The following is a 110,621-nucleotide window of genomic DNA, read 5'->3' as shown; positions in this document are numbered from 1 at the left end:
GGCTGGTCAGCGCCGCGGTGACCTCGTTGGCATCGTTGATCCGGTCGTGGCCGACGAATTTGTTTTCCGAGAACAACTGCGTCAGCGACAGGTCGGTCAGGCTCGAATCGAAGTTCGGCAGTTGCGACTGGTCCTTGTACGGCACGTAGACGTAGAACAGCCGTGGTTCCAGCGTCTGGATGTACTCGCTGCCGCGCCAGTCGGCGTCGCGCTCGAAAAACAGGCCCGAATCGATGCTGGTGATCGGCAGCACCCGGCTCTCGGTCCGGTCGTTCTGGCCGTTGGCGTCCTTGAGCTGGTAGTAGGTCGCGTCGAGCGAAATCTTCGGGACGAAGAAGCTGTACGCCGTATTGAACGGCATCCTCACCGTCGGGGTGATCCAGGTCCGCGTGCCGTTGACCTTGGTCGGGTGGTAGAAGTCGGCGAACTCGGCGGCGACCGAGGTCTGCACGCCCTTGATCCAGTTCGGTGTCGCGTTGAAGTTGAGCACCGGCATCCGGTCGTAGGGGATGTCGACCGCGTTGGTGTCGCTCTGCAGCGTCTGGTAGCGCTGCCACAGGAAGGACGCGTTCCAGCCGTCGCCGGCGTAGTTGAGCCCGGCCTCGCGCGGCAGGTTGGTCTGCTGGGCGATCGCGTCGCGGCTGCCGAAGTCGTCGAAGTAGTCGTCGTCCGACACCTTCTGGACGTTGATGTGCCCGGACAGCTGACTCGTGAACTGCTGGTTGTGCAGCCAGACGAAGGACGAGCGGTTGGTGTCGGTTTCCTTATCGTTGATGTACGAGCCGCTGATCTGTCCCGAGTAGTTCGGCTGCAGGTAGCGGAACTCGCCGCCCATCATCAGCCCGCGCTGGGTCATGTAGTGCGGGTACAGCGTCGCGTCGTAGTTCGGCGCGATGTTCCAGTAGAACGGCGTCAGGAGGTCGATGCCGCTGCGGCTGTCGAAGCTCACCGTCGGCGTCAGCATGCCGGTCTGCCGGCTGCCGGTCAGCGGGAAGTTCATCCACGGCGAGTACAGGATCGGTACGCCCTTGAACTGGATCCAGCCGTTCTGGGCGACGCCCATATTGTCGATGTAGTCGAGGTCGAGCTTCGACGCGTGGATGTACCAGTCGTCGTTGCCGACCGGACACGACGTGAAGCGGCCCGAGTCGATACGGTAGAGCTTCTCGCCGCCGAACAGCAGCTTGACGCCGTCGGCGCGACCCAGCCCCTGGCCGACGACATAATCGGGGTCGGACAGCTCGCCGGTCGATGCGTCGAGGTAGTAGTCGAGCCCCCTGCCGGTCAGCACGTCGCCTTCCTTTTCCATCCGCACGTCGTCGCCGGCGCGCAGGTGTTTCCGGCTTTCGTCGTAGGTCGCCCAGTCGGAATACAGCGTCGAGTTTTCCTGCTGGATGACGACGTTGCCCTCGGCCTTGAGCGTCTTGGCGCCGTCGGCCTGGTTCTGCGCGTCGACACGGTCGGCTTCGACGTACATCGGTGCGTCGCTGGCGGATTCGGCCGCGCAGGCGAGGGCCGACGACAGCGCGAGCAGCAGGGCGGAATAACGGAACGGCGGCGGCGGGATACGGGTCATGCGGCCGGGGGAAGCTCTTGATAGAATCGCTGGATTCTACCCGGTTTTTTGCTGATTTCATGAACGTTTCCGATTCCCTTTCCGCTTGGCTGGCCGCCGAGACCGGCACGCCGCCCGCATCGCTGACCCCGGGCGGCTCCGACGCCAGCGTCCGGCATTACTGGCGCGCGCACTGGTCCGACCGCAGCCTGATCGTGATGCAGGCCGACCCGGCCGCTTTCGATGTGCAGCCGTTTCTGGCCCGCCAGCGCGAGCTCGCCGCGGCCGGAATCCGCGTGCCGGCGGTGCTCGGGCGGAATCCGGACGCCGGCTTCGTGCTGCTCGAGGATCTCGGCGACGATCTGCTGACGCCACGGCTCGCCGGCGAGGACCAGGCCCGGGCGTGGTACCTGCGCGCGATCGACCTTCTGGTGGCGATGCAGGCCAAGCTCGCCAGCGATCACCTGCCGGCTTTCGACACCGCCTTCATGCAGCGCGAGATGGAGATCGGCCGCGAGTGGTACTTCGGCACCCATCTCGGCGTCGCCTTCGACGACGACGCGCTTGCGGGCTGGCAGCGCAGCTGCGCGCTGATCGCCGCGTTCAACGCCAGCCAGCCGGCGGGCTTCATGCACCGCGACTACCATTCGCGCAACCTGATGATCAAGAATGACGAACTCGCCGTGATCGACTTCCAGGACGCCGTGCGCGGGCCGCTCGGCTACGACGTCGTCTCGCTGCTGCGCGACGCCTATGTCGACTGGGAAGAGGCGTTCGTGCTCGATCTGGCGATCCGCTACTGGGAAAGGGCGCGCGCGGCCGGCCTGCCGGTGCAGGCCGACTTCGCCGAGTTCTACAAGGCTTTCGAATGGCTGGGGCTGCAGCGCCACCTGAAGGTGCTCGGCCTGTTCGCGCGACTGCATCACCGCGACGGCAAGAGCCGTTACCTCGCCGACATCCCGCGGGTACTCCACTACGTCAACAAGGTGTGCGAACGCTATGTCGAACTCGGCAGCCTGAAACGGCTGCTGGTCAAGGCGCACGGCAACCAGGTCGACGTCGGCTTCACCTTCTGAGCGCGACGATGAAAGCGATGATCCTTGCCGCCGGCCGTGGCGAACGCATGCGGCCGCTGACCGACAGCTGCCCCAAGCCCCTGCTCGACGTCGGCGGCACGCCGCTGATCGGCTGGCATCTGCGTCGCCTGGCCGCCGCCGGCGTCACCGAGGTGGTGATCAACCACGCCTGGCTTGGCGCGATGATCGAAAACGCGCTCGGCGACGGTTCGGCCTACGGCGTGCGCATCGCCTATTCACCCGAGACGGTGGCGCTGGAAACCGCCGGCGGCATTGCCCAGGCACTGCCGCTGCTCGGCGACGCGCCGTTCCTGCTGCTGAGTGGCGACATCTATACCGGCTACCCGCTGCAGCGGCTGGTCAGCACCGCGATGCAACTTCCGCCGGCGCGGCTGGCGCACCTGGTGATGGTCGACAACCCGCCCTACCATCCGGACGGCGACTTCGGCCTCGTCGACGGGCTGATCGCGCCCGATGGGGCGCCGAAGCTGTGCTACGGCAATCTGGCGGTGATCCGCCCGGCGCTGCTGGCGGGCATCGTCGCCGGCGACGTTGCCAGGCTCGGGCCGATTCTGGTGCGGGAGGCGCGCGCCGGCCGGGTCGGCGGCGAGCATTTCGACGGTGCATGGTTCAACGTCGGCACGCCGGCCGATCTGCAGGACGTGCGCCAGGCGGCGCAGCCGGCCTGACCACGATCAAGGCAGCCGCGGTGCGGCATTGAGTTCTGCTGCACTGCAACGTAAGCTGGGAGCATCCTAGTCCCGACGGGGAGGCCGAAATGGCCGACAGACGCTTCTTCCATGAGCAGGCCGACCGTTTCGCATCGCTGCAGCACGCGCTGCGCCAGGCGTTCGATCCGTTCGGACTGATCTCGACGTCCGCCAAGGCGCAACTGGCGTGGCTGCAGCACCCGGGCGAACTCGCCGACACGCTGGTCGACTGGTCGTCCGACGCCTGGCAATGGCAGCAGCACACGCTGAGCCGCTGCGTCGGCGCGCCGGACATCGACCTGTTCCCGTCGCACCCGGACGATACCCGCTTCGCCGACCCGGTCTGGTCCGATTCGCCGTACTGGGATTCGATCAAGGAATGGTATCTGTTCAACACCCGCTGGCTGCAGGACGTGCTGTACGCGACGCCGGGCCTGAGCGAGGCCGAGTGCAACCGCAGCGCCTTCTGGCTGCGGCAGTGGCTGAATGCCGTTGCACCGACCAACCTGCTGTGGCTCAACCCGCTGGCGCTGACCAAGGCCGTGCTCACCGGCGGCGACAGCCTGTGGCAGGGCTACAAGAACTTCGCCCGCGACGTCGGCCGTGGCGACATCCCGATGACCGACATGGACGCGTTCACCGTCGGCGAGAACCTGGCGACGACGCCGGGGACCGTGGTCCACCGCGGCCGGCTGCTCGAGGTCATCCATTACGCGCCGACGACGCCGACCGTGCACGCGGTGCCGATCGTCCTCGTCGCGCCGTGGATCAACAAATACTATGTGCTCGATCTCGACGCCAAGAAGAGTCTGGTCCGCCATCTGGTCGACCAGGGCTTCCAGGTCTTCGTCACCAGCTGGAAGAACCCCGGCACCGCAGAGCGCGACGTCGGCTTCGACGACTACCTGAGCGACGGCATCGCGACCATCGTCGACGTGGCAAAGTCGGTCTCCGGCAGCGACCGGGTCCACCTGACCGGCTACTGCATCGGCGGGACGCTGGCGGCGATCTATCTGGCGTGGCTGGCGCGACGCGGCGAGGCCGAACAGGTTGCCAGCGCGACCCTGCTGACCGCGCTGACCGATTTCTCGCACCCCGGCGACATCGACGTCTTCCTCGACGACGAGGGGCTGGCCTTCGTCGAGCGGGTGATCGCGCGCAAGGGCTACCTCGACGGCAAGGAGATGGCGTCGAGCTTCCGGATGCTGCGGCCGAACAGCCTGATCTGGAACTACTGGGTCAGCGGCTACCTGCTCGGCGAGGCGCCGACGGCGTTCGACGTGCTGTACTGGAATATGGACACGACGCGGATGCCGCAGAAGATGCACTGCTACTACCTGCGCGAGTTCTACGTCAAAAACAGGCTGGTCGAGCCCGATGCGCTGACGATCGCCGGCGAGCCGATCGACCTGAGCCGGATCGAGACGCCGCTGTTCATGGTCGGCACGCAGGAAGACCACATCGCGCCGTGGCAGCAGACCTGGGCGTTGACCGGAAAGGCCCGCGGCCCGGTCACGTACACCTTGTCGAGTTCGGGCCACATCCTCGGCATCATCAATCCGCCGCGGCCCGACTCTAAGCGCAGCTACTGGCAGGGCGAGGCCCGGCGCGGCGAAGATGCCGACACGTGGCTGGCGCGGCAGAGCAAGGCGGCCGGCTCGTGGTGGCCGAGCTGGGTCGAGTGGCTGGCACCGCAATCGGGCAAGCGGATCAAGCCCCCGGCGGCCGGGCCCGATCTGGGCCCCGCGCCGGGACGCTATGTGCTCGAGTGATCAGAGCGTGCGCTTGTCGACGACCTTGAGATCGTCGTCGAGCGTATAGACGATCGGTTCGCCGTTCGGAATTTCGACGCCGACGATGTCGTCGTCGGAAATGCCTTCGAGGTGCTTGATCAGCCCGCGCAGCGAGTTGCCGTGCGCCGAAATCAGCACCGTCTTGCCGCTCCTGAGCGCCGGCGCGATCGCGTCAAACCAGTACGGCATCACCCGGGTGATCGTGTCCTTCAGCGACTCGGTCAGCGGCAGCGCCTCGACCGGGATCGCCGCGAACTTCGGATCGCCGCGGCCAACGCGCGGGTCGTCGGCGGCCAGTGCCGGCGGCGGCACGTCGAAGCTGCGGCGCCAGATCTTCACCTGCGCGTCGCCGTGCCTGGCGGCGGTCTCGGCCTTGTTGAGTCCGGTCAGTCCACCGTAGTGGCGCTCGTTCAGCCGCCAGTCCTTCTCGGTCGGCAGCCACATCCGGTCCATTTCGTCGAGCGCCAGCCACAGCGTGCGGATCGCCCGCTTGAGCACCGAAGTGTAGGCGAGGTCGGGGTGGATGCCGGCAGCCCTGAGCTTGCGGCCGGCGTCGCGCGCCTGCTCGGCGCCGAGTTCGGTCAGGTCGACATCGTGCCAGCCGGTAAAGCGGTTTTCCTTGTTCCAGGTCGACTCGCCGTGGCGAATCAGGATCAGCGTGGACATGGCGGCTCCAGTTTGGGGTCAGACGATCAGCGCCAGCAGTGCGCCGAGCCAGATCAGTCCGCCGAGCGTGTAGCGCACGCAACGCCGCAGCGGACAGTGGTGGGCGAGCTTCATGATGGGCTCCGTGGCGGATGGGTTCAATTCAATTATTGAGAATCATTCTCTTTTGTTGAAGTGAAAAATGCCTCTCTTCACCATAGCCCGCCGCTATGGGCTTATCGTAAGCAACGTCATGCGGGCCGCTTTGCTTTCGCGCAACGCAGAGGCCCGGCCCTTGCGGTAAAACCTAATCCGATTCCGGTTGTCCCGGCGCATATGCGTCGGGGATAATGCTGCGAACCGCTGTATGCCGTTTTCCCTTTGAACCGAACTGTTTGCGGAGGATGTTCCCCATGGCCAACCGCGCCGAACTTGCCAATGCCATTCGCGCCCTCGCGATGGATGCCGTGCAGAAAGCCAATTCCGGTCACCCCGGCATGCCGATGGGCATGGCCGAAATCGCGCTGGCACTGTGGGGCGAAGGCGAAATGCGCTTCAATCCGCAGAACCCGGACTGGGCCAACCGCGATCGTTTCATCCTCTCCAACGGCCACGGCTCGATGCTGCAGTACGCGCTGCTGCACCTGACCGGCTTTGAGGTGTCGATCGACGACCTGAAGAACTTCCGCCAGCTGCACAGCAAGACCCCGGGCCACCCGGAGTACGGTTACACCGTCGGCGTCGAAACCACGACCGGTCCGCTGGGCCAGGGCATTACCAACGCCGTCGGCTTCGCGCTTGCCGAAAAGCTGCTGGCGCGCGAGTTCAACAAGCCGGGCTTCGACATCGTCGACCACCACACCTACTGCTTCCTCGGCGACGGCTGCCTGATGGAAGGCATCAGCCATGAAGCCGCCGCACTCGCCGGCACCTGGGGCCTGGGCAAGCTGGTCGCATTCTGGGACGACAACGGCATCTCGATCGACGGCCACGTCGAAGGCTGGTTCACCGACGACACCCCGGGCCGTTTCGAAGCCTACGGCTGGCACGTGATCCGCCCGATCGACGGTCACGACGTCGACGCGGTGAAGAAGGCGATCGCCGAAGCCAAGGCCGTCACCGACAAGCCGTCGCTGATCTGCTGCAAGACCATCATCGGCAAGGGCAGCCCGAACAAGGCCAACAGCCACGACTCGCACGGCGCGCCGCTGGGCGATGCCGAAATCAAGGCAACCCGCGACAGCATCGGCTGGCTGTACGAACCGTTCGAGATCCCGGCCTCGGTTTACGCCGGCTGGGACAAGAAGGAAGCCGGCGCCAAGTGGGAAGGCGAGTGGGATCGCGTGTTCAAGGAATACGCCGAAGTCCACCCGGACCTCGCTGCCGAGTTCAAGCGCCGCAACGCGGGCGAGCTGCCGGCGAACTGGAACAAGGTCGTCGCCGATGCGATTCTTGACGCCAACACCAAGGCCGAGACCATCGCCACCCGCAAGGCCAGCCAGAACGCGCTGTCGGCCTATGTGCCGAACGTGCCGGAAATGCTCGGCGGCTCGGCCGACCTGACCGGTTCGAACCTGACCAACTGGAAGGGCAGCACCCCGCTCAAGCGCGAAGGCAACGAACTCGTCGGCGACCACATCAGCTACGGCGTGCGCGAATTCGGCATGAGCGCGATCATGAACGGCATCCAGCTGCACGGTGGCTGGCGTCCGTACGGCGCGACCTTCCTGATGTTCAGCGAATACGCGCGCAATGCGCTGCGCATGGCTGCGCTGATGAAGATCCCGACGCTGTTCGTGTTCACCCACGACTCGATCGGTCTCGGCGAGGACGGCCCGACCCACCAGGCCGTCGAGCAGACCGCGACGCTGCGCCTGATCCCGAACATGAATGTCTGGCGCCCGGCCGATACCGTCGAAACGCTGGTGGCCTGGGCCGACGCGATCGAGCAGAAGCAAACGCCGTCGACGCTGATCTTCACCCGCCAGAACCTGCAGTTCCAGGCGCGGACCGAAGCGCAGATCGCCGACATCAAGAAGGGCGGTTACGTGCTGCGCGATGCGGCCAATCCGAAGGTCGTGCTGATCGCGACCGGCTCGGAGCTGGACCTGATCGTCAAGGCGGCCGAAAAGCTCGCTGCCGAGGGCATTGCCGCCCGCGTCGTGTCGATGCCGTCGACCAATGTGTTCGACAAGCAGGACAAGGCCTACCAGGCCTCGGTGCTGCCGGCCGGCGTACCGCGTCTGGCGGTCGAAGCCGGCGTCACCGACGGCTGGCGCAAGTATGTCGGCCTTGAAGGCGACGTGATCGGTCTGGACCGCTTCGGCGAATCGGCTCCGGCCGGCGAGCTGTTCAAGCTGTTCGGCTTCACCGTCGACAACGTCGTCGCGCGTGCCAAGGCGCTGGTGAAATAAGCGCGGCTTTCACTGCGTCGAACAACGGGCCCTGTGGGGCCCGTTTTTTGTTGGCTACCGTTCACGCGTGCCCGGCGGCGCTTGTAGGGGCTGGGGCGCCCACCTAGAATCGCCCGGTCACATCGACCCGTGCAACCGTGCTGCTGAACCGACTCCTCCGTCTTGGCCGTGTGCCGGCGCTGATCGCGCTGGTGTTGCAGCTCGCGCTGCCGTTCGTGCACGCACGGGCGATGGCGAGCGGCGCGGTCACGGTGGCGCTGTGCGCGCCGGGCGGCGAGATCCGCCAGGTCGTGATCGCCGGCAAGGACCAGCCGGTCAAGTCGGCGACGGCCTGTCCGGTCTGCGCGGTCATGGCGGCGCAGGCGCTGCCGCCGCCGGTGCCGATGTTCACCCTGCCGCTGGTCGCACTGATTTCGGTCACGCCGGCGCTGGTCGCGACGCTGTGGCCGGCACCGGCGCGCCGCGTCTGGGCGCATGCACCGCGTGCTCCGCCATCCCTGCTCTGATTCGTTTCCCCTACACCTAGAACAACGAATCGCCGGCCCGCCGTTGCGCGCGGCCGGCTGCCGCGCGCACGCGCGGCGCTGGAGCCTGCATGAAACAGCCACACACACTGGCGCGCCGCTGTGCGCTTGCCGTCGCGGTTGCGTCGGCGTTCGCCTATGCCAACGACACCCCGCTGCTCGACGAGGTCGTCGTCTCGGGGTCGCGCGAAGCGGCGCCGCTGAAGGAAACCGCCGCCGCGATCGGCAAGGTCGACGCGAAAGCCATTGCCGACGCCAAGCCGACGTCGATCAGTCAGGTCCTCGACACCGTGCCCGGTGTGCTGATGCCCGATCTGGGCAACGAGCAGCACAGCATGGCGATCCGCCAGCCGATCTCGACCCGGCCGCTGTACCAGTATCTCGAGGACGGGATTCCGATCCGACCGGTCGGCGTGTTCAATCACAACGCCACCTACGAGATCAACCTCGACGGCGAGGACAGCATCGAGGTAATGCGCGGACCGGCGTCGAGCCTGTACGGCAGCAACGCCGTCGGCGGTGCGGTCAATTTCATCAGCCGTGCGCCGAGCAGCACCCTTGGCGGCGACATCGCATTGCGCGGCTCGAACCAGGGCTACAGCCGTGTCGATGCCGAAGTCACCGGCGGCAACGACGTGCTCGCCAGCCGTTTGAGCGGCTACCGCAGCTGGCAGCGCGACGGCTGGCAGGACTACAGCGATGCCGACAAGACCTCGCTGACCTTGCGCAGCGACCTGACGGTTTCCGACGTCGCGTATCTGAAAACGCTGTTCAGCTACAACAAGCTCGACACCGACATGCCGGGCAGCCTGAACCCGAGCGACTACAACAGCCGCCCCGGTTACAGCTACCAGAGCTTCACCTACCGCAACGTCGAAGCAATGCGGGCGTATGCGCAGCTGATCGGCAACTGGAACGAGGGCGGCGAGACGACGACCAGCGTCTACTGGCGGCACAACAACACCGACCAGTTGCCGAGCTATCTGATCTTCAACACCGGCCCGGCCAGCGCATCGGGGCGGACGACCGAGAACTTCTTCAGCTCGGTCGGCGTAGACGCCCGCCACCGGCAGGACTGGGGGCCACTGCGGCTGATCGGCGGCGCGACGATCGAGGAAAGTCCGAACGATCAGGGCGAGTGGAATCTTGCGGTGCAGCGCGATCCGGCCTCGGGCCGCTACCTGAGCTACCGGGAGACGACACGGCGCCGTGATTACCACGTCGACCTGAGCAACGCCGCCGTGTACGGCGAAGCGCAATGGGCGATCAGCAGTGCGTGGCGTGCGACGGCCGGCTTGCGCTGGGATCGTGTCGGCTACGACTACAGCAACAACCTGAGCCCGAGTGCGACCACCGGCGCACCGAGCCAGGAGCAGACCTTCTCGCACACCTCGCCCAAGCTCGGGCTGACGTGGCAGACGAGCGAGACCGTCAGCGCCTACGCCAGTTACAGCCAGGGCTTCACCCCGCCCGAGGTCGGCCAGCTGTTCTCGTCGCTGGCGGTGCCGGACCTGAAGCCGGCGACGTACGACAACGTCGAGATCGGCGTGCGCGCACAGCTGCCTTACAAGACGGCGCTCGAGCTGGCGCTGTACCAGCTTGACGGCGATGACGAGATCGTCAACTTCAGCAGCCAGCCCGGCCGGTCCGAGCCGCGCAACGCCGGCAGCACGCGGCATCGCGGCATCGAGCTTGGCCTGTCCGGCGCGGTGGCTCCTGCCTGGCAATGGCGGCTGTCCGGCAGCTATGCCAAGCACAGCTACCGCGACTATCAGGCGACGCCACAGCTCAACTTCGCCGGCAAGACGATGGCGCAGGCGCCCGAGTGGTTCGGCAATGCATCGCTGGCGTGGTTGCCGGCCGAAAAGGCCCGGCTCGCGCTCGAGGCGCAGTACGTCGGCCCGTACTGGATGAACGATGCCAACACCGTCCGCTACGACGGCCATGCCTTGCTGAACCTGCGCGCCAACTGGGGCTTTGCCCGCGGCTGGGAAGCCTGGGCGAGCGTGCTCAACCTGACCGACCGGCGCTATGCCGAATCGGCGTCGTCGACGTACAGCGGCGTCGGTGTCTACAGTCCGGACGCGCAGGACACGTACACGCCGGGCGCGCCGCGCACCGCGCTGGTCGGTGTGCGCTATGCCTTCGGCGGCGAGGTGGCCCAATGAACGGCGGCTTGAGCGACGGTTTCTTCCGCTACCTGCGCCGGCGCCGGCCGAAGCCGGTGCCGCCGCCGCAGCGGCAAACGGGTTTCGTCGCGCAGCAGACGCTCAGGACCGGGCGGCTCGTTGCCGCGCTGACCCGCTGGCACCGGCTGCTGGCGCTGCCGGCCGGTGTCGCCGTGCTGCTGTGGGGGCTGACCGGGGTGATGCATCCGGTCATGTCGGCGCTGTCGCCGCAAGCGCAGCGCCCGGCCGTTGCCGCGCCGCTGCCGGCCGGGTTCGTACCGGTGAAGCCGGTGCTGAACGGCGCGGTGCGCGAGCTGAGGCTGACGCATTTCGCCGGTCGTCCGGCGTGGCAGTGGCTGCCGGCGGGCGGCGGCGAGCGCTACTGGGCCGATGCGCTGACCGGCCGCGAGATCGCCGGCGCCGACCGGACCGAGGCCGAGCGGCTGGCGCGTGCCTTTGCCGGCGATGCCGGCAGCCCGGTGGCGCGGATCACGCCGATCACCGCCTTCGGCGGCGATTACCCGGCGATGAACAAGATCCTGCCGGTCTGGCGGATCGAATTCGAGCGTGACGACGGCCTGACCGCCTTTGTCGATACCGGCGAGGGCCGGCTGTCGACGCTGACCGACGACCGCAAGCGTGCACTGATGGGCGCCTTCGTGCTGCTGCACAGCTGGGCGTGGGCGAACGAACCGTTGCGGTTGGCGGGGATCTCGGTGCTGCTCGGCTGCGCCCTGCTGACGGTGGTCGGCGGGCTGGCGCTGTGGCTCGTCCGGCAACGCGCCGCCACGCTTAGGCCGGGGCAGCCGCGCCTGCGGCGCTGGCACCGCGGCCTTGGCATCGGTGTCGGCGTCGCCGGCGCGATGCTGATCGTCAGCGGGCTGGTTCACCTGTATTTCGCCCGTGCGCAAGTACCGGCGGCACCGGCACCGTTGCTGGGCGCCGTACCGCCGCTGGCAACGGTACCCGACGGGGCGTTGCGATTGAGCGCGGTCCGCGTCGGCGATCATTCCGCCTGGCTGATCGCCGCGGCGGCACCGGCGGCCGGCGGTGAGCACCAGCATCACCACGCCGCGCCCGCCGGCGGACTGCCGCGCTACTGGGACGGCAGCGCCGAGCTTGATCTGGCGCAGCCGCACGCCCTGTCGCTGGCGCAAAGCGCTGGTGCGCCGGCGGGTGCGGCGGCTACCATTTCGCTGGTGACGCAGTTCGGCGGCGAATACGGCTTCTTCCAGAAGCGGCTGCCGGTCTACCGCGTCGACTACGCCACGCCGGGCAGACCGGCGTATTACGTCGAACCGGCGACCGGCGCGTTCTCGGCCCGCATCGACGACAGCGACAGACTGGAAGGATACGTGTTCGCCTACCTGCACAAATGGCACTGGCTCGACGGCCTCGGCAAGATGCCGCGCGACGTGCTGCTCGCCGGCTTTGCCGCCGCCAACGTCGTCGCGGCCATGCTCGGCCTGACGCTGTGGTGGCGCCGCCGCGGCAGGCGCTAGGGTGCAGCTGCGCTACGCCGTGCTGTTGTCGCTGGCCGGGCACGGCGGTGTCGTTGCGTTTGGCGCCGGCTGGCTGGCGCCATCGCAACGGTTCGAGCCGGCGATGCCGATGACGGTGGTGTTGCAGGTCGGGCCGGCGGTGGCGACGACCGCGCAGCCCGCACCCCCGCCGACCGCGAAGCACGGGGCGCCGGTGGCTGCAGCGAAGGCGAAGTCACCGGCGCCGCAACGCACACCCGTACTGGCCGTCAAGCCATCGGCCTTGCCCCGCGCGGCAGTCGTCGTGCCGACCGAAACACCGGTCGCGGCGGAAGTGGTGGCGCCGAGCAGCCCGGCACAGGCGACCGAAACGGCAGCTGCCGGTGGGGCGGGGGCGGTGAATCCGGCCGGCGGCGACCGGGCGGGAGATGCGGAAATCGCGCCGAGCTGGCCCGGCTATCTCGCCAATCCCAAGCCGGAGATGCCGCTGGCGTCGCGCCAGCGCGGCGAGGCAGGCCGGGTCGTGCTGCGGGTACGTGTCGCGAAGGACGGCAGGCCGCAGGCGGTGACGGTGCAGCAGTCGAGCGGCTTTGCCCGGCTCGACGAGGCGGCGCGCAAGACGGTCGCCGAGCGCTGGCGCTTTGTCGCCGCCCGGCGCGGCGAGACGCCGATCGATGCCGATGTGAACGTGCCGATCGTGTTCAGGCTAGAGTGACCGGCCGGGTGATCAGTCGAGCAGGTGCTTGCGCCGCAGCTCGTCGCGGACCAGCTCGCTGATCTTCGGCGAGAGCTGCGCCTCGAGTTCGGCAGCGATGTCGTGGCCGAGTCGTTGCAGCAGGTCGTCATAGACCTTGCTCATCACCGTCGCCATCTGCTGCTTGACCCGCTGCTCGACCTCGAGCGCGATGTCGATCGCCAGATGTGCGCCGACGGCGGCGGTGATTTCCGACACGGTGCTGGCGTCGACCGGCGGTGGCGTCGGTTGCGGCGGCGTCGCAAGGGCGGGGGCGCCGGCCGGCAAGGGCAGGCCCGCCGGTGCCGTGGACGGTGCCGGCGGCTCGGCGTCGAGCGCATCGAGATCGATGATCCAGATGTCCTCGGCGGCCGCTTCGGTGGCGCAAGGCACGTCCGGCCCCGGCGACCAGACGGCGTGCGTGAAGGCCGAGTGCGGTTCGGAAACCGGCACGACCTCGGCCTGTACGACCGGCGCAGGCTCGGCGATCGCCGCCGCCGTTTCGAGTTCGATCTCGACGTTGTGCCAGTGCAGTTCGTGGACGATGTCGCTTGCGCCGGTCGCGGCTTCGGCGACCATCGTTGCCTCAGCCTCAGCCTCAGCCTCAGCCTCAGCCTCAGCCTCAGCCTCAGCCTCAGCCTCAGCCTCAGCCTCAGCCTCAGCCTCAGCCTCAGCCTCAGCCTCAGCCTCAGCCTCAGCCTCAGCCTCAGCCTCAGCCTCAGCCTCAGCCTCAGCCTCAGCCTCAGCCTCAGCCTCAGCCTCAGCCTCAGCCTCAGCCTCAGCCTCCGCGGCGGCCGGTTCGCCGAGCGGGGCGTCGACGTTTGCGAGTTCGCTCACCAGCGGGGCGGCTTCGAAGTGCAACGGTTCTGCGCTGTCGCCGTCCCAGCCGAGGTCGACGGGCGCGGTGATCGTGTCTGCAGGGGCGGCCTCGGGCAATGGTGGCAGCCAGTCCTCGTCGACCGTTTCCGGGTACGGCGAGACCAGCGCGTCGAGGTCGAGCAGCGGCAGGTCGAGGAATTCGCCGGGGCGGGGCTGGCCGGTGCCGGCTCGGGTGTCGCAACGACCGCGGGCTCGGGCGGGGCGGGCGGCGGCGTATAGAATTCTTCAGGATCGAACATCAGCACCGGCTCGGGCACGACCGCTTCGTCGGTCAGGACCGGAATGTCGTCGTCGGCGTCGGCGGGGACAACGGCTTCGGTGGTCAGCACCGGGATGTCGTCGTCGCGTACCGGTTCGCCGCGATGCCGCGCAAGCAGCGCGTCCATCTTGTCGAACAGCGGGCTGACGCTGTCGTTTTCGCTCATGGCCGGGCCTGCAGTTCGAGGAGGTCGATGCCTTCGGGAGTGATACCGTGTGCCAGATAGGCACGCCAGCGTGCACGTGCCGCGCTGCGGGCATCGTCGGACTGGTCGACGATCTCGATCACGCGCGCGTAGCGCTCGAGCCCGCCCGGTACGCCGTCGGTCCAGTTGAACAGCGCGTCGCGCGCCGGCATCAGCTCGACGCGGTGATCGACGACGATGGGCGTGCGCGCGGCATCGCCGTGGTCGGCGGCGCAGTGGGGCAGGAAACCGGTCTGCGGCAGTTCCCACAGCAGCCGGTCGAGCGCGTACGCGGCCGATTCACTGCCCGCGAGCACGCTGATCGACAGCTTCTGCGCCAACGCCTTGCCGACGAGCTGGCACAGCGCCTGCTCGCGGTTGCGGACGTTGAAGTAGAAGGTCACCTGGGTCACTTACTTCTTGGCCTTCTTGTCGGCGCGCTGGCGCAGGAACTCGACCAGCAGCGGCACCGGCCGGCCGGTTGCGCCCTTGGCGGCGCCGGATTTCCACGCGGTGCCGGCGATGTCGAGGTGGGCCCAGCGGTAGTCCCGGGTGAAGCGCGACAGGAAGGCCGCCGCGGTGATCGAGCCGGCCGGCCGGCCGCCGATGTTGGCCATGTCGGCGAAATTGGACTTCAGCTGTTCCTGGTATTCGTCCCATACCGGCAGGCGCCAGGCCTTGTCGCCGGTCTGCTGGCCGGCGCTGTAGAGCGCGTCGGCGAGCGCATCGTCGTTGGCGAACAGCCCGGTGGTCTGGTGGCCGAGCGCGATGATGCACGCGCCGGTCAGCGTGGCGATGTCGACGACGACGTCCGGTTCGAACTTGGCGACGTAACTCAGCGCATCGCACAGGATCAGCCGGCCCTCGGCGTCGGTATTGAGGATCTCGATCGTCTGGCCCGACATCGAGCGGACGATGTCGCCGGGCTTGACCGCATTGCCGGCCGGCATGTTTTCGCAGGTCGGGATCACGCCGACGACGTTGACCGGCAGCGCCAGCTCGCACACCGCGCGCAGCGTGCCGAGCACGGTGGCGGCGCCGCACATGTCGTACTTCATCTCGTCCATGCCTTCGCCGGGCTTGAGCGAGATGCCGCCCGAATCGAAGGTGATGCCCTTGCCGACCAGCACCGCCGGTTTCGGTGCCTTCTTGCCGTCGCCGGCGCCGTGGTATTCGAGCACGATCAGCTTCGGCGGCTGGGTCGAGCCCTTGGCGACCGACAGCAGCGAGCCCATGCCGAGCGCGTCCATGTCGGCTTCTTCGAGCACCGTCAGCTTCAGGTGGAAACGCTCGGCCAGCTGCGCGGCCTCTTCGGCGAGGCGCGTCGGCGTGCAGACGTTGCCGGGCAGGTTGCCGAGGTCGCGAGTCAGGTTCATGCCGTGGCCGACGGCCAGCCCGCGTGCGAGACCTTCCTCGACGGCTTTCTGCTCGGCCTTCTTCGCCAGCAGCAGCGCGACGCTGGTCAGCGCCGGCGCCGGTTCCGGCTCGGACTTGAACTGGGTGAAACGGTAGGATTCGAACGTGATCGCCTGCGCCATCGCTGCGGCGACGTCTTCGCTGTCGACGCCCTTGAGCGCCGGCAGCGCGACCGCGACGCTGGCCGACCTGCCCTGGATCAGCGCGCGTGCCAGCGACTCGAAGGCCTTGCGCAGCGTCGCGAGATCATGATCCTTGCCGAGTTGCAACAGCACCACTTTCTGCGGCGCGCCGTCGATCGGCAGGAGCCCCGCCAGCACGCTGCCGGCCTTGTCGCCGAACTCGGCGCTGGCGGCGAGCGTACCGAGCCAGCCGCCGGCGCGCTCGTCCAGTCTGGCCAGCGCGGCGGGCAGCCTGGCCCCGGCCAGCGGCAGCACCAGGCAGTCGGCGGCGGCTTTCTCGGGGGCGGTAAGATTGATGCTAAACTCCATGGCGGATCTCCATCGGTGTCGTTCGGCTGCGTCAAGGCAGGCGGTGCGTGTCGGCTCGCCCTCGCGGGCATGACCGTTGGGCGACGCGCAAGTGAATTGCAGCACTGGCGCCAGCGGCAGGATCCGTCCGATTATTTCCCAGCCCCCCCTCATAAGTCAAAAACGCGGATGCTGTTCAGACGAAGCCTGATTCACGAGATGTCCTGGGTCGCGATCGCCGTTTTCTCGGTGTTGCTGCTCGTCGTCATGACCACCCAGATCGTCAAGCTGCTCGGTCAGGCGACACTCGGCGTGCTCGGCAGTGGCGCCGTCTGGGTGCTGATGGGCTTCACCTCGCTGCGCTACCTGCCGATGCTGATGTCGCTGATGCTGTTCATCGCGATCCTGATGACGATGACGCGGCTGTGGAAGGACAACGAAATGGTCGTCTGGTTTGCCAGCGGCCGCTCGATCAGGAGCTTCATCAAGCCGGTGCTCGAATTCGCCGTGCCCATCGTGCTGCTGATCGCCGCGCTGTCGCTGTTCGCCTGGCCGTGGGCGCAACGCGAGAGCCGCGACTTCCGCGAGAAGTCGGCGCAGCGGCAGGAGGTCTCGCAGGTGGCGCCGGGCGTGTTCCGCGAATCGAGCGAGGCCGACCGGATCTACTTCGTCGAGCAGTTCGTCGCCGACACCGGCCAGGGGCGCAACGTGTTCGCGCAACTGCGCGGCAAGGACGGCAAGATTTCGGTCGTCGTCGCCAGCGAAGGCGGGCTGTTCCTCGACCAGCACGGCGAGCGCTGGCTGTGGCTCGGCAAGGGCCACGCCTATACCGGCGTACCGGGCACGGCCGCGTACGAGACGACCGAGTTCGAACGCGCGCAGGTCAAGGTCGAGACCAGCGACAAGCCGGTTTCGAGTCCGAGCACCCAGGCCAAAACGACGCACGAGCTGTGGGGGAGCGGCAACCTCGAGGAGCAGGGCGAACTCGCTTGGCGGATCGCCTTGCCGATCTCGGCGCTGATCATGGCGCTGTGCGCGATTCCGCTGGCGTTCTTCAATCCGCGCGGCGGCCGGGCGCTCAACCTGCTCGGGGCGATCTTCCTCTACTTCCTGTATTACAACTTCATCAACATCGGCCAGGCGTGGATCGCCGACGGCAAGCTCCCGGTCGCGGTTGGCATGTGGCCGATCCATGCGGTGGCGGTGCTGATGACGGTGGTGCTCTACCGCTGGCGGGGGCGTGCGCGATGATGAAGCTGCTGTCGCGCTACCTGCTCAAGGAAATCACGCTGTTCGTGCTGTTCACGCTGATCGGCCTGCTGTCGCTGTACATGTTCTTCGACGTGATCGCGCAGTTCTCGCAGCTCGGCAAGGGCGGCTACAGGGTCATCGATGCGCTGATCTACGTCGCGCTGCAGGTGCCCGGCAATGCCTACGAGCTGATGCCGATCGCGGTGCTGATCGGCAGCATCTTTGCGCTCTCCAGCCTCAACGGCAATTCCGAGCTGACGGTGATGCGCGCGGCCGGCGTTTCGGTGAAGCGACTGCTGCTGTGGCTGGTCGGGATCGGCGTTGCCTACAGCGGTTTCACCGTGTTGATGGGCGAGTATGTCGCGCCGGTGACGATGCGCATGGCGAGCCAGTACCGGCTGGCGGCGACCAAGCAGATGATCGCCGGCGACTTCCGTTCGGGCGTCTGGGTCAAGGACGGCCGGCAGATCGTCAATATCGCCGAGATGCTGCCGGACCTGAGCGTGCAGCGCGTGCGCATCTATGACTTCACGCCGCAGCGCACGCTCGAGCGGATCATCGACGGCGTGCAGGGCCGCTATCAGGGCAACGGCGTCTGGCGGCTCGAACCGGCGCTGCAGACGAGCTTCCTGCCGGACTCGAAGGGTGTCGCGCTCAAGCGCGAACAGGTGGTCGACTGGTCGACGCAGATCACCCCGGACATGCTCGCGGTGCTGCTGGTCGAGCCGGCGCAGATGTCGGCACGGGCGCTGCTGCGCTACATCGACCACCTCGAGCTCAATGGCCAGAAAACCCAGCGCTACCAGCTGGCGCTGTGGGGCAAGCTGTTCTACCCGCTGGCCTGTCTGTCGATGGTCGTGATCGCCCTGCCGTTCTCGCAGACGCAGCGTCGCAGTGCCAACGTCGGCGTGAAACTTTTCATCGGCATTCTGACCGGGGTCACCTTCCACTTCTTCAACCGGCTGGTCGTCTATCTCGGCGAGCTGCAGAACTGGCCGGCGCCGGCGGTGGTGTCGATTCCGACGCTGACCTTCATGGCCGTCGCGCTCTGCCTGCTGTGGCGTCAGGAAAAACGGTAGTCGCAAACTTCGGAGCGTTGCATGCACGTGCTTTTGACCGGTGGTGCCGGCTATATCGGCTCGCACACCTATGTCGAACTGGTCGCCGCCGGCTTCAAGCCGGTGATCCTCGACAACTTTCATAACGCCAAGCCGGCGGTACTCGAGCGTCTGGCGACGATTACCGGTACGGCGATCGAATGGATCAACGCCGACGTGCGCGACCGCGCCGCGCTCGACGAGGTGTTCAAGCGCTTCCCGATCGAGGCCGTCGTCCACTTCGCCGGCCTCAAGGCCGTCGGCGAGTCGGTCGAGAAGCCGCTCGAGTACTACGACAACAACGTCGTCGGCACCCTGCGCCTGCTCGAGGCAATGCGCGCCGCGAATGTGAAGAAGCTGGTGTTCTCGAGCTCGGCAACCGTCTACGGCGATCCGCACACGGTGCCGATCCGCGAGGATTTCCCGCTGTCGGCGACCAACCCGTACGGCCGCTCGAAGCTGATGGTCGAGGACATCCTGCGCGACCTCTTCAAGTCCGACGCGAGCTGGGACCTGGCCTTGCTGCGCTACTTCAACCCGGTCGGCGCGCATGCGTCGGGGCTGATCGGCGAGGATCCGCAGGGCATTCCGAACAACCTGATGCCCTTTGTCGCGCAGGTGGCCGTCGGCAAGCGCGAGCAGCTGTCGGTGTTCGGCAGCGACTATCCGACGCCCGACGGCACCGGCGTGCGCGACTTCATCCACGTCGTCGATCTGGCGCGCGGCCACGTCAAGGCCTTGCAGAAGCTTGCGGCCGAGCCGGGGCTCGTGACCGTCAACCTCGGTACCGGGGTCGGTTACTCGGTGCTCGACATGGTCAAGGCCTTCGAGGCCGCGTCGGGCAAGCCGGTACCTTACCAACTGGTGGCGCGCCGGCCCGGCGATATCGCCGCCTGCTACGCCGATCCGGCTTCGGCGCGCGAGCAACTGGGCTGGGTGGCCGAGAAGACGCTGCAGGACATGTGCAACGACGGCTGGCGCTGGCAAAGCCGGAACCCGAACGGCTACGGCGACTAAACCTGCCCGACTGGACGACTGCGCCTGCGCCTGCGCATTTTGACGCCGTCCGGTGCTCGAAATCCTCATGGACTCAATGTCCATTCCGGTTTCTGCGCTCCGGGCTGCGCCAAACTGCTTTGGCTCGCTCGCCCATTCAAGCAGGTTAAGGTCGGTGGGGCGGTGTTATTTCCGCCGGCCGCCGCCGTGCTGCGGCTAGAATGACAACCACACAGACTCCGCCCGCGCCCCGCGCGGGCTTTTCGCTTGCATGGCACTCGACGCCCGCCTGAAAGGCAACATCTTCGCGCTCTACCTGGTCCAGGGACTCAACTACCTGGTCTCGCTGGTCACGTTCCCGTTTCTGGCGCGCACGCTCGGTGCCGACGGCTTCGGCGTGCAGTCGTACGCGTTCGCCGTCGTCCAGTATGGCGTGCTGCTGACCGACTTCGGCTTCAACCTGTCGGCGACGCGCGAAGTCGCGATCGCCCGCGGCGACGCTGCGGCGATCGCGCGGGTGTTCTGGCGCACCAATGTCGCCAAGGCCATGCTGATGTGCGTGTCCTGCCTGTCGCTGGCCGTGGCGATCGGCACGGTGCCCGAGTGGCGCGAGCATGCGCCGGTGTTCTGGCTGTCGCTGCTCTACGTGGTGTCGAGCGTGTTCTTCCCGATCTGGTACTTCCAGGGGCTGGAGCTGATGCGCGCGGCGTCCTTGCTGACGGTGGCCGGTCGCGTCGTCGTGCTCGGCGCCTTGTTGCTGATGGTGCGCGGACCCGGCGACGTCGCGATCGCCGTGGTGCTGCAGGCGCTGCCGGCCTTCGTTGCCGGCGCCTACTGGTGGGCCACCGGCCACGGCGCGCCGCGGCCCGCGTGGGTTGCGCCGACGAAGTCGGACATCGGCGCCTCGCTCAGGGCCGGCTGGCCGCTGTTCCTCTCGGCCTTGTCGACCAACCTCTACACGACCAGCACTGCGGTGCTGCTCGGCTGGTTTGCCAGCCCGGCGCAGGTCGGTTACTTCGCCGCGGCCAACAAGCTCACCTACACGGTGCAGGGGCTGATCGGCCCGCTGGTACAGGCGACGTATCCGCGCATCGCCCAGCTTGCCGCAACCGACAAGCCGGCCGCGGTCGCGCTGATCGGCAAGGCGTTCCGGATGCAGGGGCTCGCCGGGCTCGGGCTGACCCTGGTGCTGATGCTGGGGGCGCCGTGGATCGTGCCGCTGCTGCTCGGCAAGGGCATGCTCGGCAGCGTCGACACGCTGGTCTGGCTGGCGCCCATCGTGCTGCTTGGCGCGCTGTCCTACGTCTACGGTCTGCAAAGCCTGCTGCCGTTCGGTGACGAGCGCTACTACAGCAAGGTGCTGGTCGCCGCCGGCGTGCTCAACGTCGGCCTGCTGCTGCTGTTGCTGCCGGGACGGGGGGCGATCGCGGCCGCGCAGATCGTTGTCGCGGTCGAGGTCTTCATCCTCGCGGCGTTCTGGTGGCGCGCGCGCGTCCACCTGAGGAAAAACGCCTGATGCCGGCGATCTCCATCATCCTGCCTTGTTACAACGCCGCCGCGCTGCTGCCCGAAACGCTGGCGTCGCTTTCCGGCCAGACCCTGGCCGATTTCGAATGCATCGCGATCGACGACGGCTCGACCGATGCGACCCGCGCGGTGCTGGATGCGCATGCCGCGCAAGACCTGCGCTTCGTCGTCGTCAGCCGCGAGAACCGCGGGCTGATCGCGACCTTGAACGAGGCGATCGGTCTGGCACGCGGCGAGTGGATCGCGCGGATGGACGCCGACGACATCGCCCATCCCGAGCGGCTGGCGAAGCAGCTGGCGCGACTCGGCGAAACCGGCGCCGACGTCTGCGGCGTCGGCGTCCGTTTCTTCGGCGAGCAACTGGGTGGGAAGGGGGGCCTGTGGCTGCCGCCCGAGTCGGACGCCGCGATCAAGGCCGCGCTGCTGTTCAACCCGCCGTTCGCGCATCCGGGCGTGATGGCGCGGGCGTCGCTGTTTGCCGCGCACCGCTACGATCCGGCCGCGCAGCATGCCGAGGACTACGCACTGTGGTGCGCGTTCGCCAAGGCCGGGGCGACGTTTACCGCGGTCGCCGAGCCCTTGCTCGATTACCGTGTCCATCCGGGCCAGATCACCCAGACGCGCCGCGCCGAAATGGCCGCGACCGGTGCGGCCGTCCGTGCCGACTATGCGCGCCATGCGCTGCCGCCCGAGTGGCCGGACGCCGACAAGGCCGGTTTCGCCGTGCTTGCCGGCCTCGACCGCGCGCTCGACCGCAGCGACTGGTTCACCTTCACCGCCTGGCTGGTGACGCTGGCGCAACGCGATCCGGCGACGCGGCCGGCGTTCTGCACCGTCTGGCTCGACGCACTGATCCGCACCCACGGCGTCGACTGGCGCTGCAAGAAGCGCTTTTCGCTGCTGTCGCAGCAACTGCCGCCCCCCGACGAGGAGCGCGGCAAGTGGCAGCGCCAGCGCGCGCGCGTGCTCGCCGGCGATGCGGTCTACGGGCTGATCAAAAAGCTGCGGGGGCGGGGATGAAACTGCGGGCGCTGTTATGAGATTGCTTCTGGTCGTCCGCGATCTGGGCCTTGGCGGGGTCGAGCGCTGCGTCGTGCTCGTCGGCGCCTGGCTCGCCGCGCGCGGAGTTGCCGTGACCGTGGCGATGATGGGCGGCAACCGCAATCTCTGGGGCGAGCGCACCGCAACACTGGACATCGTCGACCTGTCCGGCGTCTGGCATCCGAAAAAGCCGTGGACCTGGCTCGCCGGCTGGCGCGCGCTGCGCGGTCTGGCGAAACGGCACGATACGGTGATCGCCGCAACCTTCCTGATGCCGCTGTACATCAGCTGGGCGGCGACGCGGGGCCTGTCCAAACGTGTGCTCGGCTGGGTTCACGGGCCGCTGTCCGACGTCGACGCACGTGCGCGGATGAACCCGGTCCACCGTCGTGCCTGCCAGTTCATCTATCGCAGGCTGGCCGAACTGGTCTTCGTGTCGGCGCATGCACGCGACTCGATGGCGAGATGGCTCGGACGCGATGCAAGGCCGGGGCAGGGGGGAGCGTGGCGGGTGATCGCCAATTTCGTCGAAGCACAGCCGCCGCGGCCGGCGGGGTCGCCGCACGTGCCGGCCCGGCTGCTGTTCGTCGGCCGTGTCGCCGAGGAAAAACAGCCGGCGCTGTGGCTGGACGCGCTGGCGGCGCTCGACAGGCTCGGCCATCCGGCGATGCTGACCGTCGTCGGCGACGGCCCGCTGCTGCCCTGGCTCGAGGACGAAGCGGCGCGGCGCGGTCTTGCCGGCCGGCTGATCATCGCCGGGCGGCAGGACGATGTCGGCCCGTATCTGGCGGGCGCCGACTGGCTGCTGCTGACGTCGCTGTTCGAGGGCTGCCCGCTGGTCGTGCTCGAAGCGATGCAGGCCGGCCTGCCGGTGGTATCGACGCGGGCCGGTGGCGTTTACGAGCTGTTTGCCGAGCGCGAGGCCGATTTCGTCACCACCGGGCCGACCGGCGAGGCGCTGGCCGCGCTGATCGTTGCGCAAACGCCGCGGCACGCCGAGCTGGCCGCGTGGCTGCGGCAGCGCGCCGACGTCTACAGCCCCGACGCGCTCGGCGCGCGCTGGCTGCAACTTCTGGAAGAACGCCAATGAACCCTTCGGTGAAGCCCGCGATGAACCGGATCGCGCTGCTGATTCCGCACTACAACAACCCGCTCGGCCTGCTCGCGTCGCTGGGTTCGGTCGGCGTCACCGAGGCGGTCGATGCGGTCGTCGTCGACGACGGCAGCACCCGCGCGACGATCGACGAAGCGGCGTGCCGGATGGCGTTCGGGGCGCGCGGCGACGTGGTCTTCCTCTACCTGCCGCAGAACCGCGGCATCGAGCACGCGCTCAACACCGGGCTGCAGCATATCGTCGATGCCGGCTACGCGTTCGCCGCCCGGCTCGATTGCGACGATCTGGCCATGCCCGGGCGTTTCGCCACGCAGGCCGCCTACCTCGACGCGCATCCCGACGTGATGCTGCTCGGCAGCGCGGTGACGTTCTTCGACGCCACCGGCGACCGCTTCACCGTGCACCAGCCGCAGACGCACGAGGCCATCGTGTTGCAGATGCACGACGACAATGCCTTCACGCACCCGACGGTGATGTTCCGCACGAGCGCGGTGCGCGAGATCGGCCTGTACCCGACCGATTGCCATGCCGCCGAGGATTTCGCCTACTTCTGGCGCTTCGTCGCACGCTACCGCACCGCCAACCTCGGCGAGGTGCTGACCAGAAGCGAGTACAACGACGCCGGCATTTCGATGAGCAAGCGGCGGGTGCAGCAGGCGGCGCGGCTCAGGCTCCTGTGGCGGCATTTCGACTGGACGCCGCGCTCGGCAGCGAAAATGGCCAAGGCCATGACTTCGCTCATTCTCCCTTTAGCCGCAGCCCGTACAATCAAACGCATCATTGGGCGCAAGAACTGGTCATGAACAAGCGCTACTGCGAAGCCCGATCACCGCGTCGTGTCCTCGCTCCTTCCTTGTCGTACCGTGCGTACGATCTCCTCACTCGCTCCGGGACGCCTTGTGCTCGGGCTTCTCGCTACGCGCGGGATACCGTATGAACCGGCTGATCTGCCTGATCCCGCATTACAACAACCCGCAGGCGCTGGCCGCCTCGCTGGCGTCGATCGGCGCCTTGGAGGCATGCGACGTGCTCGTCGTCGACGACGGCAGCACGCGCGCGCGCATCGACGAGGCGGCGTGCCGCGCCGCGCTCAAGGCGCAGGGCACGCTGCGCTTTCTGAACCTGCCGCAGAACCGCGGCATCGAGCACGCGCTGAACGCCGGACTCGAATGGATCCGTGCGCGCGGCTATGAGCTCGTCGCACGGCTCGATTGCGGCGACCTGAACGTGCCGGACCGCTTTGCGCGGCAGACGGCCTATCTCGATGCCCATCCCGAGGTGATGTTGCTGGGCGGTGCCGCCGAGTTCGTCGACATGGACGGCAAGCCGCTGTACGTGATGCGCCACCCGTCGGCGCACGCCGAGATCGTCCGGACGATGCGCGCCAACTCGGCCTTCATCCATCCGGCGGTGATGTATCGCGTCGCCGCGCTGGCCGAGACCGGGCTGTATCCGCTCGATACCCCGGCCGCCGAGGACTACGCGCTGTTCTGGCAGTTCGTCGCGCGGTTCCGGACCGCCAACCTGCCCGACGTGCTGATCCGCTACGAGCTCGATCCGGGCAGCATTTCCCACGCCAAGCGCGGCAGGCAGCTCAAGAGCCGGCTGCTGGTGCAGCGCCGCCATTCGGACGGCAGCCTCGCGGCGCTGAAGGGGATCGCGCGCACCCATGCGCTGCTGCTCGCGCCGGCCGGGCTGATCGCCGGCATCAAGCGCAGGCTGCGCGGAGGCCGCGCATGAGCCGCATCGTCCACGTGGTCGAGTCGTTCGGCGGCGGCACGCTGTCCATGGTGTGCGCGTTTGCCAGCCGCCAGGCGCAGGATGGCCATGCGGTGACGGTGATCCACAGCGTGCGCGAGGAAACGCCGGACAACTGGCCGGCGCTGTTCGACGCGCGCGTCCGCTTCATCCGGCTGCCGATGCAGCGCTCCATCCACCCGGTCAACGACTGGCGCGCCGGCAGGGCGCTGGCACGCTGGCTGCGCGAGCTGGCGCCCGACGTCGTCCACCTGCATTCGAGCAAGGCCGGCGCACTGGGCCGGATCGCCAGCCTCTTCGTGCGCGGGCCGCGCTATTTCTTTTCGCCGCACGGGCTGTCCTTTCTGCAGCGTGCCGAGGGGCGGCTGAAGAACACCGTGTTCCTGACGCTGGAAAAGCTGCTCGCGCATACCTCGGTGACGGCGATCGCCTGCTCGCATTCGGAGGCCGGCGAGATCCGCCGCCACCTGACACCGCGCGTTGCGGTCGTCGAGAACGCCGTCGATGTCGCGGCGATTCCGCCGGCTGCCGGCAACGACGGCGTCGTGCGCATCGGCACCGTCGGCCGGGTCGCGCTGGCACGCAACCCCGAGCTGTTTGCCGAGGTCGCCGCGCGGCTTGGACAACGCGGCGTCGAGTTCGTCTGGATCGGCGGCGGCGAGGCGGGCGGCGAAGCGGCGCTCAAGGCCGCCGGCGTCGCCGTGCTCGGCTGGCTGCCGCGCGCACAGGCGCTCGAGGCGCTCTCGACGCTCGACATCTATATCCAGACCAGCCGCTGGGAAGGTCTGCCGGTCGCGGTGATCGAGGCGATGGCCGCCGGCCTGCCGGTGGTCGCGACCGATGTCGTCGGCAACCGCGACCTGGTGCGCAACGGCGACAACGGTTATCTGGTCGGCGATGCCGCCGGCTTTGCCGAGCGGCTTGCGCCGCTGATTGCCGACGCGCCCGGGCGGCGCACGATGGGCGCGCGTGCGCGCAGCTTCGTCGCCGCCCACTATTCGCTCGATACGATGATGAACACGCTCTACGACGTTTACGGAATTCCCGCCCATGGTTGATCGCATCGACAAGCACCGACAGCCCGAACGCGCCAAGCCCTGGCTCGCCCTCGCCGACTTTGCCGCGCTCGCGATCGGCTTCGCCGTCGCGATCGGCCTGCTGTACGTGTTCCGCTACCACCGGATCGGCAGCGGCCTGTCGCTGTGGTGGACCTGGGAGGGCCAGCAGCAGGGCGTGGCCTTCCTGCTGCTCGCCTGCCTGTCGGTCGCCAACTTCTGGTGGCGCGGCCATTACAGCCTGCGCCTGCCGTTCTGGGACGAGCTGCTCGAAACCTGCCGCTGGCTGCTGCTCGCGGCGCTGCTCAACGGCATGCTGGTGCTGCTCGGCAAGTTCACCGTCTCGCGCTTCCTCTGGCCGGTGTCGTGGGGGCTGGCGCTGGTGCTGCTGCCGTGGTTCCGGGCGCTGATGCGTGCATGGCTGCTCAAGCGCGGCGTCTGGCAACTGCCGACGGTGATCATCGGCGCCGGCCGCAATGCGGTCGAGGCGTTCCGGGCGATGATGAGCGAGAAGCAGCTCGGCTTCCGTGTCAAGGCGCTGGTGTCGGTCGACTGCGATGCACCCGACGAGATCGCCATCGACGAGCGTCACGTGCTGCGCGTGGTCAAGCTCGACGCGGCCGACCTGATTCCGTGGCTCGAGCAGGAGGGCAGGCCGCACGTGGCGATCGCCGTCGACACCGACGAGCTGCGCGCGCTCGAAGGGCCGATCGAACAGCTGAGCCTGCGCTACAAGCATCTGCACATCATTCCGCCGGTGGCGGGGCTGCCGCTGTTCGGCGTCGTGCCGCACCACTTCTTCAGCCACGAAGTGCTGCTGCTGCGCGTCAGCAACAACCTGATGGTCTGGCCGCTGATGCTGCTCAAGCGCGCGTTCGACCTCGTCGGCGCGTCGGTCGGCCTCTTGCTGCTGTCGCCGCTGTTCGCGTACGCGGCGATCCAGATCAAGCGCCAGGGCGGTCCCGGCGCGGTGTTCTTCGGCCACGTGCGGATCGGCATGAACGGCGTGCCGTTCAAGTGCTGGAAATTCCGCACCATGGTGCACAACAGCCAGGAAGTGCTCGACAGGCTGCTGGCGACCAGCGCCGAGGCGCGGGCCGAGTGGGAACTGGATTTCAAGTTGAAGAACGATCCGCGCATCACCCCGATCGGCGGCTTTCTCCGCAAGACCAGCCTCGACGAGATTCCGCAGCTGTGGAACGTGATCAAGGGCGAGATGAGCCTCGTCGGGCCGCGGCCGGTGATCGAGGCCGAGCTCGAGCGCTACGGCGACAAGGTCGATTTCTACCTCGAGGCGCGTCCGGGGCTGACCGGGCTGTGGCAGGTCTCGGGCCGCAACGACACGACCTACGCCGAGCGCGTGTCGCTCGATGCGTGGTATGTAAAGAACTGGAACCTGTGGTATGACGTCGCGATCATCTGCAAGACGATCAAGACGGTGGCGACCGGCCGCGGCGCCTATTGAGAAGCTAGCGCATTAGGCGGCTACGCCATCGCATTTTGTCCCCGTCCGATGCTCGGAACCCCGCAAGGGGGCTACCTTCGGGTCGTCCTCATGGACGCCATGGTGATGAAGGTTCCTGTGCTTCGGGCGTGAACAAACTGCTTCGGCTCGTTCGCCTGCTACGCCAGCTTCATGCAATTGATTGCAACATGCCTGATCCCAACAAGGAGACTTTCGAGCGCATGGATACCCCCGCCTTCGTGCAATGGTGTCGCCAGGCGGCACCGTACATCCACGCATTCCGCGGCCGCACCTTCGTGATCGCGCTCGGCGGCGAGGTCGTCCGCGACGGGCGGTTCTCGACGCTGACCTACGACATCAACCTGCTCGCCAGCCTCGGCGTGAGGCTGGTCGTCGTCCACGGTGCGCGGCCGCAGATCGACGCGCGGGTGCAGGAAAAGGGGCTGGCGCTCGACTACCACAAGGGCGTGCGCGTCACCGACAGCGTGACGCTCGAATGCGCGATGCAGGCGATCGGCCAGGTCCGCGTCGAGATCGAGTCGATGCTGTCGATGGCGATGGCCAATTCGCCGATGGCCAATGCCGACATCCGCGTCTCGGCCGGCAACTTCATCACCGCGCAGCCGATGGGCGTGCGCGACGGCGTCGACCTGCAGTACACCGGCGAGGTCCGCAAGGTCGACACCACCGCGCTCAACTACCGGCTCGACGACGGCGAGCTGGTGCTGCTGTCGACGCTCGGCTACTCGCCGACCGGCGAGATCTTCAACCTGACGCTCGAGGACGTCGCGACCAGCGCGGCGGTCGCGCTCAAGGCCGACAAGCTGCTGTTCCTGTTCGGCCACGACGGCGTCGTCGATGTCGACGGCGAACTGCTGCACGAGCTGACCGCGCTCGAGGCCGACCAGTTCCTCGCCGCGCATCCCGAGGCCAACGAGGACATCCGGCTCTACCTGCCGTGCGCGGCACGCGCGGTCCGGCGTGGCGTCAAGCGGGCGCACCTGATCAACCATTCGCTCGACGGCGCGCTGCTGATGGAGCTGTTCACCCACGACGGCGTCGGCACCATGGTGTCGCGCGAGTCGCTGGAAACGCTGCGCGAGGCGACGATCGACGACGTCGGCGGCATGCTGCTGCTGATCGAGCCGCTCGAGGACGCCGGCGTGCTGGTGTTCCGCGGCCGCGAGCTGATCGAGCGCGAGATCCACCGCTATTCGGTGCTCGAGCACGACGGCAAGATCATCGGCTGCGTCGCGATCCACCCATTCGCCGACAGCCGGATGGCCGAAATGGCCTGCCTGGTGATCCACCCGGACTACCGCGACGAGGATCGCGGCGAACAGCTGCTGCACCACGTCGAGCAGCGCGCGCGCTCGCTCGGCATGACGCGGCTGTTCGCGCTGACCACGCGCACCAGCCACTGGTTCGTCGAACGCGGATTTGCACAGGCGTCGATCGACGATTTACCGATCGAGAAGATGCGGCTTTACAATTACCAGCGCCGCTCGAAGGTATTCATCAAGTCGCTCAAGGGTTGAGGGCCGGCCCGGGCGTTTCGGTTCTCAGGAAAACAATGCGGCTCTCCGTTCCGGCTTATCTGCGCACCCTGCGTGGTCGGGTGTTGCTCGCCTGCCTCTGTATCCAGCTCGTCGTGCTGGCGCTGGTGATCGCCAACACCTCGCGGATCTGGCACGACACGATGCGGCAGACGCTCGACATCCGCATCAACGCGCTGTCGCAGCTGTTCAACGCGTCGCTGGCGCCGGCGCTGGCGCGCAACCCGGGCGATGCCGTCGCCTTGCTCGATGCGCTGCAGTCGGTCGACGGCATCGACTATCTGGTGCTGCAGCGAAGCGACGGCACGCCGATCGCGGCGCGGGGCTGGCCGGTCGCGCAGCCGCTGCCGGCCGTCGACCGGCTCGACCGGGCGCACCCGCTGGGCGATCGGGTGCATGCATCGGCGCGGATCTACCTCGGTACGCAAACACTCGGCGAGCTGCGATTCGGGGTATCAACGCGCCCCTGGGCCCTGTCGATCGGCGCGCTGAGCGTGCAGAACGGCCTGATTCTCGCGCTGGGGCTGGTGAGCACGCTGGCGTTGATGGCCTGGCTGACCATATGGCTGACGCGGGCGCTGAACCGGCTGATCGACAGCGCGGCCGATCCCCATCACTTCGTGCCGCTGCAGGCGCCGCCGGGCAGTACTGAATTCGCGCTGCTGACGCAGCGCTTCAACGACATGGGCGAGGCGATTCGCGACCGCCTGCACGAGCTGGCCGACGCACGGCAGCGCGGTGAAGCGAACCTGGCGCTGGCCGACACCGAGCGTGCGCGACTGACGGCGCTGCTGTCGGCGATGCGCTTCGGCGTGCTGTTCGTCGACAACGACAACCGCGTCGTCTTCCACAACCCGGCGTTCGGCGCACTGTGGGGGATCGCCGACGACGGGCTGACAGGCCGGCCGGTCGGCGAGGTTTTGCTGCAGGCCGCCAATCGCCCGCCACAGGTCGATCCGGTCGCCCGCTACGGCATCCGGCCCGAGCTGCACCACGGCGACCTCGGCGAGCTGACGATGCGCGACGGCCGCATCATCACCCAGCAATGCCACCGCGTTGCCGAGCGCGACGGCAGCATCGGCGGCTGGATGTGGCTGTACGAGGACGTCACCCAGGCCAGGCAACTAGCCGAACGGATGGTCAACCTCGCCGAGCGCGATGCGCTGACCGGCCTCTACAACCGCCACCGCTTCCAGGAAGAGCTCGAGCGCATGGTCGCCGACGCCGAGCGCCGTCGCGGCACGACGGCGCTGCTGTTCTTCGACCTCGACGAGTTCAAGTACGTCAACGACACCTTCGGCCATGCCGCCGGCGATGAACTGCTGAAACTGATCGCCCGCGAGGTCGGCACCCAGGTCCGGCGGCACGAGGTGCTGGCGCGGCTCGGCGGCGACGAGTTTGCCGTGCTGCTGCCCGACTGCACCGAGTACGAGGTCGGCAAGCTCGCCGGCCGGCTGGTCGGCCGGGTCGGGCAGATCCAGTTCACCGTCGGCAGCCACGTGCTGCGGCCGTCGATGTCGATCGGCGTCGCGATCTACCCGCAGCACGCGGCCAGCGCCGCCGAACTCGTCGTCCATGCCGACGCGGCGATGTACCAGGCCAAGGCGGCCGGCAAGTCGACGTGGCGCTCGTACCGCGCCGAATCCGACCCGGCGCGCACCGCGTTCAGCCGGCTGTCGTGGAAGGAGCGCATCATCAGCGCGCTCGAGAACGACGGCTTCGAATTGCACTTCCAGGGCATCTACCGGACCCGCGGGCGCGATCTCGTGCACCTCGAGGCGCTGGTGCGGATGCGGGATGCCGATGGCACGCTGATCATGCCCGGCGCCTTCATCCCGCACGCCGAGAAGACCGGCAAGATCGTCGACATCGACCGCTGGGTGATCAAGCGCACGATCGAGCTGCTCGCCGCCCGGCCGGGCATGCCGTCGATCGCGATCAACGTCTCCGGCCGCTCGTTCGACGAGCCCGAACTCCCCGAATTCATCGGCCGGCTGCTGCGCCTGCACTGCGTCGATCCGACCCGGCTGCTGGTCGAACTGACCGAAACCGCTGCGGTGTCCGACCTCGGCGAGGCGCAACGCTTCATCGACGCGCTGCGTGCGACCGGCTGCACCGTCTGTCTCGACGATTTCGGCAACGGCTTCGCGTCGTTCGCCTACCTGAAGCAGCTCAAGGCCGATATCCTGAAGATCGACGGGCTGTTCATCCGCGACCTGCCGGGCGATGCCGACAGCCAGGTGTTCGTGCGCGGAATGGTCGCGATGGCGCACGACATGGGCAAGACGACGATCGCCGAGTTCGTCGAGAACGAAACCATTTACCGGATGCTGCTCGAAATGGGCGTCGACCTGGTGCAGGGCTATTACCTCGACCTGCCCAACCGCGAGCATCCGGGGCTGTGGCGCGGCCTCGAGCGCAGCAAGGAGAACGATGATGTTCCGCAATCCGAATGACGACGAAGTCCGCAGCTTTCTCGCCGGCGTCAGGCGCATCGCCGTTGTCGGCCTGTCGCCGAAGCAGGACCGGCCGAGCTTTCGGGTCTCGTACTACCTGCAGGCCGAAGGGTTCACCATCGTGCCGGTACGGCCCGGCGTCAACGACGTGCTCGGCGAAACCGCCTACCCGACGCTGGCCGACGTGCCCGGCAGCGTCGACCTCGTCGACGTGTTCCGCCGCGCCGAGGAAGTCGGCGCCGTCGTCGACGCGGCGATCGCCAACGGCGCGCGCGGCGTATGGATCCAGTCGGGTATCATCAACGAAGAGGCAGCTGCGCGCGCACGCGACGCCGGGCTGTTCGTCGTGATGGACCGCTGCCTGATGGTCGAGCACGCCCGGCTGCTCGGCTGAATCCACCCCAGAGATACCATGACGCAACTCCGCTTCACCAAAATGCAGGGTCTCGGCAACGACTTCGTCGTGGTCGACGGCGTGCGCCAGAACGTCGACCTCGACGCCGCAACGCTGCGCCGGCTCGGCGATCGCCACTTCGGCGTCGGTTTCGACCAGCTCTTGCTGGTCGAGGCGCCGACGCAGCCCGGCATCGATTTTTGCTACCGGATCTTCAACGCCGACGGCAGCGAGGTAGAGCAGTGCGGCAACGGCGCGCGCTGCTTTGCCCGCTTCGTCGTCGACCAGGGGCTGACCGACAAGCGCGAGATCGCCGTCGAAACCGCGCGCGGCGTGATCTACCCGCGGCTCGAAGCCGGTGGCGACGTCACCGTCGACATGGGCGCGCCGCGCTTCAGTCCGGCCGAGATACCGTTTGAAGCCGATGCTGACGCGGTGATCCACACGCTCGAGGTTGCCGGCGAAATCGTCGACGTCACCGTCGTGTCGATGGGCAATCCGCACGCGGTGCAGCTTGTCGACGACGTCAACGGCGGTGCGGTCGAGCGGCTCGGCGCCGCGATCGAGAACCATCCGCGCTTTCCGGCCCGCGTCAACGCCGGCTTCATGCAGGTGCTTGCCCGCGACGAGATCGCGCTGCGCGTCCACGAACGCGGCGCCGGCGAGACGCTGGCCTGCGGCACCGGCGCGTGCGCGGCGGTCGTCGCCGGCATCCGTCGCGGCCTGCTCGACACGCGCGTGCTGGTGCATACGCGCGGCGGCGACCTGACGATTGCATGGGCCGGTGAGGGCCGGCCGGTGCTGATGACCGGCCCGGCCGTGACCGTGTTCGACGGCGTGATCAACCTTTAGAACCGCTATCCTGCTGGTGGCGTTGCGCTCGCGTGCTGCCCGCATTTCGCCTTGCCAGTACCGTTACATTGCGCCCGACAGGAAGTGCCCTCGGGGCATACGCCGCTCTTAACCGCTTACCGATACGAGGACTTCCGATGCAACCGCACGAGATCGTCGCCTGGCTGCAGGTCAATCCGGCGTTTTTCGATGAATTTGCCGACGAAATCGCGCAAATCTACGTGCCGCACCACCACCACGGCCAGGCCGTGTCGCTGGCGGAACGGCAGCTGGAAACGCTGCGCGACCGGACGCGCAAGCTCGAGTCGCGCATGGGCGCGCTGCTGCAGTTCGGCGAGGAGAACGACGTCACAAGCGAGCGGCTGCACCGGCTGACGCTGGCGCTGCTGCAGGCTGGCACGCTTGCCGACACGATCGGTGCGCTGCGGGCTTCGCTTGCCGACGAATTCGGCCTGGCCGACGTGGCGCTGCGCTTGTGGGGCATCGCTGCCGACGACGAGCTGCCCGAGCTGGCGCCGGCCGGCGAGGCGGCGCAGCACTTGTCCGAGCAACTGGTGTCGCCGTATTGCGGTGCGCATCTGAGCGACGAGGTGCGGGCGTGGTTCGGCGAGCGCGGTGCCGGGCTGGCGTCGTTCGGGCTGTTCGCGTTGCGGGCGGACGGGCGGACCATCGGCGTGATGGCGCTGGCGAGCGACGATGCCGGCCGTTTTTACCCGGACATGGGGACGCTCTACCTCGGCCGCCTGGCCGAGCTGGCCGCCGCCGCACTGGTCCGGCATGCACCGCTGAATGTCGAAGCCGGCGCCTGAGTCGCGGCACCAAGGCGACTTCGACCATTTCGATACCGCGCTGGCCGCCGAGGCCGCCGGTACGCTGACGCGCTCGGCCTACCGGCGCGACCTTGCCGTGCTCGGCGAACTCGCCGGCGAGTCCGACCTGCGCACGCTGAATGCCAAGGCCGGGCGCGGTTTCGTCCGCATTCTCGTCAGCCGGCAGCTGTCCAGCCGCAGCATCGCGCGGATGCTGTCGGCGTGGCGGACGTTCTACCGGGTGATGATGCGCGACCGCGGCTGGCCGGCCAATCCGTTCGCAACGGTGCGCGCGCCCAAGGCCGGCAAGCCGCTGCCGGCGGCGTTCGATGCCGGCGAGGTCAACACGCTGATCGACGGCATCGACGACGCGGCGCCGCTCGACTGCCGCGACCGGGCGATCGTCGAGCTGCTGTACTCGTCGGGGCTGCGCGTGGCCGAGCTGGCATCGCTGCCCATGAACGCGATCGACTACGTCGCCGGCTTCGTCCGCGTGTTCGGCAAGGGCGGCAAGATCCGCGAGGTGCCGGTCGGTGCGGTCGCGATCGAGGCAATCCGTCGCTGGCTGCTGCTCAGGCCGCAACTGGCCGCCGCCGGTGTCGAGACGCTGTTCGTCAGCGCCCGCGGCACGGCGATGACGACGCGCGCGGTCGAATACCGGCTGCGCCACTGGCAGTTGAAGCTCGGCCTGACCGAACGGCTCTATCCGCACAAGCTGCGCCACAGCGTCGCCAGCCACCTGCTGCAGGGCAGCCACGACCTGCGCGCGGTGCAGGAATTCCTCGGCCACGCCAACCTGACGACGACGCAGGTCTATACCCACCTCGATTTCGTCCACCTGCAGGAAAGCTACAAGCTGGCGCACCCGCGCGCGCGCCGCGCCGAGGACGACGAAGACGGGTCCTAGCCCGGCTGGTACTCGAACAGGTCGTAGCCCATCTGCTGCTCGACCAGCTTGGTCGCGCGCAGCCGAAGCGTGCCGTCCGGCGTATCGACGGCAAGCTCGCGCAGCGGCGCGTACGTGCCTTTCGATGCGGCGAGCTGCGCGGCCTGCTTGAGTACGGCGATTTCGGGAATCAGCAGCGCCGGCAGCGCCGCGGCGTCGTGCGGGCCGGCGGCGCGGACCATGGCTGGCGTCGGCTGCGCACTCATCACCTGCAGCCCCATGTCGACGCGGCCGTCGTCGTGCTGCTGCAGCCAGCGTACCGACGCGACCATCCACTGCGCGTCGCCGAGTACCCGCAGCGCGACGATTTCGCCGGGGCGCGCCAGTTCCGGCGCCAGGGTGGCGTCGCCGCGCACCGCGTAGCCGCCGGGGCTCTCGTTGATCACCTGCCACTGGCTCCGTGGCGGTTCGGCTGCACCGGCCCAGCCGGCACCGGTGCTGTGCACGCTGGCGGCCAGGCCGAGGCAGAGCTCGATCCGCGCATCGGTCTGGATGCGCTGGAACAGCCGTTTTGGCGCAATGCTCCACTGCCGGTTGACGCGGCGCAGCAGCTCCATCCACATCCTGACCTTGGCGCGGTCGTGCGCCAGCGGCGCCTTGGCTTCGAGCGCGTGCAGCGCGCGGTGCAGCTTCTTGCCGAGCTCGATCGTGTCGACCAGCAGCGCGGCGTTGCCGACGCCGTCGGTGTTGCGTGCGCCGACGTAGCGCGGCGGCTCGTCGCGGTCGAGCCGGATCAGGAAGAAGCCGGCGGCGGCGGCGAGTTTGGACGGCGACTGGAAGTGGATCAGCGGCGCGTAGCTTTCGACCAGCTCGATCACCTTGTCGAGCTCGTCCTGCGCGTAGCGCAGCGGGTCGGCCAGTGTCAGCAGCAGCATGCGCTTGTAGCTGAGGTTGCCGGCCGGCATGCCTTCGTCCCTGCCGTCGTCGAGCAGCTTGTTCTCGCCCGCGTAGCGGAACAGCCGGTGTGTCTCGAGCCAGAAACCGCCCGGCACCGACATATGGATGCGGCTGCACAGCAGCAGCAGCCGGTAGTGCGCATGCAGCGCCTGCTGGATCGCCAGCACGGCGGTGCGGTTGCCGCCGAACAGGCTGCGTTTTTCCAGCCGGTCGATCAGCGTGCGCTTGTAGCCGAGCGCGAGCTCCTGCCACAGCGTGCGGGCCAGTTGCGCCGCCTGCCGGGCGCGTTCGCCGAGCGGCAGCCCCGGCACGCGGTACAGCGTCTCGAAGCCGCCGGCGAGCAGGTCGAGCGTCGTCCGGTACTGTTCGAGCAGCGCATAGCGCTCGTCCGGCGCGATCCGGACGCGGTTGCAGCTGGCGAGCGCGTCGAGCACCTGCCGGCCGGCGTCGAGCACCTGCGACATCGGCAAGCGGATCAGCCAGTCGCGAAGGCTGGCCGGGTTGCGCTCGACGATGGCGTCGAGGCGGGGGTCGAAGTCGGGGAGGGCGAGCGTCAGCATGGTCAGGCGAGTGGCAGATCCTGGGTATGGCCGGCGGTGGCGAGTGCGGCGTCGAGCGCCGCCAGCGCGCCGTCGGTGAGCAGCCGGGCTTCATCGTCGCTTAGCACATAGGGCGGCATGAAGTAGACGGTGTCGCCGATCGGCCTGACCAGCAGGCCCTGCTCGAGTGCGGCGGCGAAGTAGCGCTGGGCGAAACCGTCGCCGGCGCCCCGGACGTCGAATGCCCAGATCATGCCGGTGCGGCGGAAGTGGACGACGTTCGGATGCGCGCGCAGCGGGTCGAACAGCGGATCCCAGCGTTCGGCCCTGGCGCGGTTGGCATTGATGACGTCGTCGGATTCGAAGATGTCGAGTACCGCGTTGGCGGCGGCGCAGGCGAGCGGGTTGCCGGTGTACGAGTGCGAGTGCAGGAAGCCGCGCGAGACGTCGTCGTGGTAGAAGGCGCGGTAGAGCGCGTCGCTGGACAGCACGCACGCCAGCGGCAGGAAACCGCCGGTAATGCCCTTGGACAGGCAGATCAGGTCCGGCTGGATGCCGGCGCCCTGGCTGGCGAACATCGTGCCGCTGCGGCCGAAGCCGACGGCGATCTCGTCGGCGATCAGCAATACCTGGTGACGATCGCACGCGGCGCGCACCAGTTGCAGGTAGCGCGGCGAATGCATCGCCATGCCGGCGGCGCCCTGGACCAGCGGCTCGATGATCAGCGCGGCGATCTCGCCGTGATGGCGCGCCAGCAGGTGATCGAGCCGGCTGGCGGCGCGGTCGGCAACGTCGTCGGCGGATTCGCCGGGCAGCGCGCGGCGCGGATCGGGGCTGGGGGCGACGAAGTGCTGGCCGATCAGCGGCGCGTACGCATCGCGGAACACCGGCACGTCGGTGACTGCCAGCGCGCCGGCGGTCTCGCCGTGGTAGCTGCCTTCGAGGTAGACGAAGCGGTGCTTGGCCGGATGGCCGACGTTGCGCCAGTAGTGCGCGGCCATTTTCAGTGCGATCTCGACCGCCGATGCGCCGTCGGAGCCGTAGAACGCGTGGCCGAGGCCGGTCAGCGCACCGAGGCGCTCGGACAGCCTGACCACCGGTTCGTGGGTGAAGCCGGCGAGCATCACGTGCTCGAGCTCGTCGAGCTGGGCCTTGATCGCCGCCTTGATGCGCGGCTCGCCATGGCCGAACAGGTTGACCCACCAGCTCGACACCGCGTCGAGGTAGCGACGGCCGTCGGCATCGACCAGCCACGCGCCGTCGCCGCGCGTGATCGGAATCAGCGGCAGCGCCTCATGGCGCTTCATCTGGGTGCACGGGTGCCACACGGCAGCAAGGCTGCGGGCGAGCAGGTCGGAGTTGGCCATGGGAAAACTTGCGGATTCGGCCTCCCATTGTAGCCGCAACGCCGGGCCGGAAGGGGCGTGCCTGCTGTCGCTGTGGCCTTCTTGCGTCGTCATCGTTCGGTGGTCCGAAGCGATCTATTTCTTACGGGGGCCGACCGTTTCGACCGTTCGGACGGACGGTGGCCGGTTTTCTTGCGCCGTCGCTGTCATATCGACCGTCGCTGTCCGACTCTGGTGGGTGAGGGCCGGTTTGCGGCTCCCATCCATCGACTTGTTTGGAGATCACCATGGAAAAGAAGCAACTGCTGCTCGCATCGGCGTTCGCCGCCGTGCTCGGGGCAACGCTGTCGGCGCCGGCGCTCGCCGCCGAGAAGGAGAAGTGTTACGGCGTCGCCAAGGCGGGGCAGAACGATTGCAAGGGCAACAATCATTCGTGTGCCGGTCAGGCGAGCAAGGACATGGATGCCGGTGAATGGAAGTACGTCCCGGCGGGGACCTGCGCCAAGCTGGGCGGCTCGATGAAGCCCATGTAAAGCCGGGCGGCGGGCCGCGCGTGCGGCCCGCCACGCAAAGACGATGAACCCGTTCCTTCAGATTCCCTCGCCTTCTTGCGCCGGCCTCGGCCTGCGTTCGCCGCACGTCGCCGACGTGCTGGCGCAGCGCCCCGACGTCGGCTGGTGGGAAGTGCACAGCGAAAACTATTTCGGCGGCGGCCGGGCCGTCGCCCAGCTCGAGGCGGTGCGCGCCGACTATCCGGTCAGCCTGCACGGCGTGGGCCTCGGTCTCGGCAGCGCCGCGCCGCTCGACCCGGTGCATCTGGCGCAGCTCAAGGCGCTGGTCGGGCGGATCGAGCCGGTGCTGGTTTCCGAGCACCTGTGCTGGAACCGCGTGCCCGGGCGCTTTTTCAACGACCTGCTGCCGGTGCCGCGGATCGCCGGGGCGCTCGAGCTGCTGGCCGAGCGCATCGACGCGGTCCAGACCGCGCTGGGCCGGCGCATCCTGATCGAGAACGTCTCGCGCTATGTCGCCTTCGACGGCGAAAGCTGCGGCGAGGCCGAGCTGCTCGCGGCGCTGGTCGTGCGCACCGGCTGCGGCGTGCTGCTCGACGTCAACAACCTGTACGTGAATGCGCTCAACCTCGGCGCCGATCCGCTCGCCGAAATCGCCGCCCTGCCTTCGGATTGCGTCGGTGAAATCCATGTCGCCGGCTTCGAGGTCTGCGACGGTGTGGCGATCGACACCCACGGCGCGGCGGTCTGCGACGCGGTGTGGGCCCTGCTCGACGCGGCGCTGGCGCGCTTCGGGCCGCAGCCGGTGCTGCTCGAGCGCGACAGCCGGCTGCCGCCGCTGGCCGAACTGCTGGCCGAATACCGGCGGCTGGTGCTGCGTGTCGATGCCGCGTGCGAGGCGCCGGCATGCTGAGTTACGCCGATACGCTTGCCGCCTTTGCCGCGGCGCTGGCCGACGATGCGGATGCACCGCCGTGCATCGCCGCCGCGACGCGGGCCAACCTGGCCGTCTACCGCAACAACGTCCGGCTGAACCGGATCGACGCGCTCGAGTCCGCCTTCCCGACCGTGTCGGCGCTGGTCGGCCGCGACTGGTTCCGCGCGATGGCGCGTGCCTACGTGATCGCGGTGCCGGCCGCGTCGGCAAACCTGCACGACGACGGCGCGGCGCTGGCCGGTTTTCTCGACGGCTTCGCGCCGGCGCGGGCGCTGCCGTATCTGGCCGATGTTGCCCGGCTCGACTGGGCGCGCCACCGCGCCTGGTATGCGCCCGATGCCGCGCCGCTCGATCCGGCGCGGCTGGCGGCGCTCGATACCGATCGCTTCGCCCGGTGCACGCTGGTTTTCGATCCGGCGCTGTCGCTGGTCGCCTCGGCACGCTGGCCGATCGCCGACATCGCGGCCATGCATGATGGCGGCGCGCCGGCCGACCTCGGCGCCGGTGGCCAGGCGGTGCTGGTCTGGCGCGACGGCTGGCGCCGCATCGACGGCGATGCGGCCGGCTGGCTGGCGGTGCTGCAGGCAGGGGCCAGCGTCGGCGAGGCGCTGGCCGGAGCCCAAGGCGAGCCGGAGCCGCAGCTGGCGTGGCTGTTCGGGCAGGGACTGATTTGCGATTTCAAGGAGATGGCCTGATGGACTGGCTGGGCAAGCTTGGGCGTTGTTACTGCCGGAGCGAGGTACTGATCGCGAGGCTGGCACCGCTGTTCGCGCTGGCGGCGCGGTTCTATGTCGCGAAGGCGTTCTTCCTGTCCGGGCTGACCAAGCTCCGCGACTGGGACACGACGCTGCTGCTGTTCACCGAGGAGTACCAGGTGCCGCTGCTGGCGCCGGCGGTTGCCGCACCGCTGGCGACCGCCGGCGAACTCGTACTGCCGGTGCTGCTGGTGCTCGGGCTGTTCGGCCGCTTCGCCGCGGCCGGGCTGTTCGTCGTCAACGCGATGGCGGTGATATCGTATCCGGGGCTGGAGGCGGTCGCGCTCAAGGACCACGTGCTGTGGGGCGTGCTGCTCGGCTACCTGCTGATCCACGGCTGCGGCCCCTGGTCGCTCGACCGGTTCTGGCAGCGTGACCGGGCCTGAATCCGGTTCGATACGGGGCATGCTCTTGAATCAGTGCAGTGACTGGGCCGACCGCAGCTACCTTGCCGGTTTGCGGCGCGACCTGCTCCGCTTTGCACGGCTGCAGTTGCGCGACAACGCGGCGGCCGAGGATGCGGTGCAGGAGGCGCTGGCGGCTGCGTGGCTGCAGGCCGGCGAGTTTGCCGGCCAGTCGGCGCACAAGACCTGGGTGTTCGGCATCCTGCGGCACAAGATCATCGACGTGCTGCGGCAGCGGCGCAGGCTCGTGAACCTGGCCGATCTGGATGCCGACGACGCGGCACTCGACCTGCTGCTGTTCGATGCCGGCGGCCACTGGGACAAACCGCTCAGGCCGCAGGCGTGGCCCGATCCGCAGACCCTGCTGGCGCAGCGGCAGTTCTGGCGGCTGTTCGAGGCCTGCCTCGAGCATCTGCCCGAACAGTACGGCCGGGTCTTCATGGCGCGCGAGTTTCTCGGGCTGGAGATGGGCGAGCTCTGCGCCGAGTTCGACATCAGCGCCAACCACGGCAGCGTGCTGCTGTACCGGGCGCGGCTCAGGCTGCGTACCTGTCTGGCCGAAAAGGGCTTCTCGGGAGACGACGACCATGGCCAACTGTAAGACCGTCTCGAAGCTGCTGTCCGACGCGTTGGACCGGCCGCTGAGCCCGAACGAATGGCTGGCCGTGCACGCGCACCTGCCGTTGTGCGCCGGGTGCCGCAACTTCCGGCAGCAGTTGCGGGTGCTGCGACAGGCCGGCCACCGCTTGCGCGACGGCGACCTCCCCGACGACCCGCCCGCAGCCGACTGAATCGACGAGCGGGCGTCCGGTGCTCGCACGGTGCGGCTGCCTTCCGGCCTGCTCGAATGGCTGTTCGCCTTGCCGGTGCAGGGCTCGCGGGCTAAAAAGTGTCCACTGCGCCGCGGCGCTCACCTGGCAAGGAGTACATCATGCAAGTGCAAGCGTACCTGTTCTACAACGGCAACTGCGAGGAGGCGCTGGCGTTCTACCAGAAGGCGATCGGGGCCGAAGTGGGGTTCCTGATGCGCTACGGCGAGGCACCGCCCGAGGCGCAATGCGGCGGGACGGAGAGCGCCGCTGCATGGAAGGACAAGATCATGCACTGCAACTTCACCGTCGGCGAAACGCAGCTGATGGCGTCCGACGGCATGCCGGATTCGCCGCCGACGGCGATGAGCGGCTGTGCATTGTCGATCGCCGTCGACGGTGTCGAGAAGGGGCGCCAGCTGTTCGATGCGCTGGCCGATGGCGGCAGCGTGCAGATGCCGTATCAGCCGACGTTCTGGGCCAAGGGCTTCGGCATGCTGACCGACCGGTTCGGGATCGGCTGGATGATCAACTGCGAGCAGTAGCGACGGTCAGACGGCCTGTTGCTGGTACATCCGGGACAGCTCGTTCAGCAGCTGTTCCGGTGTCTCGCCGAGTTCGCGTGCCTTGGCGACAAGCCGCAGCTTGACCGCGCTCTTCAGCTGCACCAGCGCCAGATGGCGGGCGTGGGCAGCCTGTTGCGCGCGCTCTTCCGGCCTGATCGTGGCGGGAGAATTGGCAAACAGCAGCGATGGATGATCACCATCCTTGATGCCGTCGGGAAGTTTGAAATTCATAGAAGGCTATTGTAGTCGGCCTGTATGACCTTGGCGTGATATTTCTTACAAGTTTGCCGAAATTACGGCGAATTGATGAAAAACTGTAAGCAATTACGCCAGACGTCGTCAATGTGCAGACTACCGGCCGTCTTCCTGCCCCGATCCGGGCCGGCGGCTGCCCGGCCGTCACAGTTCCAGCGTAACCGGCCCGGCGGGGACCGCGCAGCAGATCAGCGCTTCGCCGCTGGCCGGCGCGTGGGCCGGCGGCGCCGGATAGCACACCGCGCCTTCGCCGATCCTGGTGCTGCAACTGCCGCACAGCCCGGAGCGGCAGCTGTACGCCGGGCTGAGTCCGCTGGCTTCGGCGAGTTCGAGCAGGGTCGTGCCCGGTTGCCACTCGGCGGTGATGCCGCTGCGGACGAAGCGGACCGGCTGCGGTGTGGCTAGCTGCGGTGTGGCCGGCAGCGGTACGGCCTCGAGCGGCTCGCCCTGGCCGAAGAATTCGTAGTGGATCCGGTCGCGCGCGACGCCGAGCCCACGCAGCGCCCAGTAGGCCTGGCGCATGAAGCCGTCCGGGCCGCACAGGTAGACGTCATAGTCGTCGAGCGGCAGCAGGCAGCGCAACAGGTCGGCGTCGACCCGGCCGGCGCTGTCGTAGTCGTGACCGGGCCGGTCGCTGTCAATCGGCTGCGAATAGCGGACGTGGACATGCAGCTTGTCGTGCACGGCCAGCCGGTCGCGCAGTAGCCGGCCGAATGCGTGTTCGCGGCCGTTGCGCGCCGCATGGATGAACCAGACCGGGCGTGGGCGGAAGCGTACCCCGTGCGCCGGTGCCAGCGTGTCGAGCATCGCCAGTATCGGCGTGATGCCGACGCCACCGCTCAGGAGCACGACCGGCCGGGTGCTTGCCGCATCGAGCACGAAGCGGCCGCGCGGTGCTTGCGCATCGAGCCTGTCGCCGGGTTGCAGCGCGTCGTGCAGGTGGTTCGACACCCGGCCGTCGCGCTTGACCGAAATCCGGTACGTCTCGCCGTCCGCCGCCTGCGACAGCGAATACGTCCGCGTCAGCGCCCCCAGCCCCGGTACGTCGACGCGGATCGGCAGGAACTGGCCGGGCAGGTGCGGCACCACGCCGAGGCCGTCTGCCGGTTGCAGGTAGAAGGAGGTGATCGTTTCGCTCTCTTGCTCGCGCCGCAGCACGCGCAGCGGCCGGTAGCGGTCGGCGAGCCCGGCGAGCGCCACCGCCTGGTCGACCGACTGCCAGTCGCCGGTGCCGGCGAGGATCGGCGATGTTTCCTGCAGCGCCCAGCGCAGCGGCAGCCGCCCGCGCAGCCGCAGCATCCGCTCGACCCGGAACCGCACCAGCCGCTCGGCGCCGGCGAATGCCTGCAGTTCGTCGCCGTCCCAGACGATCTCGCCGCGGCCGGCGACGAACAGCAGATCGCCGCTGGCGAAGTCCGGGAACAGCAGGCCGGCGCGCGGATTGGCGAGCAGGTTGCCGAGGGTGTTGAAGTGGAAGTTGCCGATGAAATCGGGCCAGACCAGCGTGTCGCCGTCGACGCGGACGAAGCCGGGCTTGCCGCCGCGGTGCGAGACGTCGGCGCCGTCGCGGCCGCTGGTTTCGCCGGCCTCGGCAAAGTGCGTCGCGATGAAGAAGGTGTCGGCGGCGCCGATCTGCGCAATCGCCGCCGGATCGAGCGCCGTTGCCGATTCGGGCGGCGGCACGGTGGCGTCGGGCTCGACCCGGCGGTAATCGCGCCGCTGGATGTACTGCGGGCAGTTGCCGAAGCTCTGTTCGACGGCGATGCTCAGGCCATCGCCCTCGATCAGCCGGCCGTTCATCCGGTTGCGCCGCCGCGTTTCCAGTTCGATCCCGAGCAGGCCGACCGCCGCACCGGGGTACAGCGCCGCCGCGAGCGGGTCGTCGGCGACCGGCCGTGCGGCGAGCCGCAGCGTGCGCGGATCGGGCGACCGGGCGAAGCCCGGTTCGCCGGCCAGCAGCGTCGCCCAGGGCTGGCCGTCCGCATCGACGGCGCCGACGACGATGAAAGGCAGCTGGGCGAAGAATTCGCGGTGCTGCTCGGGCATGTGGTCGCGCACGACCTGGCGGCCGATCGATTCGACCTTGTCGCGCACGCCGACGCGGCGCTGGACTTCCTGCTCGCCGGCATGGAAGGGGGAGGCCTCGTGGGGCCAGCCGGGCAGTGCCATCGTCGTCTCCTGTACGGGTTAAAAGCGGCTGATGCCCCAAGGGCACGTCCTGCCGGGCGCAAACCCGGCGCAGCAATGCTGGCAAGGCGTACGAAACGTCCCACGGGGTCGCAACAGTACCAAGTCGCCAGTGAGTGCAACGCCGCCAGCAGTGTCGGGCGCTCTAGGCCGTCGCGGCCGCGAGGCCGACCGGCGTCTGCTCCATCGGCACGAAGCCGGGCAGGGCCTCGATGCGCGCCAGCCAGCTGCGGATGCGCGGGTAGTCGGCCAGCGACACGTCGCCTTCCGGTGCGAGGGCGATGTAGCTGTAGCAGGCGACGTCGGCGAGCGTGGCGCCGGTGCCGGCCAGCCAGTCGTGTCCGGCGAGCTCGGCCTCGATCACCGCCAGCAAGGCGTGGCTGCGGGCGATCAGGGCCGGCGCGTCGAGCTTGGCGCCGAACACGTTGACCAGCCGCGCCATGGCGGGGCCGGCGGCGAGCGGGCCCGCTGCGACCGACAGCCAGCGCTGTACCTGCGCGGCGCCGAGCGGATCGGCCGGCAGCCAGTGGCCGTTGCCATAGCGTGCTGCCAGGTAGACGAGGATCGCGTTCGAGTCGGCCAGCACGGTGCCGTTGTCGTCGATGACCGGCACCTGGCCGAAGCGGTTGAGTTCGAGGAAGTCCGGCGTCTTGTGCGCGCCGGCCTTCAGGTCGACGTCGACCAGCGCATACGGCAGGCCGAGCAGGCCGAGAAAGAGTTCGACGCGGTGGCTGTGGCCGGACAGACGATGACGGTAGAGCCGGATCGGGTGTTGCGGTGCGTTCATGATGGCGTCCTCGGGTGGTGAGTGATATGCATTCTGGATAGATTCACTATTCGAATAAATGGTGATTCAATGATTTGACTACTCCGATTTGTGGAGTAGTTTTCCGGTGCCCCCCCAGGATGGAACGATGGACAAACTGCGTGCGATGCAAACTTTTGTCGCGATCGTCGAACACGGCAGCCTGACGCGCGCCGCCCGCGCGCTCGCGTCGTCGCTGCCGGCCGTCGTGCGCACGCTCGCGGCGCTCGAAGAGGCGCTCGGCGTGCGCCTGCTGAACCGGACCACGCGGCGGCTGTCGCTGACCGACGAAGGCCGCGCCTATCTGGACAGCTGCCGGCACATTCTCGGCGCGGTCGACGAGGCCGAGCAGCGGCTGTCGGACCGGCAGGACGAAGCCAGCGGCCGGCTCGTCGTCACCGCGTCGGTGCTATACGGCCAGATGTACGTCGCGCCGGCGGTCACGCGCTTCCTGCAGGCGCACCCGAAGGTCCAGTGCCGGCTGATCCTGCTCGACCGCGTCGTCAATCTGCTCGAAGAAGGCATCGACGTCGGCGTGCGCATCGGCGCGCTCGACGACTCGAGCCTGATCGCCCGGCAGGTCGGCGAGATCCATCGCGTCGTCGTGGCCAGCCCGGCGTATCTGGCGCGGCATGGCGTTCCGCAGCAGCTGCGCGAGCTGGCCGGGGCAAACTGCATCCGCTTCACCGGCAACGGCCGCGGCACCTGGCTGTTCCAGGAGCAGGGGCGCGAGATCAGCGTGGCGATCGCCGGCAATCTCGAATGCAACCACGGCCTGCCGGCCGTCGACGCCTGCGTCGCCGGCCTGGGCATCGGCCAGTTCCTGTCGTATCAGGTGGCCGACCATCTTGCCGCGGGGCGTCTGCGGGTGATCCTGCAGCCCTATCAGCGTCCGTCGCAACCGATCAGCCTCGTCTACCCGCACGCCGGCCTGCTGCCCAACCGGACCCGGCTCTTCGTCGCGTGGATGAAACAGGCGCTGGGCGGCGGCTGAACGCGGAGGATGCCGCCCGCGGTGGGCCGATGCCCCCGGCGGGTGACGGCCTCGACGGGCAGCCGGCGCGCCGTCCGGCCCGGCGCTTCGGGTGGCGGCGTCGGTTCAATGGCCGACGTCTAAACCCTGCAAAGATGCTATGGCGCGATTTGCGCGGGTTCGGGGAGGTTGCCGTGGCGGTCCTGCCTGTCTTGCTGCCGGCCGATGTCGAGCAGCCACCACGCTTCGATCGTCAGTGTGTAGAAGCATCGGGAACCGGCCTCGGTAAAGTCGGCCAGCGGCAGCATCCACTGTTTGCGGAGCTGTTCATCGGGAAAGCCGAGCCGGAAGTAGCGTTCGTGGGCAAGCTCGACGTCGCCGCCGGCGACGGCCCTGGCCTTGCCGCTGAACCGCAGCCCGTCGAGACCGGGCTCGAGCACTGGCGGCGCGAGGTCGACGCGAAAAATCGAGCCGGTGACGCGCGGGTTGTCCGCGATGTTGCGGGCATGCAGGGCGTCGCGCATCGAGTACCACAACAGCTGGACGGGGCGACCGGCCAGAAACACATAATTTGCCGTCAGATCCCAGGGGCGGCCGTCGGCGTCAGTCGTCGCCAGCGTGACCAGACGCGCGCCCTGCAGCAGCAGCGCGGCACGTTGCGAGAACGGGCGGAGGTCTTCAGCCATGCTGCCTCTCCATTGCACGGGGGGGCGGCATGCCAGTGCGCACACGCTCCCGATTCCGGTCTTGCCGCCTCTGCGCGCGAACACGACGCGACGGTCCGTTCCGGCTCCCGGTGTCTGGCTGCTGCATGCCGTCTTCCCTGCCACGGCGTGTACGGCAGTCGGGTTGGAACGGTTCAGTGCGCTCCGGCAGGTCGTGACGTTCCGGTGGCGTGTCCGGTGGCGGATGAAAGGCGGCCCGTTCGTTCAACGGCCACACCCGCATGTCTCCGATTGATTCTGACTTTTTCATGGCGTTAAATTTCTTTTCAAGAAAGATTTCACCTTGATTCTTGATCAGAACCCACCGGATTCAACTGTCAGTCTTGACAGCCGCCGGATGGAGAAGCGGCTTTATCCGCGAGTGCCGGCCAGGCCCGGAACGTCCTCCCGTCCGGGCCGGGAGGACGCCGGTTGATCTGTATCTCAGGCCTGTTGCCGGCTTACGCGATCCTCAATGCGCCCAGTGTCGTGCGGTCGAGTTCGATCCGGCTGGCAACGACCATGCGGCCGTCGATCCGCTCGGACGGCCCGACGCGGTGCGCCTTGACGCCGATGCGGCCGAACAGGCGCTCCATGCTGGCGTAGGTCACGCCGATCAGCTGGTGTGCGCCCTTTTCGTAAGCGACACGGACCGTTTCCGCCAACAGCCGGTGTATCGCCCACTCGAATTCGCCGGCACCCGCCCCGGCCGGCCGGTCCGCGGCCAGGCGGGACAGCTCCCAGACCTTGCTGGAGCAGGGAACGTGTGCGCTGCCGAGCAGCTGCGGAAAGTGGTCCTTCAGCAGGTAGGGGCCGGTCGTGCTCAGCAAGCGGGCACAGCCGACGACCTCGTCCTGTGCGCTGCGCAGGGTGATATAGAGTGTATCGGCACGATCGTACTGATCGCTCTCCAGCCCGTTGCTGACGCCGGGCAGCTCCCAGCCCAGCCGCTGCACGAAGACCTTGTGACGAAATCGCGCGATCTTCGTCCTCATGTCGCCGCTCAAGCAGCTTCCTTCGCAAAAATCCATCTGCATTTTTCAGCTCCTCTCGTTGAAAACGCCAACGTTGAATGGCGCGAAATGCGCACGAGGGAAACTGTCAAAACTGACAGGGGGCCGATGACCGCCGCTGTGACGGGGCCCGCGCCGGGGTGGCGATGCGAATGGCGTAATGTCAGTTTGATAATTACAAACAACTTTCTTTTGTATTTAACAGGAAATAATAATATTTATGGTGTAACTGGATTTGACGGTTATGCTGGCCGGAGAACATCCGGCGGGCTTGGCTTTGTGACGGAGGTACGGGGTGATCGATCGACTTGAGTCGTTCCATCAGGAGTGGAAGCACATCGATGACGAACACCGGCTTTTCGGGCAGGTTGCGTCGCTGGCCGGCGCGCTCGGCTTCGACTACTGCTGCTACGGCGTCAGCATGCAGCAGTCGGCCACCCAGTCGACGACCCGTGTTTTCGATACCTATCCCGATGGCTGGATGAACCACTACCGCGAGCACGGTCTGCTCGCCGTCGACCCTACCGTGCGGATGGGCAGGCAGACCGACGAGCTGATCGTCTGGCACGGCGATGCACTGCCGCCGGCACCGCAGTTCTGGCGGGAGGCCGGCGAATTCGGCCTCCTCCACGGCGTGGCCCAGTCCAGCTGGGGCGCGCATGGCGAATACGGCTTGCTCAGTCTCGGGCGGACGCAGGAGCCGATCTCGCTGCCGGAGGTCCACCGGCTGGAACTGAGCGTCCGCGTGCTGGCCAACTATACGCATGTGGCGATGGGGCGGATTCTGCGGACCAAGGTGCCCCAGCCGGCGATCGATACGCTGTCGCCGCGCGAGCGCGAAGTGCTGATGTGGACGGCCGAGGGCAAGACGGCCGACGAGATCGGCTCGATCCTGGGAATCTCGACCCGGACGGTCAATTATCACATCTACAACGCGCTGGAAAAGACCGGCAGCCGGAACAAGGTCCAGGCGGCGATCAAGCTGCTGCTCTTCGGCTGATCGCCGCGCTTGCGCGGCCCGGCCGGGGAGGGAGCCGCAGCCCGGCGAGGCGGAACAATTTTCGCCCGCCCGCCCTTGAAAACCGCCGATGCCGTCCCTATTATTGGCACTCATTAGCACCGAGTGCTAAGAGCGGCTGAACAAATCCGGCGCAGTACGGCAACGAGCCCAACGCTGTCGGCAGGATGATGTTCGCCACTCTGAATCCATGTTCCCGCGAACGTGATCGTGTTTCGTTCGCGTCATTCATCCTTCAGGAGAAATCAACGATGAAAATCCGTCCTTTGCATGACCGCGTCGTCATCAAGCGCGTCGAAGCCGAAGAAAAGACCGCTTCGGGCATCGTGCTGCCGGGCAACGCCGCCGAAAAGCCGGACATGGGCGAAGTCGTCGCCGTCGGCAACGGCAAGGTCCTGGAAAACGGTTCGGTTCGTCCGCTCGGCCTTGCCGTCGGCGACAAGGTGATCTTCGGCAAGTACAGCGGCCAGACCGTCAAGGTCGACGGCGAAGAACTGCTGGTGATGCGCGAAGAAGACGTGATGGGCGTCGTCGAGCACTGAGCTCCGGCCCGCGCGATTTAACTTTTACCTACAGAATTCAGGAGTATCTGGAAAATGGCTGCAAAAGAAGTCAAGTTTGGTGATTCCGCCCGTTCGAAGATGGTTGCCGGCGTCAATATCCTCGCCGACGCGGTCAAGGTGACCCTGGGCCCGAAGGGTCGCAATGTCGTGCTCGAGCGCTCGTTCGGCGCCCCGACGATCACTAAGGACGGCGTGTCGGTCGCCAAGGAAATCGAACTGAAGGACAAGTTCGAGAACATGGGCGCGCAGCTCGTCAAGGAAGTCGCTTCCAAGACCAGCGACATCGCCGGTGACGGCACCACTACCGCTACCGTGCTGGCCCAGGGCATCGTCAACGAAGGCCTGAAGTACGTCGCTGCCGGTTTCAACCCGACCGACCTGAAGCGCGGCATCGACAAGGCCGTGATCGCGCTGATCGCCGAGCTGAAGAAGATCGCCAAGCCGACGACCACCAGCAAGGAAATCGCCCAGGTCGGCTCGATCTCGGCCAACAGCGACGAAGTGATCGGCCAGAAGATCGCCGAAGCGATGGACAAGGTCGGCAAGGAAGGCGTGATCACCATCGAGGACGGTTCGGGTCTGGAAGACGAACTCGCGGTGGTCGAAGGCATGCAGTTCGACCGCGGCTACCTGTCGCCGTACTTCATCAACAATCCGGACAAGCAGATCGCGCTGCTGGAAAACCCGTTCGTGCTGCTGTTCGACAAGAAGATCAGCAACATCCGCGACCTGCTGCCGGTGCTCGAGCAAGTCGCCAAGGCCGGCCGTCCGCTGCTGATCATCGCCGAAGACGTCGATGGCGAAGCGCTGGCGACCCTGGTCGTCAACAACATCCGCGGCATCCTCAAGACCGTTGCCGTCAAGGCACCGGGCTTCGGTGACCGTCGCAAGGCCATGCTCGAAGACATCGCCATCCTCACCGGCGGTACCGTGATCGCCGAAGAAGTCGGCCTCTCGCTCGAGAAGGCCACGCTGGCCGAACTGGGCCAGGCCAAGCGCATCGAAGTGGCGAAGGAAAACACCACGATCATCGACGGTGCCGGTCAGGAAGACGCGATCAAGGCTCGCGTTGCGACCATCCGCGCGCAGATCGAAGAATCGTCGAGCGACTACGACCGCGAGAAGCTGCAGGAGCGCGTGGCCAAGCTGGCCGGCGGCGTTGCAGTGATCAAGGTTGGCGCTGCGACCGAAGTCGAAATGAAGGAAAAGAAGGCCCGCGTCGAAGATGCGCTGCACGCGACCCGCGCTGCGGTCGAGGAAGGCATCGTCGCCGGCGGTGGCGTTGCGCTGCTGCGCGCCCGTGCCAACATGGGTGAAATCAAGGGTGCCAACGCTGACCAGGACGCCGGCATCAAGATCGTGCTGAAGGCGATCGAAGCACCGCTGCGCCAGATCGTTGCCAACGCCGGCGACGAGCCGTCGGTCGTGGTCAACAAGGTTGTCGAAGGCACCGGTAACTACGGCTACAACGCCGCGACCGGCGAGTACGGCGATCTGGTCGAGATCGGCGTGCTGGACCCGGCCAAGGTGACCCGTTCGGCACTGCAGAACGCCGCTTCGGTGGCCGGCCTGCTGCTGACGACCGACGCAATGGTCGCCGAGCTGCCGAAGGACGACGCACCGGCGATGCCGGGCGGCGGCATGGGTGGCATGGGCGGCATGGACTTCTGAGTCCGGCCTGACCCTGCAGCAAACGAAACGCCACCTTCGGGTGGCGTTTTTTCGTTGGTCGGCCGGACTGGGCGCGGCGCGGCCGGTGGTCTAGCGTGAAACTGGCGCCGCAACAGACGGCAGCCTGGCGCCGGGGCGCCAATCCGGAGATGAGCGATGAGCACCTTGCTGGAGTCCCAACTGCGCGAATGCGTCGGGCCGTACGCGCAGGCCTACCCGGATCAGCTGATCCGGCTGTTTCCGCGCATTGCCGACCGGGTTGCCGGGCTGTGGGGCAAACCCGAGCTCGACGACTATTTCAATGCGCTGCTGATCGACGATCGCGGTGACCGGCGCGGTTTTCCGCTGCCGGTTGCCAGCGAGCTGATGGTGCTGTCGCGCGTCTACGATCTGGTCCGCAAGATTCCGCTGGCGCGGCCGCCGGACATCTGGGGGCTGGTCGCCCGGCTGTGAGCTAGCGCCGGGCCGCGGCAAGCCGCTGGATGCGGCGCTGGTCGGCTTCTTGCCAGCGCCGGGTTTCCGTCTCGCCATCGGGCACGTGGGCCGGAATCTCGAACGGGCGCCTGTCGTCGCCGAGCGCGACCATCGTGAAATAGCAGCTGTTGGTGTGCCGGACCGTCTGCGCGCGGATGTCCTCGGCGATCACGCTGATGCCGACCTCCATCGACGTCCGGCCGGTGTAGTTGACGCTGGCGAGAAAGGTGACGAGCTCGCCGACATGGACCGGCTGCTTGAAGGTCACCTGGTCGACCGACAGCGTCACGCAGTAGGCGCCGGCAAAGCGGCTGGCGCAGGCATACGCGGCCTCGTCCATCAGCTTGAGCAGCGCACCGCCGTGGACATTGCCGGAGAAGTTGGCCATGTCCGGCGTCATCAGCACGGTCATGGTCAGCTGGTGGCGGGGCAGGTCGGTCATCGGTCTATCCTCGTTGGGCATGGAAAAACGCCGGGCAAGCCCGGCGTTTTTTTGTGCTGCCGGACTGGGCCGCGAAGGCGCAGCCGGCTAATGGGGCGGCGATCAGACACCGGCCTGATGCGCCTGCTGATCTGCATGATAGCTCGACCGCACCATCGCGCCGACCGCGGCGTGCTTGAAGCCCAGCTCGTACGCCAGCGTTTCCCATGCCTTGAACTGGTCCGGGTGCACGTAGCGCAGCACCGGCAGGTGGCCGTTCGACGGCTGCAGGTACTGGCCGATGGTGATCATGTCGATGTCGTGCGCGCGCATGTCGTGCATGACCTGGACGACTTCCTCGTCGGTTTCGCCGAGGCCGACCATGATGCCGGACTTGGTTTTGACTTGAGGGTACATCGCCTTGCAGTCTTTCAGGAGCTTGAGCGAGTGCAGGTAGTCCGAACCCGGGCGCGCCTGCTTGTACAGCCGCGGTGCGGTTTCGAGGTTGTGGTTCATCACGTCCGGCAGCGCCTGGCCGAAGAGGTCGAGCGCCAGTTCGAGCCGGCCGCGGAAGTCCGGCACCAGCACTTCGATCTGCGTGTCCGGGCTTTGGGCGCGGGTCAGGCTGATGCAGTCGACGAAATGCTGGGCGCCGCCGTCGCGCAGGTCGTCGCGGTCGACCGAGGTGATCACCACGTACTTGAGCCTGAGCGCGGCGATGGTTTCGGCCAGATGGACCGGTTCGTTGGCGTCGAGCGGGTTCGGCCGGCCGTGGCCGACGTCGCAGAACGGGCAGCGGCGGGTGCAGATGTCGCCCATGATCATGAACGTCGCCGTACCCTTGCCGAAGCACTCGCCGATATTGGGACAGGACGCTTCTTCGCACACCGTGTGCAGTTTCTGCTCGCGCAAAATCTGCTTGATCTCGCCGAAGCGGCCGTTGAGGCTCGGTGCCTGCACGCGGATCCACTCGGGCTTCTTCAGCTTGGTTTCGAGCTGGACCACCTTGATCGGGATGCGGGCGGTCTTGGCTTCGCCCTTGAGTTTGGTACCGGCGGTAACGGGGGCGTTCTTGGTGTCTTGGGTCATGATCCGTGCCGATCAACCTTGCGGTGAACAGGGTTAATCAGTTGATTTGTTGCAGGATTTTGTCGGCCATTTTACCGGCTAACGTTGCCGGTGTCTCCGCAAAGCCGAAATCGTTCAGCTGGGCAACGCGCAGGCCTTCATAGCCGCAGGGGTTGATCATCGCGAACGGGCTCAGGTCCATGCCGACATTGAACGACAGGCCGTGGAAGCAGCAGCCGTTGCGGATGCGCAGGCCGAGCGCGGCGATCTTGGCTTCGCCGCCGCCCTCGACTCGGGCGTCCTGCACGTAAACGCCCGGTGCATCGACCTTGCCGTACGATTCGATGCCGTAGTCGGCGAGCAGCGCGATCACGCTGTTCTCGAGCCGGCGCACCAGCTCGCGCACGCCGAAACCGAGCCGTCGCAGGTCCAGCAGCGTGTACGCAATCAGCTGGCCGGGGCCGTGATAGGTGACCTGACCGCCGCGGTCGATCTTGACGACCGGAATATCGCCGCGCTGCAGGATGTGTTCGGGCTTGCCGGCCTGGCCGAGCGTGAACACCGGCGGGTGTTCGAGCAGCCAGATTTCGTCCGGCGTGGCCGCATCGCGGGCGTCGGTGAAGGCCTGCATCGCGTGCCACGTGGTCTCGTAATCGGCGAGGCCGAGCTGCCGGATCGCCGGCGGGACGAGCACCTCGCTCACAGCACCATCCGCACCAGCGGGTGCGCACGCAGTGCGGCGTCGAGCGCCCGCACCTGATCGGCGTTGTCGAAGGTGATCATCAGCGTTGCGGCAAAGTAGTTGCCGGCGCTGCTCGGGCGGATCGTCAGCACGTCGGCGGTGACGCCGGGGACGTGCTCGCACGACAGCGCGAACAGTACGGCGTGGAATTCGTCGTGGCTGACCTGCTTGTGGCTGATCGCCTTGATCGGCAGCCTGGCCGGGAAATCGACCAGTTCTTCGAGCGGCGGGGGCGGTGCATTCGTGTTCATTGGGTATCCTTGCCGGTGTGCATCACCCCGGCCTTGAACGCCTGGTAATGCCGGTACATGGCTTTGTAGATGGGGCCGGGCACGCCGTTTCCAACCGGGCGGCCGTCGAGCGTGACGATGGCGAGCACTTCCTTGCTGCTCGATGTCAGCCAGACTTCGTCGGCGCTGCGCAGTTCGGCCTCGCTGACCTCGCGCACCTGATGCGGCAGGCCGTGTTTGGCCGCGAGTTCGAGCACCAGGTCGTAGGTGATGCCGGTCAGCATCAGGTGCGACGGCGGCGGCGCCAGCAGTACGCCGTCCCGGACCACGAAGATGTTGCTGGCCGAGCCTTCGATCAGCAGCCCGTCGCGCAGCAGCACCGTCTCGGCGACGCCGGCGTCGACCGCGGTCTGCTTGGCGAGCACGTTGGCGAGCAGTGAAATCGCCTTCACGTTGCAGCGCAGCCAGCGCACGTCGGCCTGCGTGATCGCGGCGATGCCGTCGGCCACGTGGGCAGGCGCCGGCCTGGTCAGCGGGTCGGCGAGCAGGAACACCGTCGGTGTCGCATCGGCCGGGAAGGCGTGGTTGCGCGGGTAGGCGGCGCCGCGCGTTACCTGCAGATAGATCGACTGGTCGTCGAAGGGCTGGCGCGAGATCAGCGTTTCGACGATCTCGCGCCATTCGGCCTGCGTGTGCGGGTTGGCGATCTGCACGGCGGCGAGGCTGGCGGCGAGCCGGTCGAGATGCTGGCCGAGCCGGAACGGCTTGCGGCTGTAGACCGGAATCATCTCGTAGACGCCGTCGCCGAACAGGAAGCCGCGGTCGAGCACCGGCACGCTCAGATCGTCCAGCGGGGCGAAGCGGCCGTTCAGGTAGGCGGTGAGGTCGGGTACGTTCATGGCGACAGTTTACGCCTCGGCTCACTGTTGCGGATCAAGCCGGGCAGCGCTGAGAGCCGCAGCAGCTCGCGATCGACCGAAGCGCAGACTCCGGAATGGGCACATGGCCCATGAGGACGCCCCGAAGGAAGTGCCCTTGGGGCACGACCCGAAGGCAGCCCCCTTGCCGGGCACCGGACGGTCGCGAGATGCAAAGGCGCAGCAAGCTGCGGGGCTTAGTTGAAGAGCTGCTTGAACCAGAGGCGGATCGCATCCCACGCGCGGCCGAAGATGCCGGCCTCGGCGACCGGTTCGATCGCGACGACCGGGTAGTCGCCGAGTGTCTTGCCGTCGAGGCTGACCTTGACCGAGCCGATCGGCTGGCCCTTGGCGATCGGCGCGATCAGCGGCTGCTGGCTGGTGAAGTCGAGCTTGATCTTGGCGGCGTCGCCCTTCGGCACCGTCAGGTAGCGGTCCTCGAGGAAGCCGGCCTTGACCTCGTCGGTCTTGCCTTTCCACACCGGCACGGTGGCGATGCTCTGGCCGGCCGAGTAAACCTTCGGTGTATCGAAGAACTGCACGCCCCAGTTCAGCAGCTTGGACGATTCGGCCGCGCGCACCTGGTCGCCGGTGGTGCCGACGACGACCGAGATCACCCGGCGGCCGTCGCGCTTGCTCGACGCGACGAGGTTGTAGCCGGCCGACGCGGTGTGGCCCGTCTTCATGCCGTCGACGTTCGGATCGCGGTACAGCAGCAGGTTGCGGTTGCCCTGCTTGATGTTGTTGAAGGTGAATTCCTTCATCGAGTAGATCGGATAGAACTCGGGGAAGTCGTGGATGATCGCCGCGGCGATCTTGGCCAGGTCGGCCGTCGTCGTGTACAGGTTCGGATCGGTCAGGCCGGTCGAGTTCGAGAAGTGGCTGTTCTTCATGCCGAGGCGCTGCGCCTCGCGGTTCATCAGCTGGGCGAACACTTCCTCGTTGCCGGCAATGGCTTCGGCCAGCGTCACGCAGGCGTCGTTGCCGGACTGGACGATCATGCCCTTGATCAACTGGTCGACCGTGGCCGGCGTGCGCGGGTCGAGGAACATCGTCGAGCCGCCGCTGCCGCCACCGGCCTTCATGCCGGCGGCCGAGACGGTCAGTTGCTGGTCGAGCTTGAGCTTGCCTTCCTTGATCGCCTTGAACACGACATAGGCGGTCATCAGCTTGGTCAGCGACGCCGGCTCGATCCGGGTGTCGGCATCGCGCGCGGCCAGCGTGGCGCCGCTCTGGTAGTCGGAGAGGAAATAGGCCTTGGCGGCAATGTCCGGCGGCGGCGGCGTGAATGCCTGGGCGGTCATCGACACGAGCGGGGCGACGAGGGCGGCGAGGGCGAAGGTACGGCGGATAGTCATTGGTGGGGCAACGCTCTTGAAGAGGGGGCGGAACAGGAGCTTGGCGCGTCGGGCGGCAGCACCGTCTCCCCGCACCGGATGCGGGCAGACGGCTTCGCCTGCCGGGCCAAGCTCTGAACCGGCGATTATAGAACCGCCATCCGGGCCGGGTCTGCCGTGGCGGTCGTGCGAATTACCTTGCACCGACGGATGGCATGCGCTCGCCCCTTGCGGGGCTGGACCTTGGAGTGATCATTCGTCCGGCAGTTCAAACGTACCGTGGCCGATGCGCTTGACCCGGCCGCTGACGCGGATCGCGCCGGCTTCGGTCAGGTCGAGCTGCAGGTGCGCCAGCCGGTTGACGCCGTGGCCCTGCAGCATCGCCGACGTGAACGGCAGCGACTGCCCCTGGCCGAGCAGCCAGCCGCCGAGGTTGGCGCAGGCCGAGCCGGTGCCGAAGTCCTCGCCGATCTGCCCGGCCTGGACCCAGAAAAAGCGCGCAACGATGCCGGTATCCGACGGCGCCCACACCAGCGCCTGGGCGCGGCCGCGACCGTTGGCCGCCGCGGCGCCGAACAGCGTCACGTCGGGCTGGCAGGCGAACACGTCGTCGGCGCCGGCAACCGGGACGACCAGCTGCTCGGTACCGGTATCGACAAAGCGCGCGCGGCCGGCAAAGCGGTCGGCCGGCAGTCCGAGCGCGGCGGCCAGAATCGCGTCGTCCGGCGCATCGCGAAAGCGCGGCGGCTGCGCGGTCAGCGTCGCGAGGCCGTCGCGGATCGACACCGGGACGGTGCCGGCCGGGAAGTGCAGCGCGACTTCGCCGCCGAGGCCGCGCTCGGCGTCGAGCACCGCCGCCGTCCCCAGCGTCGGGTGGCCGGCGAAGGGCAGCTCGTAGCCGGGGGTGAAGATGCGCACGTCGGCGTCGGCATGGCCATCGGCGCACCGGCGGACGAAGGTCGTCTCGGACAGGTTGAGCTGCTGCGCGATCGCCTGCATCCGCGTGTCGGAAACGCCGTCTGCGTGTGGAAACACAGCCAGTGGATTGCCACTGAACGGATTGCCGTCCGGCGCGGTGAAGACGTTGACGACCTGGTAGTGCAGCGTGTGCATGACGGGCTCCGGCAGGATACGGGACCGTCATTCAAGCATGCTGCCGGCGGCGGCAACAGTGACAATCCGGCGCCCTTGTCGCCGCCACAGCCGGCAAGGGCGCGGCAGCGCTACGTTTTGCAACAGGCCGCCGCCGCGCACGGCTGTATAATGCAGCGTCAAGCAATCAAACTACTCCTGACCCGCGAATGATCCGCAAACTGATCGGAAAAGTGCTTCGCCGCCCCGGCAAGCGCGTCCTGCACGCCAAACACTACGGCATCCGCCGCGACCAGCTGCACTCGGGGGCGATCAAGGTCTGCGACCGCTTGCAGGCCGCAGGCTACGACGCCTACATCGTCGGTGGCGCCGTGCGCGACCTGATGCTCGGCAAGCATCCCAAGGATTTCGACGTCGCCACCAGCGCGACGCCCGAGCAGGTGCGCCACGTGTTCCACCGCTCGCGCATCATCGGCCGCCGCTTCAAGATCGTCCACGTACCGTTCTACGACCGCGACGGCGAGGAAATCATCGAGGTGACGACGTTCCGCAGCGCGTCGGAGGCGCCGACCGACGACGCCGGCCGCATCCTGCGCGACAACGTCTACGGCACGATCGAGGAAGATGCATCGCGCCGCGACTTCACCGTCAACGCGCTGTACTACGACCCGAACCGCGAAGAGATCCTCGACTTCCACCATGGCGTCGACGACCTTGAGCGCCGCCAGCTGGTGATGATCGGCGATCCGGCGCAGCGCTACCGCGAAGACCCGGTGCGGATGCTCCGTGCGGTGCGTCTTGCCGCCAAGCTGGAGCTGACGATCGCGCCGGCGACGAAGAAGCCGATCGCGACGCTGACCAGCCTGCTCGAGAACATTCCGAGCGCGCGGCTGTTCGACGAAACGATGAAGCTGCTGCTGTCGGGCAAGGCCTGGGCCTGTGTGTCGGCGCTGCGCGCAGAAGGGCTGCACCGGTCCTTGCTGCCGATCCTCGAGCGCCAGCTCGACGATCCGAACGCGGCGACCTTCGTCCAGCGTGCGCTCGAGAACACCGACGCGCGGCTGGCCGAGGACAAGCCGGTGTCGGCCGGCTTCCTGTTCGCGACGCTGCTGTGGCACGACGTCGAGACGCTGTGGAAGAAGAAGGAAGCCGCCGGCGAGCACACGACGCCGGCGCTGGTCGCGGCGATGAACGAGGTCGATGACCGGGTGAGCAAACGGCTGGCGATCCCGAACCGCTACAGCGCGGCGATGAAGGAAGTGTGGCTGATGCAGCCGCGCTTCGAGCAGCGCGTCGGCCAGCGGCCGTTCCGCCTGCTCGAGCAGCAGCGCTTCCGCGCCGCCTACGATTTCCTCGTGCTGCGCGCGCAGTGCGGCCTGGCCGACAAGGCACTCGCCGACTGGTGGCAGCAGTTCCAGTACTGCGACGACGCAACGCGCTCGGCGCTGATCGCCAATGTCGCCGGCAGCGACAAGGGCGGCGTGCAGCGCAAGCGCAAGCCGCGCCGCAAGAAGCCCGCCGCGGCCCAGGCCAGCGGCGCGTGATGGTCGACGCGCCCTCGGGCGTCACCGCATACATCGCGCTGGGCGCCAATCTCGGCGATCCGGCGCGGCAGCTCGACGCCGCCGTCGACGCACTGGCCGCGATGCCGGGCTCGACGCTGGTTGCGGTGTCCGACTACTACCGCAGCGCGCCGGTCGGTTACGCCGACCAGCCCGACTTCCACAACGCCGTCGCCCGGATCGAGACGACGCTGGCGGCGCCGGCGGTGCTCGACGCCTTGCTGGCGATCGAGGCCGGGCTGGGGCGGCATCGCAGTTTCCGCAATGCGCCGCGCACGCTCGACCTCGACCTGCTGCTCTACGGCGACGCGACGCTGCAGCTGCCGCAACTGAGCGTGCCGCATCCGCGCATGCACGAGCGCGCCTTCGTGCTGCTGCCGCTGCTCGAGATCGCCCCCGACGTCGTCATCCCCGGCTTCGGCCCGGCGAAGGACGGCTTGGCGGCGGTCGCCGGTCAGGCCATCGAACGGATGGCCGGCAGCGGCCGGCGGTTCTGAATCCGCACTGATCCAGGTCACACAGCGCCCTCGGCAACAATACGTATGGGCGCGGCGCCGTTGCTGGTGGAATAATGCCCCACGCGGCGGCGTTACCCCGCTGCCGTGCTGTCTGCCCAACAACCCACGGGATTACGCAATGAAGACCACGATTACCACGCTGCAGAAGATGAAGCAGGACGGCCAGAAGATCGTCATGCTCACGTGTTACGACGCCAGTTTCGCCACGCTGATGGACGAGGCCGGGGTCGACATCCTGCTGATTGGCGATTCGCTCGGCAACGTGATCCAGGGCCAGACCAGCACCTTGCCGGTGACGATGGACCAGATGGTCTACCACACCGCCTGTGTTGCCCGTGGCAACCGCGAGGCGCTGGTGCTGGCCGACCTGCCGTTCGGCGCTTACCAGCAAAGCCCGCAGCAGGCGTACGAGAACGCCGCGAAGCTGATGGCCGCCGGCGCCGAAATGGTCAAGATCGAGGGCGGCATGGTGATGGTCGAGACCGTCGCCTTCCTTGCCGCGCGCGGCATTCCGGTGTGTGCGCACATCGGCCTGCAGCCGCAGTCGGTCAACGTCTACGGCGGCTTCAAGATCCAGGGCAAGACCCAGCACGAGGCCGAGGTGCTCAAGCGCGATGCGCTGGCGCTGCAGGCGGCCGGCGCGGCAATGGTGCTGATGGAGATGGTCCCGGCCGAGCTGGCGAAAGCCGTGACCGAATCGCTGACGGTGCCGACCATCGGCATCGGTGCCGGCGTCGATGTCGACGGCCAGGTGCTGGTCGTCTACGACATGCTCGGCGTCTACCCGGGCAAGAAGGCGCGCTTCGTGAAGAACTTCATGCACGGCGTCTCCAGCATCCAGGGCGCGTTCGAGTCCTACGTGAACGAGGTGCGTGCCGCGACCTTCCCGGCCGCCGAACACAGCTACTGAGGCCGCGCGATGGCCGAACGTCTCGACGCGATTTTCGCGTTTGCCCTCGAACTGGAAAAGCTCAAGGGCATCCTGCGCCGGAACAAGCCGATCGGGCTGGACCGGCGCGAGAACACCGCCGAGCACAGCTGGCAGATCGCCATGCTGGCGCTGTCGCTGGCGCCCGAATCGGCGGTCCCGGTCGACATCGACCGGGTGCTGAAGATGCTGCTGGTCCACGACATCCCCGAAATCGACGCCGGCGACGTGATGGTCTACGACGCGGCGCAGCGCCGGGCCGCCGAGGCGCTGGAGCTGGCCGGCGCCGAGCGTCTGTTCGGCCTGCTGCCCGACGACACCGGCAGGGCGCTGTTCGCGCTGTGGCACGATTTCTCGCACGGCAGCGACGACGACGCGCGCTTCGCCCGTGCGATCGACCGGGTGATGCCGATGCTGCAGAACATCAACAACCGCGGCCAGAGCTGGCGCGAGCACGGCATCGGCGTATCGCAGGTGGTCGCGATGAACCAGCCCAAGGTCGAGCCGGTGCTGCCCGGCGTCTGGGCAAGGCTGCGCGCCGGCCTCGACGATGCCGTCGCCCGCGGCGATCTCAAGCCCTGACAAGGAGTGCTGCGATGTCCCCCAAGCCCGATCTGACGGCCTATCTGGCCGCCAGCGAAGTCGTCGATTTCGACCACCCGGATGTCGCCGCGCTGGCCGAATCGCTGGCCGCGCCGACGCAGCTCGACACGGCGCGCAACTGCTTCAACTGGGTGCGCGACCGGATCGAGCACTGCGTCGATTTCCAGCGCGAGGAAGTGCCGGTGTCGGCATCCGACACGCTGGCGACCGGCACCGGTTTCTGCCACGCCAAGAGCCACCTGCTGGTCGCGCTGTGGCGCGCCAACGGCCTGCCCGGCGGTTTCAGCTACCAGCGGCTGACCTGGGACGGCCCGAACCCGCCTCACTGCCTGCACGGCTTTGCCGCGGTCTGGCTCGACGGCCACGGCTGGTACCGCTGCGACGCGCGCGGCAACAGCAAGCCCGGCATCGACTGCCAGTTCACGCCCGGCGCCGAAAACCTCGCCTATCCGGTGCAATACCCCGGTGAATGCACGTATCAAGAAGTCTGGGCCGAACCGTGGCCCGAACTGGTCGAGCGGCTGTACGCCTGCGACAGCGTGTCGCAGTACCGCGCCGCGCCGATCGACGCAAATCCGCCTGTTGCCGAGTGAACGACATGAAAATCATCCACACGATCCAAGAACTGCGCGAATGGCGCAAAACCGCCGGCACCGTCGCCTTCGTGCCGACGATGGGCAACCTGCACGCCGGCCACATGGCGCTGGTGCGCGAAGCCCGCGAACGCGCACAGTCGGTGGTCGTCAGCATCTTCGTCAACCGGCTGCAGTTCGGCCAGGGCGAGGATTTCGACCGCTACCCGCGCACGCTGAGCCACGACGCATCGCTGATCGAACACGAGTGCCCGCACGCCGTGGTGTTCGCGCCGGACGAGAAGGAGCTGTATCCGCACGTGATCCAGCAGTACAAGGTCGAACCGCCGGCGCTGCAGGACGAATTGTGCGGCGCCTTCCGCCCCGGCCACTTCCGCGGTGTCGCGACCGTCGTCACCAAGCTGTTCAACATCGTCCAGCCCGACGTCGCCTGCTTCGGCAAGAAGGACTACCAGCAGCTCTTCATCCTCAAGCAGATGGTCGAAGAGCTGAACATGCCGATAGCCGTCGTACCGGTCGACACCGGCCGCGCCGGCGACGGGCTGGCGCTGTCGTCGCGCAACAGCTATCTGTCCGAGGCCGAGCGCATTGAGGCGCCGCGGCTGCACCACCACCTGACGCGGATGCACGACGCCATCGTCAAAGGCGAGCGCGACTTCGCCCGGCTGGCCGAGGAGACGATTGAAGACCTCGTCCGCCACGGTTGGGTCGTCGACTATGTTGAAACCCGCAACGCCAGAACGCTGAAACCGGCGGTCCACACCGACCACGCGCTGGTGATCCTGCTCGCAGCGCGGATCGGCACGACACGGCTGATCGACAACATCGAGATTCAGTGCTGAAGACCGGCACAGCGACGACTGCGGTCGTTGGTGGGTTGAAGTAAAAGAGGGCGCCTGTGGCGCCCTCTTTTACTGCGGATGGCGTAGCACGGTAAACCTGATAAAGTATTCCATTCAGCAGATGTAAACCTGTCATTTTGCAGACTGTAGTGCCAACGATCTCTTACCTGTGCAGGCGCGGTCGTGGTGTGTTCGCGGTGTTATCCGACATGTCCAAATATATGACCAGCCTCCCGACAAGGCGCATCCCAGCTGAAAACCGCAGAGCGATCGGCCCGCACAAAAAACAGGAATGCCGACTGTCGGCTGTGTTATCCGACAGTTGTCGCGATATTTTTTTATGCACCATGGTGCATACACATACGTTATGTGTCGGGTTCCGCTTGTTTGTAGATTTTTTTCTTGAACAATTCCGGTCGCTCTTGCTGCCACATTTTCAGCGATTCAACCGGTGACCGGAAGCCCAGCGCTTTTTGCGGGATGTGATGGTTGTAGGCGATCCGGTAGTCATTCAACGTGACGGCCAATTCCGCTGCACTGGCAAAGCGGGTCTGTTTCACCAGCTCGCTGATCCGGCCGTTGAAACGCTCGACCATGCCGTTCATTTGCGGCGTGCGCGGCGGGATCAACCGGTGCTCGATGCCGAGGGCTGCGCAACGGCGATCAAACACGTGTCGTCCGCTCGGGGTCCTGGTCTTGCTGGTGAAGCGGTCGGTGAACTGGCTGCCATTGTCGGTCAGCAGCTTCTCGATCTTCATCGGCGCCGCTTTGTACAGCCGCTGCAGGAAGTCGACGCTGCTGGCTTCGGACTGATCCGGGTAGATGTGCAGGAACACCCAGCGGGTGGCCCGATCGATCGCGACGAACAGGTAGCTGCGCGATGTTTCATCGGGCATCTGCGGTAAATACTTGATGTCCATGTGGACATAGCCCGGTGCGTAGTCCTTGAAGCCCTTGGAGGGCGCAGCGGGTTCTTCCGGCTGCAGTTGCGCCTGTAGTGCCTTGAGGTTGCCGACGCTTTCGCGCACCAGCAGCCGGTTGATGCCGGATCGGGTGGCGTTCGGGTTGATGAAACGCTGGGCCACCGCCACCAGATCGTCCAGCGGCAGCAGCAAGGTGGTGCGCAGGATCAGCACCAGCGCTTCCTGCGCTGGCGACAGTGTGGTGTGCAGGGTATGCGGCCGGTGCGACCGATCGGTGAATTCGTCGCGCGTTTGCCATTTGCGGATGGTGCCCTTGCCGACGCTGTAGCGCAGCATCAGCTCGCTTTGCGAGAGGCTGGAGTGGCGGATTTCCTCGCGGGTGAGCGGCGTGGTACGGGCGTTGCTGTGCAGGCGGTGGCTCATGGCTGGCTCGCATTGACAGACTGAGTGATCAAGGTACGCAAAAGCACGCGTGCCTGGAAGAGTGGCCAGCTGCGCTTTGGAAGCCAATCAGACGAAACCCAATAGTTATGCAAAGCGAGAAAAATATGCCACTAACATGGGTTGAGGTTGCTGATACAGCAATTAAAATTGGCCTTGGGACTTTAATTACAGCAGTTTCCGGCTATCTCGTTCTAAGAAAAACACAGCAAGCAGAGGTTCTCAAAGAAAGAAAAAATCGCTTTTACAAATTGCAAGAAAATAAAGCTGAAATATATGTCAACTTTTTATCTCAATCTCATAGCTTGGTTCAAGCATATCTATTATCTAGTTGTACCTGTAACACTGACGAGTATAAAAGTTATTTGAAAACATTCAGCGAATTGCAAATTAAATCACCTAATGAAATTAGGTCGTCAGCACACTCCTTGCTTGGTGCGGTTAATGAATTCATCTCAATTAATAAAAATGGTATTGAGGTTGAGCTAAGTAAGCGGTTAAGGTCAGCTGTGAATGAAAAAGCTGGGCAATTTCAGTGCGCAGCACAATTAGAGCTAGCTAAAGAGTTTAGTGCATAACAAAGCGGTCAAACACCGTTCCGCTTCGCTCCACTGGACAGAATTTAAGTCGCGGCTTTGTGGTTTTGCTGCGCAAAAGTATTCCACAAAATCACAACTTAAAAACTGCCGCTTAGCTCGGCGTTAGGCGGCAAAACTATTCCCTGTGCGCACTTACGGCGGAATTGACTATGGATATAGCAACGACCTTGAGCAGGAGAAGCCATCGGGGTCATTGCATACATTCTGGGCTTCCGGCCTTTGGGAACCGATCTGGATTACGCCCTGTGGACTGACCCGGGACAGTCCAATTCCCGCCAAGGCTACCCGTCTACCGCCTCGCCAGCGCCAGCATCCCGCCAACAGCAAAGAACGCCGTGCCACAAAAGCGGTTGAAACCGCGGATGCGCCCCGGGCGATGCAGCCAAGCGGCGAGGCGGGTGCCGCCGGCGGCGTAGGCGACCTGCCAGCCGGCTTCGATGACGAAGAAGGTCAGCAGCAGCAGCGCCCATTGCGGGCCCTGCGCCAGTTTCGGATCGACGAATTGCGGCAGGAAGGCGGCGGCGAACAGGATGGCCTTGGGGTTGGACAGCGCGACGGTCAGCCCGAGCCGGTAGCGCGCCCAGCTCGAGTCGCCGCGGATGTTCGGCTCTTCGAGCGCGTCGCCGGCGCGCCAGCACTGGATGCCGAGATAGACGAGGTAGGCGGCGCCGACGAGCTTGAGCAGCATGAACAGGGTTGCCGAGGCGGCGAGCACCGCGGCAAGGCCGAACGCCGACAGCGTGAACAGCAGTGCCAGCCCGGTCAGCGCGCCGGCCATCGTCGCCAGCGTTGGCTGCCAGCCGTAGCGGGTGCCGTGGCTGAGCATCAGCAGCATGTTCGGCCCCGGCGTGCCGGAAATGAAGAAGGTGGTGGCGACGAAGGCGAGCCAGAGTTCGACGTGCATGGCGGTGGGCGCTGGGCGTGAGGGAAGTATCCAGCCTAGGCGGCTGTGCCGCACCGTGACAGTCGCAATTCTCCCGATGCGGTCCGGTTACAGTTTGGTGCGCATCAAAAAGGGCAGCCCGCGGGCTGCCCGAGTGTTTGAGGCGACTTGGAGCGACGAATGCCCCAGGGGCACTGCCTGCCGGGCGCAAACCTGGTGAAACGGCGCCGGCAAGGTGCGCGAAACGTCCCACGGGGACTCCCTTCGGTCACAACGGTACAAGCAGTACGGCCACGCCGCCGGCAGCGGTAGTCGCGCTTAGTTCGTCAGCACCAGCACGCCGTCGGCCTCGACCAGCGCGCCTTTGGGCAGCGCGGCGGCCTGGATGGCGGCGCGGGCGGGGAAGGGGGCGACGAAGTAGTCGCCCATGATCTCGTTGAGCTTGGCGAAGTTGGCCAGATCGGTGACGAAGACGCCGAGCTTGACGATGTCGCCGAGGTCGCCGCCGGCCGCTTCGCACACGGCGCGCAGGTTCTTGAACACCTGATGGCATTGCGCCTCGAAACCGTCGACCAGCACGCCGCTCTGCGGGTCGAGGCCGATCTGCCCGGACAGGTAGACGGTGTCGCCGATCTGGACGGCCTGCGAATAGGTGCCGACGGCGGCCGGCGCGTTGTCGCTGTGGATGATGGTCTTGCTCATGACGGTGTCCCGGTGGCGTTGGAAAGGCGCTCATTGTAACGACGATTGCGGCCCCGGCACCGACATCCTGCCGGCCATCGGCCTGTCAGCGATCGATTTGGCATATCCCGCTTGCGCCGCAGGATGCGGCGGACTCTAAAGAGGAAAGATGCGCCGTCGGCGTGTCTTTGCTGACTTTTTGGAAGGAGTTCGTCATGCAGACGGTTCTTCACTATCGGGCCGCGCTTGTCGTTGCGGCCGTGGCACTGCTCGGTGGCTGTGCCAGCGATTCGGCGCTCAAGGCTGCGGTCGACAAGGCGCAGGCCACTGCCGACCAGGCGCTTGCCAAGGCCAATGCCAATGCCACCGCCATCAACAATGCGGCCGCGCTGGCGCAGCAGGCCAACCAGAAATCCGATCAGGCGCTGGCCGAGGCCAAGGCGGCAAGGCAGGAAGCGGCTGCGGCGAACGAGAAGGTCGACCGGGCGTTCAAGAAGTCGATGATGAAATGACGGGCCGCGCGGGGCGCCTTCGCGTCCCGCCGGTTCGGGCTGGGGTCGGCCGGTTCAGCGAATCTCGACGCGCATGCCGACGTCGGCCCATTCGCCGAATGCTGCCAGCGCGTCGTTGTCGAGCGCGACGCAGCCGTCGGTCCAGTTGTAGGTGCGGTGGATGTCCATATTGCCCTTGCCGACGCCGTGGATGCCGATCCAGCCGCCGAGCACGGTCCGCTGTGCGGCGCGCACGCCGGCGTCGTTCTGCATCGCGATCAGGTCGCGGGCCTTGCCCGAGAGCCGGCCGTCGCGGAACGCCTGCTCGGCCTGCGCGGTCTTAGGGTAATCCAGCTCGTAAAAGGTGACGAAGCGATGCGATTTGCGAATCGCCCGGATCCGGTAGTCGCCGCGGGGCGTGGTGTTGTCGCCGCGGTAATGGACGTCCGACACGCCGCCGCTGCCGATCGCGACATGATCGACGGTGAGCAGCGGCACGCCCGAGGTCGAATAGACGGTCAGCGTCTGTACGCTGGTGTCGACCAGCGCCCACGGCTCGGCGCGCACGGCTGCGGCGGCCAGCAGCAGTATCGGCAACAGATAGGGCAGAAGCAGGCGGGCAAGCATCATCGGACTCCGCGGCTGGCCGCGATGGTGGTCATGACGGCAGCCATGCTGGTTTCGACCGTCGCCGCAGCGGCAACGTTCACCTTGCCGAAGGATGGCAGCACGGTGGTCGGCGAGGTCAAGGTCGTCGTGCCGACGCCCGACAACACGCTGCTCGACCTGATGCGCCATTTCGACCTCGGCTACGCCGAGATCACCAGCGCCAACCCCAAGGTCTCGGTCTGGACGCCCGGCGCGCACACCCGCGTGGTGATTCCGACCCGCTTCATCCTGCCGCCCAAGCCGTGGCAGGGCATCGTCGTCAACATCCCGCAGCGGCGCATGTACTATTTTCCGCCGCCGAGAAAGGGCCAGCCGGCGCAGGTGATCACCTATCCGATCAGCATCGCCCGCGAGGGCTGGTCGACGCCGCTCGGCAGCAGCAAGGTGACCGCCAAGTACCGTGATCCGGGCTGGTTCGTCCCCAAGAGCATTCGCGACGAACACATGGCGGAGGAGGGCGTTGAGCTGCCCGAGTACTTTCCGCCGGGGCCGGACAACCCGATGGGCATACTGGCTATGCGCACCGGCTGGCCGGGCATCTTCCTGCATGCCACCAACCGTCCGTGGGGGCTGGGCATGCGCACCAGCCACGGCTGCATGCACCTGTATCCGGAGGACGCGGCCGAACTGTTCCCGCAGCTGAAGATCGGCACGCCGTTCCGGGTGATCAACCAGCCGGTGCTGGTCGGCGAGGCAGGCGGGCAGGTGTGGATGGCGAGCTATGAAGCGGTTGGCGAATATCCGGACCAGCCGCCGCCGGCAACGCTGGCCGCCAGTCTGCTCGATGCGCGCATCATGGACGCGGTGCTCGCCAGCCGGCCGCTGGACCAGGACCGGGTGCGCGCGCTGCTGGCCGAGCCCAATGCCGTGCCGCAGGCGCTGGACGCCGGCAGCCCGCCGACGGCCGAATTGCTGGGCGCGCTGCCGGCCGAGCCGTACGCGGTTGCACCGTACGGCATCGACGCCAACGACGCGTCGTTGCCCGAGCCGCGCCAGCGCAATGACGACGCGGCGTCGGCCGGGCCCTGAGCCGTGCTCAGCGGCCGAACTCGCCGGCGCGTTCGGGCTGGTAGACGACGTCGAGGATGGTCACGCTGGTCGTTCCGCCGCCCGGTGCCGGCCAGGTGATCTGCTGGCCGACCGACAGCCCGAGCAGGGCGCTGCCGACCGGCGCGGTGATAGAAATCTGCTCGGCCGCGCCGTTCAGGTCCTTCGGATAGCACAGCGTCAGCTCGAAAGGCTGGCCCGAACCGGCGATCTCGAAACGGACGCGCGAGCGCATCGTCACCACGTCGGCCGGCATGTCCTCCGGTTCGAGCAGGGTTGCCCGGTCGAGCTCGGCGCGCAGCGAAGCCGCGCCGGGAAAGGCGCTGGCAGGCAGCGTGTCGATCAGTTCGTACAGGCGGTCGGCATCGAGCGACGACACCGTGATCGGGGGCAATGCGGACATGGGAAAGCCTCATCGGGTTGCATGAAGCTCATTAGACCACATGCGCCGTGGATGTTCCCGCCCGGGCTTAAGGGCGCTGTCTGGCGAGGAAGGCTTAGTGCTGCATTCAGCAGGATCGGGCTCCGGGCGCTTCGTGCCCACGGGTGCGGGATAGCCGCAGCTGCCCGCGTTCGCCGATTTTGTTAACATCTGAATCGTCGCGACGTGGGTCGCGGCACAATGCGTCTTCAGGGCGGGGTGAAATTCCCCACCGGCGGTAGGGCTCCATTTAGAAGTAGGGGAGCCAAGCCCGCGAGCGCCTGCGCCAGCAGGGTCAGCAGATCCGGTCAGATTCCGGAGCCGACGGTTACAGTCCGGATGAGAGAAGACCAGGTGAGCCCGCATGCCGAACGGCAGGCGGGCGGCCGTCTCCGACCCGGTTCCGGGTTGGCCCTGAACGCTTTCGCCAATTCTGCGGAGCGTTTCCGAATGTCAAAATTCGACCAGTATTTTTCCTCTACCCATCCCCAGCAGCGACTCGAAGCCGCCGTCATCGCCACCGGCATCGGCCGGCCGGTCGTGCTGCTCGACGACGAAGACCGCGAGAACGAGGCCGACCTGATCGTTGCCGCCGAACGCATCGACGCCGGCAGCATGGCGCAGATGATCCGCGACGGCAGCGGCATCGTCTGCCTGTGCCTGAGCGACGCCGCGCTGAACCGGCTGCAGTTGCCGCAGATGGTCGCGCGCAATGGTAGCCGCAACAGCACGGCGTTCACCGTGTCGATCGAAGCGCGAGGCGGCGTCTCGACCGGCGTGTCGGCGGTCGACCGGGTGACGACGATCCGCGCGGCGCTGAGCCTTGATCCGGCGCAGCTCGTCAGCCCCGGCCACGTCTTCCCGCTGCGCGGCCGCCCCGGCGGCGTGATCGAACGGCGAGGGCATACCGAAGGCTCGATCGAGCTGGCGCAACTCGCCGGCCTGAGCGATGCGTCGGTGCTGTGCGAGCTGATGAACCCCGATGGCACGATGATGCGCGGCGACACGGTGATCGCCTACGCCGAGCAGCACGGCCTGCCGGTGCTGACGATCGAAGACCTCGTTTGGTATCGGCAGCAGGTGCGGCAGAGTGAGGAGGCGGTCGCCGCGTGATGAAAAACGGCAAGCCGTGGCTTGCCGTTTTTCATCAATGGACCGTGCTCAGTCTGGTAAAAAACGTTCGAGCAGCGTGTTCAAGAACCGCCGGCCCTGTTCGGTCGGCCTGACGTGTTCGAGGTCGCGTTCGAGCAGGCCCTCAGCACAGGCGCGGTCGATCTCGTGGATTACTTTGGTCAGTGGCAGGCCGGTGCGCTCGGTGAACAGGTTGAGTGCAAAGCCGTCGGTCAGCCGCAGCGCGTTGAGCATGAACTCGAACGGCAGTTGTTCGAGCGTGATCGCGTCCTCGGTCTGTACCGCGCTGCCGCCCGCCAGCTTCGCCAGGTATTCGGCCGGCTGCTTGTAGCGCATCTGCCGGATCACCCGGTCGGGAAAGCTGATCTTGGCGTGCGCGCCAGCGCCGATGCCGAGGTAGTCGCCGAAGCGCCAGTAGTTGAGGTTGTGCCTGGCCTGACGCTTGGGCCGGGCGAAGGCGCTGGTTTCGTAATGCTCGAAACCGGCGGTGGCAAGCCTTGCCTCGATCGCATCCTGCATGTCGGCGGCAAGGTCGTCGTCGGGTACGGCCGGCGGATAGCGGTGGAACAGCGTGTTCGGTTCCAGCGTCAGGTGGTAGGCACTGATGTGCGTTGGCCGTGCGGCGATCGCTGTCTCGATGTCGGCGAGCGCCTCGGCCAGCGTCTGCTGCGGCAGCGCGTACATCAGGTCGAGGTTGAAATTGTCGAAGTGGCGGTGGGCGATCTCGATGGCGCGCTGCGCGGCATCGCGGTCGTGGATGCGGCCGAGCGCCTTGAGCTTGGCGTCGTCGAAGCTCTGGATGCCGATCGACAGCCGGTTGATGCTCGCTTGCGCAAAGCCGGCGAACTTGTCGGCCTCGAAGGTGCCCGGATTGGCTTCCATGGTGATTTCGGCGTCGGGCAAGAGCTTGACCCGGGCACGGATCGCCGCGAGCAGCCGGTCCATCGACTCCGCAGAGAACAGGCTCGGCGTGCCGCCACCCATGAAGATCGACGTCACCGGCCGGCCCCAGACCAGCGGCAGACAGGATTCCAGATCGGCGATCAGCGCGTCGACGTACTGCGATTCGAGCGTCGCATCGAGCCGGCCGTCGTTGCCGCTGCCGCCAAACTTGAGTGCGTGCGAGTTGAAGTCACAGTACGGGCACTTCTTCACGCACCACGGGAAATGGATGTACAGCGCCAGCGGCGGCAGCGCGGTCAGCCCCCAGTTGCTGCGGGTCGTCGGCAAGGCGATTTTCGTCATCGGTGGATCAGTCGCGCCCGGCGTACGGGTTGTGCAGCGCATCGACGAGTTTGTGCAGCACGTCCTTCATTTGCGCTTCGGAGACTTCCATCAGGATGCCGTCCTCGAGTGCGTCCTGCATCAGCTGGGCGATTTCGTCGAGGTTCTCGTTCATGACCTTGACCTTCTCGGTGCACGACACGACCGAGCCGTCGTCGCGGTGCCAGATGGCGTAGCGGGCTTCGTTGCTGCACGCGCTCATAGCTGGGTTTCCTTGAGCTTGTCGACCAGTGCGCGCAGTGCGCGGCCGCGGTGCGAGATTGCGGCCTTCTCGTCGGCGCTGATTTCGGCAACGGTGCGGCCGTACTGCGGCAGCAGGAACAGCGGGTCGTAGCCGAAGCCGTTTGTGCCGCGCGGCGCGTCGATGATCGTGCCGGCACAGATGCCGTCGGCGATCAGCGGTTGCGGATCGTGCTCGCTGCGTACCAGCACCAGTGCGGCGTAGTAGTACGCGCTGCGGTCGGTCTGGCCGGCCAGTTCGGCCAGCAGCTTTTCGTTGTTGCGGGCGTCCGATTTCTGCTCGCCGGGGCCGCTTGCGAAGCGCGCCGAATACACGCCCGGCGCGCCGCCGAGCGCATGGACGCAGATGCCCGAGTCGTCGGCCAGCGCCGGCAGGCCGGTGATCCGGCTGGCATGGCGGGCTTTCTGCAGCGCGTTTTCGATGAAAGTGCCGAAGGGTTCGTCGCATTCGGGCACGTTCAGCTCGCCCTGCGGAATGATCTCGAGCCCGAGCGGGGCGAGCAGATGGCGGAATTCGCGGATTTTGCCGGCATTGTTGCTGGCAAGGACGATCTTTTGCATGGTCATGGCCGGATTCAATAGGTTTTCTTGGTCAGCGTGAGCAGGTCGTTGTCACGCTTCATCTGGAAGCGGTTGAGCGCCGAATTGCCGAGCAGGGCGATGTCGAGCGAGTTGCCGTTCTGCACCGACACGTCGACGTCGTAAAGCATCACGTTGCCGACCTGCACCTGCGGCACCTTGGTGATCCAGACGCTGATCTTGCCGTTGGCGGTGCTGGCCGTGCCCTCGCGCCCCTTGCGATAGTCGATCTTCATCTTGTCGGCGACGCTGCTGCTGAGCGAGATGAAGCTCGCGCCGGTATCGACGACGGCCTTCTGCACCACACCGTTGATGCGGACATCGGTGTAGAAGTGGCCGCCGCGGTCGGCACTGAGCACCAGGCTGGCGCCGCCGCCATCGCGCTGGCCGCCGCTGACCGTGTAGCCCTCGCCGAGCAGGATGCGCTTCTGCGCGCCGCCGGCCTCGATCGTCGCGGCGTCGCCGCTCAGTGCCAGCAGCTTGACGCTGCCGGCGCTCTGGCCGACCGCGACGGTGCGCTGGGCACCGTCGATGTTCAGGATGGCCTTGTTGCCAAGGACGGCCATCAGCGTGATGTTGGTGGCAAGGGCGGCGGGGGCGAACAGCGTGGCGGCGAGCGCGGCGGCAAGCTTCATGCGGGCGAGGGCTCCGGTGAGTGCATCTGCGCCAGCGCCGCCTCGATCAGCGGCCAGCCGGCATCCTTGAGCAGTTTGGCGTCCGACAGCGTTCTGCGCCAGCCGCGCGCACCGCGCTCGCCCTGATACAGGCCGAGCACGTGGCGGGTAAAGAAGCGCAATGGCGTGCCGGCCGCCAGTTCGGCCTCGACGAAGGGGCGCAGCGCGTGCATCACCGCCTCGCGGCTCGCCGGCCGGCCGTCGTGGCCGTAGTAGCGCGCGTCGACGTCGGCGAGCATCCACGGGTTGTGGTAGGCCTCGCGGCCGACCATCACGCCGTCGACGTGCTCGAGGTGGGCGGCGATGTCGCCGTGCGCGGCAATGCCGCCGTTGATGATGACTTCCAGTTGCGGGAAATCGCGCTTGAGCCGGTAGACGTAGTCGTACTTCAGCGGCGGAATGTCGCGGTTTTCCTTCGGGCTCAGCCCCTTGAGGATCGCATTGCGCGCGTGGACGATGAAGGTCGTCACCCCGGCGGCTTCATGGACGTGGCCGACGAAATCGCGCAGGAAACCGTAGTCCTCGACCGCGTCGATGCCGATCCGGTGCTTGACGGTGACGTCGATCGCGCAGGCATCGCGCATCGCCTTCAGGCAGTCCGACACCAGCCGCGGCTCGAGCATCAGGCAGGCGCCGAACGAGCCGGACTGGACGCGCTCGGACGGGCAGCCGACATTGAGGTTGACCTCGTCATAGCCCCAGTCCTCGGCGATCTTCGCGCAGCGGGCCAGGTCCGACGGATCGGAGCCGCCGAGCTGCAGCGCCAGCGGATTCTCGACCTCGTCGAAACGCAGGTGGCGCTGCTTGTCGCCGTGCAGGATCGCACCGGTGTTGACCATCTCGGTGTACAGCCACGCGTCGCGGCTCAGTTCGCGCGCGAAACGCCGGTAGAAGCGGTCGGTCCAGTCGAGCATCGGCGCAATGGCGAAGCGCCGCGACGGTTTTGCAGTGCTGTTCATGCGGCCAGCGCGGCCTTTTGCGCGGCAATCAGCTCGCGGATGCCGGCGTCGGCCAGGTCGAGCAGCGCGTCCATCTCGCCGCGCGAGAACGGCACGCCCTCGGCGGTGCCCTGGATCTCGATGAACCGGCCGTCGCCGGTCATCACGACGTTCATGTCGGTTTCGCAGTCCGAATCTTCCGGGTAGTCGAGGTCGAGCACCGGCGTGTCCTGGTAGACGCCGACCGAGACGGCGGCGACGTGCTGGCGGATCGGGCTGGCTTCGAGCTTGCCGGCGGCGATCAGGCCGTTGATGGCGTCGGAGAGCGCGACGAAGGCGCCGGTGATGCTGGCGGTGCGGGTGCCGCCGTCGGCCTGGATCACGTCGCAGTCGATGACGATCTGCCGCTCGCCGAGCGCCGCCATGTCGACGACGGCGCGCAAGGACCGGCCGATCAGCCGCTGGATTTCCTGCGTGCGTCCGCTTTGCTTGCCGGCCGCGGCTTCGCGTTTCATCCGGCTGTTGGTCGAGCGCGGCAGCATGCCGTACTCGGCGGTGACCCAGCCCTGGCCCTTGCCGCGCAGGAAGGGCGGCACGGATTCGTCGACGCTGGCGGTGCACAGCACCTTGGTGTCGCCGAACTCGACCAGCACGCTGCCTTCGGCATGGCGGGTGTAGTTGCGGGTGAGGCGGACGGGGCGCAGCGCGGAGGGAAGACGGCCGGACGGACGCATGGTGATCCTTGGTTCAATCGAATCAAGGGATTATACCGCCGGGCGCCGGCCGCGCACGCCCGCTTGCCGCGGGCCGGCTATTTCGAGTACTTGGCGATCGCCGCCTGGATTTCGGCGATGGCGTTCTCGATGTCGTCGTCGGTGAAGTCGCCGCCGTCCTTGGCCGTCAGCGGGTCGACGTGGGTCGCGATCGTGTGGACGTCGAGTTTCTGCGTCGAGACGAAGGCATCGCCGGAGATGTCGTTCTCGTCGGCGTCGTGCCAGTTGATCGCCAGCGCCGAGAGGTTGTCGCCGAACTTGCCGCCGCGCAGCTCGGCGCGGTCCATCAGCTGCGGCACGGCGAACAGCACCGGGAAGGCGCCGAGGAACTGGCCCAGTTCCTCGTTCTCGAGCGAGCCCCACAGCCCGTCCGAACACAAGAGCAGCGTGTCGCCGTCGGACAGCGCGACCTTGCCGCCAAGGTCGATCTCGGGCGGATAGACGCCGCCGAGACAGGAGTAGATCTTGTTCTTTTCCGGATGGACGCGCGCTTCGTCCTCGGTGATCCTGCCCTCGTCGAGCAGCCTTCTCACCTTGGAATGGTCGCGCGTCTGTGCCAGTACCTTGCTGCCGCGCAGCAGGTAGAACCGCGAGTCGCCGACGTGGGCCCAGTAGGCGATGCCGTCCTGGACGATGCAGGCGACGCAGGTCGTGCGCGGAATCTCGAGCATCTGCTGCCGTGCGGCGTAGTCGTAGATCGCCTCGTGGCAGCGCTGGAAGCTGTCGGCGAGGAACTGCAGCGGGTTGGCCAGCGCCGGCTGCGCCTTCTGCTCGAACTGGTCGGTCAGCAGCTCGACCGCCAGCTGGGCGGCGACCTCGCCGTGCAGGTGGCCGCCCATGCCGTCGGCGACGACCATCAGCAGCGCGTCGCGGCTGTACGAATAACCAACCCGGTCCTGGTTGCTCTTGCGCGCGCCGCGGCGCGAATCCTGGTAGACGGTGAATTTCATTCGACCCCCTGGTCAGGCTTGATGGTCAGTTTGCGCCAGGCGCGCTGGACGCTGCGGATCAGCCCCGGCTTTTTCGCCGGCGGCGATGCCGCTTCGATCAGCGCCTTCTGCAACTGCGGCACGCTCTGCGGCCTGGCGGTCGGGTCGAGCAGCAGGCAGCGGTGGATCAGGTCCAGCAGTTCGGGCGAATAGCGGTCGCCGTATTCGATGCGCAGGTCGACGAGCTTGTCGGCGCGCGATCGGGCGTCGGCCGGTTGCGGTGCGGTGCCCGCAAGGCAGGCGAACATCGACGCGCCGATGCCGTAGATGTCGGTCCACGGGCCGAGTTCGTTCTTCTTGTTGTACTGCTCGGGCGCGGCAAAGCCCGGCGTGTACATCGGCGTGAGCTTGGCGTGCTCCTGCGTCAGCGTCTGCCGTGCCGAACCGAAATCGAGCAGCACCGGCGAGCCGTCCTTGCGCACGTAGATGTTTGCCGGCTTGATGTCCAGATGCAGCAGCTTGTTCAGGTGGACTTCGCGCAGGCCGTTGAGCAGGTGGAAGAACACGTGGCGGATCAGCTTCTCGTCGACACCCTCGCGCTGGTGCTTGAGCTGGATTTCCTTCTGCAGCGTGCGGCCGCGCTCGTAGTCCATCACCATGTAGACGGTGTCGTTGCCGCGGAAGAAATTCAGCACGCGAACGACATTCGGGTGCTGGATCCGCGCCAGTGTCTTGCCTTCCTCGAAAAAGCACTTCAGGCCGTGGCGGAACATCGCCAGGTTTTCGTCGCAGGTCGCCTCGACCCGTTCGCCCTCGCGGCGCAAGGCCAGCGAGTTGGGTAGATATTCCTTGATCGCGACCGGATAATCGTTTTCGTCGTGCGCGAGGTAGACGATACTGAAGCCGCCAGCCGACAGGAGCTTGGCGATCGTATAGTTCTGTAGCTGGTAGCCGCGCGAAAGCGGCTGGTTACTCGGTGTCGCCATCCGTGATTCTTATACTTGCATATCGAGTCTGCGACGATTCTGAGTGCCACCCCGGCGAAAGTAAAGTTGCGCAGCGCACGTTGTTTCCCCGCTGCACCGCCCCCAAGGAGTTCCAATGATTTTCAGCATGACCGGTTATGCCAACGCCCAGCAGGAGCTGGCGCTCGGCACGCTCAGCGTCGAAGTACGCGCGGTCAACCACCGCTTTCTCGATCTGTCGCTGCGGCTCGGCGACGATCTGCGCGCATTCGAAGGCACGATCCGCGAGCGCATCGGCGCAGCGTTGTCGCGCGGCAAGGTCGAGTGCCGCGCCTACTTCAATGCCCAGGCTGCCGGTTCCGCCAAGCTGCAACTGAACAGCGCGCTGCTCGAGGAACTGGTTCGCGTCAGTGCCGAGGCCAGCGAGCTGATCGGCAGCGGCGAAAAACTCAAGCTCGGCGAGCTGCTGCGCTGGCCCGGCGTGCTGGCGCAGGAAGCGCCGCAGGACGAAGCGCTCGGCGAAACGCTGGCGGCGCTGCTCGATACTGCGCTGGTCGACCTCAAGGCCAGCCGCGCACGCGAAGGCGAGAAGCTCAAGGCGCACCTGCTCGAGCGCATCGACGGCATGGAGACGATCGTCGCCGAGGTCAAGCCGCGCATCCCGACACTGGTCGCCGAGTACGAGGCGAAACTCAAGGCGCGTTTCGTCGAGGCGATCGGTTCGGCGGATGACGACCGGATCCGTCAGGAAATCGTCGTGTTCGCGCAGAAGATCGACGTCGACGAAGAACTGTCGCGGCTCTCGGCGCACTTCTCCGAAATCCGCCGGATCCTGCAAAAGGGCGGCGCGGTCGGCAAGCGGCTCGATTTCCTGATGCAGGAACTCAACCGCGAGGCGAACACGCTCGGGTCGAAATCGGTATCGGCCGAAACCAGCCGCGCATCGATCGGGCTCAAGGTGCTGATCGAGCAGATGCGCGAGCAGATCCAGAACATCGAATAGCGGAACGGGCCGGCGTCAGTGCAGTGCGGCCGCGCCGCCCGGCACCCTTGCCACGAGGAAGATGCGCCGGAAGGGGAAAAGCGTTGCGCCGTTCCTTTCTGGCGGATACTGCTCGCGGATGTGCCGGATGTACTGCTCGAGAAAACGCTGCCGGCATGACGGGGACAGCCCGTTCAGCACGGGGCGCAGCGCCGAAACGCTGACCCAGTCGAAGACCGGATTGTCGCCATGGACGACCTGCAGGTGGCTGCTTTCCCAGATGTCGATCTCGGTCGCCAGCGGCGCCAGCAGGCGGTAGTAGTGGTCGACTGGCTGGACGTTTCGTTCGGCCATTGCAGTGCGCAGCGGATCGGGACCGAGCGGACGCCCGGCCGGACCGCCGGTTTCCAGCACGTCGAGGGCGATCTGGTACCACGGTGCATCCCGCCAGTCGGGCATGTGGAGGGCCAGGCATCCGCCGGGTCCGAGCTGCCGCAGCAGGTGGGGAAGCAGCAGCCGGTGTTCGCCGACAAAATGCATGACGGCGGCGGCAAAGATCAGGCCCGGGCGCCATGCCGGCTGCCAGTGCGCGACGTCGGCGCAGATCCAGCGGGCCGGAAGGCCGGTTCTGGCCGCCTCCTCGAGCATCTGCCGCGAGCTGTCGACGCCGACGAGGTCCGCGTCCGGCCATTTTTCCGCGAGCAACTGCGTGGCAAGGCCGGTGCCGCAGCCGAGGTCGACGATGGAAGTCGGCGACAATGCCGGCAGACGGTCCAGCAGTTCTTCGGAAGGGCGCCGGCGCAGGCCGGCGAACTGCAGATAGCGTTCCGGATCCCAACAGGTGTCGGATGCCGGTTCGACCTGATCGCGATGCATGATGCGTGCCTCCGTTGCGGTGGTGGCGGCCCGGCGCACGATGCTGCACCGGCCGTCGACGGCTCTCCCGGCGTGCACGGACGATCGGTCCCGTTCGGCGGGGGAATGTGATCGTGTTAGCGGTAAATCGCGCATTTCGCGCCTGACAGAATTGACAGGGCCGCGGACGTGGCCGCGCCGATGCGGTTCGCCGGATCAGGCGCGTCCGCCGGGCCGCTTCGGCATGGGGTGCGTCGTCAATCGATGCGGCGGCGGCGGCTTGTCCGTCGGTGCCGGCGGCCCGGCGCGGATTTCGGTCGCCGCGAACCGTGCAGACGCTTTTTCGATGCCGCCTGCCTATGCTACGCTGCCTGTAATTTTCTTACGGAATTGATCCGCGATGACCCAAGGCAACATTTTCGTCGTCACCGCGCCGTCGGGCGCCGGCAAGACCACGCTGGTTCTGGCGCTGCTCGCCGCCGACGCCAACGTCCAGCTGTCGATCTCGTTCACCTCGCGCGCGCCGCGCGCCGGCGAAGTCGACGGCAAGGACTACCGTTTCGTCGACCGCGCGACGTTCGAGGCGATGATCGCCCGCGGCGAGCTGCTCGAGTACGCCGAGGTCTACGGCAATTACTACGGTACGTCGAAGTCGTGGATCAGCGAGGCACGCCAGTCGGGCCGCGACATCCTGCTCGAGATCGACACCCAGGGCGCCGAACAGGTGCGCAAGCTGTACCCTGACGCGATCGGCCTCTTCGTGCTGCCGCCGTCGCTCGAGGTGCTCGAGCAGCGGCTGAAGAACCGCGGCAAGGACGCCGAGGACGTGATCGCCCGCCGCATGGCCGAGGCGCGCGCCGAGATCGGCCACGCCGGCGAGTTCGATTACCTGATCGTCAACGAGCACATCGACGAGGCGGTGCGCGACATCGTCGGCATCGTCCGCGCCGAGCGGCTGCGCCAGCCGCGCCAGGCCCGGAGGCACGCCGCGTTGCTCGCCAGCCTCAAGGGCTGATCGCCGCCCGGGGGCTCTGGTAGAATGGAGTCCATCTGTCGCCTTCACCGGCGATTTCACTGATTTGGAGTAATGACCATGGCCCGCGTGACCGTTGATGACTGCCTGCCGAACATCGAAAACCGTTTCGACCTGACCCTGGCCGCAGCCTATCGCGCCCGCCAGATCGCCAATGGCTCGACCCCGCAGGTCGACAATCCGGGCAAGGACAAGCCGACCGTGCTGGCACTGCGCGAAGTCGCGTCCGGCCTCGTCGGTCGCGACATCCTCAACCGCAACCGTATCTGACCGATTGCGGAGCCGGCCCGGCGTGTCCGGGCCGCGAACGACGATGAAACGACGGTGTCGCCACACTGACGACCCGGCCTGCCCGCGCTGGCAGGCAAAGGCGGGCACATGCCCGCGATAAGCCCGCACGAACTCCCCGAGCTCGCCACCCAGGCGCCGCATGTCCTTGATGCGGCCAACAGCTTCCTGTCCGACGACACCGGCTACCTGAAGCCGGAAGACCGCGACTTCCTCGCCCGCGCGTTCAAGTTCTCCGAGATCGCCCACCGCGGCCAGACGCGCCAGTCGGGCGAGCCGTACATCTCGCATCCGCTCGCCGTCGCGACGATCCTGACCGCGTGGCATCTCGATGCGCAGGCGCTGGCCGCCGCGCTGATGCACGACGTGGTCGAGGACACCGGCGTCTCCAAGCTCGAGATCACCGAGAAGTTCGGCCGCCACGTCGCCGATCTCGTCGACGGCATGAGCAAGATCGAGAAGCTCGAGTTCCAGAGCAAGGAAGAGGCGCAGGCCGAGAACTTCCGCAAGATGCTGCTGGCGATGGCGCGCGACCTGCGGGTGATCCTGATCAAGCTCGCCGACCGGCTGCACAATATGCGCACGATGGATGCGATGCGGCCGGACAAGCAGAAGCGCATCGCCCGCGAGACGATGGAAATCTATGCGCCGATCGCCAACCGGATCGGTCTGAACGCGGTCTATCAGGAACTCGACGACCTGTCGTTCAAGTACATGCATCCGCGGCGCTATGCGGTGCTCTCGAAGGCGCTGAAGGCCGCGCGCGGCAACCGCCGCGAGGTCGTCGGCAAGATCCTCGACGCGGTGCGCGCGCAGCTGATGGGCGCCGGGCTCGACGCGGCGGTGTCGGGGCGCGAGAAGAACCTCTTCAGCATCTACCGCAAGATGCAGGAAAAGTCGCTGTCGTTCTCGGAAGTGCTCGACATCTATGCCTTCCGCGTCATCGTCAAGGACGTGCCGACGTGTTATCTGGCGCTCGGCGCGCTGCACGGGCTGTTCAAGCCGATCGCCGGCAAGTTCAAGGACTACATCGCGATCCCGAAGTCCAACGGCTACCAGAGCCTGCACACGACGCTGTTCGGCCCCTACGGCACGCCGATCGAGATCCAGATCCGCACGTCCGAGATGCACCGGATCGCCGACGCCGGCGTCGCCAGCCACTGGATGTACAAGAGCGGCGACGAGTCGTTCTCGGACGTGCAGCAGAAGACGCACCAGTGGCTGCAGAGCCTGCTGGAGCTGCAGTCCGAATCGGGTGATGCGATCGAGTTCCTCGAGCACATCAAGGTCGACCTGTTCCCGGATCAGGTCTACGTGTTCACGCCCAAGGGCAAGATCCTGTCGATGCCGGCCGGCGCGACCTGCGTCGACTTCGCCTACGCGGTGCACTCGGACATCGGCGACCGCTGCATCGCCGCCAAGATCAACCACGAGCTGGTGCCCTTGCGCGCCAAGCTCAAGAACGGCGACCAGGTCGAGATCGTCACCGCCGCGCACGCCAAGCCGAACCCGAGCTGGCTGACCTTCGTCACCACCGGCAAGGCGCGCAGCCACATCCGCCACTTCCTCAAGAGCATGCGCTTCGAGGAATCGGTGACCCTGGGCGAGCGCCTGCTCGAGCAGGGCTTCTCGACCCTGCACCAGGCGCCGGTCGAGCTCGACGACGACGTCTGGGACCGCTACGTCAAGGAAAACAACGCCCGCGACAAGGACGAAGTGCTGGCCGACATCGGCCTCGGCAAGCGGCTGGCCGTCGTCGTCGTCAAGCGGCTGCTGCAACTGGCCGGACTGTGGCGCGAAGAGGGGGGCGGTGCGCGCCGGACCGCGGCGATGACGATCCGCGGCACCGAGGGCATGGCGGTGCAGTTCGGCCGCTGCTGCAACCCGATCCCGGGCGACCCGATCCTCGGCATCGTCAAGAAGGACCAGGGCCTGGTCATCCATACCCACGACTGTCCGCTGCTCGCCAAGGGCCACGTCGACGCCGAGAAGCTGATCGACGTCGAATGGGATCCGCAGGTCGAGCGCTTCTTCGACGTGCCGGTGCGCGTGCTCGCCGACAACCAGCGCGGCGTACTCGGGCAGATCGCCACGGCGATCGGCGATGCCGAGGCCAATATCGGCGCGGTGACGACGCAGGAAGCCGAGGGCGAGCGCTACATCCAGGTCCAGTTCACGCTGCAGGTGCACGACCGGGTGCATCTGGCGCGGGTGATGCGCCGGCTGCGCCAGTTGCCGGTGATCTACCGCTTGCAGCGGGTGCGCGCCTGAGTTCGGTCAAGGACTGGTCGGTGGGGCGTGATAAAATCGCCGCACTCCATTCCGAACCAAGGCCGCTGTCGTGATCCAGCTGTCCATCAATGGCGAAGCCAAGGCCTTCGCCGCGCCGCTGACCGTTTCCGAACTGATCGTCGCCCTCGAACTGAGCGGCAAGCGCGTCGCGATCGAGCGCAACGGCGAGATCGTGCCGCGCAGCACGCACGCCGTCACGCAGCTTGCCGATGGCGATGTGCTTGAGATGGTCGTTGCCGTCGGCGGCGGCTGATTTTCGCCCATCAAGCTACTGCGCGGACGCATGGCTGCGTCATGCGCGCTTCGCAATCCTCATGGGCCAAACGCCCATTCCGGTTGCTCCAGTGCTATTCCTTGCCCTGCGCCCGCTCGCGACGCTTGCCGGGGCGAAAATGCGCTTATGACGTTCCCTGAGAGGCCCTATGACCCAAGCTCAAGACCTGTTCCAGATTGCCGGCAAAACCTACAACTCGCGCCTGCTGGTCGGTACCGGCAAGTACAAGGACTTCGCCGAGACGCGTGCGGCGATCGACGCCTCGGGCGCCGAGATCGTCACCGTGGCGATCCGCCGGGTCAACATCGGCCAGAACGCCGGCGAGCCGAGCCTGCTCGACTACCTGCCCCCGTCCGAGTTCACCTACCTGCCGAACACCGCCGGCTGCTATTCGGCCGATGACGCGATCCGCACCTTGCGGCTGGCGCGCGAGCTGCTCGACGACCACAAGCTGGTGAAGCTCGAAGTCCTCGGCGATCCGAACACGCTGTACCCGAACGTGCGCGAAACGCTCACGGCCGCCGAGGTGCTGGTCAAGGAAGGCTTCGACGTGATGGTCTACACCTCGGACGACCCGATCATTGCCAGGGAGCTCGAGCAGATCGGCTGCTGCGCGATCATGCCGCTGGCGTCGTTGATCGGTTCGGGCATGGGCATCCTCAACCCGTGGAACCTGCGGCTGATCATCGAGCAGTCGAATGTGCCGGTGCTGGTCGACGCCGGTGTCGGTACCGCATCCGATGCAACGGTGGGCATGGAACTCGGTTGCGACGGCGTGCTGATGAATACCGCGATCGCCGCCGCCCGCGACCCGGTGCGGATGGCGCATGCGATGAAGCTGGCGGTCGACGCCGGCCGCGAGGCTTTCCTCGCCGGCAGGATGCCGAAGAAGCTCTACAGCGCCGACCCGTCGAGCCCGCTTTTCGGTATGATCAGCAGCAAGTAAGCAAATCACAAGAAGGCGGCCGAATGACCGCCTTTTTCATATCCGGGAGCCTTGATGACCACCGTCCGCTACGCCAGCCTCGACGACCTCGACGTTCTGGTGCCCTTGTTCGACGCCTACCGGCAGTTCTACAGGCAGACGAGCGATGTCGACGGCGCGCGTGCCTACCTGGGCGAGCGGCTGGCCCTGCGCGAATCGGTACTGCTGCTCGCCGAAGCCGGCGGTCATCCGGTCGGCTTCGTCCAGCTGTTCCCGCTGTTTTCCTCGGTCGGCATGCGTCGGGTCTGGCTGCTCAACGACCTGTTCGTCAGCGAGGCGGCACGCGGGCAGGGCGCGGCGCGGGCGCTGATGGGCAAGGCCCGCGAGCATGCGCAGGCCACTGGCGCGGCCAGCCTGCGGCTGTCGACGGCGCATGCCAATCAGGCGGCGCAGGCGCTGTACGAATCGCTCGGCTATCGGCGCGATACCGAGTTTCAGGGCTATGTACTGAAGCTGTAGCAAGCCGCTGTCTTTGGTCTTACACTCTGGCGCTTTTCGAGCCGGAGCGCACGATGACCTCAGACCAGAACGACAAGCCGTACGACGTGGTCGTCCGTTATGCCGGCCTTGACGACCTCGACCGGCTTGCGCCTTTGTTCGACGCCTACCGGGTGTTTTATGAACAGCCGAGCGACCCCGCCGTCGCCCGCGCCTTTCTGGCCGAGCGCCTGCGCCTGCGCGAATCGGTGCTGCTGCTCGCCGAAGTCGATGGCGCGGCTTGCGGCTTCATCCAGCTCTATCCCTATTTCAGCTCGATTGCCGCGACGCGGACGTGGAGCCTGATGGACCTCTACGTTGCCGAATCCGCGCGCGGCGCCGGCGTGGCGCGGTTGCTGATGGCCAAGGCCGCCGAGCACGCCCGCGCGACCGGGGCATCGCAGCTCGAACTGTCGACCGCGCACGGCAACAGCCGCGCGCAGGCGCTGTACGAATCGCTCGGTTACGAGCTCGATACCGTCTACCGCTACTACAGCCTGGCGCTGTAAGGCATGCCGTGCCGGCGATCGTGACGCTATAATCGCGCATCGTTGAAAAAAGCGCCGCCCTGCGGCGCTTTTGCTTGGAAAAGACCGAGATGGACAATCCCCACTACATGCGCCGTATCCGCAGCTTCGTGCTGCGTCAGGGCCACCTTTCCCTCGGGCAGGAACGCGCGATCGCCGATTTCGGCCCGACGTTCTGCATCCCGTACACGGCCGAAGCGCTTGATCTGACCGCGGCCTTCGGCCGGACCGCACCGCGCGTGCTCGAAATCGGCTTCGGCATGGGCCAGGCCACCGCCGAGATCGCCGCCGGCCGCCCGGATACCGATTTCCTCGGCGTCGAGGTGCACACGCCCGGCGTCGGCAGCCTGCTCAAGCTGGTCGGCGAGCAGGGCATCACCAACATCCGCATCGTCCAGCACGACGCGGTCGAGGTGATCGAGCACATGCTCACGCCGGGCTGCCTCGATGGCGTGCACATCTACTTTCCCGATCCGTGGCACAAGAAGCGCCACAACAAGCGCCGGCTGGTCCAGCCCGATTTCGTCAAACAGTTGGCGTCGCGCGTCAGGGTCGGCGGCTACCTGCATCTGGCGACCGACTGGGAAGACTACGCAGTGCAGATGCTCGAGGTGCTCTCCAATGAGCCGCTGCTCGAGAACACCTCCGACGGCTACGCGCCGCGCCCGGATTACCGGCCGCTGACCAAGTTCGAGAACCGCGGCATCAAGCTCGGCCACGGCGTCTGGGATCTGGTATTCCGCCGCAAGGCCGGCTGATCTAGACTCGCTGCATCTCCCGCCGGAAGCCCGCGCATGTCCCTAGCCCGATTCGTTGCCACGTTCGCCCTGCTGTCCGGCGCCGTGCAGGCGGCCGACGACGTCGTCGTCATGCCGCTGGACAGTTCGCAGCTGGGCCGGCAGACGGTCGATGTCGACCGGGCGCTGGCGGCGACGATGACACCGCACACCGAGCCGCTTCCGCTGCAATCCGACCCGCCGGCTCCGGCGGCCGGGGCTGCGGTTGCCGAACCGGCAGCTGCACAGGCCGTCGAGGCGCCGCCAGCTCCGCCGCCGCGCTTGTTCAAGCGCTCGGTCGTGGTCCTGCCTTTTGTCGTGCGCCAGCCCGGCCAGATCGCCGACCTGCCGCAGTTTCTCGAAGGCACGCAGGACATGCTGCGGCGCCGGCTCGACAGTGGCGGCAAGCTCAGCGCGAGGGTCGCGCCGGGCGAGGGCGCGTTCATGCTGCAGCCGGGCAATGTCGACGTGCAGTGGAAGCCCGAACGCGTCCGCGAACTGGCGCGACGTTACGGCAGCCAGTTCGTCGTCGGCGGCGTGCTCGACGATGCGTCGACGACCGGTACGCGCTTCATGCCGGCGATCGGCACGCAGGTCAAGCCCGGCGAGAGCAAGCTGTCGCTGAGTTTGCCGCTGGTCGATTTCTTCGGTTTCGGCCTCAAGCGCACGCCGTCGTCGCGGAATTTCGATGCAACGCTCTACCTGTTCGACGGTGTCTCGGGCGCCCTGCTCGGCCGTTATCCGCTGCAGGCCGACGCCAGCGGCGACGTGCTCGGCGATCCGCGCCAGGCGGTCGCCGGTGCCGGTTTTGTCAACGGCGATTACGGCCGGGTGGTCGCAAGCCAGCTGGACAGCGCGGCGGAGGTCATCGCCGAGAAAATCCGCTGCCAGCCGTTCTCGGCCCGGGTCGTCGGTCTGTCGCAGGGGCAGGTGGTGCTCGATGCCGGTACCGCCGCCGGGCTGCGGCCCGGCGATACGCTGCAGCTGTACCGGCTGCGCAGTTTTGCACTGCCCGTCGACAGCCTCAACGGCGATCCTGCACAAAGGCTGGGCATGATCGAAGACCGTGGCGGCGTGCTGACGGTCGAGCAGATCCAGCCGCTGATGTCGCTGGCGACGATGACCGGCCCGCAGCCCGAGGTTGGCGACTATGCGCGCTGGGATGGTGCGGGGCACTGAGAGCGGCTAACAAAACCCTGCTGGCGGCGTTGTACTCACTTGTCGTACTGCTCGTACTGTCTGCGTTTCGTACGCCTTGCCAGCACCGCTACGCTGGGTTTCGTTAGCCGCTCTAAGCGCGGCCACCTGCCGGTACACGCTGAGTTCTGCGCTTACTTGCAGGCGGTTTCCTGCAGCTGCGCGCCGCGGAGCTGGCCGCTGGCCTTCTGCAGCTTCTGCTGCTGTTCCGGCGTGACCCTGGCGGTGACGAAGCTCGTCGGCTTCAGCCCGTCGTCACGCTCGCGCACCACCGCCGAGCGCACGCCCCTGGCCTGCAGCTGCGCCAGCCTGCGTTCGCCCGCCTCGCGGCTCGAGAACACGCCGAGCGAGATTGCGTTCTGCCAGCGCTTGCCGTCGTTGACGACAAGGTAGTCGTCGACGCCGAGTTCGGCGAGCTGCTCGGCCTTCTTTTTCGCGGCGTCGAGGTCGGCCAGCGGCGGGATGTAGACCCAGACGCGGGCGTTCTCGCCGCTGCCGTGCTCCTGCGCGGCGATGCCGAGCGCCTTGAGCCTGCCGCGGGCGGTATCGACATCGGGCCCGGTGAGCCCGGCCCAGCGCAGGCAGATGCCGGCGGTCGTGGCCTGTGCCTGTGCCGGCGGCGTGGGGCTAGGCTTCGGAGTCGGAGTCGGAGTCGGAGTCGGAGTCGGAGTCGGAGTCGGAGTCGGAGTCGGAGTCGGAGTCGGAGTCGGGCTGGGCTTCGGCGTCGGTGGCGTCGGGTCGACCTTGGCCAGATTGACGAGGCTGACCTGGCTGGCGGCGATTTCGGGCGCGCGCGTTTCGCCGGCCGGTTGGTCGGCAACGAGGCGGGTGTAGCCGAAGAACAGCAGGTTGAGTGCGACGAGCGCGGCCAGAAACCATTTCATACGTGCGGCGATCCGTGGTCGGGGCGGGGAGCGGGTTGGGGGGCGAAGGCCAGCGCCGCCAGCCCGTGAAGCACGAGATTATCGACGAGCGTTGCCGGCGTGTTAAGCAACGGTGTCAGTTGTGATGCATCGCCGCCCGCCAGCAACAGCCGAGGTGTCTCGCCGCGCGCGTGCAGGCGCGCAACCATCGCGTCGACGCTGGCCGCCAGCGCGGTGCGGATGCCGGTTTCGATCGCATCTTCGGTCGACGTCGGGTAGTCGTGCAGATGGCCTTCGGCATCGGGCAGCCGGGCGGTGCCGGTGGCGAGCGAGCGCTTCATCAGCCGGTAGCCGGGCAGGATCATGCCGCCGAGAAAAATGCCGTCGGCGGTGAGCGCATCGACGGTCAGCGCGGTGCCGGCGCTGGCGATGACCAGCGCTTCGCCGGGATAGCGCGCGCGCGCGCCGAGCACGGCGGCCCAGCGGTCCGGGCCTTGCTGTTCGAGCCGGCGGTAGCGGTTTTCGACGCCGAGCGCATGCCGCGACGGTGCCAGCCAGTCGATTGCGCATGCCCAGTGCGCGCGGACGAAGGCGTCGATCCGTTCGCGCAAGGCCGGCGCGGCGACGCAGGCGCCGTGCACCGACATCGGCGCAGGCAGCGTCCGCCACGCGGCAAATGCGGTGTCGAGCGCATCGTGCGCGGCATCGCCGTGTTCGAGCCAGCCGCCGATGGTGTCGGCACTGGCCCACTTGAGCCGGGTATTGCCGAGGTCGAGAAAGAGCTTGCTCATGGTGTCGCGCGCCGAAGGCTCAGGTCGCCGGTGTGGACGACGAGTTCGCCGGCACCGGTCGCCAGCCGCAGCGAGCCGTCGTCGGCCAGCCCCGCCAGCACGCCGCTGCGGCGGCTGCCGTCGGGTGCGACCAGTTCGACCTGCTGGCCGTGCCAGGCGCTGAACGCTTCCCAGCGCGGCTTGAACGGTGCGAAACCGCTGGCGGTGAACGCGTTCAAGCCGGTCTCGAGCGCCGCCAGCAGTTGCGCCAGCAGCACGTTGCGGCCGGGAACGAGGCCGTGTTCGGCGAGCCCGGCGCACGTCTGGTCGGTGACCGCCGGTGCGATCAGGTTGAGGCCGATGCCGATGACGGCGTCGGTCGGGCCCATTGCATCGCCGCTGATCTCGATCAGGATGCCGCCGACCTTGGCGCCGTCGAGCAGCAGATCGTTCGGCCACTTGAGCTTGATGCCGGTGACGCCGGCGTCGTGCAGCGCTTCGGCGACGATGGCGCCGACGGCCAGCGACAGTCCGGACAGGCCGGCGGTGCCGCCTTCGAAGCGCCATGCGAGCGAGAACATCAGGCTGCCGCCGAGCCGGGCCAGCCAGCGGCGGCCAAGCCGGCCGCGACCGCCGTCCTGCCATTCGGCGGCCAGTGCCTTGCCGTGCTCCGGCGCGGCGAGCAGCCGGCGGTTGGTCGAATCGGTGCGCAGCAGGATGTCGACGCCGATGGCGCAGCCGGCCGGCAAGGCCGCGCGGATGCGCGCGGGATCGAGCCACTCGATCGGGTTCGCCAGCCGGTAGCCGGCGCCGGTGCGGCGGGTCAGCGTGACGCCGTAGTCCTCGGCATGGGCAAGCGCGGTCGAGACGCTGGCGCGCGACAGCTCGAGCGCCTTGGCGATGTCGGCGCCCGAGGTGAAGTGCTCGGCACCGAGGAACTGCAGACAGGTGAGGGTATCGGCCATGGCAGCGATTTTAGCAGCGATGCTGACGAGCTAGATCGCGGGACCCATCTCAGTCGTCGAGCGAGCCAAAGCAGTTTGGTCCCGCCCGAAGCACAGGAACCGGAATGGACATGTGGTCCATGAGGATTCCGAGCACCGGACGGGGGCAAAATGCGCAGGCGCAGCCGGCGAATGGGATGGGTTCTTACAGCGTTTCGATCGTGTGGTTCTGGTTCGTGTAGATGCACAGGTCGCCGGCGATCTCGAGCGCCTTCTTCACCACCACGTCGGCCGGCAGCTCGGTATTGAGGAACAGCGCACGCGCGGCCGATTCGGCGTAGGCGCCGCCCGAGCCGATCGCGGCGATGCCTTCCTCGGGCTCGAGCACGTCGCCGTTGCCGGTGATGACCAGCGTCTGGGTCTTGTCGGCGACGATCAGCATCGCCTCGAGCCGGCGCAGCATCCGGTCGGTGCGCCAGTCCTTGGCGAGCTCGACGGCGGCGCGGGTCAGTTGGCCCTGGTGCTTTTCGAGCTTGGCCTCGAAGCGCTCCATCAGCGTGAATGCGTCGGCGGTGCCGCCGGCGAAGCCGACGATGACGCGGTCGTTGTAGAGCTTGCGCACCTTGCGCGCGGTGCCCTTGATGACGATGTTGCCGAGCGTGACCTGGCCGTCGCCGCCGACCGCGACGTGTTCGCCGCGGCGGACCGATACGATCGTGGTGCCGTCGAATTGCTGCATGCTGTGTCCCGCCGGTGTAAGTGATTCAAAGCAAATGGGGCCCGAAGGGCCCCGGTTCAAGAGTCGCGCGGGCGTTACGATTGCCGGCTGACGCTGACCATGTCGGCGATGCCCATCAGCCGCATCAGCCCGTAGACCAGTTCGTTGACGCGGCCGAACGCGAGCGTGTGGCCGCTGCCGAGCAGCTCCATCGTCAGGTTCAGCAACTGGCCGGCGGTTTCGAAGTCGACCCGGGTAACGGCGGCGAAATCGAGCGTCGGTTTGCCGTGCTGGCGGGCGAACTCGCGGATCTGGCTCAGTGCCTGCGGCGCGCCGCCGGTCAGCTCGCCGCTGATGATCAGCCGGTCGGGCGAGGTCGGCGACGGTGTCGGTGCCTGCGCGGCCTGCAGCGGTGTTTTCGGTGCCGGCTGTTGCGGGGCCAGCCTGTCGTCCCACGACGGCGGCGAGACCTCGAAGGTGATCGCGTAGTCGATGGCGATGTTCTCGAAGCGTTCGGCGTCGCCGGTTGCCTGCATCAGTTCGATCAGCAGCAGCCAGTACGGCGCTTCGGCCGGCTGGCGGCGGCCGGTCTCGATCTTCGACGCCAGCAGCTCGGCCAGCGTACCGGCACCGAGTACCTGCAGGATCACGCCCTGCTTGCGCACGCGCGGCCACAGCAACAGCAGCTCGGCCGCGGCGAACGGATCGATCTCGCGGACCTTGGTGCAATCCATCCGCACGGTGTTGCCGCTGGTGCACGCGCCGATCAGCCGCTCGAGCTCCTGCTCGAAGCTGTTGGCGGCCAGCTTGGCCGGCAGCGCGACATAGCTGCCACCCTGCGCCGGTGCGCTGTCGCGGACGGTGGCCGTGCCGCCACGCCATGGCGGCGGCGAGATTTCGAACTCGAGCACGTAACCGAGCGCCAGCTCGTCGAAGGCCTTGCGATCGTCCACCTGCTGGTACAGCTCGAACAGCATCAGCCAGCTCTCGCTGCGGCGCTGTCCTGCGATCGTCGGCAGATGGCTCGCCAGCGCCCGGATCGCCAGCGCGTCCTGGCTGTTGGCGTGCAGCACCACGGCTTCTTCCTCGACCGGGCTCAGGTGCGATGCGGCCTCTTCGACCTCGATCGCCAGCTCGCTCAGATTGTAAGGCTCGGGCGACGGTGCGGCGGCGGGGGCCGGCGTTTCTGGCGGGCGGGTCGGCGCTTCGCTGCGTGGCTGCGTCGCCGGCCCGTTGCTGCCGGCGTCTTTCTTGCGGAATAGGGAAAACACCACGGCTCTGTTTCTTTGGCTCTGGAGTTCCTGATTCTATGCCGTTGACCGTCCGAGTCAAATGACGATGTCTTCCCGAGTGCGCCCGGATTTGCAATAGGAATATGCTGTTATGGTCGGTGATCGTTGCGGACTAGAATATCGGACATGGTACAAAGGATGGGGCAAGGCGCATGAAATCGGCGGCAGCACTCGGTCGGGTGCTCAATGGCAAACGCGTGCGCAGGGTGGCGCTGGTACTTCTGGTCGTCATCGCGCTGATCGGCGCGCTCGGTGCCGGCCTGCTGCCGTGGCTGGCCAAGCCGCGAATCGAGGCCGCGCTGTCGCAGGCGCTCGGCGGCCGGCAGGTGACGATCGGCGAACTGGCGGTCAATCCGTTCACGCTGACCGCGCGCATCGACGATTTTCGCGTGCTCGAAGCCGGCAAGCCGGTGCTGGCGTTCAAGCAGGTGAAAGCCAATGCGACGCTCAAGTCGCTCTACCGGCTGGCGCCGGTGCTCGAATCGCTCGAGATCGACCAGCCTTATTTCCGCCTTGTCCGGACGGGCGAGAACCGCTACAACATTTCCGACCTGATCGACAAGGCGCGCGCCGCGCCGCCGTCGACCGGCGAGCCGCAACGCTTCGCCGTCTACAACATCCGCGTCAGCGGCGGTCGCGTCGATTTCGACGACCGCTTGCTCAAGCAGCAGCACCGGGTCGATGCGATCGACCTCGGCGTGCCGTTCGTCTCGAACCTGCCGGTGTTCATCGATACCGACGTCGAACCGAAGCTGTCGCTCAAGCTCGATGGTGCACCGTTCGCGCTCAGCGGCACGACCAAGCCGTTCGAGGACCGGCGCGAGACGCATTTCGCACTGAACTGGAAAGACCTCGATCTGGCGCGCTTCTGGGAGTACGTGCCGCTCAAGCTCGACGGCCGGCTGAGTTCGGGCAAGCTCGACAGCGACCTGAAGCTCGTGTTCAGCCAGGGCAAGACGCAGACGCTACGGCTCGACGGCAAGCTCGCGCTCAATGCGCTGGCCTTCGTCGGCGGCAAGGACCAGCCGCTGCTGTCGGTTGCGTCGATCAAGGCCGAGGCAGGGCAGGTCGAGCCGCTGGCCGGCATCTACCGGCTGAAGTCGCTGAACATCGTGTCGCCGCAACTGGCGGCGAGCCGCGATGCCGCCGGCGTGCTGAACTGGCAGCGGCTGGTTCCGCCGGCACCGGCCACTGCCAAACCGGCGCCGACGGCATCGGCGGTTGCCCAAGAGAAGGCCGGCGAAGCGCTGCGCTACAGCATCGGCCGTTTCACGCTCGACGACGGCCGCATCGACTGGCGCGACGCGGCGGTCAGCCCGGCGGTGTCGACGACGCTGAGCGGGCTGAAGCTGCATGCCGACGGGCTGGGCAGCGATGCCAAGGCGCCGGCAAAAGTGGAGTTCTCGGCCGACGGCAGCCACGGCGAGAAGCTGGCGGCGACGTCGCAACTGACGCTGAAGCCGCTGGCGGCCACCGGTACCTTCACGGTCGAGGCGCTGCCCGTCGTCGACTACCTGCCTTACTACCGCAACTACACCTACGCCCAGCCCGAGGCCGGTACGCTCGGCGTTGCCGGCAACTACCAGTTTGCCGCCGGCGAGGCCGGGCCGCGCTTCCGGCTGGACGACGGCAAGCTGCACGTTGCAGGCGCCCGCTCGCTGCTCGACAAGCAGCGGGTGATCGACATCGACGCGCTCGACGTCGACGGCATCCGCTACGGCAACGACGACAACACGCTGCAGATCGCCCGCGTCGGCATCGACGGCGGGGCGATCAGGCTGGTGCGCCAGGCCGACGGCAAGCTCAACCTGCAGAACCTTGCCAGGACCGCCGAAGTCGCGACCGACAGGGGCGCATCGAAGCGCGCGGCCAAGGCCGAGAAGCCGATCCATGTCGTGGTCGACAAGATCGCACTGAACCGGCTCAGGCTCAGCTTCGAAGACCGCGCGCTCGAAAAGCCGGTGCCGCTGGTGTTCGACCGGATCGCGCTCGACGCCGGGCCGTTCGCCTGGCCCGACGTCGTGTCGACGCAGCTCAAGCTGTCGGCCCGCAACGGCAAGGGCAGCCTGGCGACGCAGGGCGCGCTCAAGCTGCTGCCGCTGTCGGGCAAGCTGAGGATCGACGCGCGCGGCCTTGATGCGTCGCCGACCCAGCCTTACTTCGCCCACTACCTGAACATCGACCTCGTCAGTGGCCGGATCTCGGCGAAGGGCGACCTCGATTTCGACACGGCCAGCGGCTTCAAGGGCCGCTACCGCGGCAATGCCGGCATCGCCCGCCTGCACGCGATCGACCGCAACAGCGGCGAAGACCTGCTGCGCTGGGGCAATCTGGCGCTGAACGGCATCGACACGCGCTTCGACCCGCTGAACATCGCGGTGCGCGACGTCAACCTCAGCGACTACTACGCGCGGCTGGTGCTGACCGAAAAGGGCCAGCTCAACCTCAAGGACATCGCCGCCGGCGACAGCACCGGGCCGGTGCCCGACGAAGTGGCCGTTGCGGCGAAGACGAGCGACAGCGAAACCAGAACCGTCGCCGGTGCGCGCGTGCGCGAGGCGTCGCTGCCGGCGGCCGCACCCAAGCCGGTGACACCGGTCCGCGTCGACAAGGTGACGCTGGCCAAGGGCCGGATCAACTACACCGACCTCTTCATCAAGCCGAACTACACCGCCAACCTGACCGACATGGGCGGCACGATCACCGGGCTGTCGTCGGTCGACGATACCCGCGCCAGGCTCGACCTCAAGGGCAGCGTCGACCGGATCGCGCCGGTAACGATCTCGGGCGAAATCAACCCGCTGGCGAAGAAGCGCTACATCGACATCAAGGCCGGCGTGAAGGGCTACGAGCTGGCGTCGGCGTCGACGTATTCGGCCAAGTACGCCGGCTACGGGATCGAGAAGGGCAAGCTGTCGATGGACGTGCACTACAAGATCGACGACAACAAGCTCAAGGCCGAGAACAAGCTGCTGCTCGACCAGCTCACGCTCGGCGACAAGGTCGACAGCCCGCAGGCGACCAAGCTGCCGGTGAAGTTCGCGCTCTCGCTGCTGACCGACCGGCGCGGCCAGATCAACGTCAACCTGCCGATTGCAGGCTCGCTCGACGACCCGGACTTCAGCGTCGGCGGGCTGATCGTCCAGGTGATCGTCAACCTGCTCGAAAAGGCCGTCACCGCGCCGTTCGACCTGATCGCATCGGCGATCGGCGGCGGGCCGAGCCTCTCTTACGTCGGCTTCGCGCCGGGGTCGGCGCGGCTCGAACCGGCGGCGCAGGACGGCATCAAGCAGCTGGCGCAGGCGCTGTCGGACCGGCCGGCGCTCAAGCTCGAGATCACCGGCTGGGTCGACCGCGACAAGGACATCCCGGGCCTGCGCGAGCGGATGATCCGGCAAAGGATGCGCGCGCTGAAGGCCAAGGATGCCTCGCAGGGCGGCGAGTCGGTCGACGACATCAAGATCAGCGATGCGGAGAAGCCCGAACTGCTCAAGCGCGTCTACAAGTCGGCCGACATCAAGAAACCGACCAATATGATCGGGCTGAGCAAATCGCTGCCGCCGGACGAGATGGAGAAGATCCTGCTGGCCGAGCTGCCGGTGTCCGATACCGATCTCGCCCAGCTCGCCGACCGGCGCGCGCGCGGCGTCAAGGATGCGCTGCTCGCCGCCGGGGTGTCCGAAGACCGGCTGTTCCTGACCCGCGCCAAGCTCGACGCGACCGCCAAGAGCGGCGACAAGGACCCGAGCACGCGGGTGCAGTTCAAGCTGCAATAGCGGCCGCCTTGATCGCGGACCGGTGCACGATGCGCCGGTTCGTGGCAGGGTAGCGGCTTTCGGAACGGAGACCGGCCATGACGCTACGCGACCGACTCTCGGCGCTGTCGATCTCGCAGGACGGGCGCTTCGCCAAACTGCTGATCGCGCTCCTGCTCGGTTACGGTCTGCCGACGCTGTTCGGCGCCCAGCCCTACATTGCCGAGACGATGGCGTCGTCGGCATGGCTGTCGCTCGGGCTCGGGCCGTCGATCGAAACGTCGAAGAAGTATTTTCTGCAACGATCGATGGCCAATCTGGTGCCGATCCCGATCGGCTTTGCGCTCTACCCGCTGGTGCCCGAGCCGATGGCGATCATCGTGCTCGTCGCCATCGTCATGTTCATGCTGGTCAAGCGCTTTCCGGATGCGTTCCGGCTCACCAGCATGGGCATCGCGATCTGCCTTGTCGCCGGTTTCGGCCGCGATCTGGCGGCGGCCGAAGGGCGGATGTTCGCGGTTGCGGTCGGCATGGCGATCGGGTTTGCCGTCGAGCTGCTGGTGCTGCCGCCCGATCAGGGCTACCGCTTCCACCAGCTGGCGCACCGCGGCAGCCGCCAGCTTGCCGCCTTGTTTGAGGCGGTGGTCGCGACGCGATCGCTCGCCAGCCTGACGCCGGCCTGCCTCGACCCGCTGACGCAGTCGCAGCTCGAAACCCGCGCGCAGCTGGCGAACTTCAAGGCCGACTACGGCCCGCACGGCCGCCGCCATCTGCGGCGCTACGGCGGCGAGGTGGCGCTGTTCGAGCACCGGCTCGCGCTGATCGACAGCGGTACCGGGTTGCTGCGCAAACTCGGCGACAGCCGCGAGCTGTTTGGCCTGCTCGAGCCGGCGTTTCGCGATCATGTGTTTGCGCATCTGGCGCAGATCAACGAAGTCCACCAGCAACTGGCGGCGTATTTCGAGCACCGCCGGGCCGAGCCGCCGGCGCACGCCTACCTCGATACGCCGTACACCCCGGCCGACAGCGCCAACCCGTTCAACATGGTGCTGCAGGGCGCGCTGATGGAACACCAGCGGCTGCTGGTGAACAGCGTCGCGGCGATCCGGGACGCATCAGCCGGCAACCCGCTCCGGTAGGCCGGCGAGCCAAGGCAGGCCGCTTTCGTCCGGCGCGCAGACACCGGAACGGACATGGTGGTCCATGAGGGTGCCCCGAAGGAAGCCCCTTTGGGGGCGAGGAGCACCGGACGAGAGCGGGATGCGCAGGCGCCGTGGCCAGATGGCGTGGGTTCTACAGCGTGAGCTGGATTCCCGGCAGCTCGGCCGCGCTGACCTCGCGGACGATGTCGACGAAATCGCGCAGGTAGGCGGCGCCGGCGCGATCAAACGGCATTGCCGCGTACAGCCTTGCCGTCAGCCCGCCCTCGGTGACCGGCTTGGCGACCACATAGCCGCGATCAAGGTAGTGCTGCACGCTCCAGCGCGGCAGCGCGGCGATGCCGCGGCGGCTGGCGACGAGCTGCAGCATCGCCACCGTCAGCTCGGTCGTGCGCCGCTTCGGGTTCACGCCGGCCGGCTTCAGCACCTGGCGGACCAGATCGAGCATCTCGTCCGGCACCGGGTAGGTGATCAGCGTCTCGTCGGCAAAATCCTCGGCCGACAGCCAGGGCTTGCCCGCGAGCGGGTGGTCGTTGGCGACGAGGGCGACCATGTCGTAGGCGAACAGCGGCGCGAAGTGGATGCGCGCTTCGGCGTCGATGTCGGAGACGATGGCCAGATCGGCGCGGTCGTCGAACAGCAGGCCGACCGGGTCGGCATGAAAACCCGAGACGATGTCGAGCTCGACCTCGGGCCAGCGGCCGCGGAAGGTATCCATGGCCGGCATCAGCCAGTCGAAACAGGTATGGCATTCGACCGCGATGCGCAGGCTGCCGGCCTCGCCCTCGCGCAGCTTGGCGATGTCGCGCTCGGTGCCGGCGATCTGCGGCAGCACCCCGTCGGCCAGCGCCACCAGCCGCTCGCCGGCCGGCGTGAGCTTGAGCGGCGCCGACTTGCGCGCGAACAGCGGCATTGCGTAGTGCTCTTCGAGCTGGCGCAACTGGTGCGACAGCGCCGACTGCGTCAGGTGCAGCCGCTCGGCCGCGCGCGTCAGGCTGCCGGTGTCGCGGATCGCCGCCAGGGTTTTCAGGTGGCGCAGTTCGAGGATCGATTGCATGAATGACGTTCACATTTTGTCTGAAAATAATGAGTTTGAATCATAGATGCCGCAACGCGCATCATGCAAGCGACTCATACAAAAGGATTGATGAAATGACTGTTGCTCATGTTCTGGGTTTCCCGCGCATCGGCGGATCACGCGAACTGAAGTTCGCCGTGGAAAGCTTCTGGCGCGGCGAATCGTCCGAGGCCGAACTCTCTGCCGTGGGCAGCACGCTGCGCCGCCGCCACTGGGACTGGCAGAAGGACGCCGGCCTCGACTTCGTTGCCGTCGGCGATTTCGCTTGGTACGACCAGATGCTCGGTACCGCCGCGCTGCTCGGCGCCTTGCCGGCGCGTTTCGGCTTCGACGCCAGGAACCTGAGCCTGAAACAGTATTTCGAACTGGCGCGCGGCAATGCCGAACAGCCGGCGATGGAAATGACCAAGTGGTTCGATACCAACTACCACTACATCGTGCCGGAACTCGACGCGGCAACGGCCTTCGACGGCGGTGTCGACTGGCTGTTCTATGAAATCGACGAAGCCCGCTCGCAGGGCCACAAGGTCAAGCCGGTGCTGGTCGGCCCGCTGACCTTCCTCTACCTGTCCAAGACCAAGACTGCCGGTTGGAACAAGCTCGAGCTGCTGAACAGGATCGTGCCGGCCTACCGCCGCATTCTGGAAAAGCTCGCCGCGCGCGGCGTCGAGTGGGTGCAGATCGACGAACCGGTCCTCGCGCTCGAGCTCGACGCGCAATGGCAGGCGGCCTTCGTCCCGGCTTACCGCGAACTCGCCGCGGCCGGTGTCAAGCTGCTGCTGGGCACGTATTTCGACAGCGTCGTCGAGCATGCCGCGCTGATCAATGCGCTGCCGGTGTCCGGCGTCCACCTCGATCTGGTCCGCGCACCGGCGCAGCTCGATGCGCTGCTGCCCGCCTGGCCGGCCGACCGTGTCCTCAGCGCCGGCGTGATCGACGGCCGCAACATCTGGGCCGCCGACCTGTCCGCCAAGCTCGCGCAGCTCGAAGCCGCCAAGGCCCAACTGGGCGACAAGCTCTGGGTCGCGGCTAGCTGCTCGCTGCTGCACAGCCCGGTCGATCTGGATTCGGAGGACCAGCTCGACGCCGAGCTGAAGTCGTGGCTGGCGTTCGCCAAGCAGAAGCTCGCCGAGGTGGCGCTGCTCAAGCAGGCGCTGGAAAACGGTCGCGAATCGGTTGCGGCGGCGCTGGCTGCCAGCGACGCGGTGGCGCAAAGCCGCGCGACGTCGACGCGCATCCACAACCGCGCCGTCGGTGCCCGTCTGGCCGCGCTGGTGAGCAGCGACGCCGAGCGCCACAGCCCGTATGCGCAGCGTGCGACCGCGCAGCGCGAATGGCTGAAGCTGCCGCTGCTGCCGACGACGACGATCGGCTCCTTCCCGCAAACGCAGGACATCCGTGCCGCACGTGCCGCGTTCAAGCGCGGTGCGCTGGCCGAGGCCGACTACGTTGCCGCGATGCAGGCCGAGATCCGCCTCGCGGTCGAAAAGCAGGAAGCGCTGGGCCTCGACGTGCCGGTGCACGGCGAAGCCGAACGCAACGACATGGTCGAGTACTTCGGCGAACAGCTGGCCGGTTTCGCCTTCACCCGCTTCGGCTGGGTGCAGAGCTACGGCAGCCGCTGCGTGAAGCCGCCGGTGATCTTCGGCGATGTTTCGCGCCCGAACCCGATGACCGTCGCGTGGAGCCGCTACGCGCAGTCGCTGACGGCCAAGCCGATGAAGGGCATGCTCACCGGCCCGGTGACGATCCTGCAGTGGTCGTTTGTCCGTGACGACCAGCCGCGCCGCGACACCGCGCTGCAGATCGCGCTGGCGATCCGCGACGAGGTCGTCGACCTCGAAGCCGCCGGCATCAAGGTGATCCAGATCGACGAGCCGGCGTTCCGCGAAGGCCTGCCGCTCAAGCGCAGCGACTGGGATGCGTACCTGGAATGGGCCGGCCGTGCGTTCCGGATCTCGGCATCGGGCGTCGTCGACAGCACGCAGATCCACACCCACATGTGCTACTCGGAGTTCAACGACATCCTGCCGGCGATCGCCGCGATGGACGCCGACGTGATCACCATCGAAACCAGCCGCTCGGACATGGAGTTGCTCGAAGCCTTCGGCGAGTTCGCCTACCCGAACGAGATCGGCCCGGGCGTCTACGACATCCACAGCCCGCGCGTGCCGCCGGTGGCCGAAATGCTGCGGCTGATCGCCAAGGCGCTCGACGTCGTCCCGGCCGACCGGCTGTGGATCAACCCGGACTGCGGCCTGAAGACCCGCGGCTGGCCGGAAACCGAAGCCGCGCTGGCGAACATGCTCGAAGCGACGGCCGAAGCCCGCAAGGCGATCGCCGAAGGCCGCAAGCTGGTGGTCGAAGCCGGCGCTTACCGCGAGCATGTGCACGGCGGCAGCTGCGGCTGCAACGGCTGATGTTCGCCGCGCAATGAAAAAAGCCGCCCTCGGGCGGCTTTTTTCATGCCGGTACCGGGGCGATCAGAAGCTCGCTGCCGCCTGCAGGTAGACCGTGCGCGGTTCGCCGACGTACTTGCCAGCGTTGTTGTCGTCGAACGAGCGGGTGTAGTAGCGGCGGTCGAACAGGTTCTTGATGCCGAAGCTCAGCTCGAGGTTGGCCAGCGCCGGGCCGAAATCGTAGCCGCCGCCGATGCCCCAGATCATGTAGCCCGGAATCCGGCCGTTGTTGCCGCGGGCGTTTTCCTGCTCGGTATTGGCGTTGTCGGCATACATGCCCGACTGCACCTGACCGTTGAAGCCGATCCGCCAGCCGCCGCGCTGGTAGTCGAGCCCGATCAGGCCCTTGTGCCTGGGCGAGAACGGCACCTGATTGCCGTAGTTGGCGCCGGCCTCGCGGATCGTCGCGTCGACATAGGCGTAGTTGGCGTGGCCGCTCAGGCCCTTCAGCCGTGCATCCAGTGCGGCCAGTTGGTAGCGCGCCGCCGTCTCGATGCCCTGATGCCGGGTCTTGCCGCGCGCGGTGACGCTGTCGGTGACCTGATTGCTCTCGTACTGGTTGTCGAAGTTGATCAGGAAGGCGCCGATCTCGGCCTGGACGATGCCGTCGTTGTAGCGCGTGCCCATTTCCCAGGTGCGGGCCTTCTCCGGCTCGACACTGCCGCTGGCGACTGCCTTGCCCATCTGGCTGTACTGCACGGTGCCGAACGAGCCTTCGGTATTGGCGTAGACGTTCCACGCTTCGTTGACGTGGTACAGCACGTTCAGCGCCGGCAGCGGCACGTTGTAGTTGCCGGCGTCGCGCTTGCCGGTCCGGACGTTGTCCTGGTGCGAGCGGATCATCTCGTAGCGGATGCCCGGCGTGATCGTCCAGTTGCCGACGTCGATGCGGTCGTCGAGGTAGAAGGCGTTTGCGGTGGTCGCGCCGCGGGTGTCACGGTCGACCGGGCTCGACGTGTCCGGCAGCGTGCCGCTGCTGGCGGGGCGCCAGTAGCGCAGCTCGTGGCTGGCTTCGCTGACGAAGCGGTAGCCGACGCCGATTTCGTGGCGGACGTCGCCCAGGCTGAACACTTGCGAATAGTGCGTTTCGACACCGCGGACCCAGTATTCGCGCGGCGACAGCGTCAGGTTCCTGCCCTGGTCGAGATAACCGCTGCGCAGCGTCGTGGTGTAGAAGCCGGTGGCGGTGAACTCGCGCGTCGTGTCGGGCTTGTAGGCGTAGCTGACGCTGGCGAGCGTGCGCCGGCCCCAGAAGCTGTCGTACGGCCGCGTCGACTGGAACGGGTCCTTGGCGTAATCGGCAGTGCTCAGTCCGCCCGGCATGTCGGCCCGGCCTTCGTAGTACTGCAGCGTGCCCGACAGCGTCTGCAACGGGTCGATCCGGTAGCTGCCCTTGAGCATCACGTCGTCGATGGTCGTGTCGCTGTGTTCGCGCCAGTCGCTGCCGCGCACGCCCGAATACAGCAGCGCGCCGCCCAGGCCCTGTTCGTTGGTGCCGCCGACCATCAGCGATGTCGTGGTTTTGGGCGAGTCGACGCTCGACGCCGGGCTGATCTCGCCGTGGACCTCGACGTGGGCGCCGAAGTCCTTCGGGATCGCGCGGGTGACGAAGTTGACGATGCCGCCGACGTTCTGCGGGCCGTAGCGCACGGCGCCGCCACCACGCACGACGTCGACCGCGTCCATATTGCCCAGCGACACCGGCGCGAACGACAGCTGCGGCTGGCCGTACGGGGCGAACGGCACCGGGATGCCGTCCATCAGCACCGTCGAGCGCGATGCCAGCCGCGGGTTGAGGCCGCGGATGCCGAAGTTCAGCGCCATGTCGTGGCTGCCGGTGCCGTTGTTCTCGGGGGCGACGACGCCGGGCGTGCGGTTCAGCGCTTCGCGCATCGTCGTTGCGCCGAGCGCGTCGAGTTCGTCGCGGCGGATCACGTCGCGCGCGCCGGCGTGCTCGAACACCGTCAGCGCATTGGCGTCGGCCAGCCAGTCGCCGACGACACTGACCGTCGCCAGCGTGGTCTCTGCCGGCGCGGTGCTGTCGGCGCTGGCGCTCGCGGCTTTCGCCCGCAATGTGTACACGCCCGGCGATGTCTGCGTGGCCACGAGACCGCTGCCGGTCAGCAGCTGTGCCAGCCCGGCGTCAATGCCGAAACTGCCTTTCAGCCCGGGCGAACTCATCCCCTTGGTCTGGGCCGCGTTGTACGACAGCGTGATGCCGGCCGCCGCGGCAAACTGGCCGAGCGCCGCGCCGAGCGTCCCGGCGGGTACCGCATACTGGCGTGCGGGCTCGGCGGGGGCGGCGACGGCAACGGGGCTGCCGAGCGCGAGGGCAAGCACCGCGCAGCGCACGGCGGTCAGCGCGCTGCGGGGGCGGGAAGGGGACGAAAACATCGGGGGACTCCGGGTCAAATGGAAGGCTTCACCCGGTAGGTCGAACGGGGACCGCGAAAGGGACAATGCATCGTTAAAAAAATCAGGCGGGCCCGACACGCACCCACCAGCGGCTGCGGTAGCCGATGCGGATCGGGAAGGTCTGCGCCAGCGCCGCGAGCGCAGCGTCGGTATCGGCCAGATCGAAAGCGCCGGACACGCGCAGGCCGGCGACGGCCGGATCGCACTGGACGACGCCTTGCCGGTAGCGCCCCAGCTCGGCGAGCACGTCGGAGAGCGGCCGGTCGTCGACGATCAGCCGGCCGTTGATCCACGCCGCCGGCGCCGGGCCGGCGGCTTCGAGCGGGCCGACGCCGCCGGCGGTAAAGCGCAGCGTCTGCCCGGCGCGCAGCATTGCGGCCGGGCCGGCCAGCGCCGCCGGGGTGATCTCGACCGTGTCGGCCAGCACGGTGACTTCGGTCGCGTCGTCGCCGGTCCGCACGGTGAATTCGGTGCCCAGCGCGCGGACCCGGCCGTGGTCGGTGTCGACGACGAAGGGGCGCGCGTCGCGGGCGGTGCGGATCAGGATTTCGCCGTCGCGCAGCCGGACCTGCCGCAGCGTGGCGTCGAAACGGACGTCGGCGGCGCTGGCGGTGTTCAGCCACAGCGTCGAGCCGTCGGCCAGCCGGACTTCGCGACGTTCGCCGGCGGCTGTGCGGTAGTCGGCCTGCCCCCACGGCAGCCAGTGCCGGCTGCCGAGGGCGATCACGCCACCGCCGAGGCCGAACACGACCAGCTTGAGCGCCCGCCGGCGCTGCATTGCCGGATCGTCCGGCGCGCGCTGCAGGGTGCCGGCCGCGATCTGCGTCGGCAACTGCTGCAGCCGGGCCTGCAGCTGCTCGACCCTTTGCCACGCGGCCCGGTGCGCCGGTGCGGCGGCGAGCCAGGCCTGCCAGTCGGCGGTGTCGGTAGCCGTTGCCTCGCCCGAGCAGAACTGCGCATACCAGGCGGCGGCCTGCCGCAGCGCGGCGCGATCGGGCTCAGTATTCATGCTGGAACAGCAGGCAGTGTTCGATGGCCTTGGCCATGTATTTCTTCACCGAACTGACCGACACCTCGAGCCGCGCCGCGATGTCGGCGTAGCTCAGCCCCTCGAGCTGCGACAGCAGGAAGGCCTGTCGTGCCCTGGGGTTGAGCCGGTCGAGCATCGCGTCGATTTCGACCAGCGTTTCGAGCAGCAAGGCCCGCTCCTCCGGCGACGGTGCCAGCGCTTCGGGCTGCTGTGCCAGTACGTCGAGATAGGCGCGTTCGAGCGCCTGCCGGCGGAAATGGTCGATCATCACCCGCCGGGCGATCGTGGTCAGGAAGCTGCGCGGCTCGATGATGCCGGCGCAGCGTTCCGGTGCGATCAGCAGGCGCAGGAAGGTATCGTGGGTCAGGTCGGCGGCTTCGACGCTGCAGCCGAGCTTGCGGCGCAACCAGCCGTGCAGGAAGCGGTGGTGGTCGCGGTAGAGCGGCCCCAGCGAGGGGCTGATGTCGGGCTGGGACACGGGGACTGGCACGGAGGCAATGACGGGCGGATTATAATTGATAATCGTTATCAATTAATACAACCGCCCGTCATGGCGCGTGCAAGCCGCGCCCCGTTCATCGTGCCGGGAAAACCGCGCGGATCAGCGTGCGTATCAATCGGCACCGCCGATCGACGCGGTTGCCGCTTATTGCGGCATCGCCGCCGCCGGCATGATCGCCCCCGGATGCCGGATCACCAGCCCGGCCAGCGCGTGGCCGGCGCGGGCCGCATCGGGCGGGGTGGCGCCTTTGACCCGTGCCGCGAGGTAGCCGGCGGCGAACGAGTCGCCGGCGGCGCAGGTGTCGACGACGTGCTCGACGGGCTGGGTCGCGACCGCGACCAGTTGTCCGCCGCTGGCGACGATGGCCGGCATCGCGCCGCGCTTGACGACGATTTCGGGGCAACCGGCGGCCAGCACGCGGGCGATCAGCGCATCGCTGTCGTCGCCGAAAACGCGGGTCTCGTCGTCCTCGGTGATCAGCGCAACGTCGGCGATCGCGTACAGCCGGCGGTATGCGGCGCGTGCGTCGGCCTCCGGCCACAGCTGCGGCCGGTAGTTGTTGTCGAACCAGACCTTGCCGCCGCTTGCCTTGAACGCCGCGAGCGCGTCGATCAGCCGCTCGCGCTCGGGCTGCGGAAACAGCGCCAGCGTGATTCCGGACAGGTAGATGGCGGTCAGTCCGTCGAATAGCCGGGCGAAATCGAGCCCGGCGGCAAACCAGTGCCGCGCCGCGCTGTCGCTGCGCCAGTAGTGGAAGCGCCGCTCGCCCGCATCGTCGGTCTCGACCAGATACAGCCCCGGCAGACGGCCGGGCAGCCGGGCGAGCCGGTCGGTGTCGATGCCTTCGGCCCGCCAGGCGGCGGCGAGCTGCTCGGACAGGCCGTCGTCGCCGAGCGCGCTCAGGTAGCGGACGTCGTGGGCGTCGCCGAGCAGCCGCGCCAGGTAGACGGCGGTATTGAGCGTGTCGCCGCCATAGCGGCGCTCGAGCGGCTGGCCGGACAGCTCGATCATCGCCTCGCCGAGGGCTCCGATGTTCATCGGCACCCCCTTACGGCTTCTTGTAGGCGACGCAGTCGACCTCGACCTTGCAGTCGACGACCATGCTCGACACCACGCAGGCGCGCGCCGGCGGGTTGGCGCCGAAGTATTCCATGAACACGCGGTTGAACGACATGAAGTCGCGCGGATCGTCGAGCCAGACGCCGCAGCGGACGACGTGCTCGGGGCCGTAGCCGGCCTCCTTGAGGATGGCGAGCACGTTCTGGATCGCCTGGTGCGACTGCGCGACGATGCCGCCGTCGATGATCTCGCCGTTCACCATCGGTACCTGGCCCGATACGAACAGCCAGCCGTCGGCGCCGGCCGCGCGTGCGAACGGCAGGTGCTGGCCGCCGGTGCCCTTGCCGCCTTCGACGCCGATGCGGGTGATGTCAGACATGTGAGTTCTCCTGTTGAGCATTGAATGTGGTGCGCACGTCGGTCTGACGCGGCAGGAAGCGGCCGGCACGCAGGCCGGTCGCGGTTTTGTCCCGGTACGACAGCACGCCGTTGACCCAGACGCCGCGGATGCCGTCGGCGGCCTGCTGCGGATCGCCGAAGCTCGCAACGTCGCGGATCCGGTCCGGATCGAACAGCACCAGGTCGGCGCAATGGCCGGCCCTGATCCGGCCGCGGTCGGTCAGGCCGAAGCGGTCGGCCGACAGGCCGGTCATCTTGCGCACCGCCTCGGCGAGCGGGAACAGCCCGACGTCGCGGCTGTAGTGGCCGAGCACGCGCGGAAAGGCGCCCCACAGCCGCGGGTGCGGCAGCGGATCGTTCGGCAGCCCGTCCGAGCCGACCATGGTCAGCGGGTGGGCGAGGATGTGGCGGACGTCGTTTTCGTCCATGCCGAAGTAGACTGCACCGGCCGGCTGCAGCCGGCGCGCGGCGTCGAGCATCGGCACGCCCCAGCCGGCGGCGATGTCGGCGAGCTTGCGGCCGGCCTCCTCGGGGTGCGGCGTGCTCCAGGTGATCAGGATGTCGAACTCGTCGGTGACCTGCTTGAGGTCGAGCGTCGACGAACTTGCCGAGTACGGGTAGCAGTCGCAGCCGACCGGATGACGTCCGGCCGCGTTTTCGAGACGGGGAATGACCTCTCGGCTGCGGCCCCAGTTGCCGGCGCCGGCGCATTTGAGGTGCGAGACGATCACCGGCGAGCGCGCATGCCGGCCGATCTCGAACGCCTCGTCGAGCGCATCGAGAATGCCGTCGAATTCGGTGCGCAAGTGCGTCGTGTAGACGCCGCCGTGGGCGTCGAGCACCTCGGCCAGCGCCTTGACTTCATCGGTGCTGCTCGAGAACGCCGACGCGTAGGCGAGGCCGGTCGACAGCCCGAGCGCGCCGCAGGACAGCGCGTCGTCGAGCTCGGCGCGCATCGCGGCGATCTCGGCGTCGCTCGCTTCGCGGTCGAGCCTGTCCATGTGGTTCTGCCGCAGCGCGGTGTGGCCGACCAGCGCGGCGACGTTGACCGCCGGCCGGGCCGTGTCGACGGCGTTGCGGTAATCGGCGAAGCGCGGGTAGACGAAGTGTCCGGCGTCGCCGAGCAGGTTCATCGGGTCGGGCGGCTCACCCCTGAGCCGTACCGGGCTGGCGCTGATGCCGCAATTGCCGACGACGACGGTCGTCACGCCCTGCGACAGCTTGGGCAGCATCGCCGGCTGGCGGATCACGTTGGTGTCGTCGTGGGTGTGGATGTCGATGAAGCCCGGCGCCAGCGCCAGACCGGCGGCGTCGATGTCCTCGCGCGCGCCGGCGTCGAACTCGCCGCCCTGCGGGACCACGGCGGCGATGCGGCCGTCCCGGACGGCGACGGCACCGGCGGTTTCGCCACCGTCGCCGTCGAGAATGCGGGCATTGCGGATGATCAGATCGTACATGGGGTCTCCAGGTTGGCACGTGGCCGCTGCCCCGGGGGCACTTCCTTGCGGGGCGAAAATGCAGCGCGCTGGCAAGGCGGCCGAGTGCGGGCAGCGGGTACGGCAGACAACAGGGCCAGCATGCCGGCCACGCTAATCGCCGAGCGGCATGCGCTGGTCGCCGCCGCCACGGTAATCGTCGAGCACGAACTTGAGCCGGCGCAGCATTTCCTTGCTGTGTTCCTTGTGCAGCAGCGCGAGCTCGGTGGCGAGCACGTCGATGACCAGCATCATTCCGTAGCGCGACGCCGACGGTTTGTAGATGAAATCGGTCTCGTCGACGTGAAACGGCAGCAGCACGTCGGCGCGTTCGGCCAGCGGCGAATCCGGCGCCGAAATCACGACCAGCCTGGCGCCGTACTGGCGGGCGATGTCGGCGATGTCGAGCAGTTCGGGCGTCACGCCGGACACAGACAGCACGAGCAGCACGTCGCGTTCGGACAGCGTCGCGGCGAACATGCGCAGCAGCACCGGGTCGTGGCAGGCAGCGACCGGGTAGCCGAGCCGCGCCAGCCGGAACTGCGTTTCGTCGCCGAGCATCGTCGACGCGCCGCCGAAACCGGCGACATAGGTCATCCGCGCCTTGTCGATCAGCTTCGCGGCGGCGCGGAACTGCGCCTCCGAGAAGTGCGCGAGGCTCTGGTGCAGCGCGTCCTCGACCTCGGCGCAGATCCGGTTGTAGAACACGTTGTCCTCGGCGGCATCGGCGAGAAAGCGCGCGCCGATCGCGCCGGCCTGCGCCAGCCGCAGCTTCAGGTCGCGGACGTCGTCGCAGCCGGCCACCTTGGCGAAGCGCGAGATCGTCGCGATGCTGACGCCGGCGCGTTCGGCCAGCGCGTTGATCGTCGCGCCGGCGGCGAAGGCCAGGTCGGCCAGCACGGCGTCGGCCACCTTCTGCTCGGTGGCCGAGAGCTGGTCGTAGCGGGCGCGGATCTGGAAAACGATGTCGGAAGTGCTCATGCGGTCCTTTTGAATGCGGTTGTCCGGGCTGCGGCAGGCCGGTCGCGGCTAGATCACCAGTGACAGCGCCAGCACCAGCACGAGGGCGACGACCGACACCAGCGTTTCCAGCACCGTCCAGGTCTTGAAGGTCTGGGCAACGGTCATGTTGAAGTATTCCTTGATCAGCCAGAAGCCGCCGTCGTTGACGTGCGAGAGGATCAGCGAGCCGGCGCCGGTGGCGAGCACCAGCAGCTCCGGATGCGGATAGCCCTGCGCCAGCGCGATCGGCGCGACGATGCCGGCGGCGGTGCTCATCGCCACGGTGGCCGAGCCGGTGGCAATGCGCATCAGCGCGGCCATGATCCAGCCCAGCAGCAGCGGCGAGATGTGCAGCACGTTCGACAGCGAGACGATCTCGTGCGCGACGCCCGAATCGACGAGGATGCGGTTCAGGCCGCCGCCGGCGCCGACCAAGAGCGTGATCCCGGCCGTCGGTGCCAGGCAGTCCTGGGTGAACTTGAGGATGGTCTCGCGCGAGAAGCCGCGTGCCAAGCCCAGCGTGAAGAAACTGACCAGCGTCGCGATCAGCAGGGCGACGACCGAGTTGCCGATGAAGTGCAGCAGGTCGTTGGCCAGCGTGCCCTTGCTGGCGAGCGCATCGGCCCAGCCGCCGACCAGCATCAGGAACACCGGCAGCAGGATGGTGAACAGCGTGATGCCGAAACCGGGCAGCTCGCGTTCGCCGTCCTGGTGGATGAACTGGTCCTCGAGCGGGTTGTGTGCCGGCAGCTGCACGCGCGGCGCGATGAACTTGGCGAACAGCGGGCCGGCGACGATGGCGGTCGGGATGCCGACGAGCAGCGCGTAGAAGATCGTCCGGCCGACGTTGGCCTGGTATTCGCCGACGGCGATCATCGCCGCCGGATGCGGCGGAATCAGGCCGTGGACGACCGACAGGCCGGCGACCATCGGCAGGCCGACCAGCAGCAGCGACGTACCGGTGCGGCGCGCGACGTTGAACGCGATCGGCACCAGCAGCACGAAGCCGACCTCGAAGAAGATCGGCAGGCCGACGAGGAAGGCGATGAACACCATCGCCCAGTGGACGTTGTGCTCGCCGAACCTGGCGATCAGCGTCCGGGCGATGCGCTCGGCGCCGCCCGATTCGGCCATCATCTTGCCGAGCATGGTGCCGAGCGCGACGATCAGCGCGATGTGGCCGAGCGTCTTGCCGACGCCGCCTTCGTACGAGGAAACGATGTCGCCGACCGGCATGCCGGCGACGAGGCCGAGGCCGAGCGAGATGACGGTCAGCGTGATGAACGGGTTGAGCTTGTAGCGCGCGATCAGGAGGATCAGCGCGATGATTGCGACGAGCGCGTAGAGCAGCAGCGAATTGCTGGCGAGCATGGTTAACGACTCCTGGACCTGTTGTAGTGATTACCGGCGCCGGTCACCGCCGGGGAAGGCGGTACCGAAGCCGTTTTCCATGCCCGGAGCCGCGCCCTCTCTGGGGCATTCGTGCATCGGGCCGGGGGCGCCGGTGTGGCTGGCCGGCGGGTGGAACGCTTGGAGCGGCTAATGCCCCAAGGGCACTTCCTGCCGGGCGCAAACCCGGTGCAACGGTGCTGGCAAGGCGCGCGAAACGCAGACGGTACAAGTGGTACGGCAAGTGAGCGCAACGCGGCCAGCAGGGTTTTGTTCGCCGTGCTTAGAAGAAGGTCTCGACCAGTTCGGTCACCGTGTAGGCCTCGTCGACGATCGCCAGCTGGCGCCATTTGTCGAAGGTCAGGCAGGGGTGCGAGATCTCGAAGGCGATCAGGTCGCCGACGGCGAGGTCGTCGCCGGGCAGCAGGCCGTCGAGATAGGCGTGCTGGTCCATCATGCCGCTGACTTCCCAGTGCGCCGGTACCGCGCGCGGTGCGGCCTCGCCGGGCCGGTGCTGCAGCGCAGCTTGCGGCAGGCCGGCGTCGAACGCCGCGTCGCGCTTGCCGAGCGCGATGATCGCGCGGCCCGGCTCGGGCATCGACTGCACATAGGCCCACAGCTGCAGCGCCGGCAGCAGGCTGGCGTTCATCTCGCGTGCGACCGGGTTGTCGGCGTCGATCCGCGCCTGCGAGGCCTTGTAGATGCCGACGTCGTGGGTCAGGTAGCAGCCGGGGCGCAGCACGATGTCGACCGGTCGCGACAGCGTCAGCCCGGTCCATTCGGACGCGACGATGTCGTACCACGCCGAGCCGGCGCCGGACAGGATGGCGCTGCCGGTCCCGATCAGCCCGTCGTCGCACAGCTGGCGCAGCCGCGACGCGGCGCGCTGCAGGAAGGCGCGGATCTCGGCCTCGGTCTTCAGCACGCCCTCGTACAGCTCGATGCCGGCAAGCTGCAGCGCCGGCCAGCGGGCGATCGCCGCGAGCACGTCGTCCTCGGCCTTGGCGTCGCGCGCGCCGGTGCGGCCGCCGCTCACGCCGAGTTCGAGCAGCACCTTCAGCGTCTGGCCGCGGACGGTGAAGTAGGCGCCGAGCGCATCGACGTTGGCGGCCGAGTCGACACAGCAGTAGAAATCGAAATCCGGGTCGGCCTGCAGCGCGGCGATGATCGCCATATTGCCGTGGCCGACCAGCTGGTTGGCGAGCAGCACGCGGCGTACGCCGTGGCGGTAGGCGGCGCGCGTCTGCGACGCGGTCGCCAGCGTGATCCCCCAGGCGCCGTGGTCGAGCTGGCGCTGGAACAGCGCCGGGCTCATCGTCGTCTTGCCGTGCGGCGCCAGCTTGACGCCGTAGCGGGCGATGAAGTCGCGCATCCAGACGAGGTTGTGCGCGATGCGCTCGCCGCGCAGCACCGCCACCGGCAGGCTCACGTCCTCGGCAAGGATGTTCCAGCCCAGCCCGGCGACATCGCCCAGCGTGTCGCCGGCGGCAAAGCTGCCCAGACCCTTGCCGGATGCTGCGATCGGGTGCGTCAAAAACGGATGCGCTGCCATTGCTGTCCCCTGTTCGTGAAATTTTTTCGAAGTTACTACGATTGTTTTGGCTTTATCAAGAAAATAATTTTCTTGATTGACCCGACGGAACCGGCGAGCGGCGCATGCCGAAGCCGCCATGCCGGACATGGCCGCACCGTGGGCAGACCGGAAGCGGAGGAGGAGGAATGTGGCAGGAAGGGGCGGCAAGGCACGTGGTGTCGCGTGCGGCGGCGGCCGGTGACGGCGTATTTCTGGCTATTTAGAAAGTTCGATGTAAATATTTAAGCGAAACGAATTTTCGCGAGCCAGGGATGAGTCGATCCCGAGCAGGCGATCCCGGGTCATCACGGAGCATCCAACCCCATGCAAGCCCCCTGTTTTCCCGCCGACGAGGCATCCAGGCTGGCCACGCTGCACAGCCTGCTGATCCTCGACTCCGAGCCCGAGGAGCGTTTCGACAACCTGACCCGCGCCGCCGCGAGCTTTTTCCGCGTCGCCATCGCCGTGATCAGCCTGATCGACGACAACCGCCAGTGGTTCAAGTCGGTGTGCGGCATCGACGCGACCGAAACCTCGCGCGACGTGTCGTTCTGCGGTCATACCATCCTGCAGCCGGAGCTGATGGTCATCGAGGATGCGCTGCTCGACCCGCGCTTCGCCGACAACCCGCTGGTGACCGATGCGCCGTACATCCGCTTCTATGCCGGCGTGCCGCTGAAGGCCGAGAACGGCGCGATGCTCGGCACCCTGTGCCTGATCGACCGCGCGCCGCGCACGCTCGAGCCGTTCGAGCGCGAGATGCTGGTCGACATGGGGCGGCTGGTCGAGATCGAGCTGCGCCGCCGGCCCCTGGCCTGACGGCCGGCCCGGCGCAGGCGGCTTCAGCGTGCGCCGTAGACCGCAGCGCTAACGCGCGCCATAAACCATCTTGCGGGCGAAACCGCGCCGCAGCGGGCCGATCTGGTCGAGCGCCAAGAGGCCGGCGCTGCGCACGTGCTTGAGCAGCGGGTTCGGTGATTCGAACCAGCCGATCAGTCCGTCGGTAAAGCGCGTAACCCGGCCGGCGTCCTTGCGGCGCAAGGCGGCGTAGCGCGCCAAGGTCGCCGCGTCGCCGAGCTGGGCGGGCGGCGTGACCGCCAGCAGCTCGGCCAGCGTCGCCGCGTCGCGCAGGCCGAGGTTCAGCCCCTGACCGGCGACCGGATGCAGCGTCTGCGCGGCATTGCCGATCATCACCACGCGGCGGCCGACGACCGAATCGAGCGTCTTCAGCGCCAGCGGCCAGCTCGCACGCGGGCCGACCTTCACAAAGCCGGCGATCCGGCCGGCAAAGCGCTGGCTGACCTCGGCGACGAATTCGGCGTCGGACAGCGCGAGCCTGGCTTCGGCGCCTTCGGGCGTCTGCGTCCACACCAGCGTGTAGTCGTCGCCGTTCGGCAGCAGCGCCATCGGGCCGTCGTCGGCAAAGCGCTCGAACGCGACGCCGCGGTGCGGCTCGGCCGGCGTGATCGTTGCCAGGATCGC

General features: G+C 67.3%; 110 protein-coding genes and 1 riboswitch (2 of these 111 only partly in view). Of the genes, 60 read left to right on the top strand and 50 right to left on the bottom strand.

The features are described from left to right. Window positions 1-1,576 carry the 5' portion of an LPS-assembly protein LptD gene (locus BJP62_RS08805; RefSeq protein ID WP_070529045.1) on the bottom strand. 632 nt of this gene lie to the left of the window's left edge, so the window shows 1,576 of its 2,208 coding nt (coding positions 1-1,576); the start codon lies at window positions 1,574-1,576; its stop codon lies off the left edge, out of view. Window positions 1,577-1,635: 59 nt separating this feature from the next. On the opposite strand from BJP62_RS08805, the gene BJP62_RS08800 reads away from it, so the two are divergent. The 3 genes from BJP62_RS08800 to BJP62_RS08790 all read left to right on the top strand — a co-directional run bounded on the left by BJP62_RS08800 (window position 1,636) and on the right by BJP62_RS08790 (window position 5,113). Continuing rightward, entirely contained in the window at window positions 1,636-2,631 is a 996-nt protein-coding gene (locus BJP62_RS08800; protein WP_070529042.1) for an aminoglycoside phosphotransferase family protein, read from the top strand. Between the two features lie 8 nt (window positions 2,632-2,639). Further along, window positions 2,640-3,320 carry an N-acetylmuramate alpha-1-phosphate uridylyltransferase MurU gene (murU, locus tag BJP62_RS08795; RefSeq protein ID WP_070529040.1) on the top strand — a complete coding sequence of 227 codons (681 nt, stop codon included), beginning with the start codon at window positions 2,640-2,642 and terminating at the stop codon, window positions 3,318-3,320. 89 nt (window positions 3,321-3,409) lie between these two features. Then, complete coding sequence (locus tag BJP62_RS08790) at window positions 3,410-5,113, top strand: alpha/beta hydrolase (protein WP_083300803.1); 1,704 nt, start codon at window positions 3,410-3,412, stop codon at window positions 5,111-5,113. Here BJP62_RS08790 and gpmA read toward each other — a convergent pair whose 3' ends face one another. After that, window positions 5,114-5,800, bottom strand: coding sequence for a 2,3-diphosphoglycerate-dependent phosphoglycerate mutase (gene gpmA / locus BJP62_RS08785; protein WP_070529039.1), 687 nt, complete (start codon window positions 5,798-5,800; stop codon window positions 5,114-5,116). Window positions 5,801-6,192: 392 nt separating this feature from the next. Here gpmA and tkt point away from each other — a divergent pair, with 392 nt between their 5' ends. The 5 genes from tkt to BJP62_RS08760 all read left to right on the top strand — a co-directional run bounded on the left by tkt (window position 6,193) and on the right by BJP62_RS08760 (window position 13,081). Then, on the top strand, window positions 6,193-8,193 hold the full coding sequence (gene tkt, locus BJP62_RS08780) for a transketolase (protein ID WP_070529037.1): 2,001 nt from the start codon (window positions 6,193-6,195) through the stop codon (window positions 8,191-8,193). 137 nt (window positions 8,194-8,330) lie between these two features. Next, entirely contained in the window at window positions 8,331-8,699 is a 369-nt protein-coding gene (locus BJP62_RS08775; protein ID WP_070529034.1) for a DUF2946 family protein, read from the top strand. An 89-nt stretch (window positions 8,700-8,788) separates the two neighbouring features. Further along, window positions 8,789-10,885 carry a TonB-dependent receptor gene (locus BJP62_RS08770; RefSeq protein ID WP_070529031.1) on the top strand — a complete coding sequence of 699 codons (2,097 nt, stop codon included), beginning with the start codon at window positions 8,789-8,791 and terminating at the stop codon, window positions 10,883-10,885. Further along, complete coding sequence (locus BJP62_RS08765) at window positions 10,882-12,387, top strand: PepSY domain-containing protein (protein WP_083300802.1); 1,506 nt, start codon at window positions 10,882-10,884, stop codon at window positions 12,385-12,387. Before BJP62_RS08770 ends, BJP62_RS08765 begins: the two co-directional genes overlap by 4 nt. Before the next feature lies 1 nt (window position 12,388). Then, entirely contained in the window at window positions 12,389-13,081 is a 693-nt protein-coding gene (locus BJP62_RS08760) for an energy transducer TonB (RefSeq protein WP_070529027.1), read from the top strand. 12 nt (window positions 13,082-13,093) lie between these two features. Here BJP62_RS08760 and BJP62_RS08755 read toward each other — a convergent pair whose 3' ends face one another. The 4 genes from BJP62_RS08755 to BJP62_RS08740 all read right to left on the bottom strand — a co-directional run bounded on the left by BJP62_RS08755 (window position 13,094) and on the right by BJP62_RS08740 (window position 16,328). Continuing rightward, window positions 13,094-13,678, bottom strand: a complete 585-nt coding sequence (locus tag BJP62_RS08755) for a hypothetical protein (protein WP_070529023.1) — start codon at window positions 13,676-13,678, stop codon at window positions 13,094-13,096. Window positions 13,679-13,932: 254 nt separating this feature from the next. Then, window positions 13,933-14,403, bottom strand: coding sequence for a hypothetical protein (locus BJP62_RS18405; RefSeq protein ID WP_070529021.1), 471 nt, complete (start codon window positions 14,401-14,403; stop codon window positions 13,933-13,935). Further along, window positions 14,400-14,834, bottom strand: coding sequence for a DNA polymerase III subunit chi (locus BJP62_RS08745; RefSeq protein ID WP_070529020.1), 435 nt, complete (start codon window positions 14,832-14,834; stop codon window positions 14,400-14,402). The genes BJP62_RS18405 and BJP62_RS08745 overlap by 4 nt, the downstream gene beginning before the upstream one ends. Then, window positions 14,835-16,328, bottom strand: coding sequence for a leucyl aminopeptidase (locus tag BJP62_RS08740; RefSeq protein ID WP_070529017.1), 1,494 nt, complete (start codon window positions 16,326-16,328; stop codon window positions 14,835-14,837). It lies immediately after the preceding gene. 168 nt (window positions 16,329-16,496) lie between these two features. Here BJP62_RS08740 and lptF point away from each other — a divergent pair, with 168 nt between their 5' ends. The 16 genes from lptF to BJP62_RS08660 all read left to right on the top strand — a co-directional run bounded on the left by lptF (window position 16,497) and on the right by BJP62_RS08660 (window position 34,585). Then, complete coding sequence (gene lptF, locus BJP62_RS08735; protein ID WP_070529015.1) at window positions 16,497-17,558, top strand: LPS export ABC transporter permease LptF; 1,062 nt, start codon at window positions 16,497-16,499, stop codon at window positions 17,556-17,558. After that, a complete protein-coding gene (gene lptG / locus BJP62_RS08730; RefSeq protein ID WP_083300800.1) occupies window positions 17,555-18,637 on the top strand; it encodes an LPS export ABC transporter permease LptG in 1,083 nt (360 codons plus the stop codon). Before lptF ends, lptG begins: the two co-directional genes overlap by 4 nt. A 21-nt stretch (window positions 18,638-18,658) precedes the next feature. Further along, window positions 18,659-19,672 carry a UDP-glucose 4-epimerase GalE gene (galE, locus tag BJP62_RS08725; protein ID WP_070529008.1) on the top strand — a complete coding sequence of 338 codons (1,014 nt, stop codon included), beginning with the start codon at window positions 18,659-18,661 and terminating at the stop codon, window positions 19,670-19,672. Window positions 19,673-19,922: 250 nt separating this feature from the next. After that, window positions 19,923-21,167, top strand: a complete 1,245-nt coding sequence (locus BJP62_RS08720; protein ID WP_070529007.1) for a flippase — start codon at window positions 19,923-19,925, stop codon at window positions 21,165-21,167. After that, a complete protein-coding gene (locus tag BJP62_RS08715; RefSeq protein ID WP_070529005.1) occupies window positions 21,167-22,198 on the top strand; it encodes a glycosyltransferase family 2 protein in 1,032 nt (343 codons plus the stop codon). The genes BJP62_RS08720 and BJP62_RS08715 overlap by 1 nt, the downstream gene beginning before the upstream one ends. Window positions 22,199-22,214: 16 nt before the next feature. Then, the gene (locus BJP62_RS08710) at window positions 22,215-23,309 is read left to right on the top strand and encodes a glycosyltransferase (RefSeq protein ID WP_083300799.1); all 1,095 of its coding nucleotides are present in this window, start codon (window positions 22,215-22,217) and stop codon (window positions 23,307-23,309) included. Then, on the top strand, window positions 23,306-24,136 hold the full coding sequence (locus tag BJP62_RS08705; protein ID WP_083300798.1) for a glycosyltransferase: 831 nt from the start codon (window positions 23,306-23,308) through the stop codon (window positions 24,134-24,136). The genes BJP62_RS08710 and BJP62_RS08705 overlap by 4 nt, the downstream gene beginning before the upstream one ends. A gap of 130 nt (window positions 24,137-24,266) precedes the next feature. Beyond that, window positions 24,267-25,073: a glycosyltransferase gene (locus tag BJP62_RS08700; protein ID WP_070529001.1), complete on the top strand. Its 807-nt coding sequence runs from the start codon at window positions 24,267-24,269 to the stop codon at window positions 25,071-25,073. After that, complete coding sequence (locus BJP62_RS08695; RefSeq protein WP_070528999.1) at window positions 25,070-26,149, top strand: glycosyltransferase; 1,080 nt, start codon at window positions 25,070-25,072, stop codon at window positions 26,147-26,149. Before BJP62_RS08700 ends, BJP62_RS08695 begins: the two co-directional genes overlap by 4 nt. Then, complete coding sequence (gene wbaP, locus BJP62_RS08690) at window positions 26,142-27,611, top strand: undecaprenyl-phosphate galactose phosphotransferase WbaP (RefSeq protein ID WP_070528997.1); 1,470 nt, start codon at window positions 26,142-26,144, stop codon at window positions 27,609-27,611. The genes BJP62_RS08695 and wbaP overlap by 8 nt, the downstream gene beginning before the upstream one ends. Before the next feature lie 188 nt (window positions 27,612-27,799). Continuing rightward, window positions 27,800-29,149, top strand: coding sequence for an amino-acid N-acetyltransferase (gene argA, locus BJP62_RS08685; RefSeq protein ID WP_236943683.1), 1,350 nt, complete (start codon window positions 27,800-27,802; stop codon window positions 29,147-29,149). 35 nt (window positions 29,150-29,184) lie between these two features. Then, complete coding sequence (locus BJP62_RS08680; RefSeq protein WP_070528996.1) at window positions 29,185-31,623, top strand: bifunctional diguanylate cyclase/phosphodiesterase; 2,439 nt, start codon at window positions 29,185-29,187, stop codon at window positions 31,621-31,623. Continuing rightward, window positions 31,604-32,017, top strand: coding sequence for a CoA-binding protein (locus BJP62_RS08675; protein WP_070528993.1), 414 nt, complete (start codon window positions 31,604-31,606; stop codon window positions 32,015-32,017). The genes BJP62_RS08680 and BJP62_RS08675 overlap by 20 nt, the downstream gene beginning before the upstream one ends. An 18-nt stretch (window positions 32,018-32,035) precedes the next feature. Beyond that, on the top strand, window positions 32,036-32,869 hold the full coding sequence (dapF, locus tag BJP62_RS08670; RefSeq protein WP_070528990.1) for a diaminopimelate epimerase: 834 nt from the start codon (window positions 32,036-32,038) through the stop codon (window positions 32,867-32,869). 137 nt (window positions 32,870-33,006) lie between these two features. After that, window positions 33,007-33,678 carry a DUF484 family protein gene (locus BJP62_RS08665; protein ID WP_070528989.1) on the top strand — a complete coding sequence of 224 codons (672 nt, stop codon included), beginning with the start codon at window positions 33,007-33,009 and terminating at the stop codon, window positions 33,676-33,678. Then, window positions 33,659-34,585 carry a tyrosine recombinase XerC gene (locus BJP62_RS08660; RefSeq protein ID WP_083300797.1) on the top strand — a complete coding sequence of 309 codons (927 nt, stop codon included), beginning with the start codon at window positions 33,659-33,661 and terminating at the stop codon, window positions 34,583-34,585. The genes BJP62_RS08665 and BJP62_RS08660 overlap by 20 nt, the downstream gene beginning before the upstream one ends. Here the strand turns inward: BJP62_RS08660 and BJP62_RS08655 are convergent. Both BJP62_RS08655 and BJP62_RS08650 read right to left on the bottom strand, forming a co-directional pair. Beyond that, on the bottom strand, window positions 34,582-36,081 hold the full coding sequence (locus BJP62_RS08655) for a hypothetical protein (RefSeq protein ID WP_070528986.1): 1,500 nt from the start codon (window positions 36,079-36,081) through the stop codon (window positions 34,582-34,584). The genes BJP62_RS08660 and BJP62_RS08655 overlap by 4 nt on opposite strands. Window positions 36,082-36,083: 2 nt before the next feature. Next, a complete protein-coding gene (locus BJP62_RS08650; protein ID WP_070528983.1) occupies window positions 36,084-37,427 on the bottom strand; it encodes an adenosylmethionine--8-amino-7-oxononanoate transaminase in 1,344 nt (447 codons plus the stop codon). A 266-nt stretch (window positions 37,428-37,693) separates the two neighbouring features. Between BJP62_RS08650 and BJP62_RS08645 the strand changes: the two genes are divergently transcribed. The 7 genes from BJP62_RS08645 to BJP62_RS08615 all read left to right on the top strand — a co-directional run bounded on the left by BJP62_RS08645 (window position 37,694) and on the right by BJP62_RS08615 (window position 41,365). Then, the gene (locus tag BJP62_RS08645; RefSeq protein ID WP_070528980.1) at window positions 37,694-37,939 is read left to right on the top strand and encodes a DUF2282 domain-containing protein; all 246 of its coding nucleotides are present in this window, start codon (window positions 37,694-37,696) and stop codon (window positions 37,937-37,939) included. A gap of 43 nt (window positions 37,940-37,982) precedes the next feature. Continuing rightward, on the top strand, window positions 37,983-38,828 hold the full coding sequence (locus BJP62_RS08640; RefSeq protein ID WP_070528977.1) for a DUF692 domain-containing protein: 846 nt from the start codon (window positions 37,983-37,985) through the stop codon (window positions 38,826-38,828). Continuing rightward, window positions 38,822-39,547, top strand: a complete 726-nt coding sequence (locus BJP62_RS08635) for a DNA-binding domain-containing protein (protein WP_070528974.1) — start codon at window positions 38,822-38,824, stop codon at window positions 39,545-39,547. Before BJP62_RS08640 ends, BJP62_RS08635 begins: the two co-directional genes overlap by 7 nt. Next, window positions 39,547-39,993, top strand: coding sequence for a DoxX family protein (locus tag BJP62_RS08630; protein WP_070528973.1), 447 nt, complete (start codon window positions 39,547-39,549; stop codon window positions 39,991-39,993). The genes BJP62_RS08635 and BJP62_RS08630 overlap by 1 nt, the downstream gene beginning before the upstream one ends. Before the next feature lie 25 nt (window positions 39,994-40,018). Continuing rightward, the gene (locus tag BJP62_RS08625; RefSeq protein WP_205700991.1) at window positions 40,019-40,612 is read left to right on the top strand and encodes a sigma-70 family RNA polymerase sigma factor; all 594 of its coding nucleotides are present in this window, start codon (window positions 40,019-40,021) and stop codon (window positions 40,610-40,612) included. Next, entirely contained in the window at window positions 40,599-40,802 is a 204-nt protein-coding gene (locus BJP62_RS08620) for a zf-HC2 domain-containing protein (RefSeq protein WP_070528969.1), read from the top strand. Before BJP62_RS08625 ends, BJP62_RS08620 begins: the two co-directional genes overlap by 14 nt. Window positions 40,803-40,942: 140 nt before the next feature. After that, on the top strand, window positions 40,943-41,365 hold the full coding sequence (locus tag BJP62_RS08615; protein WP_070528968.1) for a VOC family protein: 423 nt from the start codon (window positions 40,943-40,945) through the stop codon (window positions 41,363-41,365). Window positions 41,366-41,371: 6 nt separating this feature from the next. Here the strand turns inward: BJP62_RS08615 and BJP62_RS08610 are convergent, their stop codons facing one another. From BJP62_RS08610 to BJP62_RS08600, 3 genes are all read right to left on the bottom strand, one after another. Further along, entirely contained in the window at window positions 41,372-41,617 is a 246-nt protein-coding gene (locus tag BJP62_RS08610; RefSeq protein ID WP_070528965.1) for a hypothetical protein, read from the bottom strand. 168 nt (window positions 41,618-41,785) lie between these two features. Further along, on the bottom strand, window positions 41,786-43,810 hold the full coding sequence (locus BJP62_RS08605) for a pyridoxamine 5'-phosphate oxidase family protein (protein ID WP_070528962.1): 2,025 nt from the start codon (window positions 43,808-43,810) through the stop codon (window positions 41,786-41,788). Window positions 43,811-43,973: 163 nt separating this feature from the next. Continuing rightward, window positions 43,974-44,615, bottom strand: coding sequence for a glutathione S-transferase family protein (locus tag BJP62_RS08600; RefSeq protein ID WP_070528960.1), 642 nt, complete (start codon window positions 44,613-44,615; stop codon window positions 43,974-43,976). A 127-nt stretch (window positions 44,616-44,742) separates the two neighbouring features. On the opposite strand from BJP62_RS08600, the gene BJP62_RS08595 reads away from it, so the two are divergent. Next, the gene (locus BJP62_RS08595; protein ID WP_070528957.1) at window positions 44,743-45,627 is read left to right on the top strand and encodes a LysR family transcriptional regulator; all 885 of its coding nucleotides are present in this window, start codon (window positions 44,743-44,745) and stop codon (window positions 45,625-45,627) included. A 137-nt stretch (window positions 45,628-45,764) separates the two neighbouring features. Here BJP62_RS08595 and BJP62_RS08590 read toward each other — a convergent pair whose 3' ends face one another. Further along, window positions 45,765-46,292: a pyridoxamine 5'-phosphate oxidase family protein gene (locus BJP62_RS08590; protein WP_070528955.1), complete on the bottom strand. Its 528-nt coding sequence runs from the start codon at window positions 46,290-46,292 to the stop codon at window positions 45,765-45,767. A gap of 479 nt (window positions 46,293-46,771) precedes the next feature. Beyond that, a complete protein-coding gene (locus BJP62_RS08585; protein WP_205700990.1) occupies window positions 46,772-47,305 on the bottom strand; it encodes an acyl-homoserine-lactone synthase in 534 nt (177 codons plus the stop codon). Between the two features lie 313 nt (window positions 47,306-47,618). Between BJP62_RS08585 and BJP62_RS08580 the strand changes: the two genes are divergently transcribed. The 4 genes from BJP62_RS08580 to BJP62_RS08565 all read left to right on the top strand — a co-directional run bounded on the left by BJP62_RS08580 (window position 47,619) and on the right by BJP62_RS08565 (window position 51,028). After that, window positions 47,619-48,323 (top strand): LuxR family transcriptional regulator, encoded by a 705-nt coding sequence (locus tag BJP62_RS08580; RefSeq protein WP_070528949.1) that lies wholly within the window; start codon window positions 47,619-47,621, stop codon window positions 48,321-48,323. Window positions 48,324-48,592: 269 nt separating this feature from the next. Continuing rightward, entirely contained in the window at window positions 48,593-48,883 is a 291-nt protein-coding gene (gene groES / locus BJP62_RS08575; protein WP_070528946.1) for a co-chaperone GroES, read from the top strand. A gap of 54 nt (window positions 48,884-48,937) precedes the next feature. Continuing rightward, window positions 48,938-50,575 (top strand): chaperonin GroEL, encoded by a 1,638-nt coding sequence (gene groL, locus BJP62_RS08570; RefSeq protein WP_070528944.1) that lies wholly within the window; start codon window positions 48,938-48,940, stop codon window positions 50,573-50,575. Between the two features lie 156 nt (window positions 50,576-50,731). Next, window positions 50,732-51,028: a hypothetical protein gene (locus tag BJP62_RS08565; protein WP_070528940.1), complete on the top strand. Its 297-nt coding sequence runs from the start codon at window positions 50,732-50,734 to the stop codon at window positions 51,026-51,028. A gap of 1 nt (window position 51,029) precedes the next feature. Here the strand turns inward: BJP62_RS08565 and BJP62_RS08560 are convergent, their stop codons facing one another. The 7 genes from BJP62_RS08560 to BJP62_RS08530 all read right to left on the bottom strand — a co-directional run bounded on the left by BJP62_RS08560 (window position 51,030) and on the right by BJP62_RS08530 (window position 56,877). Then, the gene (locus BJP62_RS08560) at window positions 51,030-51,491 is read right to left on the bottom strand and encodes an acyl-CoA thioesterase (RefSeq protein WP_070528938.1); all 462 of its coding nucleotides are present in this window, start codon (window positions 51,489-51,491) and stop codon (window positions 51,030-51,032) included. Window positions 51,492-51,593: 102 nt separating this feature from the next. Continuing rightward, entirely contained in the window at window positions 51,594-52,559 is a 966-nt protein-coding gene (gene lipA, locus BJP62_RS08555) for a lipoyl synthase (protein WP_070528936.1), read from the bottom strand. 37 nt (window positions 52,560-52,596) lie between these two features. Further along, window positions 52,597-53,241 carry a lipoyl(octanoyl) transferase LipB gene (gene lipB, locus BJP62_RS08550; protein WP_083300796.1) on the bottom strand — a complete coding sequence of 215 codons (645 nt, stop codon included), beginning with the start codon at window positions 53,239-53,241 and terminating at the stop codon, window positions 52,597-52,599. Then, on the bottom strand, window positions 53,238-53,531 hold the full coding sequence (locus tag BJP62_RS08545) for a YbeD family protein (protein ID WP_070528934.1): 294 nt from the start codon (window positions 53,529-53,531) through the stop codon (window positions 53,238-53,240). The genes lipB and BJP62_RS08545 overlap by 4 nt, the downstream gene beginning before the upstream one ends. After that, window positions 53,528-54,409, bottom strand: coding sequence for a D-amino acid aminotransferase (locus tag BJP62_RS08540; RefSeq protein ID WP_070528933.1), 882 nt, complete (start codon window positions 54,407-54,409; stop codon window positions 53,528-53,530). Before BJP62_RS08540 ends, BJP62_RS08545 begins: the two co-directional genes overlap by 4 nt. Window positions 54,410-54,624: 215 nt before the next feature. Further along, window positions 54,625-55,785, bottom strand: a complete 1,161-nt coding sequence (locus BJP62_RS08535; protein ID WP_070528932.1) for a D-alanyl-D-alanine carboxypeptidase family protein — start codon at window positions 55,783-55,785, stop codon at window positions 54,625-54,627. A 231-nt stretch (window positions 55,786-56,016) separates the two neighbouring features. Further along, window positions 56,017-56,877: a PhzF family phenazine biosynthesis protein gene (locus BJP62_RS08530; RefSeq protein ID WP_070528926.1), complete on the bottom strand. Its 861-nt coding sequence runs from the start codon at window positions 56,875-56,877 to the stop codon at window positions 56,017-56,019. 188 nt (window positions 56,878-57,065) lie between these two features. Here BJP62_RS08530 and pcnB point away from each other — a divergent pair, with 188 nt between their 5' ends. The 6 genes from pcnB (at window position 57,066) to panC (ending at window position 61,902) form a co-directional block, all read left to right on the top strand. Beyond that, window positions 57,066-58,400 (top strand): polynucleotide adenylyltransferase PcnB, encoded by a 1,335-nt coding sequence (gene pcnB, locus BJP62_RS08525; protein WP_070528924.1) that lies wholly within the window; start codon window positions 57,066-57,068, stop codon window positions 58,398-58,400. Next, complete coding sequence (gene folK / locus BJP62_RS08520; RefSeq protein ID WP_070528923.1) at window positions 58,400-58,915, top strand: 2-amino-4-hydroxy-6-hydroxymethyldihydropteridine diphosphokinase; 516 nt, start codon at window positions 58,400-58,402, stop codon at window positions 58,913-58,915. The genes pcnB and folK overlap by 1 nt, the downstream gene beginning before the upstream one ends. Window positions 58,916-59,054: 139 nt before the next feature. Next, window positions 59,055-59,846: a 3-methyl-2-oxobutanoate hydroxymethyltransferase gene (gene panB, locus BJP62_RS08515; protein ID WP_070528920.1), complete on the top strand. Its 792-nt coding sequence runs from the start codon at window positions 59,055-59,057 to the stop codon at window positions 59,844-59,846. A gap of 9 nt (window positions 59,847-59,855) precedes the next feature. Next, window positions 59,856-60,446, top strand: a complete 591-nt coding sequence (locus BJP62_RS08510; protein ID WP_070528918.1) for an HD family hydrolase — start codon at window positions 59,856-59,858, stop codon at window positions 60,444-60,446. Window positions 60,447-60,460: 14 nt separating this feature from the next. Next, complete coding sequence (locus BJP62_RS08505) at window positions 60,461-61,060, top strand: transglutaminase family protein (RefSeq protein WP_070528916.1); 600 nt, start codon at window positions 60,461-60,463, stop codon at window positions 61,058-61,060. A gap of 5 nt (window positions 61,061-61,065) precedes the next feature. Next, complete coding sequence (panC, locus tag BJP62_RS08500) at window positions 61,066-61,902, top strand: pantoate--beta-alanine ligase (RefSeq protein ID WP_070528914.1); 837 nt, start codon at window positions 61,066-61,068, stop codon at window positions 61,900-61,902. A gap of 365 nt (window positions 61,903-62,267) precedes the next feature. Here the strand turns inward: panC and BJP62_RS08495 are convergent, their stop codons facing one another. Continuing rightward, the gene (locus tag BJP62_RS08495) at window positions 62,268-63,248 is read right to left on the bottom strand and encodes an IS481 family transposase (RefSeq protein ID WP_070528912.1); all 981 of its coding nucleotides are present in this window, start codon (window positions 63,246-63,248) and stop codon (window positions 62,268-62,270) included. A gap of 107 nt (window positions 63,249-63,355) precedes the next feature. Here BJP62_RS08495 and BJP62_RS18400 point away from each other — a divergent pair, with 107 nt between their 5' ends. Continuing rightward, window positions 63,356-63,844 (top strand): hypothetical protein, encoded by a 489-nt coding sequence (locus BJP62_RS18400; protein WP_145927154.1) that lies wholly within the window; start codon window positions 63,356-63,358, stop codon window positions 63,842-63,844. A gap of 310 nt (window positions 63,845-64,154) precedes the next feature. Here the strand turns inward: BJP62_RS18400 and BJP62_RS08490 are convergent, their stop codons facing one another. Together BJP62_RS08490 and BJP62_RS08485 are read right to left on the bottom strand one after the other, a co-directional pair. Beyond that, window positions 64,155-64,769 carry a LysE family translocator gene (locus BJP62_RS08490; RefSeq protein ID WP_070528910.1) on the bottom strand — a complete coding sequence of 205 codons (615 nt, stop codon included), beginning with the start codon at window positions 64,767-64,769 and terminating at the stop codon, window positions 64,155-64,157. Window positions 64,770-65,066: 297 nt separating this feature from the next. After that, window positions 65,067-65,450, bottom strand: a complete 384-nt coding sequence (locus tag BJP62_RS08485; protein ID WP_070528907.1) for a Rid family detoxifying hydrolase — start codon at window positions 65,448-65,450, stop codon at window positions 65,067-65,069. Window positions 65,451-65,644: 194 nt separating this feature from the next. Between BJP62_RS08485 and BJP62_RS08480 the strand changes: the two genes are divergently transcribed. After that, window positions 65,645-65,941, top strand: coding sequence for an Lpp/OprI family alanine-zipper lipoprotein (locus BJP62_RS08480; protein ID WP_070528906.1), 297 nt, complete (start codon window positions 65,645-65,647; stop codon window positions 65,939-65,941). A gap of 54 nt (window positions 65,942-65,995) precedes the next feature. Here the strand turns inward: BJP62_RS08480 and BJP62_RS08475 are convergent, their stop codons facing one another. After that, window positions 65,996-66,547, bottom strand: a complete 552-nt coding sequence (locus BJP62_RS08475; RefSeq protein ID WP_070532504.1) for a L,D-transpeptidase — start codon at window positions 66,545-66,547, stop codon at window positions 65,996-65,998. A gap of 45 nt (window positions 66,548-66,592) precedes the next feature. On the opposite strand from BJP62_RS08475, the gene BJP62_RS08470 reads away from it, so the two are divergent. Then, window positions 66,593-67,618, top strand: a complete 1,026-nt coding sequence (locus BJP62_RS08470; protein ID WP_145927153.1) for a L,D-transpeptidase — start codon at window positions 66,593-66,595, stop codon at window positions 67,616-67,618. A gap of 7 nt (window positions 67,619-67,625) precedes the next feature. On the opposite strand, the gene rnk is transcribed toward BJP62_RS08470, so the two are convergent. Continuing rightward, on the bottom strand, window positions 67,626-68,039 hold the full coding sequence (gene rnk / locus BJP62_RS08465) for a nucleoside diphosphate kinase regulator (RefSeq protein WP_070528900.1): 414 nt from the start codon (window positions 68,037-68,039) through the stop codon (window positions 67,626-67,628). A gap of 219 nt (window positions 68,040-68,258) precedes the next feature. Continuing rightward, window positions 68,259-68,412: riboswitch (FMN riboswitch) on the top strand. Window positions 68,413-68,507: 95 nt separating this feature from the next. On the opposite strand from rnk, the gene ribB reads away from it, so the two are divergent. After that, window positions 68,508-69,170: a 3,4-dihydroxy-2-butanone-4-phosphate synthase gene (gene ribB / locus BJP62_RS08460; protein WP_070528897.1), complete on the top strand. Its 663-nt coding sequence runs from the start codon at window positions 68,508-68,510 to the stop codon at window positions 69,168-69,170. 48 nt (window positions 69,171-69,218) lie between these two features. Here ribB and hemW read toward each other — a convergent pair whose 3' ends face one another. The 8 genes from hemW to BJP62_RS08420 all read right to left on the bottom strand — a co-directional run bounded on the left by hemW (window position 69,219) and on the right by BJP62_RS08420 (window position 75,591). After that, window positions 69,219-70,433: a radical SAM family heme chaperone HemW gene (gene hemW, locus BJP62_RS08455; RefSeq protein ID WP_070528895.1), complete on the bottom strand. Its 1,215-nt coding sequence runs from the start codon at window positions 70,431-70,433 to the stop codon at window positions 69,219-69,221. A 7-nt stretch (window positions 70,434-70,440) separates the two neighbouring features. Further along, a complete protein-coding gene (locus tag BJP62_RS08450; RefSeq protein ID WP_070528892.1) occupies window positions 70,441-70,674 on the bottom strand; it encodes a hypothetical protein in 234 nt (77 codons plus the stop codon). Next, the gene (rdgB, locus tag BJP62_RS08445) at window positions 70,671-71,273 is read right to left on the bottom strand and encodes an RdgB/HAM1 family non-canonical purine NTP pyrophosphatase (protein ID WP_070532501.1); all 603 of its coding nucleotides are present in this window, start codon (window positions 71,271-71,273) and stop codon (window positions 70,671-70,673) included. The genes BJP62_RS08450 and rdgB overlap by 4 nt, the downstream gene beginning before the upstream one ends. A 14-nt stretch (window positions 71,274-71,287) precedes the next feature. Continuing rightward, on the bottom strand, window positions 71,288-71,926 hold the full coding sequence (locus tag BJP62_RS08440) for a TIGR02281 family clan AA aspartic protease (protein ID WP_070528890.1): 639 nt from the start codon (window positions 71,924-71,926) through the stop codon (window positions 71,288-71,290). Then, window positions 71,923-72,924 carry a tRNA dihydrouridine(20/20a) synthase DusA gene (dusA, locus tag BJP62_RS08435; protein WP_083300795.1) on the bottom strand — a complete coding sequence of 334 codons (1,002 nt, stop codon included), beginning with the start codon at window positions 72,922-72,924 and terminating at the stop codon, window positions 71,923-71,925. The genes BJP62_RS08440 and dusA overlap by 4 nt, the downstream gene beginning before the upstream one ends. Then, window positions 72,921-73,637 (bottom strand): ribonuclease PH, encoded by a 717-nt coding sequence (gene rph, locus BJP62_RS08430; RefSeq protein WP_070528887.1) that lies wholly within the window; start codon window positions 73,635-73,637, stop codon window positions 72,921-72,923. Before rph ends, dusA begins: the two co-directional genes overlap by 4 nt. 77 nt (window positions 73,638-73,714) lie before the next feature. Continuing rightward, window positions 73,715-74,626 (bottom strand): PP2C family serine/threonine-protein phosphatase, encoded by a 912-nt coding sequence (locus BJP62_RS08425; RefSeq protein ID WP_070528885.1) that lies wholly within the window; start codon window positions 74,624-74,626, stop codon window positions 73,715-73,717. Beyond that, complete coding sequence (locus tag BJP62_RS08420) at window positions 74,623-75,591, bottom strand: serine/threonine-protein kinase (protein ID WP_070528884.1); 969 nt, start codon at window positions 75,589-75,591, stop codon at window positions 74,623-74,625. Before BJP62_RS08420 ends, BJP62_RS08425 begins: the two co-directional genes overlap by 4 nt. A 115-nt stretch (window positions 75,592-75,706) precedes the next feature. Between BJP62_RS08420 and BJP62_RS08415 the strand changes: the two genes are divergently transcribed. Then, window positions 75,707-76,573, top strand: a complete 867-nt coding sequence (locus BJP62_RS08415) for a YicC/YloC family endoribonuclease (RefSeq protein ID WP_070528881.1) — start codon at window positions 75,707-75,709, stop codon at window positions 76,571-76,573. 15 nt (window positions 76,574-76,588) lie between these two features. Here the strand turns inward: BJP62_RS08415 and BJP62_RS08410 are convergent, their stop codons facing one another. Continuing rightward, complete coding sequence (locus BJP62_RS08410) at window positions 76,589-77,467, bottom strand: methyltransferase domain-containing protein (protein ID WP_205700988.1); 879 nt, start codon at window positions 77,465-77,467, stop codon at window positions 76,589-76,591. 340 nt (window positions 77,468-77,807) lie between these two features. Here BJP62_RS08410 and gmk point away from each other — a divergent pair, with 340 nt between their 5' ends. The 9 genes from gmk (at window position 77,808) to BJP62_RS08365 (ending at window position 85,238) form a co-directional block, all read left to right on the top strand. Beyond that, entirely contained in the window at window positions 77,808-78,422 is a 615-nt protein-coding gene (gene gmk, locus BJP62_RS08405; protein ID WP_070528871.1) for a guanylate kinase, read from the top strand. Window positions 78,423-78,500: 78 nt separating this feature from the next. Next, the gene (gene rpoZ / locus BJP62_RS08400; RefSeq protein ID WP_070532495.1) at window positions 78,501-78,710 is read left to right on the top strand and encodes a DNA-directed RNA polymerase subunit omega; all 210 of its coding nucleotides are present in this window, start codon (window positions 78,501-78,503) and stop codon (window positions 78,708-78,710) included. 108 nt (window positions 78,711-78,818) lie between these two features. Then, complete coding sequence (locus BJP62_RS08395) at window positions 78,819-80,999, top strand: bifunctional (p)ppGpp synthetase/guanosine-3',5'-bis(diphosphate) 3'-pyrophosphohydrolase (RefSeq protein ID WP_070528868.1); 2,181 nt, start codon at window positions 78,819-78,821, stop codon at window positions 80,997-80,999. 70 nt (window positions 81,000-81,069) lie between these two features. Further along, on the top strand, window positions 81,070-81,273 hold the full coding sequence (gene thiS / locus BJP62_RS08390; RefSeq protein ID WP_070528866.1) for a sulfur carrier protein ThiS: 204 nt from the start codon (window positions 81,070-81,072) through the stop codon (window positions 81,271-81,273). A 169-nt stretch (window positions 81,274-81,442) separates the two neighbouring features. Further along, on the top strand, window positions 81,443-82,240 hold the full coding sequence (locus BJP62_RS08385) for a thiazole synthase (protein WP_070528863.1): 798 nt from the start codon (window positions 81,443-81,445) through the stop codon (window positions 82,238-82,240). 54 nt (window positions 82,241-82,294) lie between these two features. Continuing rightward, entirely contained in the window at window positions 82,295-82,738 is a 444-nt protein-coding gene (locus BJP62_RS08380; RefSeq protein WP_070528860.1) for a GNAT family N-acetyltransferase, read from the top strand. Between the two features lie 53 nt (window positions 82,739-82,791). Next, window positions 82,792-83,265, top strand: a complete 474-nt coding sequence (locus BJP62_RS08375; RefSeq protein WP_070528858.1) for a GNAT family N-acetyltransferase — start codon at window positions 82,792-82,794, stop codon at window positions 83,263-83,265. An 89-nt stretch (window positions 83,266-83,354) separates the two neighbouring features. Continuing rightward, window positions 83,355-84,041, top strand: coding sequence for a tRNA (guanosine(46)-N7)-methyltransferase TrmB (gene trmB / locus BJP62_RS08370; RefSeq protein ID WP_083300794.1), 687 nt, complete (start codon window positions 83,355-83,357; stop codon window positions 84,039-84,041). A gap of 36 nt (window positions 84,042-84,077) precedes the next feature. Beyond that, window positions 84,078-85,238, top strand: a complete 1,161-nt coding sequence (locus BJP62_RS08365; protein ID WP_070528854.1) for a flagella assembly protein FlgT middle domain-containing protein — start codon at window positions 84,078-84,080, stop codon at window positions 85,236-85,238. A 152-nt stretch (window positions 85,239-85,390) separates the two neighbouring features. Here the strand turns inward: BJP62_RS08365 and BJP62_RS08360 are convergent, their stop codons facing one another. From BJP62_RS08360 to BJP62_RS08340, 5 genes are all read right to left on the bottom strand, one after another. Continuing rightward, window positions 85,391-86,140, bottom strand: a complete 750-nt coding sequence (locus BJP62_RS08360) for an SPOR domain-containing protein (protein ID WP_070528851.1) — start codon at window positions 86,138-86,140, stop codon at window positions 85,391-85,393. Then, a complete protein-coding gene (locus tag BJP62_RS08355) occupies window positions 86,137-86,910 on the bottom strand; it encodes a type III pantothenate kinase (protein ID WP_070528849.1) in 774 nt (257 codons plus the stop codon). Before BJP62_RS08355 ends, BJP62_RS08360 begins: the two co-directional genes overlap by 4 nt. Next, entirely contained in the window at window positions 86,907-87,854 is a 948-nt protein-coding gene (locus BJP62_RS08350; protein ID WP_070528846.1) for a biotin--[acetyl-CoA-carboxylase] ligase, read from the bottom strand. The genes BJP62_RS08355 and BJP62_RS08350 overlap by 4 nt, the downstream gene beginning before the upstream one ends. A gap of 184 nt (window positions 87,855-88,038) precedes the next feature. Next, window positions 88,039-88,572, bottom strand: a complete 534-nt coding sequence (gene hslV / locus BJP62_RS08345) for an ATP-dependent protease subunit HslV (RefSeq protein WP_070528843.1) — start codon at window positions 88,570-88,572, stop codon at window positions 88,039-88,041. A gap of 74 nt (window positions 88,573-88,646) precedes the next feature. Continuing rightward, window positions 88,647-89,825 carry a lipid asymmetry maintenance protein MlaB gene (locus BJP62_RS08340; RefSeq protein WP_070528840.1) on the bottom strand — a complete coding sequence of 393 codons (1,179 nt, stop codon included), beginning with the start codon at window positions 89,823-89,825 and terminating at the stop codon, window positions 88,647-88,649. A gap of 170 nt (window positions 89,826-89,995) precedes the next feature. On the opposite strand from BJP62_RS08340, the gene BJP62_RS08335 reads away from it, so the two are divergent. Together BJP62_RS08335 and BJP62_RS08330 are read left to right on the top strand one after the other, a co-directional pair. Next, the gene (locus tag BJP62_RS08335) at window positions 89,996-93,619 is read left to right on the top strand and encodes a DUF748 domain-containing protein (protein WP_070528838.1); all 3,624 of its coding nucleotides are present in this window, start codon (window positions 89,996-89,998) and stop codon (window positions 93,617-93,619) included. A gap of 77 nt (window positions 93,620-93,696) precedes the next feature. Next, on the top strand, window positions 93,697-94,737 hold the full coding sequence (locus tag BJP62_RS08330) for an aromatic acid exporter family protein (RefSeq protein ID WP_070528835.1): 1,041 nt from the start codon (window positions 93,697-93,699) through the stop codon (window positions 94,735-94,737). A gap of 154 nt (window positions 94,738-94,891) precedes the next feature. Here the strand turns inward: BJP62_RS08330 and BJP62_RS08325 are convergent, their stop codons facing one another. After that, the gene (locus tag BJP62_RS08325) at window positions 94,892-95,815 is read right to left on the bottom strand and encodes a LysR family transcriptional regulator (protein ID WP_070528833.1); all 924 of its coding nucleotides are present in this window, start codon (window positions 95,813-95,815) and stop codon (window positions 94,892-94,894) included. A 95-nt stretch (window positions 95,816-95,910) separates the two neighbouring features. Between BJP62_RS08325 and metE the strand changes: the two genes are divergently transcribed. After that, a complete protein-coding gene (gene metE, locus BJP62_RS08320; RefSeq protein WP_070528827.1) occupies window positions 95,911-98,256 on the top strand; it encodes a 5-methyltetrahydropteroyltriglutamate--homocysteine S-methyltransferase in 2,346 nt (781 codons plus the stop codon). Between the two features lie 63 nt (window positions 98,257-98,319). On the opposite strand, the gene fecA is transcribed toward metE, so the two are convergent. The 9 genes from fecA to BJP62_RS08275 all read right to left on the bottom strand — a co-directional run bounded on the left by fecA (window position 98,320) and on the right by BJP62_RS08275 (window position 109,118). Beyond that, on the bottom strand, window positions 98,320-100,689 hold the full coding sequence (gene fecA / locus BJP62_RS08315) for a TonB-dependent Fe(3+) dicitrate receptor FecA (protein WP_070528823.1): 2,370 nt from the start codon (window positions 100,687-100,689) through the stop codon (window positions 98,320-98,322). An 82-nt stretch (window positions 100,690-100,771) separates the two neighbouring features. Continuing rightward, the gene (locus BJP62_RS08310) at window positions 100,772-101,719 is read right to left on the bottom strand and encodes a FecR domain-containing protein (RefSeq protein WP_070528821.1); all 948 of its coding nucleotides are present in this window, start codon (window positions 101,717-101,719) and stop codon (window positions 100,772-100,774) included. Further along, window positions 101,709-102,218: a sigma-70 family RNA polymerase sigma factor gene (locus BJP62_RS08305; protein WP_070528818.1), complete on the bottom strand. Its 510-nt coding sequence runs from the start codon at window positions 102,216-102,218 to the stop codon at window positions 101,709-101,711. Before BJP62_RS08305 ends, BJP62_RS08310 begins: the two co-directional genes overlap by 11 nt. A 168-nt stretch (window positions 102,219-102,386) precedes the next feature. Then, window positions 102,387-103,280 (bottom strand): sugar kinase, encoded by an 894-nt coding sequence (locus BJP62_RS08300; RefSeq protein ID WP_070528816.1) that lies wholly within the window; start codon window positions 103,278-103,280, stop codon window positions 102,387-102,389. A 10-nt stretch (window positions 103,281-103,290) separates the two neighbouring features. Then, window positions 103,291-103,680 carry a RidA family protein gene (locus BJP62_RS08295; RefSeq protein ID WP_070528813.1) on the bottom strand — a complete coding sequence of 130 codons (390 nt, stop codon included), beginning with the start codon at window positions 103,678-103,680 and terminating at the stop codon, window positions 103,291-103,293. Continuing rightward, entirely contained in the window at window positions 103,673-105,157 is a 1,485-nt protein-coding gene (locus BJP62_RS08290) for an amidohydrolase family protein (protein ID WP_070528810.1), read from the bottom strand. Before BJP62_RS08290 ends, BJP62_RS08295 begins: the two co-directional genes overlap by 8 nt. A gap of 132 nt (window positions 105,158-105,289) precedes the next feature. Beyond that, window positions 105,290-106,156 (bottom strand): MurR/RpiR family transcriptional regulator, encoded by an 867-nt coding sequence (locus BJP62_RS08285; RefSeq protein ID WP_070528808.1) that lies wholly within the window; start codon window positions 106,154-106,156, stop codon window positions 105,290-105,292. 48 nt (window positions 106,157-106,204) lie between these two features. Next, complete coding sequence (locus BJP62_RS08280; protein WP_070528805.1) at window positions 106,205-107,548, bottom strand: GntP family permease; 1,344 nt, start codon at window positions 107,546-107,548, stop codon at window positions 106,205-106,207. Between the two features lie 301 nt (window positions 107,549-107,849). Further along, window positions 107,850-109,118 carry an amino acid deaminase gene (locus BJP62_RS08275; RefSeq protein WP_070528802.1) on the bottom strand — a complete coding sequence of 423 codons (1,269 nt, stop codon included), beginning with the start codon at window positions 109,116-109,118 and terminating at the stop codon, window positions 107,850-107,852. Between the two features lie 345 nt (window positions 109,119-109,463). On the opposite strand from BJP62_RS08275, the gene BJP62_RS08270 reads away from it, so the two are divergent. Continuing rightward, window positions 109,464-109,958, top strand: coding sequence for a GAF domain-containing protein (locus BJP62_RS08270; protein WP_070528800.1), 495 nt, complete (start codon window positions 109,464-109,466; stop codon window positions 109,956-109,958). A gap of 48 nt (window positions 109,959-110,006) precedes the next feature. On the opposite strand, the gene BJP62_RS08265 is transcribed toward BJP62_RS08270, so the two are convergent. Then, on the bottom strand, window positions 110,007-110,621 hold the 3' portion of the coding sequence (locus tag BJP62_RS08265) for an FAD-dependent monooxygenase (protein ID WP_236943682.1). Its footprint extends 582 nt past the window's final position; the window shows 615 of its 1,197 coding nt (coding positions 583-1,197); its start codon lies beyond the right edge, outside the window — the gene reads right to left on this strand; the stop codon is at window positions 110,007-110,009.

The organism is Jeongeupia sp. USM3 (genome assembly GCF_001808185.1).
Classification (GTDB): domain Bacteria; phylum Pseudomonadota; class Gammaproteobacteria; order Burkholderiales; family Chitinibacteraceae; genus Jeongeupia.
Note: the sequence above shows the minus strand (reverse complement) of the source record. Positions and strands in the feature narration are given on the sequence as shown.

Coding starts and splice junctions, on each gene's coding strand:
- hslV (WP_070528843.1), bottom strand. CDS start 88,572: ATGCAGCAATTCGACGGCACCACGATCGTATCGGTCCGCCGCGGCGAA.
- BJP62_RS08360 (WP_070528851.1), bottom strand. CDS start 86,140: ATGAAATGGTTTCTGGCCGCGCTCGTCGCACTCAACCTGCTGTTCTTC.
- BJP62_RS08375 (WP_070528858.1), top strand. CDS start 82,792: ATGACCTCAGACCAGAACGACAAGCCGTACGACGTGGTCGTCCGTTAT.
- pcnB (WP_070528924.1), top strand. CDS start 57,066: ATGATCCGCAAACTGATCGGAAAAGTGCTTCGCCGCCCCGGCAAGCGC.
- BJP62_RS08475 (WP_070532504.1), bottom strand. CDS start 66,547: ATGCTTGCCCGCCTGCTTCTGCCCTATCTGTTGCCGATACTGCTGCTG.
- metE (WP_070528827.1), top strand. CDS start 95,911: ATGACTGTTGCTCATGTTCTGGGTTTCCCGCGCATCGGCGGATCACGC.
- BJP62_RS08640 (WP_070528977.1), top strand. CDS start 37,983: ATGAACCCGTTCCTTCAGATTCCCTCGCCTTCTTGCGCCGGCCTCGGC.
- dusA (WP_083300795.1), bottom strand. CDS start 72,924: ATGAACAGCACTGCAAAACCGTCGCGGCGCTTCGCCATTGCGCCGATG.
- BJP62_RS08485 (WP_070528907.1), bottom strand. CDS start 65,450: ATGAGCAAGACCATCATCCACAGCGACAACGCGCCGGCCGCCGTCGGC.
- groES (WP_070528946.1), top strand. CDS start 48,593: ATGAAAATCCGTCCTTTGCATGACCGCGTCGTCATCAAGCGCGTCGAA.
- BJP62_RS08665 (WP_070528989.1), top strand. CDS start 33,007: ATGCAACCGCACGAGATCGTCGCCTGGCTGCAGGTCAATCCGGCGTTT.
- dapF (WP_070528990.1), top strand. CDS start 32,036: ATGACGCAACTCCGCTTCACCAAAATGCAGGGTCTCGGCAACGACTTC.
- BJP62_RS08355 (WP_070528849.1), bottom strand. CDS start 86,910: ATGAGCAAGCTCTTTCTCGACCTCGGCAATACCCGGCTCAAGTGGGCC.
- panB (WP_070528920.1), top strand. CDS start 59,055: ATGAAGACCACGATTACCACGCTGCAGAAGATGAAGCAGGACGGCCAG.
- BJP62_RS08510 (WP_070528918.1), top strand. CDS start 59,856: ATGGCCGAACGTCTCGACGCGATTTTCGCGTTTGCCCTCGAACTGGAA.
- rph (WP_070528887.1), bottom strand. CDS start 73,637: ATGCGTCCGTCCGGCCGTCTTCCCTCCGCGCTGCGCCCCGTCCGCCTC.
- BJP62_RS08720 (WP_070529007.1), top strand. CDS start 19,923: ATGGCACTCGACGCCCGCCTGAAAGGCAACATCTTCGCGCTCTACCTG.
- BJP62_RS08590 (WP_070528955.1), bottom strand. CDS start 46,292: ATGGCTGAAGACCTCCGCCCGTTCTCGCAACGTGCCGCGCTGCTGCTG.
- BJP62_RS08600 (WP_070528960.1), bottom strand. CDS start 44,615: ATGAACGCACCGCAACACCCGATCCGGCTCTACCGTCATCGTCTGTCC.
- BJP62_RS08300 (WP_070528816.1), bottom strand. CDS start 103,280: ATGAACATCGGAGCCCTCGGCGAGGCGATGATCGAGCTGTCCGGCCAG.
- BJP62_RS08565 (WP_070528940.1), top strand. CDS start 50,732: ATGAGCACCTTGCTGGAGTCCCAACTGCGCGAATGCGTCGGGCCGTAC.
- groL (WP_070528944.1), top strand. CDS start 48,938: ATGGCTGCAAAAGAAGTCAAGTTTGGTGATTCCGCCCGTTCGAAGATG.
- fecA (WP_070528823.1), bottom strand. CDS start 100,689: ATGTTTTCGTCCCCTTCCCGCCCCCGCAGCGCGCTGACCGCCGTGCGC.
- BJP62_RS08530 (WP_070528926.1), bottom strand. CDS start 56,877: ATGCACACGCTGCACTACCAGGTCGTCAACGTCTTCACCGCGCCGGAC.
- BJP62_RS08270 (WP_070528800.1), top strand. CDS start 109,464: ATGCAAGCCCCCTGTTTTCCCGCCGACGAGGCATCCAGGCTGGCCACG.
- BJP62_RS08545 (WP_070528934.1), bottom strand. CDS start 53,531: ATGAACACGAATGCACCGCCCCCGCCGCTCGAAGAACTGGTCGATTTC.
- BJP62_RS08470 (WP_145927153.1), top strand. CDS start 66,593: ATGCTGGTTTCGACCGTCGCCGCAGCGGCAACGTTCACCTTGCCGAAG.
- BJP62_RS08635 (WP_070528974.1), top strand. CDS start 38,822: ATGCTGAGTTACGCCGATACGCTTGCCGCCTTTGCCGCGGCGCTGGCC.
- BJP62_RS08335 (WP_070528838.1), top strand. CDS start 89,996: ATGAAATCGGCGGCAGCACTCGGTCGGGTGCTCAATGGCAAACGCGTG.
- BJP62_RS08535 (WP_070528932.1), bottom strand. CDS start 55,785: ATGACTATCCGCCGTACCTTCGCCCTCGCCGCCCTCGTCGCCCCGCTC.
- BJP62_RS08755 (WP_070529023.1), bottom strand. CDS start 13,678: ATGGTCGCCGAAGCCGCGACCGGCGCAAGCGACATCGTCCACGAACTG.
- BJP62_RS08675 (WP_070528993.1), top strand. CDS start 31,604: ATGTTCCGCAATCCGAATGACGACGAAGTCCGCAGCTTTCTCGCCGGC.
- ribB (WP_070528897.1), top strand. CDS start 68,508: ATGTCAAAATTCGACCAGTATTTTTCCTCTACCCATCCCCAGCAGCGA.
- BJP62_RS08715 (WP_070529005.1), top strand. CDS start 21,167: ATGCCGGCGATCTCCATCATCCTGCCTTGTTACAACGCCGCCGCGCTG.
- BJP62_RS18405 (WP_070529021.1), bottom strand. CDS start 14,403: ATGAGCGAAAACGACAGCGTCAGCCCGCTGTTCGACAAGATGGACGCG.
- BJP62_RS08740 (WP_070529017.1), bottom strand. CDS start 16,328: ATGGAGTTTAGCATCAATCTTACCGCCCCCGAGAAAGCCGCCGCCGAC.
- BJP62_RS08275 (WP_070528802.1), bottom strand. CDS start 109,118: ATGGCAGCGCATCCGTTTTTGACGCACCCGATCGCAGCATCCGGCAAG.
- BJP62_RS08415 (WP_070528881.1), top strand. CDS start 75,707: ATGATTTTCAGCATGACCGGTTATGCCAACGCCCAGCAGGAGCTGGCG.
- BJP62_RS08650 (WP_070528983.1), bottom strand. CDS start 37,427: ATGGCCAACTCCGACCTGCTCGCCCGCAGCCTTGCTGCCGTGTGGCAC.
- BJP62_RS08505 (WP_070528916.1), top strand. CDS start 60,461: ATGTCCCCCAAGCCCGATCTGACGGCCTATCTGGCCGCCAGCGAAGTC.
- BJP62_RS08420 (WP_070528884.1), bottom strand. CDS start 75,591: ATGGCGACACCGAGTAACCAGCCGCTTTCGCGCGGCTACCAGCTACAG.
- lipA (WP_070528936.1), bottom strand. CDS start 52,559: ATGACCCAAGACACCAAGAACGCCCCCGTTACCGCCGGTACCAAACTC.
- BJP62_RS08365 (WP_070528854.1), top strand. CDS start 84,078: ATGTCCCTAGCCCGATTCGTTGCCACGTTCGCCCTGCTGTCCGGCGCC.
- lptF (WP_070529015.1), top strand. CDS start 16,497: ATGCTGTTCAGACGAAGCCTGATTCACGAGATGTCCTGGGTCGCGATC.
- BJP62_RS08540 (WP_070528933.1), bottom strand. CDS start 54,409: ATGAACGTACCCGACCTCACCGCCTACCTGAACGGCCGCTTCGCCCCG.
- panC (WP_070528914.1), top strand. CDS start 61,066: ATGAAAATCATCCACACGATCCAAGAACTGCGCGAATGGCGCAAAACC.
- BJP62_RS18400 (WP_145927154.1), top strand. CDS start 63,356: ATGCAAAGCGAGAAAAATATGCCACTAACATGGGTTGAGGTTGCTGAT.
- BJP62_RS08615 (WP_070528968.1), top strand. CDS start 40,943: ATGCAAGTGCAAGCGTACCTGTTCTACAACGGCAACTGCGAGGAGGCG.
- BJP62_RS08285 (WP_070528808.1), bottom strand. CDS start 106,156: ATGAGCACTTCCGACATCGTTTTCCAGATCCGCGCCCGCTACGACCAG.
- BJP62_RS08655 (WP_070528986.1), bottom strand. CDS start 36,081: ATGCTGACGCTCGCCCTCCCCGACTTCGACCCCCGCCTCGACGCCATC.
- BJP62_RS08425 (WP_070528885.1), bottom strand. CDS start 74,626: ATGAAATTCACCGTCTACCAGGATTCGCGCCGCGGCGCGCGCAAGAGC.
- rpoZ (WP_070532495.1), top strand. CDS start 78,501: ATGGCCCGCGTGACCGTTGATGACTGCCTGCCGAACATCGAAAACCGT.
- BJP62_RS08450 (WP_070528892.1), bottom strand. CDS start 70,674: ATGAGCGCGTGCAGCAACGAAGCCCGCTACGCCATCTGGCACCGCGAC.
- BJP62_RS08495 (WP_070528912.1), bottom strand. CDS start 63,248: ATGAGCCACCGCCTGCACAGCAACGCCCGTACCACGCCGCTCACCCGC.
- BJP62_RS08395 (WP_070528868.1), top strand. CDS start 78,819: ATGCCCGCGATAAGCCCGCACGAACTCCCCGAGCTCGCCACCCAGGCG.
- galE (WP_070529008.1), top strand. CDS start 18,659: ATGCACGTGCTTTTGACCGGTGGTGCCGGCTATATCGGCTCGCACACC.
- BJP62_RS08620 (WP_070528969.1), top strand. CDS start 40,599: ATGGCCAACTGTAAGACCGTCTCGAAGCTGCTGTCCGACGCGTTGGAC.
- wbaP (WP_070528997.1), top strand. CDS start 26,142: ATGGTTGATCGCATCGACAAGCACCGACAGCCCGAACGCGCCAAGCCC.
- BJP62_RS08680 (WP_070528996.1), top strand. CDS start 29,185: ATGCGGCTCTCCGTTCCGGCTTATCTGCGCACCCTGCGTGGTCGGGTG.
- gmk (WP_070528871.1), top strand. CDS start 77,808: ATGACCCAAGGCAACATTTTCGTCGTCACCGCGCCGTCGGGCGCCGGC.
- BJP62_RS08310 (WP_070528821.1), bottom strand. CDS start 101,719: ATGAATACTGAGCCCGATCGCGCCGCGCTGCGGCAGGCCGCCGCCTGG.
- BJP62_RS08480 (WP_070528906.1), top strand. CDS start 65,645: ATGCAGACGGTTCTTCACTATCGGGCCGCGCTTGTCGTTGCGGCCGTG.
- folK (WP_070528923.1), top strand. CDS start 58,400: ATGGTCGACGCGCCCTCGGGCGTCACCGCATACATCGCGCTGGGCGCC.
- BJP62_RS08790 (WP_083300803.1), top strand. CDS start 3,410: ATGGCCGACAGACGCTTCTTCCATGAGCAGGCCGACCGTTTCGCATCG.
- BJP62_RS08560 (WP_070528938.1), bottom strand. CDS start 51,491: ATGACCGACCTGCCCCGCCACCAGCTGACCATGACCGTGCTGATGACG.
- BJP62_RS08380 (WP_070528860.1), top strand. CDS start 82,295: ATGACCACCGTCCGCTACGCCAGCCTCGACGACCTCGACGTTCTGGTG.
- lptG (WP_083300800.1), top strand. CDS start 17,555: ATGATGAAGCTGCTGTCGCGCTACCTGCTCAAGGAAATCACGCTGTTC.
- BJP62_RS08630 (WP_070528973.1), top strand. CDS start 39,547: ATGGACTGGCTGGGCAAGCTTGGGCGTTGTTACTGCCGGAGCGAGGTA.
- trmB (WP_083300794.1), top strand. CDS start 83,355: ATGGACAATCCCCACTACATGCGCCGTATCCGCAGCTTCGTGCTGCGT.
- BJP62_RS08280 (WP_070528805.1), bottom strand. CDS start 107,548: ATGCTCGCCAGCAATTCGCTGCTGCTCTACGCGCTCGTCGCAATCATC.
- BJP62_RS08330 (WP_070528835.1), top strand. CDS start 93,697: ATGACGCTACGCGACCGACTCTCGGCGCTGTCGATCTCGCAGGACGGG.
- BJP62_RS08695 (WP_070528999.1), top strand. CDS start 25,070: ATGAGCCGCATCGTCCACGTGGTCGAGTCGTTCGGCGGCGGCACGCTG.
- BJP62_RS08710 (WP_083300799.1), top strand. CDS start 22,215: ATGAGATTGCTTCTGGTCGTCCGCGATCTGGGCCTTGGCGGGGTCGAG.
- hemW (WP_070528895.1), bottom strand. CDS start 70,433: ATGACGAAAATCGCCTTGCCGACGACCCGCAGCAACTGGGGGCTGACC.
- BJP62_RS08490 (WP_070528910.1), bottom strand. CDS start 64,769: ATGCACGTCGAACTCTGGCTCGCCTTCGTCGCCACCACCTTCTTCATT.
- BJP62_RS08440 (WP_070528890.1), bottom strand. CDS start 71,926: ATGAAGCTTGCCGCCGCGCTCGCCGCCACGCTGTTCGCCCCCGCCGCC.
- BJP62_RS08700 (WP_070529001.1), top strand. CDS start 24,267: ATGAACCGGCTGATCTGCCTGATCCCGCATTACAACAACCCGCAGGCG.
- murU (WP_070529040.1), top strand. CDS start 2,640: ATGAAAGCGATGATCCTTGCCGCCGGCCGTGGCGAACGCATGCGGCCG.
- rnk (WP_070528900.1), bottom strand. CDS start 68,039: ATGTCCGCATTGCCCCCGATCACGGTGTCGTCGCTCGATGCCGACCGC.
- BJP62_RS08585 (WP_205700990.1), bottom strand. CDS start 47,305: ATGAGGACGAAGATCGCGCGATTTCGTCACAAGGTCTTCGTGCAGCGG.
- gpmA (WP_070529039.1), bottom strand. CDS start 5,800: ATGTCCACGCTGATCCTGATTCGCCACGGCGAGTCGACCTGGAACAAG.
- BJP62_RS08800 (WP_070529042.1), top strand. CDS start 1,636: ATGAACGTTTCCGATTCCCTTTCCGCTTGGCTGGCCGCCGAGACCGGC.
- BJP62_RS08770 (WP_070529031.1), top strand. CDS start 8,789: ATGAAACAGCCACACACACTGGCGCGCCGCTGTGCGCTTGCCGTCGCG.
- BJP62_RS08645 (WP_070528980.1), top strand. CDS start 37,694: ATGGAAAAGAAGCAACTGCTGCTCGCATCGGCGTTCGCCGCCGTGCTC.
- BJP62_RS08765 (WP_083300802.1), top strand. CDS start 10,882: ATGAACGGCGGCTTGAGCGACGGTTTCTTCCGCTACCTGCGCCGGCGC.
- BJP62_RS08295 (WP_070528813.1), bottom strand. CDS start 103,680: ATGTCTGACATCACCCGCATCGGCGTCGAAGGCGGCAAGGGCACCGGC.
- BJP62_RS08325 (WP_070528833.1), bottom strand. CDS start 95,815: ATGCAATCGATCCTCGAACTGCGCCACCTGAAAACCCTGGCGGCGATC.
- BJP62_RS08595 (WP_070528957.1), top strand. CDS start 44,743: ATGGACAAACTGCGTGCGATGCAAACTTTTGTCGCGATCGTCGAACAC.
- BJP62_RS08290 (WP_070528810.1), bottom strand. CDS start 105,157: ATGTACGATCTGATCATCCGCAATGCCCGCATTCTCGACGGCGACGGT.
- rdgB (WP_070532501.1), bottom strand. CDS start 71,273: ATGCAAAAGATCGTCCTTGCCAGCAACAATGCCGGCAAAATCCGCGAA.
- BJP62_RS08660 (WP_083300797.1), top strand. CDS start 33,659: ATGTCGAAGCCGGCGCCTGAGTCGCGGCACCAAGGCGACTTCGACCAT.
- argA (WP_236943683.1), top strand. CDS start 27,800: ATGCCTGATCCCAACAAGGAGACTTTCGAGCGCATGGATACCCCCGCC.
- tkt (WP_070529037.1), top strand. CDS start 6,193: ATGGCCAACCGCGCCGAACTTGCCAATGCCATTCGCGCCCTCGCGATG.
- BJP62_RS08705 (WP_083300798.1), top strand. CDS start 23,306: ATGAACCCTTCGGTGAAGCCCGCGATGAACCGGATCGCGCTGCTGATT.
- BJP62_RS08605 (WP_070528962.1), bottom strand. CDS start 43,810: ATGGCACTGCCCGGCTGGCCCCACGAGGCCTCCCCCTTCCATGCCGGC.
- BJP62_RS08610 (WP_070528965.1), bottom strand. CDS start 41,617: ATGAATTTCAAACTTCCCGACGGCATCAAGGATGGTGATCATCCATCG.
- BJP62_RS08385 (WP_070528863.1), top strand. CDS start 81,443: ATGACCCAAGCTCAAGACCTGTTCCAGATTGCCGGCAAAACCTACAAC.
- BJP62_RS08350 (WP_070528846.1), bottom strand. CDS start 87,854: ATGGCCGATACCCTCACCTGTCTGCAGTTCCTCGGTGCCGAGCACTTC.